Source organism: Prauserella flavalba (assembly GCF_003202235.1).
Lineage (GTDB): Bacteria > Actinomycetota > Actinomycetes > Mycobacteriales > Pseudonocardiaceae > Prauserella_A > Prauserella_A flavalba.
Genome location: NZ_MASU01000012.1, coordinates 56,586 through 168,103, shown reverse-complemented (window position 1 = coordinate 168,103; position 111,518 = coordinate 56,586). Strand labels below are relative to the sequence as shown.

Genomic DNA, 111,518 nt, shown 5'->3' with positions numbered 1-111,518 from the left:
CCCCAGTACCGCGCCGAGTTCGGCCGGCGTGGCGTGGCGGTGGTCAGGAAGCTGTACCCACCATGTGACGGGCCGATTCCCAACAACCGTGGGCTGGTCGATGTCGTCGACGGCACGCACGACGGGGATCCCGGCATCAGCCAGCCAACGCGACGCCTGGATTTGACGGGCGGCCACGAGCTGCGAGCCCGGAGGGCCCACACGAGCGACGACCCTACCGGCCACCTGGTAGATGACGTTCGTACCGTCGCGGATCAACATCGCTTCCGCGGTTGATACGCCGGCCTTCCTGCCCGCTGCCGTTAGCACGTCACGTGGATCTCGCGACAGGACCAAGTTCGTGTCCACATCAGACATTGGTCATGGCCGATGTCGCGAAGTCCGAGAGCTCGGCCACTTCTGGTATTGACAGGTGAGGTTCACACGCTCGTACCAGTTTGGACAGTTCCTCGCTCATCCGCCGCGAGTGCAACATCGGCGCATCGGCGATGGCTTGCCGTCCAATGTCGACGGCCTCCCACGGGTCGCCGATCGTCATGTTCAAAGTCGCCAACCGCGTCCTGGAGAATGCCCGTGAGCGAGGGTAAGCGTCGCTGTGCAAGCGGATCGCCGTTTCGAGGCGTCCGGCGGCGTCACCCGGCCGCTTGTCGGTCATAGCGAGTGGAGTGAGTGCTCGCGCGCTGCTGCCCGCATGTTCAGCCTCGTCGTAGTAGATCAGCCAGGGCGGGTCCGTCTCCGCTTGACGCCCGACGAAATGCTCGTCGGCGCGGTCGACCTCAGCTCGCGCTTCGTCGTGGCGGCCCAGCATCGCCAGCAATCGAGCGCGGACGACGCCGATCATCGCCCTCGCGGTGGCGGTCAGCCGGTCAGCCCGGACTTGGGCGAACTCGATCAACGACAGGGCGTCGTCCAAGTTGCCCAAATAGATGGCTTGGCGCGCCATGTCGGCGAGCGTCGCGGCGCGTAGTTCCCACGACCCGCCCTGTTCTGCGCACCATAGGCCGAAACGGAAGCATCGTGCTGCGGCGTCCTGGTTTCCGACGTCGAACGCTGAGAAGGCCACAACCCCCGCCAGGTTCCCGACGGCCTCGAACATCCCTGCTTCGACGCTGGTGCCGGCCTGAGAGCTCAGCAGGCGGCTGGCCCACCGCAGGTGGGCGAGTCCTGCCTCACCGGCCATGCCGCCGCCGTAGAGGTTCTCGCTGGCGGCCAGCGTGCGCGTCATCAGCCTTACCTGCTCGACCTCGGCCCACCCGACACGCCGAGGAGGCTGCACGTCCAAGGTCAACGGCTTGAGGAACTCGGCTGGGCTGGCTCCCACGTCAACATGTGCAGTCGGGTCGTATCCGGCCACGCCAGTGGAAGCGGAGCCTGGCAGCGCCAGGGAGGTTCCGTGGGATTGCCCTGGGACTTCTTGTCCGGTGCTCAACTGTGACGGACTTGTCGGGGCGTCAGCCGAGACCGGTCCGAGCAGGGCGTCCAATTCATCGAGGGAAACATCAAGCGCTGTCGCGATGCGGGGCCTGCGCCATGGCTGAGGAGTCAGGGCACCGCGCTCCCACCGGCCAACGGTCGAGAACTCCACACCGACGGCAGCAGCGAGGCTCTCCTGGGTGAAGCCCATCGCCTCGCGTCGAGCTGCGAACGCTTCACGCCTGTTTCCCACGCGTTTACCTCACTCCACCCGCTCACACGTCCGCTACGCCTGGGCTTAAAGACGATGCTTGCCTTGCCCCGGCATAGGGGTTACACGTCCTGTTCGATGCGCTCGAAGATGTCGATGTCCGTCGCCCTCTGCCAGTCCGGCAAGTCGTCCCAGTCCGCGACGTAGGACGCCTTCGGCTCGGGGAAGTGCTTGAAGATCTGGCCAATCCAGCACAGCGCGACGAAACGGCCTTTCTGGTCTCGGGTGAGCTTGGCGGTGGCGCCATCGGTAGCCTTGATGAAGGCGAAGACCTGGTCGTATACAGCGGTCGCGGCGTCGCGCTCCCAGTCCGGGGTCTGGTCCCACGGCGTGATGTATCCGGGCTTGGGCTCGCCGGGGTAGTGCTTGGTGACTCCAGCGATCCACGCCTCGCGGAACACGCGGCCTCGGTCATCCTGCATCCTGTTGTCCTCCATCAAGCGGCATGGCTGCCGATAAGGCTGTTGATCTCAGCATCGAGTTGTTGGATCTGCTGGTTGGTGAGCAAGGGTGCCAAGTGCGGCTGTAGGCCACGCAGCTTGCGCACGACGACTCCAGAGCCCGTCTGGCGAGCGGTGGCCAGGACGGCGGAGGCGTAGTTGACGATCTGGTCGGGATCGCGCCGGTGCACGCCGATCATCGCCAGATCAGTGAGGACGCCTGCTTTTCGCCGAGCGGTCAGGTTGCCGGCCAGTGCGTCGGTCAAAGCGGCCTCGGCGAGATCAGGGCGACCAAGGGTGACGTAACAGGTGCCGCGTTCCTCGGCGAGACGGGAGCCGTCGAACCGGAGCCAGCCGCCGTTGTGCACCGGCTCCTGCAGGTGCTGGACCTCGGCGGCGGTGTCGAGTGCACGCTGACAGGCATCGAGGTCTCCGAGTCCGGCAAAAGTCTCGGCCTGTACGACGGCGATCCAATGCCGAGTCGAGAGACCGGGGTTGCCGCGGCGGGCCAGGTCTGCAGCCAGTTCCAGGATCGGGGCGGCTTCGTTGAACCGGCGTTCGTAGACGGCGATGAAGGCGTGTCTGGTCAGCGCGCAGGCCCAGAGGTCAGGGGTATTGGCTTCTTTGCTCGCTGTCGCGGCGAGGGTGTAGCAGTGGGCGGCGTCGGTGTAGCGATCACCGTCGAAGAAGATCTCGCCCGCCAACTGGAAGAGATCGGCGGACAACTCGCAGAGTCGCTGCCGGGTAGCCGGTGACTGTGGTCGACGCAAGCCTTCGGACAGTACGTCGAGCTGGGCGCGGACCAGGGGAAGTACCTGGCTCTTGGTCGATGCGAAGGCATATACACGCCACAGATGGCTGTTGAGCTGCTCAAACTCAGCGACTGCCGTCGAGTCCACGGCACCAGTTCGAGCCGCCGCAGCGAGCCTTTCCGCGTCGCAGACAGCCGACTCGGCCGCTGGCAACGCCAGCAAGGCGCCGGTCATGCTGAACAGGCGTAGCAGGTCGCGACGGTTCATGTCGTCTGTCTCCGCGAGGTCTGGCTGAACAGGGAGGACATCCGCTCCCGCGATCTGGGCTAGGGCGACGGCCGAGGTGCCGTTCGGCCCGGACGGTGTCGGTGCGAGCAACGTGCCCAGCTCTTCGAGGGTGAGACCGAGTGCCTTCGCGATGCGGGGCCGCCGGTACGGCTGCGGCGTCAGATCACCGCGTTCCCACCGGCCGACGGTGGAGAACTCCACACCGACGGCTGCTGCGAGGCTCTCCTGGGTGTAGCCCATCAGCTCACGCCGCGCGGCGAACGCCTCTCGCCGGTCGCCCATGAACATCACCTCGCTCCGTCGGTCCAATGCCACGATAACCAGCTACCGGTCAAGCCTGATCACCCGCTCGGCGAGCAGCACCCGTTCGGACTACTGCCGTAAAAATGGCGTTTGCGCAGGTCAAGTCGGGTGCCGCCTCATTGCCGCCTCATTGGCGCCGCGTCTCCGCTCTGGCCGTCGTTGATCATCCCCACTTGACTGGGGTCGCTGCGGTCTGGGCGAGTTTCCGTCTTCGGCGGCAGCCCGAGTACCTAGAAGCACGTTCACCAGAACGCACCGCTGGGGATGCCGGGCGACGAGACCACCCTCCACGTCTATGGGGAGTTCCCGTTCCCGCGGACGTGCTGGCGGGGACGCTCGACGCACCGCATTGAGGTCTCGGACCAAGTCGTAATTCGAGGGCGTGACCGATGAGGAGATCGTCACCAATGCAGTTGTCGTGTCTGAAATCGAAACCCTTGGCATCGTGGCTCTAGCCCAACTCGGTCTCTACGGTCTGGCGGTACAACAGCTCATACAGGTGTGCGCCCTTGATGAGGACCGAGGCTTCGACGGGGCGCTCGTTGTCGCTGTAGATGACACGCAACTGCCGGATCACCGGCGTCCCATCTGGAAGGTCCAGTGTCTCGGCTTCCTCCACCGTCGGGGATCGTGCCGAAATCCGGTCGACGAAGGTCCGCTGAGGAAACCCGAGGTCGGCGAGGGCTTGGGGCGCGCCGCCGCGGATCTTCGCGGCCTTGGCCAGGCTGCTGTTGTCGGCGATCTCGGAGGGGTAGTAGGACGCGGACAACTCCACGGGCTGGTCGTCGTGGAGGAGGATTCTGGTGCGGAGGATCGCGGTAGCGCCCGGCGTCAGCTGCAATCCGGCGACGATGTCCGCCGGTGGAACGACGTTGTCGACCTTGAGCAACTGGTAGCGGAACCGGCCTGGTTCGGGCGTGATGTAGGCGGAGGCGTCGATGACGAACGGCTGCCGGTCGCGGACGTAGACGCCTTTGCCGACACGGCTGTCGAGGAAGCCTTCGTCCTTCAGGGCCTTCAGCGCGTGCTGGATGGTGGCGTTCGCTGCGCCGTACCGCTCCACGAGTTGCGCGGTGGACGGCAGTTGCGTACCAGGGCTCAGCTCGCCACGCATGATGAGATCGCGCAGTTCCGCTGCGATTTGCTGGTGCCGGGGCCGGCTGTCACGGGCGCGAGGCAAAGTCGGCTCCTGGAGACGTCGTTAGAGCGATCATGGCGTCAGCTCGTATCGCAGCCGTCGTCCGTCGGCCACCATCGTCATCAGGCTGGCTTCGACAGGCCGTTCGTCTCCGGTGAGGAGCACACGGGCGAGCAGCAGCACGCAGGACGGGTCGTTCAGTTCCAGCGTGGTCCGTTCGTGCGGCGTGGCAAGCCGCGCGCTGACGTCTTCACGTACGCGGCGTGGCCGATGTCCGAGGTCAGCCAGGAGAGCGACGGCTCCGCCAGGGATCTTGCGGGGCTCGGCCAGCCGGGTGCCCCGAGCGATGTTCACCGGGTAGTACGAGTCGACGAGCTCGACTGGGTGGTCGTTGAACAGCATGAGGCGGCGCCGCACGACCACCGGCTCGCCTGCAGCCAGGCCGAGCATGTCCGCCACCATCGCGGAGGCGGACACCTCCTCCACACCCAGCAGCTTCTGGGTTCCCGTACCTCCGTGCTCTGCCGCCTCGGCGCTCCAGGCGTCGCCGCGGTGGCCGCTCACGTACGGCATCGACACGCTCGTCCACGGGCCGGCATCGGTCATCGCTCGCCCTCCTTGCGTCTCCTGGTGGGGGGTGCTCCCACCGTTGACCTTAGTCGTAAGGCAGCAAGGCTGCCCTCGACAGCGAGACCTCAACCTTATTACCTTTCTGATATCGCAGTAAGGTTCACCGGTAGCGAAGGTACTACAGATCGTCACGGCTCGGTTCGGCCCCCGGACTTTCCGTCGCTGCGTCGTTCGTGCCGGTACGAGCAGTTCCGCCGCCAGCGCACATCGGTCCGAGTGCTGTTCGGCATGACCGACGAAGGAGGGCTACATGAAGGCCGCTGAGGAGAAGTGTGTGGCGGACGGCCAGATCACCATCTCGCAGTCGTTCGGTTTCAGCGCCAGCCATGAGCTGAGACTGTTGCCGGCCAGTCACAAGTGCAGCCGCAACCACGGCCACAACTACACGGTGACCGCATCGGCGCTCGTGCACAATGACGGCCCCGGTGACCTGACGCCTCTTGGGGACTATCTGGCCGCGACGTTTGACCACCGATTGCTCAACGAGCAGGTCACCTTCCACCCGACGAGCGAGCTTCTCGCTTCTCACCTTGCCGAGTGGTTCCGGGACAACGTTGAGTCCGCGGTGCCGATCACGCTCGTCGCGATGGTTGTTTCGGAGACCGCGACCACGTCGGCACGCTGTGACGGTGTCACCGGCGAGGTCACGATCTCGAAGACCTTCAAGACCGGCCACGGTGACGTCACGCTGGTGCTGGGGGCGGACGGGCTGGACGAGGTTGGGTTCATCACCGATTTCGGCGACCTGAAGCCGTTCGGGGCTTACCTCCAGGCCCCTGCCGCCGACGCGGGGCTACGTGCCGCCGGCCCTGCGCTGGTCGCCCACCTGGCTGGCTGGTTCGTCGACAACGTCGAGCCGGAGATCCGCGGTCGACTCGTATCCGTACGGGTCGACTCGGGGACCACCACTGGCCTGTGGGAACGAGGCGATGCCTCGTGAACACGCTGACCTTGGCTCCCGAACGGGTAGAGGGTTCTGCAATTCTCACGGAGAAGTTCGAGTCGTTCCAGGGCGAAGGCCCCTGGACAGGGCAGCGCTGCGTGTTCGTCAGATTCTCCCGCTGTAACCTCCGGTGCGGCTACTGCGACACCCCGGAGAGCTGGGACTGGAGCAGGTACAACCCGGTCGAGGTCAGCGACCGAGTCCCCGTCGCCGAGCTGGTGTCGTGGGTGCGCGAGCGCGGCGTGGACATGATGGTGATCACCGGCGGGGAGCCGATGTTGCAGCAGCCCGCCATGACCGCCCTCGCCCGCGGCCTGGCCGACATCCGGGTGCAGGTCGAAACCAACGGCACGGTCGCACCCACACCGGAACTCACCTCCTTGGTCGATCTCTGGGTGGTGAGTCCGAAACTCGCGAACTCTGGCATGACCTACTCCACCCGCATCAAGCCCGAAGCCCTCTCGGCGTTGGTCGCGACAGACCGCGCAGTGTTCAAGTTCGTTGTCACCGAGCCCGACCGCGACCTCGACGAGATCGCCCAGCTCGTCGAGGAACACCACCTGGCTCCGGTGTGGGTGATGCCGGAAGGCACCACCCAGGAGAAGGTTCTGGCCGGCATGGACGCGCTCTACGGCCGGGCCACTGAACGCGGATGGAACGTCTCCACCCGCCTGCACATCCTGACCGGAGCGCGGTGACACCGACTCCCAGACCGAGCACTGGATCGCGGTGCTCGCGGTCACTGTCGCTGCGCCCGGCATGTCGTCCCCGCACCTGCGGGCCGTGGCGCTATCAGGAGCCGCCGCCGCTGACGTCCTTGACCCATTCACCACTCCCGGAAGCGAGGCGAAGTCCGTGACCAACACCCTCGACAGGCTTGCTCCCAGCGAAAGCCAGGACCTGGTGTCGCCGGGCCCGGTCGACACTGAGCGCGTTGCCGATCTTGTCGGCCAGCTCCTCGCCGCGATCGGCGAGGACCCTGGACGGGAGGGTCTGTCGGACACGCCGGCCAGGGTCGCCGCGTGGTGGCGCGGGTTCTTCTCCCCGGAGCCGTCGGCCGCCCCGACCTGCTTCCCCGAGCAACATCTGAGCGGCCAGTTGGTGGTGATCGGCGGCATGAGCGTCTGGTCGCTGTGTGAGCACCACCTGCTACCCATGAACCTGGACGTCGCCATCGGTTACGTACCGGACGGCGAAGTAATGGGCCTGTCGAAGTTCGGTCGAATCGCACAGCAATACGCGGGCCGCCTTCAGGTGCAGGAGCGCTTCACCCGGCAGGTAGCCGACGAGATCGCCGTCGTGATCGGCAGTACCGACGTGGCCGTCGCGGTTCGTGGCACGCATCTGTGCATGAGCGCGCGGGGCGTGCGGATGGAGGCAGCTCGTACCACCACACTGCAGGCCCGCGGCCGATTCGAGAGTGATCCTGTGCTCTCCCAACAGTTCCTCGCCCTCGCCACGGACAGGTGGAGGGTCGCCTGATGGCCAAGAGCATCGCCTTCTCCGCGATCGCCCCGCCCGACTACCTGAACGTCTTCGTCGCGCAGGAGCCCGCCAGCGTCCACCACGTGGCGGCCCAGCGTGTTCTGACCGACGCTGCCTACCGCGCGTTCTTCCACCGCGAGGCGCAGCGGGGTGCGGAGATCATTGTCGACAACGGGGTCTTCGATCTCGGCCACGCCCTGCCGGCCGCCGACCTGATCGCGGCGGCCCACATCGTGGACGCCCGCGAGATCATCCTCCCGGACGTCATGCGCGACGGGCTCGCCACCATCAAGGCCAGCGACGAAGCCGCTCGCGAGATCCTCGACCTCAGCGACGAGTTCCGCCTGTGCGTCGTGCTGCACGCGGCAGACGATCAAGAGTGGCTGCGCTGCTACGACTACTTCGCTTCCAACGAATACGTCGGAGCGATCGCGCTGCCCGCATCACGACGTCCCGCGCCCGAAGACCAGCTCTGCCGCACCCGCTGGGCGGCCACCCGGTACCTGGAAGACCACGGCATGGTCGAGGACCGGATCGTCTATCGGCTGCTCGGCCTCGGCCGCACCGGGCACCTGGAACTCGTCGAACAGCGCGAGCACGAATGGATCGCCTCGGTCGACGGCGCCGCCCCGGTCATCCTCGGCGCGATGGGCATCGAGATGCTGCCCGACGGTCCCTACGAGAAACCCCCGACCCCTCGAATCGAGAATCTGGGTCGGATCCCCGAAGAGCGGTTCGACTTGATCCGGCGGAACATCGCCGTCGTCCGCGAAGCGGCGGGTAGTAGCGTGCGGATCCCGGAGGCGGCCTGATGAGCCTCCTCGCCAACACAATCCCGACCGCGGGAGCCAGCTCGGCGTTGCAGACGTCCCCCATCGCGGTGGACGGGCACACGATGGCCCCGGACCGCCTTCTGCGCTACCTACAGATCAAGGTCCACCACCTCATCCAGGACCACGACTGGGACAGCATCCACGTCGTCGGCGGCTACGACCGCGAAGCCGTGATCTCCACGCACGAGAAGACCGGCAAGCTGTTCAACTTCGAGCGCCCCACCGCCGAGGTCCACGGCCGTGACCTCATCGTCAAGGCGTTCCCCGGTGCCGACTACGTCCACCACTACGCCCTGATCATCGCCACGTACCTGTCCATGACAGGAAAACCGGCCGACACGGTCACCTACGAGTTGCCCGACCCGATGTTGTCCCGCGAGGCGGTGGCGAAGCTCGGCCTCGAACTCGATGGCGACCTCGTGATCGTCGGCTGGGGCCTGGCGCACCTCGCTCCTGCCGACGGAGCGTGGACCTACGGGCACGGCTACGCCTGGCAACGCGCTCAGATCCACGGCCGACGAGTGGTCTACCTCGGGTTCCTCCACAGCATCTGGGGCGACGTCGCCGGACGCGTGGTCACGCGCCTGGCCGAGCTCGGTGCCCGCGACGTCGTCTACGTCGGCAAAGTCGGTGCGCTGAACCCCGACATCGAGCCCAACACGCGGCTGGCTACCGGAAACACAAGCCTCGTCGGCGGCAGCCTCGTGGCGTGGCCTGACTTCTTCGGCGACTTCGCCACCGCCCAACCAGGCGTGCACACCGGCATCCACGTCACGTCACCCTCGATCCTGCTGGAGAACAGGGACTGGCTGACCGAGCACGCCGAGCACGCATTCGTCGATCCCGAGATCGGCCCTATGGGAGTTGCAGCACGCGACGCCGGGATCGATTTCGGCTACCTGCATGTCATTTCCAACAACCTTGCTCGCCACTACCCCGCGGACTTGTCCAACGAGCGTCACAGCGACGTTGTCCGGCGGCGCACCGTCCTAATTAGACAGATTCAAGACATCGTCGCCAACCGACTGGCCGCCCGGCCGATCTGATCCCTTGGAGCGCACCAACATGACGAACGCAGCACCACTTTTCAACCCTGCGCGCGGGCGCGAGATCACGGTCGTCGGCATCGACGGCGCGGGCAAGTCCACCCTCGCCACCCGCCTGCACCAAGCGCTCAACGAGGCCGGCCACGAAACGATCCTGATCGGCAAGCACAGCACCGAAGTCCCGATGGACGCCGAGTTGTCCGCCTACGTCGACAGGCTCAACGCATTGGTCTATCGCCGCGACGCGCGCGTCGCCCAGGCGTGCGGCGATCACTACTGGCTGCTGGCGCTGGCCGCCTGGTACACCCTCCAGGACAAACTCGTCATCCAGCCCGCCCTCGCCGCCGGAACCCACGTGATCCTCGACAACGCCCACCACAAGATCCTCGCTCGCTACGCGGTGAATCCCGACGTCTCCACCAGCCTGGCCGAGCAGGTCTTCGCCCACCTCACCGAACCCGACCTGGTGTTCTTCCTGCGCATCAGCGCCCGCGACGCGCTCGCCCGCAAGGGCGAATTCAGCTCCCTGGAAACCGGCCACTCCGGCGGCGCGGACGAGGACTTCATCCGCTACCAGGACACCGTTCTCGCGAAGCTGCGCGAGCACGAGCAGCGCGGCGGATGGCTGTCGATGGACGTGACCGACATGGACCGCGACGCGGTCTTCAAGACCGCTGCCGAAGCGCTCGCCGACCGCCTCCAGCTCGCCATCTGACCCCGCCAACAGTCATCACGAGGAACGCACCATGCCAGCGACCCGACCAACCGGCGGCGAGTACGTGTGCCACGGCATCACCTGGGCGACAGGAAATCCCCGGCTGCTGCTGGCCCCGCTGCCCGACGGGCCGCTGGTCTACGCCGAGATCATGAACCAGCGACTCGGTTTTGCGGTCGGTACCGGCCGGTGGTGCACCGGCCGGTACCAGTTCGCCGACACGGTGCGCGTCGAGGCCCTCGCGTGTCCCGACCGCGCGCCGACCGAGCAGGGCGACCAGTGCGCTCGGTGCTTGCGCCAGGACGAGTTCCGCTTCGCCCACCAGTTCCACCAGGACGGCAACGTCCCCGCGGCCCTGCGCCAGTACATGGACCAGCCGCACTGGCTCTACCTCGCCACCTTCGCCGACGGCGCCACCAAGGTCGGCACTGCAGCCGAACCACGCAGGCAATCCCGCCTCGACGAACAAGGCGCCCTGATCGCGACCTATCTGACCAAGAGCGCCGACGGCCGCGCCGTACGCCACCTCGAAGACGCCATCACCCGCGGCCTGCAGGTGCCCCAGACCATCCGGGCCTCGACCAAGCTCAAGGCGCTGGCCAATCTGACCGACCTGTCCACCGCGAGCGCGACCCACGACCGTCACGTCTCCCGCGCCGCGGACGCGCTCGCAGCGATGAACACTCCGGCAATGCTGGAGACGTGGACTCCTCCTGCCGAAGGCGACCGAATGCGCGTCGCCGACGGCGTACGGATGCTGTACCCACACGATCTGCGCGACGGTGAGCACGGCTTCACCGTCGTCTCGTGCGTCGGCACCCAGGTGCTGGCCGCCCTGGACGGTGACGACGAAGTGGACTACGTGCTCGACCTCGGCACCCTCAAGGGTCGCCGCATCACGCTCGGCCCGTTCACCTCGCCCGCCGCCGCCTTCCAGAACTCCCTCTTCTAACCGACCCCGGCTCGTCGCGTCCGTCCGCAACGAGCCTGGCCTGCGCCCTGAAGCGAGGTACCCGCGATGGCACCACTGGACGCCCTTCTCGGCTGGGACGAGGACACCACTGCCGAGGCGTACGCCGCCTTCACCCGTGCCTTCCCCATGTATTCGGCCACCAGCCGGGACCTTGCTCGCCGCGCCGATCTCACCGACAGCCGGCTGGTGGTCGACCTCTGCGGCGGAGCCGGCGCGACCGCGGAGGCAATCCTCGAACTCGTGCCGATCGACGCCCAGGTCGTCTCCCTGGACAACGCCGCTGCCATGCAGCGCGTTGGCCGACGCACCCTGGCCGACCCACGCCTGAGCTGGGTCACCGCACCAGCCGAAGATCTGGTCGGCCACGTTCCCGGCGCGGCAGACGCGGTGGTGTGCAACTCCGCGATCTGGAAGACCGACGTGCCACAGGTGTTCGCCGCCGTCCACCAGGTCCTACGACCCGGCGGCCGGTTCGTGTTCAACGTCGGCGGCGGCTTTGCCGGCGTCCGCCACCCCGACGAGACCAATGTGCGCACCGGCCCCTCGCTGAACACCTTGATCCGTCAGGTCGCGGCCCGTGACCACGGCTACGCCCCGCCTCCAGCCGCCGAGCCAGCTCCGAAGCTGCCACTGGACACGATTGCCGACCACCTGTCGGTCGCCGGACTGACCGTGCTCGACACCGAGGTCGTCGCCCAGCGCAGCACGATGGCCGAGAAGAAGGCGTGGTTGTCGATTCCGGTCTTCGCTCGACCCGACGGGGACTTCACCCACGCTCAGCGGATGGACATCCTCGACAAGGCGTACTCGCTGACCACGCCCGACACGCCTACCGTGACGAGCTGGCTCGTGGTTGTCGCACAGCGACCCAGGGAACTACGTTGACCGCCCCGCCACCGACCAGTAGCCACGGCAGCAGGATCAAGTACTGCGACCACGCGGCCGTCGGCGTGCTCATCTCCTCACCGGACGGGCTGCTGGTCTTCGAACGCGCGAGGCCCCCTGCGGGGATCGCGCCGGTCGCTGGTCATGTCGACCAGCACGGAGGCCCCGAGCAAGCCGCCCGCATTGAGGTCGCCGAGGAAGTCGGCCTGACCGTCACCTCACTTCACCTGCTGCTGACCGCATGGCGGCCCAACCACTGCCGCCGACCGACCAGCGACCGCGTGGGCCATCAGTGGTGGATCTATCGGGCCCAGACCTCTGGCCCGATCCGACCCTCTGCCCAAGAGGTGCGCGCACCCCGATGGCTGCACCAAGACCAGCTCCAGCAGCACGCGCACCGCACCGCGGCCTACGCCGAAGGGCAGCTGAGCGAGGAGCAGTTCACCGCGAAGCCCGGCTTGGAGCCGGTGTGGGTTCGATTCCTGCACGAGCTCCAACTGGTGACGCTGCCCGACGACATCCTGAGTCTGATCGACAAGGTCCTCTGACCGTGCACCGGCGACGGGTCTCAGCGCGCCCCCACCACGTTCCCCGCTGCCAATCGGCGTACGTACGCGCGGATACGTTCGCGGTCCTCGGGGAACACGCTCTCCCACGTCTCGTCCAGGTCAACCCACCTCGATGGCTGCCCAGTCTCCCCGCCGAGCGGCACGTCGCGGTCGACGACGGCGCCGTAGGACAGGCTCAGCGTCGGCGCCCAGTCGGCGCGGAAGGAGCGGACAGCCACCGCGGCCGGCATAGGCAGCAGCTCGCCCGCTACGCCGGCCTCCTCCACGAGTTCACGAGCTGCGGCTGCCCGCGGCGTCTCGCCTGGCTCGACCTTGCCGCCAGGCGGCACCCATCCGCGCACGCGGTGCCGTACCAGCAAGACGTGGCTGTACGTCGGGTCGGTGACCCAGACCTCGGCCGCGAGCGGCTTCAGCAGCGACTGGTGGGCGTGGAGCCACGTCTGGGCGTCATCGAACTCCATCGCGGCAAGGCGAGCGTCCGCGACCGCCGCTTCCACGGTCAACTGGTCAATCACCTGACCCAGCCTAAGCCGACGTCGCAGCCGACCCGGACATTGCAGGGGGACAAGGCCCGCCGTGTCCTGGCCTGTGAAGGAACGACCCGGAGGTTGGATGCCCCGAATGGTGGAATCGTCAGCGACGAGTCGCGATATTCATGCAGGTCAAGCTTGGTGACGCCTCAACCGCGCCTCCACGGCACTGCCCGAACGCGCTTGATGACATGGCCCATTCGCAGTTGACTACCTCGGGCTGCGCCGAGAGGGAGGTGCTGCCTTAGCGGCGCGCTCTGTCGAGAGCATTTCTGCCCGAACAACCCAGGGTGTCCGCCCTGTCTCATATCTGGATGCGTCGTAACCGGGCCATGCTGACCATGGCCGTCCACATAGTTGATCGTTGAACTAGAAGGGAAGCGATGGGCACCGATACCACCACCGTGTCGCCGGGGTCGCTGCGCGCGGAGATGGTCGCCAAGGTCCGCAAGTCGGGATACGCGCAGCTCAGTGAGGTCGCGCGGGTCCTGCTGGACACACCACGTCATGAGTTCGTGCCCGACGCCCCACTGGCCACTGCCTACGACCCGTGGCAGGCGGTGATCACCCACCGGTTCCAGGATGGCCGGTCGTTGTCCTGCGCGTCGGCGCCGTGGCTGGTCGCGGCGATGCTCGACCAGCTTCACGTCCAACCCGGCAACCGCATCCTGGAAATCGGCGCGGGAACTGGCTACAACGCCTGCCTGGTGCGCCACGAGGCGCCACCAATTCCGTGTGGGGATGGGAGATCCCCGCCGTTGTCCTGTCGCAGCAGGGTAACGAAGCCGAGGGCAGTCTGACCGCGGAGACGCGCGGGAGGATGGCAAGCGGCCCTGACAAAGTCGGGACGTGCTGGTACTGCCAGACAGCGCGGGTCCGGTGAGCGAGACGAGAAGCCGTACGAGAGAAACCAGCGCTTGAAGCTCCGTAATCGTTGTGCCGGCTCAAATCTGGTGGATACGGGCCGGTGTGCAGTGCACGCCTTCAGGATGTCTCTGGATGCGACTCCGTAACCGGTTAAGGCTGCCGGGGCGGAGGCCACGCCGAAGGTCTGCGGCGTAGGTGTGGCGAGTCTGCCGGGGTAGAGCTGGGCGGCTCACTTGTCGAACGGATGGTGGTGAACGTGGGAAGCGTCCGGATGCTGCCCGACCCTTCCGATATCCGATCGGAAGCGGGGCAGGCTCGTCGTCGGCTGATGGCGTCCGGACGTGGCGGAGTCCTCGTAGTAGTCCGAGCGCGCGAAAGGCGCGTACATGGCGAAGGAGGACAGCAAGTCAGCAGCGGAAGGACTGGAATGCCAGGAGGACGTCGCCGGTGAATACCGACGAGCTGGAGTACGCCTTGGTCAAGGCGGAACGCCGGGTACTGGAGATCCAGACGAAGCTGCACCGCTGGGCCTGTGATGACCCTCGTCGCAGGTTCAACGACCTGTTCAATCTCGTGGCCGATCCCGCGTTCCTGTTGGTGGCGTGGGCTCGGGTGCGGGGTAACAAGGGAGCCCGGACGGCCGGGGTGGACGGCGAGACCGCCCACTACGTGGAGGCTGTGCGGGGTGTCGAGGTCTTCCTCGACGGGCTGCGGTCCGCACTGCGCGACCGCGGTTTCTGCCCGCTCCCGGTTCGTGAGCGGCTGATCCCGAAGGCGAACGGCAAAGTCCGTCGCCTGGGGATCGCCACGGTGACCGACCGGGTGGTGCAGGCGTCCCTGAAACTGGTGCTGGAGCCGATCTTCGAGGCGGATTTCCTCCCGTGCTCCTACGGGTTCCGCCCGAACCGCCGGGCACATGACGCGGTAGCCGAGGTACGCCACTATGCCGCCAACTCCTATGAGTGGGTGGTGGAGGGTGACATCAAGGCATGCTTCGACGAGATCTCGCATCCTGCGCTCATGGCGCGGGTGCGAGTTCGGATCGGGGATAAGCGCGTCCTGGCGCTGGTGAAGGCGTTCTTGAAGTCGGGAATCCTCGGTGAGGATCGCCTGCTGAGGGAGACCAGCACCGGAACCCCGCAAGGGTCGATCTTGTCGCCGTTGCTGAGCAACGTCGCGCTCTCGGTTCTGGATGAGCACATCACCCAGGCACCGGGAGGGCATGACACCGCTCGGTGGGGTGCTAGCGGACGGATGTGGCGCCGTCGCCGAGGACTGCCGAACTTCCGGCTGGTCCGCTATGCCGACGACTGGTGCCTGATGGTGTGTGGCTCTCGGGCCGACGCCGAAACGCTCCGGGACGAGATCGCCGACGTGCTCTCCACGATGGGTCTGCGCCTGTCGGAGGAGAAGACGTTGACCACCCATATCGAGGATGGCCTTGATTTCTTGGGGTGGCGCATCCAGCGTCATCGCAAACGAGGCACGAACCAGCACTACGTCTATACCTACCCGGCGCGGAAGTCCGTTAGCGCGATCACGGGGAAGGTCAAGGAGCAGTGCCGGAAGACGGGCGTTGGGCTGACGCTGGATGACCTGCTCGTCCATCTCAACCGGATGATGCGGGGCTGGTGCGTCTACTTCCGTCCGGGGGTGTCGAGCAAAGCCTTCAACTACGTGTCCCACTATGCGTGGGAACGCGTGATCTGGTGGCTGCGCAAGAAACATCCCCGGATGAACTGGAAGGAACTGCGACGCCGCTACTGCGGCGGCCGATGGTGGCCAACAGGCGAGACCACGGACCTGTTCAACGCGGCCACGGTGCGCACCACGCGCTACCGCTACCGAGGAACAGCTATCCCCTCGCCCTGGCCACGAACGGCATGAGGATCACCCAGCACAGCGGGACCTGTGGAGCGCCCGTTGCGGTGAGAGCCGCACGGCGGGTGCGGGAAGCGGTCCGGAGAAACGGGCTGGCGGAAAGGCCAGCACCGCGCTCCGGGCCGACTTCACCTTGCCCAGTTGACCGGCCGCGCGGACCTGGTGACCACGATCGACATCGACCCGGACGTCACCGCGAAAGCCAAGCGGGCCCTGACCGCCACCGGCTACGGCGACGTGCATGTGATCACCGGCGATGGTGGGCTCGGCTATCCCGACCACGCCCCGTACGACCGCATGATCGCCACCGTCTCGCCGTGGGACATTCCCGCGCAGTGGTGGCAACAGCTCGCGCCCGGAGGACGGCTGGTCGCCCCGCTGCGCTTCCCTGTCAAGTCAGCGTGTTGAACCGTTTCGTCGGGCGGTGGTGGCGTTCCCAGCCGCCGCTCGGACCGATTAACGTGGGTGCTGAGGGTGCTCAGCCGGTGCGCGAGCCGATGGTCAGGGTGACGGATTGGGATGTGTCTGCGCGGATGAGGGTGGCCGGCACCTTCTGTCCTGGCTGGGTGTGTCGGAGGGCAGCCAGGAGGTCCTCGACGCTGCGGATTGGTGTGCCGGCGAATTCGGTGATGACGTCGCCGGTGCGGATGCCGCTGGCGGCGGCGGGACCGCTTTGGTCGATGCCGAGGACGAGTGCGCCGTGGTCGGTGTGTACGCCGAGTTTTTGTTGGATGTCGGGGGTGAGCCGGCCGAGTGAGATCCCGAGGTAGGGGTGGGTCGCGGTGCCCTTGGTGAGCAGCTGGTCGGCGATGTCGGTGACGGTGGCTGAGGGGATGGCGAACCCGAGAGACACCGCCCCTGCGGCGGGTGGGATGTATGCCTCGTTGATGCCCACGACCCGGCCTTGCGTGTCGAGCAGTGCACCGCCGGAGTTGCCGGGGGAGATCGAGGCGTCGGTTTGAATGAGGTCCACAAGGGACTGGGTTTGGCCGGCGGATCCGGGGATCTCGCGGTGCAGCCCGGAGATGATGCCGGCGGTGACCGAGTTCTCGAAGCCCAGGGGGCTGCCGATGGCCAGGGCTCGTTCACCGGGCCGGGGCAGGTCGTTGCGGTACTGCGGCACGGGCAGGTTCTTGCGGTCGGTGCGCACGACGGCGAGGTCGGTGATGGTGTCGGTGGCCAGGACGGTGCCGGGTGAGCGGGCGCCGTCGGCGTAGGCGATGGTGACCTCTCGCTGGGTTCCCACGACGTGCTGGTTGGTGACCACGACGTCCGGGCGCAGGACGACCCCGCTGCCCAGGTCCTGGCCTGCCTGGACGGTGACCACGCTGGGGCTGACCCGGTCGACCACGTCGGCGTACCCGGCCCCTGGCCCCGCGGGGGCCGGGGTGGTGGTGGTGGCGTTCGGCTGGGCGGGATTGCTCGATCCGGTCGTGCAGGCTGACAGCGCAATGGCCGCCGCCGCGACTGCACCGCAGATCCGCGCCGTTCGAGGGCTAACTGTGCTGTTCATCGCGCGAGGCTCCTCATCGTGGGGGCCAGTGCACCCGCCCAACTCGACCGGGGCGCGGGGCGCGCTGGACCCGACGGGCCGGCCGCTACCTGGCTGGCTAGCTGCCGCAGGCGGCGGATGCGCTCGGCGGTCGGCGGGTGGGTGCTGAACAGCGCCGCCACCCCGTCGTCGCTGAGCGGGTGAGCGATCATGAGGTGGGCGTAGGCGGCGTGTGGAGCGTCGGCGGGCAGCGGCAGCCGCCGTGTCCACTGGTCGATCTTCTGCAGGGCGCTTGCTAGAGCGAGCGGGTCGCCGGAGAGATCCGCGCCGTCGACATCGGCTTGGTATTCGCGGCTGCGGCTGATGGCGAGCTGGATCAGCCCGGCCGCGACGGGGGCGAGGATCAGCATCAGCAGCGCGGCCACCGGGTGGGGTCCGTCGTCGTCCTCGGTGGACGAGCCGATGGGCAGGAACAGGGCGAGGTTGGCCAGGCTGGTGAGGATCCCGGCCAGGGCGGCGGCGACGCTGGAGGTGAGGATGTCCCGGTTGTACACGTGGGACAGTTCGTGGCCCAGGACCGCGCGCAGCTCGCGTGGGGTGAGCAGACGCAGGATGCCGTCGGTAACGCAGACCGCGGCGTGGCGGGGACTGCGGCCGGTGGCGAACGCGTTGGGCTGGGCGATGGGGCTGACATACAGCCGCGGCATCGGCTGGCCGGCACTGGTGGCCAGCTCGCGCACCATCGCATGCAGCTCGGGTGCCTGCGCTTCGTTGACCGGGCGGGCGGCCATGGCGTGCAACGCGATCGTGTCGGAGTAGAAGTAGGCGGCCCCGTTCATCACCAGCGACAGCACGGTGGCCACGATGAGTCCGGTGCTGCCGCCGAGCGCGTAGCCGATGGTGAGGATGAGCGCGGTGAGCACACCGAGCAGCAGCGCGGTCTTGAGCGCGTTGGTGTAGCGCCGCACCATGAGGATTCACCTCCCGTTGTCGTCTGGTGTTGTGGGTTATGACCCGGTGCCGGCGGCTACTCGGTCGGCCGGGTCCTGGCTCGGGCCGGTGTTGGGGTTGTCGAAGCTGACCGTCAGCCCACCGTCGGATAGTCCGATGTGGATGGTGGCGCCGTCGTGCACGTCGCCGCCGAGCAGGGCGCGGCCGATGCGGGTTTCGACCTCGCGGGCGATGAACCGGCGCAGCGGTCGGGCGCCGTAGACCGGATCGAACCCTTGCTGGGCGATGAAATGCCGCGCCGGGTCGGACAGATGGAGGGTCATCCGGCGTTCGGCGAGCCGGCCGCGCAGCTCGTCGGTCATCAGCTCGACGATGCGCTCGATCTCGGCCTCGGTCAGCGGTTTGAACAGCACGATGTCGTCGATCCGGTTGAGGAACTCGGGCCGGAAGTGCCCGCGCAACGCCGCCATCACCCGCTCCCGCGCCTCCGGTTTGATCTCCCCGCCCGCCGTCGCGCCCTCCAGCAGATATTCCGAGCCGATGTTGGAGGTCATGATGATGACCGTGTTGCGGAAGTCGACGGTGCGGCCCTGGGCGTCGGTGAGCCGGCCGTCGTCGAGGACCTGCAGCAGCGTGTTGAACACGTCGGTGTGGGCCTTCTCGATCTCGTCGAACAACACGACCGAGTACGGCTTGCGGCGCACCGCTTCGGTGAGCTGGCCGCCCTCCTCGTAGCCGACGTAGCCGGGTGGGGCGCCGACCAGGCGGGAGACGGTGTGGCGTTCCTGGTACTCGCTCATGTCCAGGCGCACCATGTTGTCGGCGGTGTCGAATAGCGCCGCTGCAAGGGTTTTGGCGAGTTCGGTCTTGCCGACGCCGGTGGGGCCGAGGAAGACGAACGACCCGATCGGGCGGCGCGGGTCCTTGATGCCGGACCGGGCGCGGATGATCGCGTCCGCGACCAGTTGCACGGCCTCGTCCTGGCCGACCACTCGCTGGTGCAGGATTTCGTCCAGCCGCAAGAGTTTGTCGCGTTCGCCTTCTTGCAGGCGGGACACGGGGATGCCTGTCCAGCGCGACACGATCGCCGCGATTTCGTCCGCGGTGACGACTTCACGCAACAACCGCTGCCTGCCCTGCTTGGCCGTCAGCTGCTGTTCCTCGGCGTCCAGGCGGCGTTCCAGCTCGGGCAGCCTGCCGTGACGCAGTTCGGCGGCACGGTTGAGGTCGTAGTCGCGTTCGGCCAGCTCGGCGTCATGGCGCACCTGGTCGATCTCCTGCCGCAGCGACTGCACCTTGCGCAGCGCGGCACGTTCGGCCTCCCACTGCGCCCGCATGGCGTCGGCTTCGGCGCGCAGGTCGGCCAACTCCTTGCGCAACTCCGTGAGCCGGGACTGGCTGGCCGGGTCGGTTTCCTTCGCCAGCGCCGCTTCCTCGATCTCCAGGCGCATCACCCGCCGGGTCAGCTCGTCGAGTTCGGCCGGCATCGAGTCGATTTCGGTGCGCAGCATCGCGCAAGCCTCGTCGACCAGGTCGATGGCCTTGTCCGGCAGGAACCGGTCGGAAATGTAGCGGTGGCTCAAGGTCACGGCGGCGACCAGGGCGCTGTCCTGGATCTTCACGCCGTGGAAGATCTCCAGCCGCTCCCGCAACCCACGCAGGATCGAGATCGCGTCGGCCTCGTCCGGTTCGTCCACGAGCACGGGCTGGAAGCGGCGTTCCAGGGCGGCGTCTTTCTCGATGTGCTTGCGGTACTCGTCGACCGTGGTGGCGCCGATCATGTGCAGCTCGCCGCGGGCCAGCATCGGTTTGAGCATGTTCCCGGCGTCCATCGCCCCTTCCGCGGCGCCGGCACCGACGACGGTGTGCAGTTCGTCGACGAACAGCAGGATCCGGCCCTCGGCGGCTTTCACCTCGTTGAGCACGGCCTTGAGCCGCTCCTCGAACTCGCCGCGGTACTTCGCGCCGGCGACCAGAGAGCCCATGTCGAGGGCGAAGACGGTCTTGTCGCGCAACCCTTCGGGCACGTCGCCGCGGTGGATGCGTTGCGCGAGGCCCTCGACGATGGCGGTCTTGCCGACGCCGGGGTCGCCGATGAGGACCGGGTTGTTCTTGGTCTTGCGGGACAGGATCTGCACCACGCGGCGGATCTCAGCATCACGCCCGATGACCGGGTCGAGCTTGCCTGCGGCGGCGTCGGCGACGAGGTCGCGGCCGTACTTGTCCAGCGCTTCGTAGGCGACCTCGGGCATCGCGGAGGTGACCCGCTGGTTGCCGCGGATCGCGGTCAGCGCCTGCAGGAACCGGTCGCGGGTCAGGCCGTGCTCGTGCAGCAGCCGGCCCGCGGCGGTGGTGGTCCCTTCCTCGATCAGCGCGATCACCAGGTGTTCGACGGAGACGTACTCGTCTTTGAGCCGCTTGGCCTCGCGCTCGGCGGTGTCGAGCAGCCGGACCAGCCGCTGGGTGAGGAAGATCTGCCCCGGTGCGGCGCCGGGCCCGGACACCTTGGGACGGCGTCCCAGTTCGGTCTCCAGCGCGGTGCGCAGCGTGTCCGGGTCCGCCTGGGCCTGGGCCAGCAGCCGCGGCACGAGTCCGTCCGGGTCGTCCAGCAGCGCCAGCAGCAGGTGCTCACCGTCGACCTCGGTGTGGCCGAAGCGCACCGCCTTCGTCTGGGCGTCGTGCAGTGCCTGCCGGGATTTCTGGGTCAAAGGGTCGGTCTTGTCCACGGGTCACCTCCACGGTTGTCGTTGACTACGGCGCAGCGCGCGTTCCAGCTGGTCGACCCGGTCCAGCAGATCCAGCACCAGCCCCAGAGCGGCGTAGTTGACCGAGAACGCGGCGCGCAGTCGCTGCATGCGGGCCAGCCTCGCCAGCTGGTCCGGGGCGAACCACAGCGCCCCGGCCCGGTCTCGCTCTGGGTCGAGCAACCCGAGCGCGACGAACCGGGTCACCAGGTCCGGGTGGGTGCCGGTGGCGCGGGCGAAGGATTCCAGGTCCAGCCACCCACGCCGGTTGTGGTCGGGATCGCGCTGGTAGCGGATCAACGCATAGCTCATCGGGGCACCTGGGATCGAACTGTCGGTCATGACCGCCTCCTCGCCGACGTGCCGCGGGGGTCGAAGGTCGAGGCTGTGGCCAGTTCGGCGAACAGCCGGCGCTCGGCGTCGGTAAGCCGGTCGGGTACCACGATCCGCGCCTCGGCGTAGAGGTCACCGGCCTGGCCGCGCGGGTGGGGCATGCCCTGTCCGCGCAGCCGCAACCGCCGGCCGCTGGAGGTACCCGCCGGGACCTTCACCTTGGTCTGCCCGCCGGGGGTGTCCACCGCGACCGTCGCGCCCAATGCGGCTTCCCATGGCGCCAACGGCAGATCGACGGTCAGGTCTCGTCCGTCGACGCGGTAGCGCGGGTGCGGTGTCAGCCGCACCACCAGATACAGGTCGCCCGCTGCCGCGGCGTTGCCGATGCCCTGGCCGCCTTGCCCGGCCAGCCGGATCCGCTGCCCGTCGGTCACCCCGGCGGGAATGGTCACCCGCAGCGTGCGCGGCCCGTCGGGGCCGGGCAGGGTCAGCGAACGCTGCCCGCCCCGGTATGCCTCCTCGACAGTCAATTCGAGTTCGGCCTCCTGGTCCGCGCCCCGCACGGACTGCCCGCGGGCGCGGGCGGTGCGCTGGCCGAAGATGCTGCCGAACAGGTCCTCGACATCGAACTCGCCGCCGAACCCGGCACTGAACGGCGACCCGCCGAACCCTCCGCCGGGCCCGGTGTTCACCCAGACCCGCTCACCACCGGAACCGGACCGCGCGCCGGTGCCGGCGCGGGCGCGCTGCCAGGTCTCGGGGTCGACGCCCTCGGGCACCTGCCGGAAGTCCGGCCCGAACGCGTCGTAGCGGCGCCGCGTCTCCGGATCGGAGAGCACCTGGTACGCCTCGGAGACCTCCTTGAACCGATCCTCGGCCCCCGGTTGCTTGTTCACGTCCGGGTGGTACTTGCGCGCCAGCGTGCGGTAGGCGCGCTGGATCTCCTCCTGACTGGCGGTGCGCGACACCCCCAGCGCCTCGTAGAAGTCACGAGCCACCGAGCGTCACCCCCTGTCCCGCTCGTCTCGGGATCCGTCATCGGCGGCGCGGGCGGCGACCACGACCGTCGCCGGACGTAGTTGCCGGTCGGCGTCACCGTAGCCGGGGCGCAGTACCTCGACCACGGTGCCGGGCTTGGCCTCGGTGTCCGCGCGGGTGGACACGGCCTCGTGCCGGGTCGGGTCGAACGCCACGCCGTGGTCGTCGCGGCGTGGGTAGCCCAGTCCGGCCAGCACCGTCAGGGCCTGGTCGCGGACCGCGCGGATGCCCTGCACGATCGAGCCGGGGTCGGCGTCGGCGTGGGTCAGGGCGAGGTCGAGGTTGTCCACGACCGGCAGCCAGGCCGCGGCCACCCGGCCGCGCTCGTCAAGGCGTTGCCGTTCGCTGTCTCGGGCTACCCGCTTGCGCAGGTTGTCCAGCTCCGCGGCGGTACGCCGCCACCGGTCTTCCAGCTCGGCCACTTGTGCCCGCAGCCGAGCCACCTCGTCCTCGGGCTCGGCCTGGTCGGCCGGGGCGGCCGGGTCGGTTTCGGGAGCGGGCGGCTCGGCCCGCTCCCGCACGAACCGCTCCTCCCGCGGCTGCTGCTCGCCGACCGTCGCTCGGCCGCCGGGGTCGAGGTGCTCGCCGGGGCCGGAGCGGATGCGGTCCTCGGCCATGGCGTGCCCTCCTCTCACTCGCTGGTGAACTCGGCGTCGATCACGTCATCACCGCCGCCGTCCCGCCGGGCGCCGCCACCGGCCTGATTGCCGGCGGTGCCTCCGGCCGCGGTATCCAGGCCGTAGAACAGCTGCTGCAGCTCCGAAGTCAGCTCCCGCAGCCGCTCGATACCGACGGTGTCGTCCTTGACGGCCTGGTGAGCGTCGCCGATGAGTAGCTCCGCGCGGGCCTTCTCGTGCGCGGGCGCGGCGTCACCCAACTCACCGAGGCGCTTCTCGACCTGGTAGGCGATGGTGTCCAGGGTGTTGCGGGCGTCGACGCGCTCGCGGATCTTGGCGTCCTCGCCGCGGTGCCGTTCGGCGTCGGCGACCATCCGCTCGACCTCACTCTGGTCGAGGTTGGAGCTTTCGCTGATGGTGATGGTCTGTTCGGCGCCGGTGTCCTTGTCCTTGGCGGAGACGTTGAGGATGCCGTTGGCGTCGAGGTCGAAGGTGACCTCGACCTGCGGCACCCCACGCGGGGCGGGCCGGATGTTCTCCAACCGGAACCGGCCCAGCACCCGGTTGTCCGCCGCGCGTTCCCGCTCACCCTGCAGCACCACCACATCCACGGCGTTCTGGTTGTCCTCCGCGGTGGAGAACACCTCGCTACGCCGCGCCGGAATGGTGGTGTTGCGCTCGATCACCTTGGTCATCACCCCGCCCAGGGTCTCCACACCGAGCGACAGCGGAGTGACGTCGAGCAGCAGGACGTCGGACATCTCGCCCTTGATCACCGCGGACTGCAGCGCCGCGCCAAGCGCGACGACCTCGTCCGGGTTGACCGTCATGTTCGGGTCCTTGCCGCCGGTCAACCGGCGCACCAGCTGCTGCACCGCCGGGATCCGGGTCGAACCGCCGACCAGGATCACCTCGTCGATGTCGTTCGCGGTCACCTTCGCATCCGCCATCGCCTGCTGCACCGGGCCCATGCAGCGCTCCACCAAGTCCGCGGTGAGCTGGTCGAACTTCGACCGCATCAGCGTGGTGTTCAGGTGCTTCGGCCCGCCGGCGTCGGCGGTGATGAACGGCAGGTTGATCGTGGTCTGGGACACCGAGGACAGCTCGACCTTCGCCTTCTCCGCCGCCTCGTACAGCCGCTGCAGCGCCTGCGGATCCTTGCGCAGGTCGATGCCGTAGTCCTTGCGGAACTCCTCGGCCAGCCAGTCCACGATCCGCCGGTCGAAATCGTCACCGCCCAGGTGCGTGTCGCCGGCGGTGGCGCGGACCTCCACGACCCCGTCGCCGACGTCGAGCAGGCTGACATCGAAGGTGCCGCCGCCCAGGTCGAACACCAGCACGGTCTCGTTCTTCTTCTTGTCCAGCCCGTAGGCCAGCGCCGCCGCGGTCGGCTCGTTGATGATCCGCAGCACGTTCAGCCCGGCGATCTTGCCGGCGTCCTTGGTCGCCTGCCGCTGGGCGTCGTTGAAGTACGCCGGCACCGTGATCACCGCTTCGGTGACCTTCTCGCCCAGGTACTTCGACGCGTCGTCGACCAGCTTGCGCAGCACCGCCGCAGAGATCTCCTCCGGCGCGACCTGCTTGCTACGCACATCGAACCGTGCCGCGCCGTTCGGGCCGGACACCACCTCATAGGACACCGTGTCCCGTTCGGTGGCCACCTCCTCGAACCGACGGCCGATGAACCGCTTCGCCGACGCGATGGTGCCTTTCGGGTTCAGGATCGCCTGGCGGCGCGCGAGCTGCCCGACCAGCCGCTCGCCCTGGTCGGTGTACGCCACGACCGACGGGGTGGTGCGGCTGCCCTCGCTGTTCGGGATCACGGTCGGCTGGCCGCCCTCCACGGTGGCGATCACCGAGTTGGTGGTTCCCAGGTCGATACCGACTGCCTTAGCCATGAGAAGCGCCTCCCCTCACGTGATCAGGACTGGCTGGTCTGCAGCAGTTCGCGGGCGCGTTCGGCGTGCGCGGGGTCGACCAGCACCTCGTAGCGGTCGGCGATCAGCTGGCTGGCCGAGAGGAAGTCCCGGCGGCCACCGGAGAGCGCGTGCCAGATCAGGGCCGCCACGGCGCCGACCACCGCGCCCCACAGCAGCGCCCACAAGATCACCGCGAACCACGCGACCGCGTTGGTGGTGAACAGCGCCAGGAACACGCCGAACAGCAGCCCGATCCACAGCCCGTTGAGGGCGCCCAGCCCGGCTGCCTTCGGATATGTCAGCCGGCCCAGCACGTCTTCCACCAGGCGCAGGCCCACGCCGCTGATGGTGGTGTGCTCGACCGGGAAACCCTTGTCGGACAACGAGTCCACCGCGCGTTCCGCGTCGGCGTAGTTGTCGAACCCCGCCACGACCTCCCGGTTACGGGAGCTGGTCACCTGAGCCAATCGAGCCATTGCTTCCGCCTCCCTGCTGTTGTGAACTCGCCTTCGATGGGTCTCTCCGCCCCACGAGCGCTACTACACGCATGCCGCGCGTAGCGGGAGAGAAATCACCGGCCAACCACCCGCATACCCGCCGCGGCTCGCACCAACCGGGCTTGCGGTCACCGCCGCGGACAGGTCGACGGGGTCGCCCTGTCGGCTGGTGCGGATGCTGCACCTAGCGGGATGCCACGGGACTGCGGTGCCGGTGTCGGTCGCCGTGCCTGCTGCGCGCCGTGCGGCTGGGGTTGCTGCCGTGCGCCGCACCGCCGGGATGGAGCACCCGCTCACCAGGCAGTCGGCGTGGCGCGCGGTGCGCACCGTCCGGTGTGGGCCAGGGCGCGGTGGGAGCGCTGGTCCGGGGCGGTCGATGCGGGGCCGGCACCAGCTGGGCGTCGGCGAGCAGGTCGAGCTGGTTCAACGTCGCCGCGACGTGCCCGGCTGCCTCGGTGATCACCACCGGAACCCTGAGCACGTCACGGAGCAGGCGCAGCAGCAGCCCGAAGCCGGTGAAGTCCAGGCGTCGGACCCGGTGCAGGTCGATCACGACCTGCCGGGCGCCGCCGGTGCGCAGCCGGGCCAGCCACCGCGGCAGGTGCCGGGCCAGGCGCTCGGCCTGCTCCGCGCTCGGACGCAGAATCCATACGCCGTCGCCGGAGTCGGCCAGCACGCGCCCGGCGGGCACCCCGCTGGCACTGGTCCCACGGTCACGCGTGCACGCCTGCGGCATGAGCCGGTTCGTGCCGGTGCGCGCTGGCCGGGCGCCGTGCCCGGTGCTCGGCGCGGGCGTCGATACGAACGTCGGTGCACTCGCCATCCCGAACACCACCTCCCATCCTGGCGTCCGCGAGCAGAGCGGGATGAGTTGGCCGTCGTTCACCCAACAAGACGTGCACGACTCCATCCCGTGTTCCCGACACCACCCGTGTTTGTGACTCAGATCACATAAATCTTGAGTCGGATAGGCTCAACTTCGGGAACAAGAGGTGGCTCATGTTCGTCGTGGTGGATGTCCGGCCGCCGGGGCGACAGGTTCTGGCGGACGCGGTAACGACACGTGATCGAGTTGTGGAGGTGAGAGCCATGACGCTGCCTGCTGTGCGATCGTCGAGCTCGCTGCGGCACTGGGACCCGTTCCGGGAGTTCGAGGACCTCTACAGTCAGATGGGCCGCTGGATGGACTCGGTGGCCGGTCGCCTCGACGAGGGCGTGCGGGCCTGGTCGCCGCTGGCCGACGTGACTGAGACCGAGGACGCCTACCTGGTCGAGGTCGAGCTGCCCGGGATCAAGCGCGACGACATCACCATCGACGTGGTCGGCACCGAGCTGGCCATCAACGGTGAGGTCAAGGAGAAGGAGCGGCAGGGCTGGTTTAGGCACCGCACCCGCCGCACCGGCCAGTTCGCCTACCGGGTGACCCTGCCGCAGGACGTGAACGCCGACAAGATCGAGGCCACCCTCGACGAGGGCGTGCTGACCGTCCGTGTGCCCAAGACCGAGGCGGCCAAGCCGCGCCGCATCGCGATCAGCGGCAAGTGACCATCCCCAGGCAGTCCACCGGCAATGCCCGCGCCACCTGCCCCGCCTAGCACAGCCGCGGGTCGGTGGCGCGGGCGTTGCTGTGGCTGTGAGAAACCGGGCTGCTAGCTCGTCGCGGCTCCCGCGGTGGTGGCGTCAAGCCGGAACTTGGTCAGGGCGCTGTCGAAGGTGTCCTGTTCGTGGGCGGAGACCAGCATCTCGGCGACGTCCCGGAGTTTGGTGTTGGTGTTCTGCGAGGCTCCCTTGAGCAAGTGGAACCCGCCTTGGGCGTCGCAGCCGAAGTGGCGCATCAGCAGGCCCTGGGCCTGTCCGATCGTCTGCCGGGTCTCCAGCGCCACCTTGAGGTGGTCCACCAGGCGGCGGCTGTCGTGGAACAGTTGCGCGTTGTCGAACACCACGCCGGCGTGCACCGTCAGCAGCAGCGCGACGTCGTGGACGGTCTCGTCGAATCGGTGCGGCTCGTCGGAGAACACCGTCAGCACCGCCGACCCGCCCGATCCGCCGCAGCGGCGGGTCGGCACCGGCAACACCAGGACACTGCGATAGCCGTGCTCGGCCAGACGCGCGCTGAACCGCGGCCACCGCTGATCGGTGTGCGTGTCGTCCACCCGGCGAGGTTCGCGATACCGCAACGCTTCCACGAGCGGGCCGTCACCGGTCAGCATGTCCTGCGTGGGCGCCGCTGCACCCGGCGTCGCGCAGGCCGCCACCACGTCCGCTTGCTCGGCCCGCGCGCCGGTCATGGTGACGGTGACCGCCGCGCAGCCCGGCACGGTGCGCAGCACCCGCTCGGCAAAGCGTCCCAGCGCGCCCGTCACGTCGTCGTCCTCGACCAGCCGCGACACCTCGGCCAGCTCCTGGGAGATGGTCAGCAGCTCGGTTTCGCCGGTCATGCGCACAAACCCCTTTGTCGCGGCAACGGCCACGGTCGCGCGGACTCAACCCCGGCCTGCCGCGGGAGCGCCGGAGGCGACCTTCATCGCATCCGATGCTGCGCTGCTGAACACCGACCGTCGATGACCGTACCGAAGTATCGAGGTCGCCCCCGACGACCCCAAGTCTTGGCACCGCCCGCGCCGACCGCAACCCTGTCCAGCGCGCCGCCTCCCCGACAGTGCTTCGCCCTCTGGAAACCGGGCAGCGCCGTCACTAGCATGTCGGTCAGCTCGCGGTTGTGCAGTCAGCCGGGACGTGCTGCAAACCCACTCAGGTGGAGCAGGACAACCAGGCCCATCCGCACCTGCGACGGCTCGCGCACCGCACGACTTCGGCGCGGGCCACGGCCGGCGTCCCCTCCGCCGCATCGCGAGACGGAGGTCTGGCCGTGTTCCCTGCCCACCCGCTGCCGCCGCGACGTTCCAGTCGACCTCCCTGGGGCGTGTCATGACCGACCGCCTCATTCGGCCGCCCGGCGCCGGTGAGCCCGACCACCCGGACCACGCGCACGCCAGCCACGGCACGTGTCCCGCGTTCCGGGTCGCGCTGAGCAGCCCCACACCCAGCGCGCTGCTCGCCGAGGTTCACGGCGAGCTGGATCTCCTCACCGCGCCCCAACTGCGGAGCCGACTCACCCACGCCCTAACCGGCTCCCGGCACACCGTGCTCGTCACGGACCTCACCGACGTGCGGTTCCTGGGCGCCGCTGGCATCACCGCGCTCCTGCAGGCCCGCGAGCACGCCCACCAGCGCCGGATCGCGTTCCGGGTCGTCGCCACCCACCGGCCGGTGCTCCTGCCGCTGACCCTGCTCGACCTGACCACCACGTTCGACGTCCACCCCAGCCGTGCCCAGGCCCTGGCCGCACCGTCATACCTCGCAGGCAACGGCCGCGTCCGGCGCGAACAACCACCGACCCGGACGGCGGCGAGCCAGGTTCAGAAGGCCACGGCCCCTGACACGACCAGGCGGCACGCGCAACCCGAACTCCACCAGGCGCGCGACGACACAACATCCATAGACCGTGGTGAGGGGATGCAACCTCATCGCCATCAGGCTGTCCGGCGAGTGCGAGCCCACTCCAGCGCGCAACCGACTCGCGGATCGCCTCGTCACCTGGCAGCGTTGCCGGGCACGCCGCTGGGTTGCGATGGAAACACCGCCCACGCCGTGCCTGGGCGCCGCTGGGTCAGTGAGCTGGTCGAGTGGAAGTCGGCCCAGGGAACGACACGGCACCTAGCGTGGACACCGCTCAGGTTTGCTGTGGTGAACCGTCGGGTATCTCCGGGGATGACTCTTCGCCGTGGAGAGTGTTCTCGGACGAAGGTGGTGTGGTGCCATGTCCACCCAGGCGTGGGAGACGGCAGGCAGCACCTCGACAGCGCCCGGCGTGAGCTGCGACCTCGATACGACACCGACCAAGCACGTGCGTCGGCTGGTCCGCGGCTTGGTGGCCGACCACGGCGGCGTGGTCGTCGAGGACGCCGTTCTGGTGGCCGATGAGCTGGTCAGCAACGCGCACCGACATGGTGCGCCCCGGCGCACCTGCCGCGCCACGCTGATCCATCATGGTCGGCGGCTGCGGATCGAGGTCGACGACACCGCGAGCGGGCTGCCCCGGATCCGTCCGCCGGATCACTCGGGGGGACGCGGCCTGCTGCTGGTCGACCGGCTGGCGTCGGCCTGGGGCGTGCAGCACCGCGCCGGTGGCAAGACGGTGTGGGCCGAGCTGGCCCTGGACGGCGCAGGACATAACGGTGCGTCCCGGCATCTGGCGGTGGCACGCGCGCGAGGCACCGAACCCCGTAGTGGCGGCTCGCTCACCTCGGCATCCTGGCCCGCCCTCACCGACACCTCCCACGTGCCGACGTGACCCCTCCCAGCGAGCAACCGCCGCCGGTGGAGTTGAGCATCCGCTCGCACCGAGAGGCCGACGACGGCACCCTGGTGATCGAGGTGACCGGCGAGGTCGACCTGGACACCGCGCCGCACCTGGCCGCGGCGATCATCGAGTGCCTCGATCGGGAGGCCAGCCGCGGCCCCTGCATCCTGGATCTGACCGCGGTCACGTTCCTGGACTCCGCCGGACTGACCGTGCTGCTGCAGGCCACCCGGCACGCGGGACGGCGGCACGCATCGCTGCCGGTCGTGGTCGACGCGAACCGTCCCGTCATCAGGCCCATCGAGGTCACCGGCCTCGACGACGTCCTGGCGCTCTACCACACGGTCGACGAGGCGCTGCAGGCTCCCAGACCCTAAGCCGCCCCCTGGGTTGCTGAGAGAGCGTCGGCGGCCACCGACCTCCGGCTGATGCATCCGAGCGATGCGCGGCGACCGGTGGTGCACGATCGCGCCGACCCTGGGGTGGAGCGGTCACGGTTCACTCGTTCGGGTTGAGTCCGCCGTCGGGCCGCGGCCATTGTGGTCCGCCGACCGTAGGGTGGCCGCGTGCGCGCCATCACCCGCAGCAACCAGGTCGCTGGCGGTGCGCACGGCACACCCCCACCACGGGATCACCTCATCATCGGGTGCGCGGGCGCCGAGCAGGTGCCAGGCCCGACCGTGCGCTACGCCGTGATCACACCCGAGGGCCTGTTGATGGTGCGCGAGGCGGTCGGCGACACGGGGCCAGACGAGTGGGGTGAGCCCTACCAGCACGAACTGTGGACCGCGGTACGCGACCAGGTCGATCCCGACGGCGGCGCCGTCAACGGCGTGCCGCTGGCCGGCGGGATGCGCGCCAAAGTGGCCGACGCGGCCGATCACCTGCCGCGAGTCCACCCGCCCAATCCGGTCGGCTCGGCCGTGCTGATCTCGCTGAGCTGCGCGCCGCGGGTCTGGCGCGGCAGCATCGCGATCATGGGCGAGGAGACCGACGAGGGCATCACGACCTCGCTCACCGCCGACCAGCTCGACACGCTGGCCGGGGCACACCGGCGGGCCCTCTCCTTCTACGCGCGCTGCCGTTGATCCCCGCACCGGCGCGGACTGAGCCGATGCGGAGCCGTGACTGAACGTGCCGGGCGATCAGGGTTGCGTCGCGGTGTCCAGCCGGCTGCGCAACTCGGCGATCTGGGCGTGTGCGGCGGCGAGTTCGTCTTCCAGCGCGATAATCCGGGCGCTCGCGACGATCCCGTGGCCGTCGTCGAGCAGACCCCGGATGCGCGCGGCGAGGTGCAGCTGGCGGCGGCTGTAGCGGCGGTGCCCACCACCGGAACGCTGCGGACGCACCAGCCCAGCGGTGTCCAGGCTGCGCAGGAACGCCTGCTGCACACCGAGCATCATCGCGGCCTGCCCGGTGGTGTACGCCGGATAGTCGACATCATCGAGATCGCGCAGATCAGTACTGGTCACGAGCGGGCCTCCCACGGACACCACGGGTCGACCTGACCCTCACCCGACACTCTCCGAACCACGGTACCTCCAGTGGCGCCTTGACATAATCTACAGTACTCACTATAAGAAAAGTATCGGTCAGAACCTGGTGGACACACAGCTGGGGAGTGATCGAGATGGATGGCACGAGCATCGCCCGCACGGCGGGAAGCGACCTCGCGTGGCCCCTGGAGGTCGGGCCGGCTCGCTTCGCCGACCTGATCTGCGCGGAGCCCGCGTGGGTGCGCGCGGAGTTCGACGCGATCGTCGCCGCCAACTTCGGCTCCTCCGCGACGCGGCCTCTCCCGCCGCACGACCGGCCACCAGGACCAGCGCCCACCCGTCGCCACCGCGGCGACGAGGCGTCGTCGCGCCGCGACCCGCTGTCCCACGCTGTCAGCGGTGATCTCGCGCGGACCGCGCGGCGAGTCGGAGCTCGCGAACGGTCTCCTCCGCCGCCGCTGTGCGACGCCGCGCCGACCGCGCGGACCCTCTTCCCGGATCGCAGCACCAGCGAACACGTAAGGAGGTGATAACGGCACGACCGTACCGGGGCACCATCACGTGAACCTGCCCGTGGCAGCCGGCTCTCGTCGTTGGCTGGCACACCGGTGAGCAATGCCAGCACCGCGTCTCGTGACGCACCTACCGACCCGCCACGGCCAGCACCGGTCACGGTCGTCGCTGGGGACAGCGTCCAGCCTTCCTCGATCATGTGAATCCGCGAGGCCCGCCACTGCATCGCCAGGGCGGGCTTCGGCGCGTCCGGGCACCCCCAGGTTCCCTCGCCGTCGTCGCCGAAGTTGTGGTCACGGGAACAGAAAAGCTGAGCGGACCGTTAGCAAGAATGAGCGGCGGGGATGCAGCCCCGTCCGATCGGAACTGACCTGATCGACAACCTGATGGTGTGGAAGGAGACTGTGACATGTTGATGCGTACCGACCCGTTCCGCGAGCTCGACCGGCTGACCCAGCAGTTCTTCGGCGCCAACGGAACCGCGGCCCGTCCCGCGGCGATGCCGATGGACGCCTACCGCACCGGGGACGAGTACGTGGTCGCATTCGACCTGCCCGGCGTCAGCCCGGACTCGATCGAGGTGAACGTCGAGCAGAACGTGCTGACCGTCAAGGCCGAACGCCCCGGCCAGACCAAGGAGCACGTGGAGTACCAGGTCGCCGAGCGGCCCCGCGGCGTGTTCAGCCGGCAGCTGTTCCTGGGCGAGGCTCTGGACGCCGAGCACATCCAGGCCGGCTATGAGGCCGGTGTGCTGACGCTGCGAATCCCGGTGGCTGAGAAGGCCAAGCCCCGCAAGATCGCCATCAGCGCCGGCAGCGACCGCAAGCAGGTCAACGCCTGACCCGCACGCCCTCGCCGGCCCCGCCGACGCGCCCCGTCGGCGGGGTGTTTCCGGGGCCGTGCCGGGGGAAGCCGACGAGGTGCGGGAAAGGAGGGAACCGATGACCGACACCAGGCATGACGGCGCGGCGCCGATCGACGCAGCGCGGACCGAGGTCGCGCGCGTCGGCGGGACGCGGATCGACGGGGCGCTGGCCGATGCCCGGCGGCGGCTCGCCGACACCGCCACCGCCCTGCGCACCGGTTTCCCTGGCGCGGCCGAGGTGTCCGCGGTCATCACCGGCACGCACGAGGTCACCACCACCCTGGCCGACCTGGTGCAGACCCTGATGGACCGCACCCCGGCCCTCGCCGAGCGGCACGGCCCGCAGGTCAGCAACGAGATCCACGCCGATCTGCGGGCACTGCACGGCTGCCTGACCACCGGCGCACTGCTGCTCGCCCCCGCCCTGGACGACCTGGCCGGTACCAACCGCGACGGGAAGACGCCGCAAGGGGAGGAATGACGATGAGCCTGGACAAGCCCTGGAACGACGTGGCCGACCAGCTGCGCCCCGCCCGACCCGACCTGGAGGACGAGTCCGGCGCGGACCCGCTCACCGAGCCGATCGACGTGGTCGAGGCCGACCCGGCCGACGTGGCCGATCAGCGGCGCGTCGTGCCGCTGCCCGACGAGCCCGCCGACGACCAGTCCTGGCCGTGATCGACGGGAGCAACGTGCGATGCCCCGTTCCCGCACTCTTTCAGGATCACCGCCCGGCGCGTCGCTGGCCGTCGCGCTGACGAGGGTGACCGAGGCCGTGCAGCACGCGGTAGGCCGCGTGACAGCCGGCCACGGGCCCGGCCCTGCCGGCCTGCGCGAGGAGACCTGGCAGCTGATCTATCTGCTCGGCGCGTTGGGTGACCTGGCCGCAGCGCTGGCACCGCAGGTCGGCGGCTATCCCGAGCGGTATCGGCTGCGTGCCGACGACGACGTCGACCCCGCCGAGCACGTCGCCCGCACCTGCCGGGAACTGGCCGCGCTGCGCCACGCGCTGGACGAGGCGGAAGGTGCCGCCCGCGAGGTCTACACCGCCGTCAGCCACCTGCACACCGTGCCCGAGAACACCGTGCCCGAGGACACCACGGGAACGGCGAGCAGGACCGACCATCCCTGACGGAGCGGATGACCATGTCACCGTCACCGGTACCCGACCCGTACGAAGTACTCGGCGTCTCGCGGGAGGCGACGCCGAGCGAGATCGCCGCGGCCTACCGGGCACTGGTGCGCCACCTGCACCCCGACGCCGCGCACGCACCCACCGATCCGGCCCGCCTGACCGAGGTGCTCGCCGCCTACGCCGAGTTGCGCGATCCACGCCGACGCGCGACCGACGACCGCGACCATCCCGCCCCGTCACCATGTCGAGAGCCCATCTCCATTCCCGTGCGGATCCACCGCCCCGGTGCGCGCAGCCAACCCGACCTGCGAGTCGGCCCCGTCCGCCGCCACCTCCACTGACCGCGCGACTGACCGCCTCCGCACCGACTTTCACCGGGTCCGCGACTTGATGCCCGGCAGGCGTGTCACCACCGGTTCCCGCAGGTCATGTGGCATCGACTGCGCTGGCGCACCGGATGCACCCCCAGGGTTCATGGGTAACGGGCGGCCTGACGGGATACCCGAGGTAGTCAGGCGTTGCGGCGCCCGGCAGCCGACGAGAGGCAATCATGGACCGCGCACGGGACGAGATGTGGCCACAGGTGCTGGACGAGGTCACCGGCGCGCTGGAAAGCCTGACTGCGGCGTTGGGCAGCGTGGACGACTTCACCGTCTTGCTGCAGCAGGTGTGCGCCCAGGTCACCAAGGCCATACCGGGCGTGGACGAAGCGACCGTGACCCTGCTCGACGATGGCAACGCCCGGACCGCGGCCACGACCAGCGACGTCGTCGCCGGCCTCGACGGTGACCAGTACGCCCTCGGACACGGACCCTGCCTCGACGCCGCGCGATCAGGCGCGCTGGTGCGCGTGTCGATCGCCCAGGCCCGTGACCGCTGGCCGGACTTCGCCCGCGACGCCACCGAGGCAGGATTCGCAAGCTTCCTGTCCGCGCCGATCGTCATCGACGACGGGCACGCCGGCGCGGTGAACTGCTACAGCACCCACGCTCACGGCTTCGCCGAACTGGACGAGAAACTGCTCGACCTCTACACCAGCGCCGTGACGGCGGCCCTGCGCGTCTACCACCGCTACCAACACGCCCGCCGCACCGCCGCGCACTTGCGGACCGCGCTGGAGAGCCGGGCGGTGATCGACCAGGCCAAAGGCATCCTCATGGCGGTCAGGCGGATCGACGCCGACCAGGCATTCACCCTGCTGGTCGAGCAATCCCAGCGCGACAACATCAAGCTGCGTGACCTCGCCACCCGGTTCGTCGCGCACGTCACCAGCGCGTGATCCCCGACGAGGCGGTGATCGTCGTCAGCCAGCACTCCGGTTGTCCACCGACCGCTTCGGCGAGCAGCTGCTGGGTGGTGCGCAGCGCGGCAGCCAGTCGCGTGCGCCGGTCCCTCCAAGTCGTCGACGCGACGCTGGGTAGATCTCCACCCCACCTATGCTCTCGCACTCACCGCACAACCCACCCCGCATGTCTGACCACCGCCTGGCCACCTGTCCACGCAGGCGCACACCGTCACACCTGCCCAGGCTCGGCAGGACAGCAAGTGCGCGCCGCCGGTCAACCGTGCGGCCCTGCCAAATCAGGACGGTCCGCGGTGCTGATGTGCTCTTGCGTCTGATTCCCGAGTCGACAGGCCGTTCCAGCACTGCCGTCACACCATCCTTGAACTGCACCTTCATACTTCAATCCATTTAGCAATAGATCGACGCGTGAACTACATCACATAGGGAACATAGGTCAGGAGTAGTGCGTTGCTAGGGATGTCAGCGACGTGATGGTGCTGACGCGACGCGGTTGTCCGCGACGCGAGCACACGGACACGACGAAGGGAAGGAGGAGAACGCCATGCTGATGCGTACTGATCCGTTCCAGGCGCTGGACCGGTTGAGCCAGCAGTGGTTCGGCAGTGGTTTCGGCGGCGGCCTGTCGCGGTCGGCGGTCATGCCGATGGATGCCTACCGCTCCGGCGATGAGTTCGTGGTGCACTTCGACCTGCCCGGCGTGAGCCCAGAGTCCATCGATGTCGATGTGCAGAACAATGTGCTGACGGTCAAGGCGCAGCGCACCACGGTCATCGACGAGAACGGCGAGAAGGTCGAGACGATCATCAGTGAGCGGCCGACCGGCACGTTCAGCCGGCAGCTGTTCCTGGGTGACACCCTCGACACCGGCAACATCCAGGCCAGCTACGACGCCGGGGTCCTGACCCTGCGCATCCCGGTCGCCGAGGAGGCCAAGCCGCGCAAGATCGCCATCACCAGCGGCACCGGGGAACGCCAGGCGATCAACGCCTGACCCCTGGTCGCCGCTCCGCGGTGATAATTCGGCGCTCACCTCAGTGCACGTGGTGACGCGGTCATCGACGCCTGGGCGCCCCTGACCCTTTCCGGCGGCCTGGGCGCGAGCCGCCCGGCGTCCTGTCGACGCGGCAGCACGGGTGAAGTGCCGACCGTCCCGTCTCTTACGAGCCGGTCGTCGTGCGCGGTATTTGGCCGCGCACGACGACTGGCTCTGTTCTGTTGGTGGGGAACATCGGGAAGCGGTGGGAGGAGAGATCCACGATGGGCACGAATATCGGGCCGTACGTGGTGGCGGCGGGACTGGTGCTCGCCGTTGTCGGCGTGCTCGCGTGGACCGGTGGGCTGTCGTGGTTCGATCGTCTCCCGGGCGACATCCGCCTCATCGGCGAGAACGTCCGCGTCTACATGCCACTCACGTCCATGCTGTTGGTGTCCGTCGTGCTGTCTCTGGCCATGACGCTGCTTCGCCGATGAGGCTCGCGCCGACCGGCGCCGCGCCACCCGAATCTTTGTCAGGGAGGTGAGGATCATGATTCCCGCTCGTGGCTGGGATCGGCTGCACGAACTGGAGCAGCGGTTCGCCGACCTCGGTGACCGTCTGGACGCGGACTCCCCGGTGACCGAGGCACTGTCGGTGCTGCACGCGATCACCCAGGAAATCGTGCAGCACGTCCCCGTGACGGGGGAGACACAGGCCGTGGGGCACCAGGCGCCCGACGGCATCACCACGCAGGGCGTGACGCTGGAAGACGTCGCGAACTTGCACCGCAGCGCGCCCCCGATGCAGGGCGCCCGCGAGTCCACTGGCCTGGCGGTAGGCACCCGAGCACCCGATTTCACGTTGCCAGACGCGAAGAACCGGCCGGTGAGCCTCGCCGATTTCCGCGGGCACCCGGTCCTGCTCGTGTTCTACCCGCTGGACTGGAGCCATGGGTGCAGTCGACAGTTGGAGCTCTACCAGCAGGAGCTGCCGGAGTTCGCCAGCCGGGGTGTGACCGTGCTTGGCATCTCCGCGGACTCCCTCTACAGCCACGGCGCCTGGGCGGCCGTGCGCGGCATCACCTTCCCGCTGCTCGCGGACTTCCACCCCAAGGGTGAGGTCGCCCGCCGCTACCAGGTCTGGCGCGAGTCCGACGGGTTCAGCGAACGCGCGCTCTACCTCGTCGACGCCGACGGGGTCATCCGCTACGCGCACGTCTCGCCACAGGTGGACCACATCCCGGACATCTACGAACTGTTCGACGCGCTCGACCAGGTCGCCCAGCAACCCGCGTCGCGCGAACCCCACGACCTGACGAACCTGTGACCTGTCGAGGAGGTGACGACAATGACGATCCCGATGGTCGCCCCGATCAACCGCGCCGCCCGCACCGTCGGCACGGTCGCGCCCGCCGCGGTCGTCGTGTACGGAAACCGCTGGTGTGGCATCACCCAGATGGTGCGCCGCCTGCTGGACCGCGCCGGCGTGCCCTACCAGTACGTCGACCTGGACCTCAACCCCCAAGCCAGGCAACGACTGCGCTGGCTGGCCGGCGGAGACATCCGCAACCCCGTCGTCTACATCGGCGGCCAGTGGCTGGAACAACCCACCATCCAGGAGCTGCAATGGGCACTGACACGACACGGACTGCTGTAACCGGGGCGATCACACCGTGCCCTCGGTGCGGGCGCCGCAACCGGACTCCGGTTGCGGCAGCCGGCCATCCCCGCTGCGGGGCGTGCAAGACCGACCTGCCCTGGCTGGTCGACGCCGACGACACCAACTTCGAACCCGCCGTCCAGCACGGCACACTGCCCGTCCTCGTGGACATCTGGGCGCCCTGGTGCGGCCCCTGCCGCACGATGGCCCCGGTCATCGATCAACTCGCCCGCGACCAGGCCGGACGGCTCAAAGTCGTCAAGGTCAACGCCGACCACGCGCCCCGCACCGCCCAGCGACTCCAGGTCCGCGGTATCCCCACCCTCATCCTGATGAGCAACGGCACCGAACGCGGCCGGATGGTCGGCGCTCAACCCGCGCACGCCCTCCAGAACTGGCTCACTCAACAGGGGGCCATCGCCGGGACAGGAGGACCAAAATGATCTCGACCACCGGCGACGAGGTGATCGACCTCGAAGAACAGGGCTGGCAGGCCCTGTCGTCCACCCCAGAGACGGCGCGACGGTTCTACGAGCACATCCTCGACCACACCGCGGTCATGCTCCTACCCGGTGGCCTCGTGCTAGACAACCGGACGGCGATCCTGGACTCGCTGTCCGGCCCACCCTGGTCCGCCTACCAGCTGCGCGACCCACAAGTGCTCCACCCCACCAACGACACCGCGATCGTGACCTACGAAGCGACCGCCCACCGAGACGACGCACCCACCTACACCGCCCTGACGAGCAGCGTCTACGTGCGCCGCACCGACGGCTGGAAGCTGACCTTCCACCAGCAGACACCCCGATAGCACCCGCAGGAGGCAGCGCGTGCCGACAGCGTTCCCAGGCAACAGCGGGCACACCGGCCGCTGAGCTGGGTCCTCCGGCTCAGTTCAGCGGCCCGATGCTGCCCGCATCGACCAACTCCCGCACATCGGCCGGCAATGCCTCGCACACCTTGTCGACCACGCCGCCGGTCGTGGCTTCGCGGAACACCTCGAACACCACCCGTGCCCGGTACACCGCCGCCGGCTCGTCGGCGCGGTCCCGCTGGACGACTCGCATGACGAACTCGCCACGGTCGAACCGCACGCCGCTGCCCGCGCCGCCCATCGTGACCGTGCGCCGCAGGTGCTCGCTAATCTCCTGTGGCAGCTGCACCGCATCCCGCGACACCCAGAACACGCCAACCCGCCACGCCACCATCCCTCCCGAAGTGGATCAACACCCACCTTCAATAGGGAACTGCGGTGGCGCGGCCAGGGACGCAGCGTCGCCTTCACCTACACCGATGGCCGTCTGGTGTCCGATTCGCTCCACCTGTGCGGCTTCGTGTACCTGGTCGGCGACGACGAGGGCGAACTCAGCGGCGCGATCACCACCGACGAACTGGTCACGCTCCACTGGGACCGCGATCAGGCCGTGGACCTCGATGCGCTGCGTGGGGTGCTCGACCAGCCGCGTGTCACCGCCTGGTCCGGAACGACGCTCGGCAGGAACGAGTCGCATGACGGGCTCTGGCTCCGCCTGACCGTGACCGACCCTCGCGTGTGCCGGATCAAGGTTCACGCCGACGTCCCACCCGAGGTGTGCGACCCCGTAAGGGGATGGTGGCGCATGGCGCTGGTCGACGGCGACACGCTGGTCTACCTCACTGCCCGGCGACTGGAATCCGGCGACGAGGTGTGCTGGGAACTGGGCGCGATCGGTCATGGCCCGGCCGCCGCCGAGGTAACCGAGTACCTCTGCGAGGAGATCCGATCCTGGGCGCCCGAACGGAACCGGCACACGCCATCGCTCATCGTCTATCCGGCTGGTACTCCGGACAGCGAACTGGCCGGCTCCGCCATCGACAAGACCCACAGCAGGTTCGTCCTCACCTACGGCGACCTGACCAGGGTGACCTAACGCTGGCCTCAGCTGTGACCGGCGCTTCAGTTGGCCCAATTGAGCGCGGCTGTTGGCCAGTCGGAGCTCAAGCCGGGCTGGGTGCTCCGGGCTGCAACGTCCGCGCGGGAGCCAAACACGTGAACTCCCAGCTGACAGCACCAGCGCGTACCCTGCATCCGTGGATCAGATCACCGTTGACACGGCCGCCGTCGTTGTTCTCGCGGAGGGCTCATCGACGAGCGAGATATCTAACAGGCGCGGTCACCTCTTCGAGATGTTTATCGCAAAGCTTCTTGCGACGCAGGGATACGGCGATCCCCACCCTGAAAATCTAAACTTCACCAGCGAAGGTATCGAGCTGGACGTCCAGGCCCGTCACACCGTTACCAACGAGCAGCTGATTTGTGAGTGCAAAGCCTACAGCTCCAATGTGCGGGTCCCCTTGTTGACATCCTTTCTAGGGAAGTTCGCTCTAGCCCGAGCCGATGATGACCGGATTCACGGACTCTTCATTGCGCTCCCTCGTTTGACTCCCGAAGCGAAGGAGAAAGCCGACGCAGCTCAAGCAAAGTTGCCCGGCTTTCGATACCTCGGCTCTTATGAGATTTGCCAACTACTGCAGGCGGCAAATGTTCTGCCAAGTTGGGACGAAGGGCCAGAGATTCGATCAGACCCGACCGTCATCGTTACCGAGCATGGCGTCGTCCTGGCCGCCTGTGAACTTGACTCTCAAACTCGCCGAGCGTCCAGGTGGGTGACATGGACGCGGACGCAAGATGTTCCGGCTCCTGTTGTTCGCCTAATCGAGCGACATCTATCAAAGGGCCTTCCGGTTGTTCGCGCAGGCCATGAAGCGGGAGCGGTGCCGATTCGCGTCCCATCCTTGCCCAAAATTGTCGAGGTCCAGGGCAGCACGTCTGATTTCGAGTACCAACTTCCAGCGGCACCCGAATTCTTCATCGGCCGGAAAATCCTCGCGCAGTCGCTACTTGAAAAGCTCAGGGATCGCGACACGGCTGGTTCAATAGTAATTAATGCCAAATCCGGCTGGGGTAAGAGTTCGCTAGTTCTGCATCTGCAGAAGGGGATCGAGAAGGCAGGCGGCGTCGGCATCGTTATCGACTCAAGAACGGCGGAGCGATCCGAATTCGTTCCCGCCGCAATGGAACGCATTATTCGGAAGGCGGTCGAGAGAAAGGTTCTTGAGTTGCCGCCCCAGGCTGCGTTCAGCAGTCTGCAGAGCATCGTGGAGACTCTCAAGCGTGCCACCTGGACATCTCCCGCCCGGCCAATCTTTCTCGCTTTTGATCAATTTGAGAATGTTTTTCGAGACTCGGATCTTACCCGAGAGTTCCGCGATCTCGCATTTCTGATCCGCGAAATAAATGCGCCGTTGACGATCAGCTTTTCCTGGAAGACTGACGTGGTTGCATGGACCGAGGGGTACCCATTTGGGCTGCGAAATGATATACGTGACGCATCCCTAGTTTCCATCCTTGAACCGTTCGGGCCACGCGAGGTCGAGGCCCTTCTGCGACGACTTGAGAAGTCGCTCGGCAGTAAGCTCAATCGCGATCTGCGACAAAGGCTTCGCGAGTACAATTCACAGGGCCTCCCGTGGCTCTTCAAGAAGTTCGGCGCCCATATACTCGCCGAGGTTGATCGCGGCGTCACGCAAGACGATCTCGCTAAGCAGGCACTGAACGCCCGCGGCCTGTTCGAAAGTGACCTTGCCCGGTTGAGCCCAAGTGAGCAAGCCGTTCTCCGAACCGTTGCTCAGGCGGCACCAGTCGCGATATCCGATCTTGACTACGATGTGGCCACTGGCGCCGTTCTGGATAGCCTGCTTCATCAACGTTTGGTAGTGCAGGTCGGTCATACTATCGACGTCTACTGGGATACCTTCCGTGACTATCTTAATAACGGCAGCGTGGCGATCGAGGACTCATACGTCGTCCGCTACGCCCCTCTCGGGGCCGGCCGCCTGTTGCGCGTGGTTGTTGCCGAAGGTGGTAGCGTTTCAGTCCCAGATGCAGCTGCGAGGTTGGATACGACAGCAACAGTTGTCTTTAACTACTCTCGTGAGCTTCGGCAATTCGGCGTGCTGAGTGCAGAGTCGAACCGCGTCACGCTTGAGCCGGACCTGCTCGATTCCCCCGATAGGGAAGAAGCTATTAGGGCGCGCGTTTCTCAGGCACTGCGTAGACATAAGATGTACAAGCTTGCTGCCGATATGCTCACCCGCGAGGACATCGTCTCAATTCCACAGTTTGCAGCTGTTCTTGCTGCCGAATTCAGGGCCGTGGCGGCGAAAAGTGATAGTTGGGTTACATATGCTCGCTCTTTCTGTCAATGGATGGAATATGCCGGTCTAGTGCGGCTTCTAGCAAACGGCATGACAAGGATGACGGAAAGCGATAGCGAACCCCTTGGTCGACTCTTGAGCGGAGCAGTACCTGTCCGGGTGCGGAGCCCTTTCCCTGGCGCAAACCCTGGGCCCGCCCTGCAGCTCCTGCTGCATCTCTCTGATCCAGCCGGGCACACCCGCCCTTCCAAGAACGGATTTGCGACCGCAGTCCGCGACCTAACCGCACTCGGCTTGGTGGATACCGATGAGGGCGAGCGTATCGTTCTGTCGGGCAACAGCGTGTTTTCGCACGGCGCGGTGGAGCCGGGACGACTCCGCGAGATCGTAGAACGGCAGCGGGGCATGCGCGAGGCGTTTGCTGCGCTGGAGTCAAATCCCGGCCTTTCTCCACTATCGCTTGGCATTGCACACAGGGACGCACTCGGCGCCGAATGGGCAGAATCGACGATGCTTTCGGCTGGAAAGTTTATTCGTGCATGGGCCAGAGCGTGCGGAATCTCTACACAGCTACGCACGACTGACCGACAAGACTGATCGCTTCTTGGCCGAACCCGACCATGAGCATCACGTTAAGTAGCCGCGAAGCGCGCTCACGGCTACGGTCGCCACAAGTGATCGAGTCCTGGCCGACAGCTGAGCACCGGACTGGCCAACTGACGCGCTCTCTCACACCAATCGCCGTTAGGTCGAGGCTCGGCCTGCTCGCTGTTCGGGCTGCGTCGACGTGGTCAACCGGGAAGCGGACAAACCGGCGGTCGCCGCGGACACGGATGTCAGTGAGTTGGGCGGCCGAAGGGCCCTCGCTGTCGCGCGGTGTCTGCACGTGACGTAGGAGTAGGAGCATGGTGACCGCGGTTGTGTTCGACGTGGGCGAGACGTTGCTGGACGACTCGCGGGAGTGGGGTGCGTGGGCCGACTGGATCGGCGTCTCGCGCCATACCTTCTCGACAGTGCTGGGCGCGGTCACCGCCGCTGGCCGGGACAATGCCGAGACGTTCCAGTACTTCAAGCCGGGCTTCGACCTTGCACGGGAACGACGGCTGCGCGAGGAGGCCGGCCAGGGTGAGCACATCGAGGACAGCGACCTTTACAGCGATGTGCGGCCCGGCCTGGTCGCGCTGCGAGAACGCGGCTTGTGGGTCGGGGTGGCCGGGAACCAGACCGCTCGCGCAGCCGAGCTGTTGCGTGCACTGGAGCTGCCGGTGGACCGGATCGCGACCTCGGGCGAATGGGGTGTCGCCAAGCCGTCGCCCGAGTTCTTCGCCCGCGTGGCGGAGATGGTGCCCGACGAACCGGGCGAGACGGTATACGTGGGTGACCACCGGGACAACGACGTAGTTGCCGCGAAGGCAGCTGGGTTCCGCACGGCACTGATCCGGCGGGGCCCGTGGGGCTATCTGTGGGCTGACGACCCGTTGGTCCGTCGCGACGCGGATTGGGTGATCGACTCCCTTCACGACCTGCCGGATCTGCTATCCCCGCGCTGAGCGGCTGTGGCAGGCGGATCAGCGAGCACGGGCCCAAGCGGCGAGGTCGAGCAAGCCGGCGCTGGGCGCGCTGTGGGTGCGCAGGAGGGACGAGAGGGACTGGCGGACCTGCGGGTGGGTGCGGGTGTGCTCGGGCGCGGCCTGGCGGGCCGCCTGAAGGCACAGGTGAGCGTCTTCGTGGCGACCGAGGGTGAGCTGGGCGCGGGCCAGATCGATGAAGTAGTGGGAACGACGCTCGGCGGGAAGTTCGTCGGGCGGGCGCCAGGACGCCGCGCGTTCGATACCCAATGGATCTCGAAGTTCGACCGCGACCGCGAGTTCGTGGATGCGCAGCGAGGCCGGGCCGAACGCGGTGCCCACGTAGATGCCCTCGGGCACACTGCCCGCGGCGCGGCGAGCCTCACGCAGGTGGTCGGCGGCGAGGTCGGCCTTGCCCGCCCGACCAGCCACGACTGCCGCGCGCATGTGCAGGGCACCGAACGCGGCCAAGGAGGAGGTCGTGCCGAGATCGGGCACGTGGTCAGCGGCGAGTTCGAGAGCGCGGGCGGCGGTATCCAGGTCGCCGGTGGCGAAGAAGGTTTCGGTTCGCACGTATGCAACGGCGGCCAGCAGCAGCGGGTCCTCGGCGATCTGGGCGGCCGAGCGCATCAGGTCGATCAGCCGGGCTGACAGATCCAGGTAGCCGAACTTGAACGCCACGCCGTCAGCAGCCCGCAACGCCAAGGTCAGCAGGGCGGCGGCGTGGCGCTGGCCTGCAGCGTCGCCCAGTTGACCGGCACGGGCGAGTTCGGCGATGAGGTCGGGCAGGCGGCGGGCGAGGTTGCCGTAGCGGGACTGCAGCCGGTCGTCGCTGGCGCGGATGATCTCGCCGTGCAGGTCGTCCGGAGACCTGGTTGGTCCGTCGTCGGGCAGGTCCAGTCGGTCAAGCGCGCGGCGCAGGCGCGGGATGGCGGCGTGGATGACGTCGGCATCGGGTGCCGGTGCGTCCTCGTGAACGGTCCGCTCGGCAGGGAGCGTCACCAGGCTCGACGAAGGTGAGATCAGGACCGTGGTGATGTCGGCAGCAGGTTGCCGAAGGCTACGTCGTAGCAGGTCGTCGAGTACGTCGAGCGAGATCTGCAGGGCGGTGGCGAGGCCGCGCCGCTGCCAAGGCTGAGGTGACTGGACCCCACGTTCCCAACGTCCGATGGTGGTCCGTTCGACCTTCAGGGTGACGGCGAGGGACTCCTGGGTATAACCAGCGGCCTCGCGGGCAGCTGCGAGCGGGGTGAGAGGCCGTGCTGCCATCGCGTCGTCCCTCCTGCCAGACCCTCCATAGCGCACAGTACTCGCCGGTTTTCGCAGCGTAGGGAGGGTGTCGCCTCATCGCTGCCTCATGGCCGCTCCGTTCTCGACCACGGCTGACGACCCGACTGATCGCCAATCGCAGTTGCATGCCCATCTGGGTGAAGCCCCTCGCTCCAGCAGACCAACAGCGCGCTGGTCAGCGCCTGGGTCGCCCCGTTGACGCCTCGTTCTCGCCGCACGGCCGCTCTGGTGATCGGCAAGGGCGGCGTCGTTGACTGGGATTCGGCCTGCGGTGGGCGACCCCCGACCGCCCACCGCAGGCCATACCGGTCTCAGCCACCCTCTCGCTACGGAAAGTGAGCTTGCTTCAGTGGATATGCGCGAGGTGCAACCAGCACGCTCACCCGCGCCGGTTGACCAGTCGAACCTGGTGCCCCGCTGATGTCGCACAAGATCACCATCGAGCACTCCTTCGAGTCCGGGCATCGCTTGCCGCACCTGGGCGGCAAATGCGTAAACCTGCACGGCCACTCCTGGTCGGTTGCCGTGACAGTGAGCGCAGCAGAGCTGAGCCCCGAGGTGACCGTCGTGGAGTTCGGCGCATTGAAGGTCGGGGTGCGGCGCTGGATCGACGAGCACCTCGACCACGCCACGATGCTCGGTGTCCGTGATCGGCTGATCGCCCCGCTGGTCGCCGATGGCAACCGAGTGTTCCGTTTTGGAGCCGAGCGCCCGGCCGACGGCGCCGAAAAATTCGGGTACGGGCTGCCGTGGCCCACGGTAGAAGCCGTGGCGGTACTGCTAGGCCGAGTCGCGGAGAGCGCGCTGGCCGAGCTTGCCCGCGCCGACGGTGCGCGGATCGAGCGGGTCCTGGTCCGCGAGACCCGGCTGAACACCGCCGTCTACGAACCCCCGGTGACGCGATGAGCACCAAGAACTGCACGCGGCCTTCAAGTCCTTGCTCACTTCGAGGCGTTACCTCGATATCGTCCTGTCCGTCGATCGTGAGAGCACCATGATGACCTCCTCCACCGCTCCCGCTCTCGGTCCGCTTGTCGCGGTATACGGCCTCGTCGGGCACGACGAGCGCCTTCTACTCGTACGAGACCGGGACGCCAGCGCCTTCCGGCTACCCGGCGGTCGAGTACGGCCCGGTGAATCCGTTGAGGACGCCCTGCGGCGCTCCCTGCGGGAACAGACCAACGTCGACGTCGCTTACCTCGACTTCTGCGCGACGGTGGAACTGCGCGACCACGACTCACCAGACGAGCCTGTGCTCTATGAGCTCGCGCTGCTGTTCGACGTGACTCTCGCCGGCCCCGAAGGCGCCTGGGCCAGCGAACACGAACTGCGGTGGCTCGCCGAGGCGGACCTCCACCAAATCGAGCTGCGCCCCGCGGTCATTGCGAAACGACTGCGAAGCGACGCGCTGACCGTCGAACGCCCGTGGTGGCCGCACCACTCCTGACCCTCACAGTCCACGGCCCGGTCCATTCGACGCTGCTGCGCGAGCCGGGTGTGTCCGAAGAACCGAAGGAACCATGCTGTCGGCACCCGACTTCACTACTGCCCTGACCGCGGCACAGGCCGCGATCGATCTTGCGGTCGAGCATGTCCTCAGCCACCGTCCTCGCTCGATCCGGTACAAGGGCGACCGCGACCCTGTATCCGAAGTGGACGAGGACGTCGAACACGTTGTCCGCCAACGGTTGATTGCCGACGGGCACACCGAGATCGGGTTCCTCGGAGAGGAAACCGGCGCGGTTGGTAGCCAGGAGACCTACTGGGTTCTCGATCCCATCGACGGCACGATCAACCACCACCACGGCAGTCCCTTGTGTGCGATCGCCCTCGGGCTCGTGCACAACTACCGGCCCATCCTCGGCGTCACCGCGCTTCCCTTTCTCGGACACCGCTACTGGGCGACCGACGGGCAAGGCGCCTACCGCGACGGAGAACTCATCGCCGTCTCGGCCACCGAGTCGCTCGATCGAGCCCTGATCGGGTTCAGCGACTATGGCAGCGGCCAGGACACTGCCCTACGAGACGTGCTCTGCTCCACTGTGGACCGGGAACTCACCGGACGGGCACAAGGGCTTCGCCGCTACGGCTCTTCCGCACTTGACCTCGTCTGGGTCGCCGACGGCACCCTTGACGCCTGCGTCCTGCTCGGCAACCGGACCTGGGATACCGCGGCCGGGGCTGCCATCGCCCGCGAGGCCGGGGCCCTCGTCTTGGATGCCGACGCCAGCCCTCACACCACCCGTTCCCGGTGCGCGATCGCCACCACGCCGGGACTTCGCGACGAGTTGCTGCCCTTCCTGCACGTCTTGCGTGGCACCCGTTTCTGGCCCGATGACGACCGACCCGAACCCGTCATGAGTCCGACCGGCTTGCCGCAGAGCGGTGAACCGTAGTGAGGAGCCGGACACGAAGCCGGACGCCATGGTGATCCTGCCGAGTCCTCGCTGCTCGCCGGAAACCCCCGGACTGCCGTTCGATGCTGTCCACGGTAAAGCCGCGCGCCGCCGTGCCGACAACGGACCACTCACCGAGTACCTCCCCAGCCTTGGACAACTGCCCGCCACGGGACCGTCCGCGCTTCCGCTGGACCTCGACGAGGAACGAGCCGCCGCGCGGCGGGCCGCGCTGGAGGGACCGCGGCCCGACGACGAGCACCTGGCGCTTCTCGACCGCGTGCTGCACGCACTGCGCCGCCTGTGACCAGCGCCGCCGCGACCTTGGCTGGAGTCCGTTTCATGCACCCGGCAACCGATGGCCTCACGATTCCCGACCCGATCCCGGACGCTTCGATCTTCCAACCCGCGCCGTGGGTCGCGCCGTCTTCCGAGCAGCTTCCCTTCCTCCGCCGGCGGCTTCACGACCACTACACCACTATCGCGGCCGAGGGCGCCCAGCAAGGACGAACAGGCCAGGTCGCGAGAGCCGCCCCGGCGGAGAGCGAGGACCGGGAAGTACGCCGATACGCCCGCGATGAAGCTGGCCGCCTCAAGAACGCGAGCCTGACGTGGGTCGACCACGAGGCGATCGAGATGGCCGTGACCTACTCGTCCACCCCGTCCACCGAACCCGCCCGCCCGGATCGAATGCCCAGCATGACCGGCTTCATGCTGTTCGAGAGCTGCATCGGCGGCGCCCTCTACGACGCCGCGCGTGCGCAAGACCTGCCAGGCTCAGGATGGACACCAGCCCCCTGGCTCCACGACGTCTCCGGTTACGTCGAGGCCCCAATCGTCGCCATCAGCTGGTCACGCCTGCCACCGCCGCACGAGGACCGGGTCCAACTGTCGTTCTACACCCCAAATCGGCCGCCCCAATGGGACGGCCTGCCCCCGGACACGTTCGTCGCCCAGTGGGCAGCGACAAAGACCTGCTACAGCGCGGGCTACTTCGCCGACCATGTCCGCACTGTCTCGGCCCGGATGAGCCCGATGCCGGTACTCGCTACCTTCACCGCGACCCTCCAGTTCGGTGAACTGCTCCCCGAACCCGACGCGAACCACTGCGCCGGATGGGTCCAGACCGTCTACGGCCTATGGCAATTGCTCGACCACAAAGTCAAGAAACCGCTGACCCACACCGATGTGATCGCAGCTCCGCGATCAGTGACCCGAGGCGACGTCCGAGCCGGCATCACCGCGACGAGCGCCGTGAACATCGTCCGGGTACACCCGCGGTTCAGGACCGAAGACCTGCCTCCCGACGACGGAGAGGACAACGCCGACCACGACACGTCGGACAACAGCCGTCGCTCGCCTCACTATCGCCACCGGTACTGGCGCGGCCCGTATCGAGCAAACATGTGTATGAACACCTGGGGGCATAGCGAAGGAAACTGTGAACACAAAGAGGTGCCCGTGGGTCGGCATTTGCGCGGGCCGGTCGGCGCGCCATTCCGCGAGCGCGTCACGGAACTGCGCGGCTCACCGGCTCGTAACTCCGGCACCGGCCAGCCCAGGCCGTAGACCGCGACCTGCACGTCGATGATGAGGCGAGGCGCCCTCGGGCTCGATACCTCGCATGCTCCGAGGTAGTCGGCTCGAAACATCAGAGCCAGCCTGTTACGCCTTCTCGGGCTGGCGGTCATGGCTCGAACCGGAAACCGTAGGTTCGGTCGCCGATGGGCACGCGACCGTAAGGTGATCGGCGCTGCAGGCGGATGCCCGCCAGCGCCTGGTCGACGAGGACTTCAAGATCGGCGATGCTCCGTCGTTCCAAAAGCATGACGTAGTGCGTGCGTGGGGGCTTTCCCTTGGGCGGTTGCCAGTCGGAGTCTTCATTGATTCGGAGGCAATGTTCGACGCCGTGTCGTGGGCATCTCCAGACGGCGGGTATCTCGGCGTCTGTCGAGAATGGCACGGTGAACTCGTGTCCTCTTCGGCACGCGAAGCGGACTTGAATCCGCGGCGCCGGCCGCGCATCGCGATCCGGTTCGCCAGTGGGCGTTCCCAGGCGGTAGCCCCGCAAGACCCGTCTGGGCATCATGATCTCCGCTCGCGTATCGGATGGGCTGGTGTCGCGAGCCGTTCTCGTGCCCGCTGTCGCTGGGCTATGAGGCTTTGGGCTTGGTCCGGGTAGCGCCGCCGCGTCCACGCAGCACCACACCGGACTCCGACAGGATTCGGTGCACGAAGCCGTACGAGCGGTCGGTGGCCTCGGCCAGCGCACGGATGCTGGCGCCCTTTTCGTACTTCTTCTTCAGGTCAGCGGCCATCTTGGTGCGGGCCTCGCCGGTGATCCGGCGTCCCTTGGCCGTGGTGTGTGCTGCCATGCCGTTCGCTCCTCTTCGCGTTCAGGCGGTCGGTTGGTCGGAGTCGAGGGCGTCGCGCCGGGCGATGACGGTGGCCTTGCTCTTGTCGGCGCCGGGGCCGGCGGCGGTGTAGTAGTCGATGGCCTGGCCGTAGCGGCGGTGGGCTTCGGCGGTGTCGCCGAGCGCGGCGTGGACCTCGCCGAGCACGGTGCATAGGTCGGCCAAGTAGCCGACCGAGCCGTAGTCGCGCACGGCCTGCTCGATCGCGGCGAGCTCCGACACTGCCTCGGCGGCTTGCCCGTTCAGGGTCAGGGCCCGTGCCAGGTGCAGGACGGTGCGGGCGTGGCCGATGTCATCGCCGATGCCGGTGAACATGCTCGCCGCCAGCCGCAGGTGGTGGAGTGCGAGCGGGGCGTCGGCGACCTTGGGGTGCAGGGCAGTTTCGCCGAGGCGGCGGTGCCGCAGCGCGATGCTGCGGGCGTCGCTCATCCCCTCGGCGATTTCCAGGGCATGTTCGAGGTCAGGGAGGGCGGCGTGCGGGTCGTCGGCCTTGAGGTGGGCGCGGGCGCGGGTGGACAGCGCGCCGGAGTGCAGCCACGGGTCGCCGACTTCGGCGGCGCGCTCTACGGCAATCGTGCAGATGGCGACGGCGGCCTCGTGGTGGCCGAGGTTGGTCTCGCCGAAGCCCTGGCGGGTGCGGCAGACGACCTCCAGGATGTGCCCGGCGTCGGCCGCGGCATTGGCCCCGAGGAACTGCGAGCTCACCAACTCACCGGCGGTGTAGTTGGGGCGCAGCGGGTTCCACAGGACCTCGCCGAACTGGTACACCAGCTCCGTCCAGCCCTGGTCGGCGGCGACCTGTTGAGCGGCGAGAAGGTTGGCGCGTTCGGTCTCGGCCCATTCCAGGGCGGCCTTCGGGTCGGCGAACACGCCGGTGTCCAGACCGGTGTAGACGGGGCTGAACCGGCGAGGGAAAGGATTGATGATCTTGTCGGCCGCCGCCGCGCGCCGCAGGTACCACTCGATCATCCGGCGGCGCACCGCAAGCCGCTTGGCCTGGTCATCCTGGCCTGCCAGGGTTTGCACGTGCTCTCGCAGGACGTCGTGCAGCCGGTAGCGCTCGTCTCCAGTCTCGGTGACGAGGTTCGCCTCCACCAGCCTCCCGAGCCCGCGGCCGACCTCGGCGACCGGCACGTCGAGCCCGGCCGCGAGCGGTTCGGCGGTGAACTCGACGCCGGGATGCTCGGCCAGGCCGCGGTAGAGCCGGGCGGTGGTGGCGTCGAGGTCCTCGTAGCTCATCTGCAGCACTCCTTCAACGGACAGCTCGTGCGGGTCCAAAGCGCCAGTGGACGCCTCGGCGAGGTGGGTCAGGCGGGTGATCAGGCGCGCCGGGTCGCGCCGGGGGTAGGCGGCGAGATGGGCCCCGGCGATGGTTAGGGCCAGCGGATGCCCGTGGCAGCGGGTGGCCAGCGCGTGCAGCAGCTCCTCGCCGATGGGCTGTCGTTCCTCGTCGAGGAGGCCGGTCAGGAGCGCGGCGCCGGTGGCGGCGGGGAAGCAGTCGAGGTCGAGGTGGCGGAAGCCCACGATGGCCAGCTCGGCGAGCCGATTGCGGCTGGTGACCAGGATCGTGCCGCGCGCCGTGGCAGGTACCAGGGGCTGCACCTGCTCGGCGGAGCGGGCGTTGTCGACCAGCACGGCCACCGCCTTGTCCGAGGTGACCGTCCGGTACAGCGCGACCAGCTCGGCCACCTCGCCCGGCAGGTCGTCGGCGGCGACGCCGAGCGCGCGGAGCCATCCGGCGAGGACCTGCGCGGTGGCCGGTGGCGGGTGGCCGCTCCAGCCGTTGAGGTCGACGTGCAGCACGCCGTCGGGGTGGCGCCCGTGGTGTCCGTCGAGCCAGCGCACCGCCAAGCCGGTCTTGCCGACTCCACCCAGTCCGGTCACAACCACACGGGTCGGTCCTGATGTGACGAGCAGTCGGTCCAGTCGGTCGAATTCGTCGGCTCGGTCGACCCACGTGCGCGCGGGTGGCGGAAGCTGTCGAGGCACCGACACCCGTCGTTCGGGGGCGTGCAGGTTGATCGTGTCGGCGGTGATCGTGCGAGCCTGGAGGATCGGGCCGCGGACCGTTCCGGACACGTTGTTGACGTGCTCGGGCCGGCTCATGCCTGCTCCGCGAGCTCGTGACGACGGCTGGCCAGGACGGCATTGCCCAACACGTGCTCGGGTCTGAGCAGGGTCAAGCTGTCCGGTCGCCACCAGCCGACGGGCACGACGCCGTCCGGGTGCGGGTGCCACAGCCCGAGCAGCTTGGCGAACTGCCGCTGGCTGCGGTGCACGACGGTGATCCCGGCCTCGGCGAAGCAGCCCTCGACTGCGGCGGCCAACTCCGGCCCCAGTGTCTTGCCATCGGCGTGCGAGACGGCCAACAACGAACCGGGCGCCAACCGCTCGTAGTAGCTGGTCAATGCCGCAGCGGCTTCCTCCGCGTCGGGCAGGCAATGGAGTACTGCCCCGGCCACCACGGCGACCGGCCGACTGAGGTCGAGCCGGCGGGTGGTGACGGCGTTGTCAAGAACCTCATCGACGTTTCGGAGGTCGGCCTCGACCACCCCGACTCTCGGGTCGTTCTGCTCGACAAGGAGGCCAATGCTGGCGATCACCACGGGGTCGCGATCGACGTAGACGACGCGGGCGTCGGGACGTTCAGCCTGGGCGAGATGGTGCACGGGGTGGGTGCTGAACATGCCCGCCCCCAGGTCGAGGAACTGCTCGATTCCAGCCGTGAGCATGTGAAGCACTGCGCGGCGGACGAAGGTGCGGCTCTCGCGGACGAATACGTCATACCCAGGCACCAGCGTGGTGATCTTGTTGGCCACGGCGCGGTCGGCCGCGAAGTTGTGTCCACCGCCGAGCAGGTAGTCGTAGATCCGGGACAGCGACGGCGCGTCGGGGTCTACCTGTTCCACAAGACCTGGCGAGTCCTCTTGCGTCGCCATCACCGTGCAGTTCTCCCCACCCCGCCTCGTCACCACGAGCCGACTCGCGCCATGCGCTTGGTCGACCCGGTAGCCGTGACCTGCGGTTCATCCGCACCACCCGCACCGGCCGGGTCGATTCGTGTGGGCGATTAGACCGGCGATATCAAGATCTGAACCAGAGCGGCAAGGAGGCGCTGGTGAGGCGTCCGTGAGGCGGCACCACGCGTGAGCACGACATCAGCGGCGGCACGGTTCACCCGGCCGAGTGGCCGCCTACCGCGACTGCCCCCCGCGTCAGCCCCGGTTCCTCCTCCGCATCGGCCAACCCCGGCTCATGGCGCGTGATTTGCGGCGGGTCTCGATCCGGTGCGGCTGCGACTGATCACCTGTGGTCACCTGGTCGGCGTCCGCCCGTAGAGGCGCCGACAGCGGGCGAGGGAAGAGGGACTGGGGTGGATCTGGGGCTCATCGCCCTGGCCGTGGGGATGTTTGCGGCCACCAACGTCGACGACATCGTCATCCTGGCGATGTTCTTCGGCCAGACTGCAGGGCACCGGGGCGGCGCCGTGCGGGTCGTCGGGCAGTATCTCGGGTTCGCCGCGATCCTGGTCATCTCGATCCTCGGCGCGCTCGGCGCCGGGCTGCTGCCCGCCACGGTGATCCCCTACCTCGGGTTGCTGCCGTTGGCGCTCGGAATCCGCTCGGCCTGGCACGCCTGGCGCGAGCGCCGCGACACCGCCGACGACGAGTCCGTCGCCCCCGGCAATGGTCCTGCCGTGCTCGCGGTCGCCGCCGTGACCTTCGCCAACGGCGGCGACAACATCGGTGTCTACGTACCGGTCTTCACCACCGCCGGAACGAGCGGACTGCTCGTGTTCGCCGTGGTGTTCCTCGCGCTTGTCGCCGTGTGGTGCGCAGCCGGCCGGTTCTTCGCCACCCGGCCGATCATCGCCCGCGCCCTGTCGCGCTGGGGCCACATCCTGCTCCCGATCGTGTTGATCGGCCTCGGCCTGCTGATCCTCATCGAAGGCAACGCCTTCGGGGTATGACCACTGGCGACAGTCAGCGTGGTCGGGCGACAGAAGGTTTTGGTTAGTCGCACCATGCCGCACGCCGTCTTCCGCACCCAAGGCGACCCGTACTCGAACATGTTCGATTCGTAGTGCTGCAGGTCATGGCAGCAGGTTTGACCAGCGGCGACAGTTTCCAACTCAGCAACCGCGCGGGGCGCGCTACATAGCGACTGGCCACGGCGGGCAGATGGTGGTTGTCCCACCCACTGCGTGAGTGGGCTCCACGGTCTGGCCAACGCCGGCTATCGCACCTGCGAATCCGACCAAACGCTGCAGGTGACCTGCCAGACGTGCCTCGAAAGCGACGAACTGCACGGGAAAGACCCCTGGCTCACCGATGTCAGCCCAGCCAACTCAAGGGCGGTTGGTGGGGTGGATCAACGGTCGGAGAGTGTTGCGGTAATGGCTGAACCAGGGTCGTTCGAGCATTTCCTGGACGGTGAAGGCGCGGCTTCCGGGGCGGGCGGCGAGCGCTGGTTCGGCCGCTTCGGTGGAGGCGAAGAACGGCTGGTAGGTGCACACGGTGGCGTTGATCTCGTCGAAGTGTCCGCCGACGGAGTCGCTGAAGTCCTGGGGGTGCAGCAGCACCGTGACCGCCTCCGGTGGGTCCATCCGCTCGACGCCGCCGGGGATGAAGTCGATGCGGATCGGTGTCCCGGTGGTCGGGCAGGTTTCCTCGACGCGGAAGGGCACGTCGAGGACGGCGGCGAAGGTGAACACGTCGGGTCCGCACCCGCTGCCCATCGGGACCTGGCGATCGCCGAGATGCACCACTCGGCGAATCCGATTGCCTGGGTAGGGGTCGTCCCAGTGGATCAGCCCGTTCTCGATGCGGGCCGTGAACTCCTGTCGGACCAGCGCCGCGGTTTCGCTGTCGGACCGGTTGAGGATGGTGGCCAGGCGGTGCACTGGCGCGGGGCGTTCGCCGAGCCTGGTCAGCCCGGACAGCGCGATGATGGCCTTCACGAACGGCGTCTGCTCCATGGCCGCCAGCCAGCCCTGGTCGAACTGCGCCAGGTCGGTGGTCCGGTCGTTCACCGGCTGGCCTCCTGGTCGATGGGCTGCAGGAGGGCGCCGAACTCGGCGATACCGCTGGCGAGTGCCTGGTGGTGGTCCAGCACCACCCCGGTGACCTCGGGATGGCGGGTGGACCAGGCGTGGGCGGCGTCGGGGGTGGTGAAGAAGTTGATGTGGCCGCAGGTGCGGTCCACCGAGGGGCAGCAAGCAGCCTCGCTGCTGTCAATGGTGCCGGCAAAGACGACCGCGGTGCCGGGCTGCCAGCGCGCGGTGTCGTGGTCGACCTGGACGGTCACGATGTGGCCGGTGTCGGGTTCGGTGCTGGTGATGGTGACCGGGTGTCCGAGCATGGCGGACATGCCGAGGGCGTCGACGGCGCACATCGCGTACACGGTGGGGCCGCGGTCCCAGGTGACCTGGTGGCGGGTCGGGACGGGTGAGAACGGGTAGGCGGCGCGGATCTCGCCCTGCTCGTCGAGGGCGACGAGGTCCCGTTCGGTGAGTTCGGTCAGCGCGCGACCGGGGTCGATGCCGTGGCCGCGAGTGATCCGTTCCAGGTCTGCCCGCAGCGGTGCTTGGCCGGTCTCGGCGAACGCCGTCAACACCACGCGGTGCAGGCGCTGTGCTGGTGGGGTGAGCGCGGCGGCGGCCCGGCACTTGTTCAGCTCCAGGTTGGGCGGCTCGGTCATCGCGTTCCCTCCGGTTCGTAGCGCAGCAGCGCTGCGGCCATGTCCCGCGCCGCCGTGAAGGCGTCCGGCATGGACAGGATGGCGATGTCGTCGCGGTCGGCGGCCCATTGCTCAGCCTGGGCTTGGTTGGGGAAGAAGAGGTTGTGGTGGCAGAAGGTGCCCCAGATCGCGGTCGTGCTGCTGAGGTCGACCTGGTCGGAGCCGGGCACCCGCTGGGTGGCCACCGCGCCGACCGGCTGGAGGTGGGTGATTCCGGTGGGGCTGGCGTGCAGCGTCACGACGTCGCCGGAGCCAGGCGTGGTGGAGGCGATGGCGATCGGTTTGTCGAGGATGTGAGTGAAGATCAGGGTGTCCATTGCGTACCACGCCCACATCCGCACGCCGTCGATGGTCATCTCGTGCGGCGTGGGGTTGTAGGTCACGCCGAGCCCGACGATCAGGCCGTCGTCGTCGCGTTCGGTCCACGTGTCGAGCAGCGCGTCGGCTCGCGCTCGGTCGATGCCCAGTTCGGTGATCGTGTCCAGGGCGTGGTCGTGGGTGACTGGCTGGCCTTCGCCGGCGAGCAGGCGGAGCATCCGGGTCACCAGGCGGGCCTGGTCGTGGCCGAGGTCGAGGGGGCCTCCCGGTCGGGTCAGTTCGGTTACCGCGTGGTTGGCATGTGTGCTGGTCACGGTCGTCCCTCCGGCGATTTCTGGTGTGCTGGTCAGGTCGATCGCGACCGTATGGTCTGCCCCTGGGGTGAGGGTCAAGCGCTCGCGGCGCATCGAGGATCGCCCAGCCAGCACTGGCCGCCCTGACCGGCCAGAGCCGCCTGGTGGGTGGCTTCGAAGTCGTCGATGCGGCGCAGGGTCTGCTGCAGCTCGGCGATCCGTGCGGTCAGCCGTGCTCGTGACCGGTGCAGCAGCTCCGCGAGCTGGGGACCGATCGGCGAATCGGTGCGGGTCAGCTCGCGGATCTCGGCGACGGTCAGGCCGAACCCGCGCAACTGGCCGATCAGCTGGACACACCACAGGGCATCGGTGTTGAACAGCCGATAGTTGGTGGGGCTGCGGCCGATGGTGTAAATCAGGCCCGAGTCGGTGTACTGGCGCAGCGTCTTGATCGGCACCCCGGTGCGCCGGGACAGTTCCCCGACCGTCATCAGCCCGTTGCTCGTCATGAGGTCGCTTTCCCCAGGCTTAGGAGGCGCAGCAGGACAGTTTGGCCACGTCACGGGTGAACGTTTGGGCAGCGAGCTTGAGGCCCTGGGCCATGGTCAGATACGGGCACCACAGGTCGGCCATCTGCTGCACGGTCATCCGGTTGGCCAGGGCGTACACGGCAGTCGCGATCACGTCGCCGGCACCGTCTGCGAGCACGTGCGCGCCCAGCAGCCGCCCAGTGCCGTGTTCGGCGACGAGCTTGATCAGGCCACGGGTGTCCCGGTTGACCAGCGCCCGCGGCACGTACTCCAGTGGCAACACCCTGCTGTCCGTCACGTAGCCCTGCTCGGCGGCCTGAGCGTCGGTGAGGCCGGCTGCCGCGATCTGCGGGCTCGTGAAGATCACCCGCGGTAGGTGGCGGTAGTCCAGCGTGCGTCCCGCGTCCGCGAAGGCGTTGTCGGCGACCAGCGTGCCGTGGGCGGCGGCGACGTAGACGAACTGCGGGTGCCCGGTGACATCCCCGGCGGCCCAGATGCGGGGATTGTCGGTGCGCAGGTACTCGTCGACGACGACCGCGCCGCGCGGGCCGGTCTTTACCCCGACCGCGTCGAGGTTCAGGCCGTCTGCGGCCGGGCGGCGGCCGGTGGCCACCAGCAGCTGCTCCGCGGTCAGCTCGCTCAGGTTTCCGTGCGCGTCGGTGAGCCGGACGCGGTAGCCGTCCGGTCCGGACTCGACGCGGCTGACTGTGGCACCGGGCATCGCCCGGATGCCCTCGTCGGCGAACACCTGCTCGATGCCCGCGCTGACCTCGGGTTCCTCGAACGGCGCCAGCCGCGGCAACGTCTCGACCACGGTCACCTCGACCCCGAGCCGGTGCCACAGCTGGGCTTGTTCCAGGCCGATGGCGTTGCCGCCGAGCACGATCATCGACCGGGGCAGCGCGTCGAGTTCCATCGCCGTGGTCGAGGTCAGGTAGTTCGTCTCGGCGAGTCCGTCGATGGGCGGAGCTCCTGGGATGGATCCGGTGGCGATCAGGTAGTGCTCGGCCTCAACCGTCACGGTCTCCCCAGAGGCCAGGTCAACCTCCAGTACGGGCCCGGACCGGATGGCGGTGAACCGGGCGGCGCCGGTCAGGATGTCCCAGCCGTACTCGGCGGCCAGGTCGGTGTACTTCTCCGCCCGCAGGGACTCGACCAGCTCTCGCTTGCCGTCGATCAGGTTTGGTAGCTCCACCTCGAACGGGGAGGTGGTGATGCCGGGAAACCGGCCGTCCAGGCTCACGTGGCGTGCCTCGGCCGCGGCCAACAGCGCCTTGGAGGGCACGCACCCGGTGTTCACGCAGGTACCGCCCACCGTGTCGCGTTCGATCATCACCACCGACCGGCCCCTGCCGCGAGCCGCGATCGCCGCCGCGAAGCCCGCGCCACCGGAACCGATCACGGCCAGGTCGTACCGCATCCGGCTGCCTCCTAGCGTCGCCTCACCCACGTATTCGCCTACGCGGATATATCTGATGCTAATCTCATATCTGTTCATCCGCATACATGGGTGCTTGATCTGAGGATGGCGAAGACATGACCGCAGGTCCCCAGCCGGCTGCCACGCTGCTGCCCACCGAGCCGAACGGGGTCGAGATGGTGGCCAAGTTCTTCCGCGCGTTGGGCGACCCCGCGCGGCTGCGGCTGCTGGAGTTCCTGCTGCACGACGAGCACACCGTCACCGAGTGCGTCGCGCACGTCGGCCTGTCCCAGGGACGGGTGTCCACCCATCTCGGCTGCCTGTCGGACTGCGGCTACGTGCAGGTGCGCCGTGAGGGCCGCTTCGCCTACTACACGGTGACCGACGCACGCGTCGCCGAACTGGTGCTGCTGGCCCGGTCGCTGGCCGCGGACAACGCCGCCGCCCTGGCCGCCTGCATGCGCATCACGCCCACCACGTGAGCCATCGTCAGCTGCTACGGCAGGCGGCGGTCGATCCAGCGCAGCACGGCGCCGATCACGCCGCGCTCATGCCAGCCCTTCCTGATCACTGCGGCGCGCACGGCATTGATCCCCGAACGCAACCGGCCCATCGGTGAGGGATGCTGCTCGTCGTAACGCTGGACCGCTCGTCGTTGCAGCCATCGCGCGCACCCGAGGCACACACCAACCTCGGGGTGCTGGCCCAAGCGAACCAGTTCCGTCTCCGGATAGTCGGTACCGCAGCACCAGCACGATGTTTCCGTTGCCCTGTCCTGCTCCGGTTGGACGGTCACCTGGCCACCTCCAGGTCTGTGAGCGTACGCCGAGACATCTGCCCCCGACCGGGCATCACTCTCGCGTGGATAACGAAACCGGCATGCAGGCAGTTTGACCTTTGGCTGTCACTCAGTGTCGCCTAGGCTGACTGATCGTGGACGGCGGCGATGACGACGTAAACGACCAGGTCAGTGCGCCTGTGACCAGTCGCGAGCAGGATGCGGTGCGGATCTTGTTGTTGATCGACGGCGCCGCCGAACCACTACCCCCACCGATCACTGACGACGCCGCCTTGGTGGACGCTGTCGGAGTGGTGGAGGGGCAGCTTCGGCTGCAGAAGCTGGACTTCTGGCTACGGAGTCCCGATTTCCTCGCCGACGAGTTGCTCAACGACTACGAGCGCAGCGGCGAGCCCAGGCTGCTGGACTTGGCGGCGCAGATCCTGGACTCCGAGGAACCGGAGGTACGCCGATACCCGATGCTGCGTCATCACTTCGGCGCCTACGAGCCGCTCGATGACGCGCTGGCGGTTCTGCGCAGCGCGGGGCTGGTCGTGCGGCGCCGCCACGGGCGGGTCGGCCGTACTTCGCGACACGACTACTACCTGCTGGCTCGGGGCCGCGAGGTCGCCCGAACGGTCGTTGCCCAGGCGCCGGCCTTTCGCTATTACGTCGATCGTGTGCAGCTGGTGCTCGATCTGGCCGACGGACGAGGGGGGAACCAGTTGAAGGAGCGTCAGTACCTGCAGGACGAGTACGCGACGGCAGCCCGTGGGACACGGATTGGCAGCATCAGCGCTCGGGCACGGAGCCGTCTCGCCCAACTGCGGACGGAGGCCACGGTGACGGACGGGGTAGACGCATGACCGTGGAGGCATCCCGCGCCGAACACTCTGGCTCGCTCGTCGCGCGGATCGCTGCCGCGGCAAAAACCACCGAGGATGCTGTTGTTGAGGTCTTCACGACCCACGGCATCCCGCTGGCCTACCCGCCGGCACGCCCTCGGTCGGTCCGAGTCCACCGCCTGCGCGTGCACGGTGTGCGTGCCGGAACGAAGCATGACGGTCCGTTTGACCGCACGTTCACCTTCGACACCGACTTCACCGCGTTGGTCGCATCCAACTTCCGGGGCAAGACCAGCGTCTTGGAGGTCATCACGTGGTGCTTGCGGGGGTCACCTCGCGACCGCTTGCAGGCTGATGTCCGCCGCTGGCTCTCCGGAGTTGAGCTCGACGCCACCATCGCGGGGCAGGCGATTGGGTTTCGCCTCTCACTCGACAAGGGTGTTCTGACCAGAGGCGTGGTGCTCGCTGCCGCACGCTGGGAGAGCCTCACGGCGGAGGATGGTGCCGAGGACCGCCAGGGTGTCTCGATCCTGGTTGATGCCGCAGACGAGGACGACCATGCCGCGCAGGTGGCCACGTTGATGCTCGATCGGCTCGACTTGCAGCCGTTGGTGAATTCGGTGAGCAAGGACAAGCAGGTCGGCACCCAGACTCATGGCTGGCCTGCCTACTACTCCGCGATTAATCTTCCGGCTGGGCCCGACAAGCCCCTGCTCGGGGATCAGCCGATGGCCGGTCTGCCCGGACGGCTGTTGCAGGTGTTCCTCGACCTGCCTGCTGCCGCGGTGCTCACACGGGTGAAGGCGACGCGCGAGGTGTTGCAGTCCGAGGTCACCCAGGAACGTGAGCGCGCACGGGGAGCGGCCGAGCAGCGGGCGGCTGAACGTGCCCGAGCCCAGGAGGCGCTCACGGCTGCACAGACCGAACTCGACCGACTCGTCCAGCAAGCGCCCGGACCGTCGCTGACCGACCTGGCAGACACAGCCGGTCGGCTCGCCCGCCAAGTTGCCGATGCCGACGAGGAGTGGGACGAGCTCAACCGGGCCTACCGGGCCGCGCGGCGACAACGGCAGGCGGACGAGAAGGCGCTGAACGACGTCAAGGAAAGCCAGATCGCTCGGCTGCTGTTCCACGGTCTGGACCCCAGCGCGTGCCCGCGCTGCGAAACGCCGATCACCACGCAACGCCGCCAGGAAGAGCGCGATGTGCACCGTTGCGCGGTCTGCACCGCCGAGGTCGTCGGCGAGACCGCCAGCGACGAGGAGGTCGAGGCCGAGGCACAGGCGCGTGTCGATGCCAGCAGGGCTGCCGAAGATGCGGCACGGCAGGCGCTGGAATCCGCTGAATCAACCCTCTCCCAACTCACCGCACAGTTGGATGAGGCACAACAGCGATTGCGGGCCGCTGGCTCCACGGACACAGTGCGCCAGCGCATGACTGCAGAGCTTGAGGTGGCGCGGTGGAAGGGCGCGTTGGAGATGGTGCCCGAACTGGCCGAGCACGAGGAAGACCAGGAGTCCACTGTCCTCAAGGTGTTGGCCGCCGCGGACAAGGTGCTCGATCAGGACAGCAAGGCCGCTGCCGCCGCCCTGTTCACCGAACTGAACGCCGAGATCGCTGATCTTGCACGTCGATTCGGGATGAGCGCACTGGAAAGGGTGGAGGTCAACCGGGCCGCGCAGCTGAAGGTGATCAAAGGCGGGGGCGCGCAGTCGTTCTTCGGCAAGCAGAGTCCCGGTGAACAGGTCCGGCTGCGCATCGCCGTTGTGATCGCCTTGCTGCGGGTTGGTGCCAAGCTCGGGATCTCGACCCACCCCGGTCTCGTCCTGATCGACAGCCCCAAGGCCGAGGAGGTACAGGACTTCGACGCGGCCGTCGTCTTCAAGGAGCTCGCGGAGTTGGCCGCGAGCAACCACATCCAGGTGCTGATCACAACCGCCGACCGCGAGCTGAGCAAGGCAGTTCTGCCCGCCGACTGCCTTGTCACCGCCGAGGAAGGTGCGCCGCTGTGGTGATCTCGGTATCTCCGCTGCAGCGTCCTGTAGGCGCATGCTCTGCGGCGTTCGACGTGACCGGTCGGAAAAATCGCTCACCATGGCGGTTGTGGACATGACCCGGCTCGCCGAACACCTTGCCGACACGGCGACCGCACGGACTACTGCCACGCTCGCCCAACTCGGAGTGGAGGCGGTAGCCGAGGAGGCAGCCGACATCGCCGCCGGCCCACTGGCTCCGGTGCTGGCGCACGCGCTAGCCCAAGTTGTCGGCGCCGAGACAGCTGGCTGGGAGACCGCCACTGCTAGCTTCATCGATGGCCTGACCGGCCAGCAGAGCCTGCTGGCGCTGGCGGGCAGCCTGGACGAGCTTCTTGCTAGTCCGTCCACAGTGGACGCTCAAGGAGTGCAGCTGCACAACGTGTTGCTGCGCGACCTCGCGCCGCTGATCCACTCCAATCCGTTGCTGGCAGCTGGACGTCTCGAAGGCGCCGTGCGTCTGGCGGTGGCCGGTGCCGTCACGCCGTTCGGCATTCTCGGCCACCTCACCGCACCGCCGTCCGACGCTCCCGAGGAGTTCACCGAACGCCTTCCCCGCCTGCTGGGCGCGGCTATGGATCGCTGGGCGAACGAGGCCACCATCGCCACTTCACTGCACAGCGCGCTGGATCAACTGCGCCACGACGAAGCGGCAGCGGTGGACGCGGCTTTTGAGCTGGCCTGTTACGAGTTGAGATCCGCCCTTGCCGCCGAGACTCTCCCGGCGGCAATGGAGGCCCTCACCACCGCCCGGTCAGGTTTCGCCACCGTCGACGCCGCCGAGGAGGCGCGTCACGATGCCAGGGCATACGCGGCTGCCTGTGATGCGATCCTCGCGTTCGCCGCCCACGACCAGAACCGGTTGACCGACGCCGTCGATCGGCTCACCGCGGCGCTGGACCAGCGCGAGGCATGGTTGAGTGGGATGCACGCGCCGTCGTGGCTTCGGCCTCGGCGTGCCGCAGAACTCGCGTGGCAGCGACTCGTGCTCCTGCTCAATGCAGCAGCAGAGCGGTTGTCCGAAACGGTCTGGATGGACGTGTGGGAGGCGCTCGCAACGGTCCTCGACGCGTACGCCCAGGCCCGCACTGTGCGACCGCTGCCCGGCGTGGAAGCGACGCCAGGACTGGCTGCTGTTGTCGAGCCTGCTATCGAGAACGCGATCATGCGTCAGCAGAGTCTGCTTGCGGCGCTTCGCCGCTCGGTCACCGAAGTGTCCAAGTTGGATGCTCCTCCGCTCGACGTCTACACAGGAGAGCTGCTCCTTGCCCGTATTGAGGCAGTCGCTGCACGACAACGTGAGGACCACAGTCATTCGTCGCGCTCCGCAACCGATGGGGACGACGATGAGGAGCCTCACGCGGCCGATACCGCTCGGTTGCACCGTCTGGCACCCGCACTAGTCCATGCTCTTGGCGAGCAGCAGGCCGCTGATCTCGCTGCCGACATCAGCGACGACAATCTCCAGGTTCTCGAAGGGGTCGTGCACAGCAGCGAGCTTGCACGGTCGCGGACTGCGCACCCGGTACTCGATCGCCTCCTTGAGGATCTCCTCCGACAACTCGCCGAGTCACCGCACTTTGTCGGCGAAGTGCGAGACACCTTCGGGCTGCTGCTCGAACAGACCTTGCGGTTCCTGCACAGCCGCGCCGACCTCACGACCAAGACGTGGGGGCTGCACAAGGAGAAGGACAAGGACTACCGCCGCCAGCTCAAGAAGGGCGAACGTCGGCCTGTCGAGGCGGACCTGCAACAGGACTACCATCAGTGGCTCGCAACCGGACAGCTCGGCGGTTTGGTCTCGGTCGAAGCTTCCGACATCGCGACGGGGCGTGCCGACGTCATCGTGACGTTCGGAACCCTTCGGTACCTCACTGAGATCAAGCGCGAACTCGCCAACTCCGCTCCCACCAATCTTGAGGGCAAGTACGTTCGTCAGGCTGCGGAATACGGCAACACCAACGTGCCGTTCGGCCAACTTCTTGTACTCGACCTCACACCACATCCCGACGGCGCGCCACGAGTCGACGAATCGGTCTGGGCCGCCCGCCATCGTCCACCCGGTGCTACAACGGACCGCACTGTGATCGTTGGGGTCGTGGCTGGAAACCGCCCGACACCTCACGATCTGTCTACGTAGCCCGCCAAAGCGGCGCGCCGTCCTTGCCGCAGCAGCCGCCTTTCGACCGAAAGCGGGTCAGCGCGACGCCGGATGAGCCTGTTCGCTCATTGTTTCCGGTTGCGGTTCGTCGGCTGCGCACGCACCGCTGGGACGGAAAGGTTCGGCGAGCTGGGCGAGATAGCCGTTGGGGTAGTGCGGTTTCGCCGCCATGCCAAGGTCGTCGCTGCTGAACCGGCGCTCGGGGTCGTAGGAGTAGGTGCGGAGCAGGTGGTCCCAGATCAGGGTGAACAGTCCGAAGTTGACGTCGCCGATGCCGGCCCATTTCAGGTGGTGGAACCGGTGCGCCTGGTTGAGCGCGAGCACGACGCGCAGACGACCGACACGGTAGTCCACATTGGAGTGCTGGAGGAGGAGTTGGACGGCGACGCACAGCGCGAGCGCGTAGGCGACACTGGTCGGTAGGCCAAGTAGGACCAGGGGCGCTACTCCAGCGGCGGTTTCCAGGGTCTGATGCAGCGGGTGTTTCATTAGACCGTTGAAACCGTAAGCGCGTTTGACGCTGTGGTGCACCGCGTGCAGCCGCCACAGCGCCGGGACTTTGTGGCTGGCCAGGTGGACCAGCGTGATGCCGAGATCAGCCACGAGAACGGCGACGAGCACCTGCAGGATGAACGGCCAGTCGTGGGGCCAGACGCCGTCGATCGAGGCCACTGCAGTGAGCACAGGCAGGGCGGCGACGCTGCCGAGGGTGAGGGTTTCGTTCACCGCGGCGTGGACGGCGTCGCGCCGGTCGTCGTCGTGCGGAGTGTTCCAGTCCTCGCGGTAGGGCAGGACGCGTTCGGCGGTGAACGATGCGGCGATGGCGAGCAGCAGCAGGGCGAGCAGCCAGAGTTTAGAGCCGCCGGAGGCGGCGATGGCAATGCCGGCGCCATTGATGGCCAGGAGCATGAACGGCACGTAGCCGTACCGGACGAGCGTTTTCATGCTGTTGAGCCTGCGGGCAGATCACCCGTTCCACCTTGAACAGACTCGCTAACCCATCTCCGGCACTGGTTCGTGCCAGTGCACGGCGCGAGCCAGGAGTGAGGGGGCGAGGCCGAACATCTCGTGGCAGACGCGGGTGAGGTGGGCGCTGTCGGCGAATCCGGCGGCGTGCGCGGCGTCGGTGAGTGTTGAACCCTGCCGAGCGTGGTCGATCGCCCGCTGCAGGCGTGCCCAGCGGACGTAGGCCCGGAACGGGAGGCCGAGTTCGTCGCTGAACAGGTGACCGAGCCGGCTGGCCGAGATACCGACCGCCGCGGCGAGCTGTCCCAGGTGGACAGTGTGGTCAAGCATGGTCGGCAGCGCAGCTACCGCGTGCCGTAGCGCTGGGTGCAACGGCACCTGGTCAGGTGTGTCCGCATCGGCGAGCTCGGACAGGATCTGGTCAAGCAGCCCGATCGGGGTGCCGTCGACTGGGAGGCCGTTGTCGAGCAGTGGCTGCGCCGCCGCAGCCCACGCGGCGACGGAGTCGACGGGCAGCCCGGTGCGCCGCACCCGTGCGGTCAGTGTCTGGCCGAGCAGCCCGTCGGCGTCGATCCATGCCAGCAGTCCCGACGAGCCGCCGACCATCTCGTGTTCCGCGCCGGACGGAATCACCGCCGCGCGGGCCTGCCGGCCGGTGCCGGCCTCGTCGCGCAGCCGCACCGGCTCGTCGGTGGCGAGCACGAGTTGCACCGCGGCGTGTCGGTGCCGATGGGCGACGCCGACCTGGCCGGTGTAGATCAACCGGCCGGGCCGGAGAGCCACCGTTCCCTGCCACATCGTCAACTCCCGTGAGGGCGGCTGGCCCGCAGGCGACCGATACTGGGCAGGAAGCGGCCGACACGAGAGGCATAGTCGGTGTATGGCGCGCCGTGGACACCGCGTAGGTAGGGCTCTTCGACCAGGCGCACCTGGATCTCGATTCCGATGAGTGTGACCGCCAGGCCGGCGATCGCCACGAGGTTGGGCACCATCAACGCCAAGCCTAGGAACACACTGGCTGCGGCGGTGAAGACAGGGTTGCGCACCAGCCGGAACGGACCGGTGGTCACCAGCGTGGTGTGTTCGATCTGGTCGACCCCGATCCGCCAGGAGGCGCCCAGCGCCAGCTGGGAACCGAAGGTCGCGAGGATGCCGAATATCACGAGCACGACGCCCAGACCGCGCACAACCGGGTAGTCGACGACGGCCAGCGGCGGCACGCCGGCCAGCGCGGCGACCGGCGCGCCGAGCCCCACCAGCAGGTAGCCGAGGTCAGCTACGGCGAGCCCCCACCATTCCAGCGAGCCGCGTGCCGCCCAGGTGCGCCGGTTGCCGGTGTCGCCGGTGCGGCGGCGCTGGATCAGCGTGCGCACTCCGCCAGCGAGGGCCATGAATACGACGAACAGGGCCAGGGCTGCGACGGCCATCACCCGTCACTCCCTGTAGGCACCGGCTTCGCGGCCACGCCGAGCAGGTAGTCACCGCTGATCCGGGTGACCGAGCCGAGCACCGCGAGGCCGTGGTGGGCCAGTTGGTCGAGGAACTGGTCGGCGGTGAACCGGTCCTCGGTGGGGTGGTCGAACAGCCGCTGGTAGATGGGGCGGGCCAGGGCGTGGGCGGTGACCTCCTCGAAGTAGAACCGCCCGCCCGGCGTGAGCACCCTGGCGACCTCCGCGATGGCCGCGCGCCAGTCCGGGATGTGGTGGACGATCCCGAAGTCGAACACCGCGTCATAGCCGCCGTCCTCGGCATCCAGCGCGGCGCGCAGGTCGGTCGCGCTGCCCTGCACGAGCCGAACCCGGTCTCCGTAGCGAGCGAGGCGCCGGCCAGCGTGCTCGATCATCGCCGGGTCCAGGTCCACGGCGTCCACGCTGCCGGCGCCGAACCGCTCCAGCACCAGCTGCGTCCCGTACCCGGACCCACAACCGATCTCCAGCACCCGCGCCCCAGGGATCAGCCGCCCGCCGAACCGCATCAGCACCTGGGCCTCGTAGAAGCGCTGCAGCCAGCGCCGGGGCGGGGAATTCACCAGCGCTGTCTCGGCCTTGTTCATCAACATCGTCCAACCTCGATTCCATCACGTGTCACTGCTATCATCGCCTCGTGACGATGAATAGCACGGATGGATGTCTCGCGTCGAGCGTGGGCGCGGGCTTGGACCCGGCGGTGGCGTTGTTCCACAGCCTTTCGGACGCCACGCGGCTGGCGATCGTGCAACGCCTGGCCTGCGGTGAGGCGCGAGTGGTGGACCTGGTGGCCGCGTTGGGAATGGCGCAGTCCACGGTCTCGGCGCACGTTGCCTGCCTGCGTGACTGCGCGCTGGTGGTGGGCCGCCCGCAGGGCCGGCAGGTGTTCTACAGCCTCGCCCGCCCGGAGCTGATGGACCTGTTGGCATCGGCGGAAACACTGCTGGCCGCGACCGGCAACGCGGTGGCGCTGTGCCCGAACTACGGCACCGACACCCCAGCCGACGCGGATCAGGACAGCGCGATTGAGGACAGCAAGGAGAGTGCTCGATGAGCGACGCGTGCGGCTGCGGCCACGACGAACCCGTGGGCGAGGAGGCCGAGGAGCACGAGCCGGAACGGCTCTGGCAAGTCAAGGAACTCCAGTTCGCGGCGATCTCCGGGGTGTTCCTGCTCGCCGCGCTGATCGCGGGCTGGGCCGGCGCTTCGCGGCCGGTCGAGCTGGTGCTGGAGGTGGCGGCGTTGCTGGCCGGTGCCTACACCTTCGTCCCCTCCACGCTCAAGCGGCTGGTCAAGGGCAAGATCGGCGTCGGCACGCTGATGACCATCGCCGCGGTCGGCGCGGTCATCCTCGGCGAGGTCGGCGAGGCCGCGATGCTGGCCTTCCTGTTCTCCATCAGCGAGGGCCTGGAGGAATACTCCCTCGCGCGCACCCGCCGCGGCCTGCGCGCCCTGCTGTCCCTCGTCCCGGAAGAGGCCACCGTCCTGCGCGACGGCACCGAGACCGTGGTGTCCCCGGCCGAGCTGAGGGTCGGCGACCGGATGCTGGTCAAACCTGGCGAGCGGGTCGCCACCGACGGGATCATCCGCGAGGGCCGCACCGCGCTGGATGTCTCGGCGATCACCGGCGAGTCCGTCCCGGTCGAGGCCGGCCCCGGTAGCGAGGTGTTCGCCGGGTCGATCAACGGCACCGGCGTGCTCGAAGTCGAGGTCACCACCACCGCCGAGGACAACTCGCTCGCCCGGATCGTGCGGATCGTCGAGGCCGAGCAGGCCCGCAAGGGCGCCTCCCAGCGTCTCGCGGACCGGATCGCCAAACCGCTGGTGCCCGGCATCATGATCGCCGCCGCGCTGATCGCGGTGATCGGCAGCCTGCTCGGCGACCCGGTCACCTGGATCGAACGTGCCCTGGTCGTGCTCGTCGCCGCCTCCCCCTGTGCGCTGGCGATCTCCGTCCCGGTCGCCGTGGTGGCCGCGGTGGGTGCGGCCAGCAAGCTCGGTGTGCTGGTCAAGGGCGGCGCCGCGCTGGAAGCCCTCGGCGCGGTCCGCGGGGTGGCGTTGGACAAGACCGGCACCCTCACCGCGAACCGGCCCGCCGTCATCGACGTCGCCACCACCAACGGCGCCACCCGCGACCAGGTCCTGCACCTGGCCGCGGCCTTGGAGGCCCGCAGCGAACACCCGCTCGCCAAGGCGATCCTCGCCGCCGTCGACGACGTCACCCCCGCCAGCGACGTGGAGGCCGTCACCGGCGCCGGGCTCACCGGCCGCCTGGACGGACACACCCTCCGGCTGGGTCGCCCCGGCTGGCTCGACCCCGGCGCACTCGCCGCGGACGTGGAGCGGATGCAGCAGGCCGGCGCGACCGCTGTGCTGGTCGAGCAGGACGGCCAGGTCGTCGGCGCGATCGCGGTCCGCGACGAACTGCGGCCGGAAGCCGCCGAGGTCGTGGCCCAGCTGCGCCGGGACGGCTACCACGTCGCGATGCTCACCGGCGACAACCACGCCACCGCTACCGCGCTCGCCAAGGACGTCGGCATCGACGACGTGCACGCCGAACTCCGCCCGGAGGACAAGGCCCGCCTGATCGACAAGCTGCGCGGCCAGCGCTCGACCGCGATGGTCGGCGACGGCGTCAACGACGCACCCGCCCTGGCCACCGCCGACCTGGGCATCGCGATGGGCGCGATGGGCACCGACGTGGCGATCGAGACCGCCGACGTCGCGCTCATGGGCGAGGACCTGCGGCACCTGCCCCAGGCGTTCACCCACGCCCGCCGCGCCCGCCGCATCATGCTGCAGAACGTCGGCCTGTCCCTCGGGTTGATCATCGCGTTGATGCCGCTGGCACTGTTCGGCGTGCTGGGGCTGGCCGCGGTGGTGCTGGTGCACGAGCTGGCCGAGGTCGTCGTGATCGCCAACGGCGTCCGCGCCGGCCGCACCAAGCCCCTGCAGGACACGGCCGACCATCAGCCAGCGTTGACGCCGACCGCGGTGGGGGCTTCCTCGTGAGCGTCAGCGGACCCATCCGGACGGCCAGGGTGACCCGAGCCCGTGTCGCCCTGGTCGCCACCGCCGCGCTGCTGGCCGCGCTCGACCTCGGTCTGAAGACCTGGGCCAGTCGAGCGTTGGCCGACGGCGCCTCGGTGGACCTGCAGGTGATCCAGCTGCGGCTGGCGTTCAACTCCGGGGTGGCCTTCAGCCTCGGCGACACCCTGCCCAGCGGGGTCGTGCTCGGCGTCACCGGGCTGATCATCGCCGGGTTGGCGGTGTTCGCCTGGCGCGCCACCCGCACCGCGACCCTGCCCATGCGGCTCGGGCTGGCCGCGGTGCTGGCCGGGGCAATCGCCAACCTCGTCGACCGCGCCGCCGATGGGATGGTGACCGACTACCTGCACACCGGCTGGTTCCCCACCTTCAACCTCGCCGACGTCTTCATCACCGTCGGCGGCGCCGCGCTGGTCCTGGCCAGCCTCCGCGCCACCGACAGCACCAGTAAGGACTCCACGCCATGACCGCGCAGGACCAGGCAACTCTCGTGCGCCGCGGGCTGGCACTCGCGTGGTTCATCGTGGTCTGGGACGTCATCGAAGGCGTCGTCGCCGTCACCGCCGGACTCGCGGCCGACTCCATCGCCCTGGTCGGGTTCGGCATCGACTCGGCCATCGAGGTCTTCGCCGCCAGCGTGGTGATCTGGCAACTACGCGCCGGTGCCCACGCCCGGCAGCAACCCGCGCTACGCGCCATCGCGGTCACCTTCTACGCCCTGGCCGCCTACGTCGCGTTCGAGTCAATCCGAGACCTCATTACGCAGGACAAGGCCGGCGAATCGTTGATCGGGATCGTGCTCAACGTGGTCGCCCTGATCGTGATGACCCCGATCGCGCTGGCCCAACGGCGTACCGGGCGAGCGCTGAACAACCCGGTGCTGGTCGCACAGTCCACCGAAACGTGGATGTCCAACGCCCTGTCCATCACCGTCCTGGTCGGGCTGGGGCTCAACGCCACGCTCGGCTGGTGGTGGGCCGACCCCGTCGTCGCCCTGGTGGTCGCCGCGCTGGCGGTGCAATCCGGCCGCGAAGCCTGGCACGAGGCCAGCGAAAGCTCGACTCCCGAGAAGCACCCCGGCACCTCCGAGGAACGGCCATGACGACCGAAAGCCGCTTCTGGCTTCTGCGCGACTCCCGCGCCGCCCACAAACAGGGCACGGAGGCGATCGCGCAGCGGCAGCGTGACCGACTCGCCGACATGGTCGCCTTCGCCCGCGCCCACTCGCCGTACTACCGCGAGCACTACCGCACCCTGCCCGACCGCGTCACCGACCCGACACAGTTGCCGGTCACCAGCAAGGCCGAGCTCATGCCGTGGTTCGACGACTGGGTCACCGACCCTGCCGTCACACTCGCCGCCGTGCGGGCGTTCGTCGAAGACCCCGCGCTGATCGGGGAGAAGTTCCTGGGCCGCTACACCGTCTCCACCACCTCGGGCACCACCGGCACGCCCGGAATCTTCCTGACCGACCAGCGTGTTCTCGCCGTCACCGCCGCGGTGGGCGCACGCACGCTCAGTTCCTTGCTCAACCTCAAGGACGGCGCGCGCATCGTGGCTCGCGGCGGGCGCATCGCCATGGTGATCGCCACCGGCGGCCACTTCGCGTCCGCCACCGCCGCCGCCGCGCTGCGTAAGAACCGGTTGCGCCGCAACAGGATCGGGGTCTTCGGCGTGCACACCCCGATGCCCGAACTGGTCGAGGCGCTCAACGCCTTCCGCCCGGCCATCCTCGCCCCCTACGCCAGCATGGGCGCCCTGTTGGCCACCGAACAGCAAGCCGGCCGCCTGCACATCGACCCTGCCCTGGTGATCCTTTCCGCCGAGGGCCTCCCGCCGGGCGAGTACAGCCGAATCGCCACAGCGTTCGGCGCCAAGGTCCGCCACAGCTACGCGGCGAACGAATGCCCCTTCCTCAGCCAGAGTTGCCAGCACGGTTGGCTGCACGTCAACAGCGACTGGGCCATCCTCGAACCGGTCGACACCGACCACCAACCGGTCCCGCCCGGCCAACGCTCGCACACCGTGCTTCTGACCAACCTCGCCAACCGCACCCAACCCATCCTGCGCTACGACCTCGGCGACTCCGTCCTGCTCCGGCCCGACCCCTGCCCATGCGGCGATCCGCTCCCCGCGATCCAGGTCGAAGGCCGCACCGCCGACCTGCTCACCTTCCCCACCAGCCGCGGCGAACCAGTCACGATCGCACCCCTGACTATCAGCCTGACCCTCGAACGCCTCCCCGGAGTCGAGCTCTTCCAGATCGTGCACACCGCACCCACCAACCTCAGCATCCGCCTCCAACCGACACCCGGCGCCGACCCGGAACAGATCTGGCAGTCGGTGCACACCGAGGTTTGACGCACGCGGTGGAGCGGCATGACCGTCACGCCGATGAGGCTGCGCTCGGCCATCGCCGAAACGCTCTGGGAGTGCGTCAAGGCCCACCACCTGGAAGCGGCCTGTGACGCGCTCGGCATGAAACCCGCCCGCGAGGGCAGCCCTGAGCCGTTCAACAGCAAGCGCAGCTACGTCGAGGGCCGGCTACAGGGCATGTCACTGACGGACTTGACCGACCTCGCCCACCGCGTCGCGGCCGAGTACGACGCCGAGCACCTACAGCCGTTGCTCGATGCATCCGGTACGCACGGCGTAGCCGGCGAACTGAAGAACCTGATCTTCGCGGCCGACGGACCCAAGCCGGAGATCGTGTTCAGCGACGCCCTGAACAACGACGTCCTCGTCGTCAGGAACGAGCAGTTCTGTCTCGTTTACGACCGGCCGCTGGGCGCCCATGGCCTCACTTGGGCCGAACTGACCAGCTGGTGGGCTGACCGCGAGGGACTGACCGACGCACCGGCCCGTGAGGTCTCGCTCAGCCTGTACCGGCGGCTGGACCGCTCTCTTGGTGACAACCACGCGGAGCGACGAATACTGCGCACGTACGCCGACCGGTACGTCCGGCTCGGCGACGGCATCCCGGCGCTGATCCCGCAGGTGTACCTGCATTACGACCCGTACACCCGAGCGCACCACGCCCCTGGCACACCACCTCTGGCCCGCCAGCGCATGGACTTCCTCCTGCTGCTGCCACAGCGGATCCGCATTGTCATCGAGTGCGACGGTAAGCAGCACTACGCCGACGAGAACGGGCACGCGGATCCCCGTCGGTACGCCGAGATGGTGGCCGAGGACCGTGAACTGCGACTGCACGGCTATGAGGTCTACCGCTTCGGCGGCGCCGAGCTCACCGACACTCCAGCCACTGGGCAACGGCTTGCAGCGTTCTTCGACCGGCTCGCCGAGCGTTACTCCACCTGACTCCCCGTTGCCCAAACCAGTGAAAGCCGGTGGCCCGAGCAGGGTTGGGAGTCAGCGTCGTCGTGGAGGACGAGAAGGCCAAGGGCAGCGGCGGCCATCAGAGCACAGGCGACGCGAGCGCTTCGCCCGGAACCGGTAGGAGCGCCTCAAAGGAGAAACCTCGGACAGAACCAGCGAGTTGACGTGGAGCGTGAGCGCGGCTTCCAACACAAGCATGGCCGACGCCGGAACACTGTCGATGTCTTCACGCCACGCTGCCAACAGAACCGCGAGCTCGTCGTCCTCGCCACCCACGCCATCACCTCCGCTACCAACAGGCGTCGTACCTGCTCGACCTGCCGTTACGCGCGACACCGCTAGGCCACCAGCATCGCCGCGGCATGCATCTCATCCGCCGCATCAACTTCGGCTCGCTGTGCACCGACCTGCTCATCGAACTCGGACCGGACGATCTTGACGAGTTGGCGGGCCCGAGCCGCCCCTATCCCGAGCCGGACTCGCAAGGTGTCAGCGGATATCGGCTTCTGGTGTGCCGCACGATGAGCGGCGTCCTCTCGCCGCGCCTGAGCCAAGAGTGCCTCCGGCGTGCGCCTAACGACTGCTTGCTCACGACCTTGCTGCGGGACGTCCTCGCCAGGGTGGACCTGGGTCTCCGGCGCACCGGCATCCGAGTCCGCATCGACAGCTGGCTCCGGCCGCTCGACATCGCGTGCGACCGGCGTACGACTCGTGGCGCCGATCGCTTGCAATAGGCCAGGACCGACCTCCGACCAGCCGATCAGGAGGAGTGGCCCTACCGCGTCGAACGCCGCCTTACCGAACTCGCCCGCCACGAGAGGCTCCGCCACGTTCAGCGCGAGGGTGACCACGCTCGCGAAGATCAGCAGCCGGCGAGCGGGCCGCAGCACCTCCGGGGACGCTCCGACAAGGGCCAGGTGCCGCGTGCCGAGCAGAAGCCCGAGGATCGAAAGGTCGACCGCTGGAGCGACCAGCGGCGCGACCCAGGCGGGCACGCCGAGTCGAAGCGCGAGATTGAGGACGTTGCCGAAGCCGAACAGGAAAGTGAGGCCGACGACGACGCCCATGATCACGGTGACAGCCTGAACCACAGCAGCCCCGTCCGAACCTGATCGAGTCGACACAGCTGCGCGCCTGGTCATCGTGTACCACCTGCTTCGACGCGCGGGCGTCCGTGGCTATCTCGCGTGGGGACGCCGCGTTCACGCAGCTTGTTCAGCACGGTGGTGTGGTTGACCCCCAGGTGGTCGCCGACTCGCGCCAGCGACCAACCGAGCTTGTAGAGGTGGATGGCGTCGTCGACCTGGTCGGGGGAGAGGCCACGGCGGCGCATTGGCACGCCGTGTCGATGGAGGATGTTGCTGACCGTTCGCCGTTCGATGCCGAACCGATCACCGAGTTCGTACACAGTCGCGCCGGACTGATAACCCGCGATCAACTCGTCGACTTGCTCGGCACGGAGTTGCCGGGCCCGCCGGGGCCGATCGCGCTTGATCGACGGCGGCTCGGGCGTATCGAGCCTGGGAAGCTTCTCGCAGAGCCCTTCCAAGGCCCTGACCTGGTCTTTTATGTTCGAGTAAGCTCCCCTAACCTCCACAGCGGGTTTTTGGACAGGCAGCTGCGATTTGTGTCTGTTTCGTTATGTACGGTCAGTCATCGCAGCTCACCGCTCACCGTGCTCCGGCTGGGCGTCATCAGGTGCCGGCTCGTCGGGGTGTTCGAGGGTAGCGGTGGTCCGGGAGGGGATTGCCGGGTCGCAGGCCGAGCGTGTCATGGCCGGGCAGCGGCGGTAGGTGGCGTCCGGGTCGGTGAAGGCGACCAGGAAGGACAGCCGAGCTTCGTCGCTGGTGTTGGCGCCGACATAGTGCGCCGTGCGGCCCTGGTGGAGCGTGGCGTCGCCAGCCCGCAGCGGGACGGTGACGCGCGGGCTCCAGCGCAGCTCGGGCCAGCGGTGAACAGGTAGTTGTCCGGGTCGGCGGTGTGCTCGGACAACTCCACCCGGTCCGGGCCGCCGCAGCGGTGCGAGCCGGGCAGGAAGGTCAGGCAGCCGCGTGCGGCGGGCACGTCGACCAGCGCGATCCAGGCGTTGAAGATCAGGCGCGAGTCCAAAAGGGCGAAGGTCAGGTCGTCGTGCCAGCCGGTGGGCGCGCTGTGTCCGGGCTCCTTGCGCAGCACGTCGCCACCGCACACGCGCAAGGGGATGCCGGCCAGGTGTTCGGCGAGCGTGCCGATGCGGGGGTGCAGCGCGAGTTCGCGCAGGGTGGGGTGGTGTTCCCAGGCGTCGGTGGTGGCCGTGATTCGGGTGCCGAACTCCTCGTCGGTGTGGCTCTGCGCGGCGAGGGCCTCCTCGGCCGCGGTCCGGAAGCGGGCTACCTCGGCGGCGGTGAGCAGGTTCGGCAGGTGGGTGAACCCGCGCTCGCGGAAGTAGTTAGCGCGTCACCGTGTTGTGCTGGGCGGGTGCGCTGATGGGTGCCCCGGTTGCGGTCGCCTGGTCGATGTCGTCGTCGATCACTACGACATGGCGGCCGGCGGCGGCCAGGATCGACGCGGCGATGGAGGCGCGGTAGCCGGAGCGGCAGTGCACCCACACCTCGCCACGGGGCACGTCGTTGAGCCGGTCCAGCAGGTCGTGCAGCGGGATGTGCACGGCGCCGTCCAGGTGACCGGAGGCCCATTCCTGGTTGCGGCGCACATCGAGGACCACGACCGGGCGGTGGTGGAGCACTGTGGCCAGGTCGGCGAAATCCGCGACCGCCAACGACTCCAGGGGCGTGTCGCCGGACCACTCGTGCGGGTCTCCGGTGGCCGCGGCTTCGATGCGGTCGAGGCCGATACGCACCAGTTCGCGCTGCGCCTCGGCGACCTGCTCGGCGGTGTCTCCCAAGAGTGTCAACGGGGTTCCCCAGGGGATCAGCCAGCCGAGGTAGGTGACGAAGTTGCCGTCGGCTCCGAAGTTGAGCGTGCCGGGGACGTGCCCGGCCGCGAACGCGGTCCGGGTGCGCAGGTCCACCACCCATTCGCCGGACTCGATGCGCCGGCGCAGCTCGGGAGCTTCGGCCTGCTCCGGCGGGGACAGGTCTGGCGCCTGCGGTCCGGCGGTGTTGAGCGGCATCATGTGCGCGTAGTAGGCGGGATAGTCGTCCAGGCCCTGCAGCAGGGCGTGGACATAGTCCTGCTCATCCTGGGTCAGGACGGGGTTGGCCTGCTTCTCCTGGCCGATCGTGGATCGCTCGCCCTGTGCCTGTGTGGCGGAGCAGAAGCTGCCGAACCCGTGCGTGGGGTAAATTTCCGCGTCGTCGGGCAGTTCGGCGGCCAGCCTGCGTGCCGAGGCGTACTGGGCGTGCGCCAGTTCTTCGGTGTGCACGGCTCCCAGCAGATCCGGTCGACCGGTCGAGCCGTAGAGCAGCGAACCACCGGTGAACACCGCCGGCGGTCGGCCGGGGGTTTCCAGCACGTAGGACAGGTGTGTGAAGGTATGGCCCGGGGTGGCCAGGGCCCGCACCCGCATCACCGGGCCGATCTGTACCTCGTCCCCGTCGGTGATGGGCTGGCGATCGAAGGACACGGTGTCGGCCGCGTTCACGTGGTAGGCGGCCCCGGTGGCCTGCGCCAGCGCCAGTCCTCCGGTCACGTAGTCATTGTGGATGTGCGTTTCGAAGACGTCGGTGACCCGCACGCCTCGTTGCCGGACGATCGTGAGGAATCGGTCGATGTCGCGCTGCGGGTCGACCACGAACGCCACCTCACCATCGGTGACCAGATAGCTCCGGTCGCCCAGCGTCGGCGTGTCGAGTGCGATGATCTCTACCATCCTGCTACTCCCTTCTCGCAGGTTTCAGCTCAGGCGGTGTCTTCTCGTGGGCCCCGCACGACGGGATGTCCCGCTTGGATCCACGCGCCGGTACCGCCGGCCACGGAGTACGCGTCCACCCCGGCACGGGTCAGCCAGGAGGTGGCGGTATCGCTGCGATTGCCCGAGGCGCAGACCACGTAGATCGGTCGGTCCTTCGGGATTTCGACGACCCGCTCCTGCAGCCTGTGCAGCGGTATCAGTCGCGCTCCCGGAACGTGCCCGGCCTCGTATTCACCGGGCTCTCGGACATCTACGACGACCGCGCCGGCAGCACGCGCCCGAGCCAACTCTTGAATATCAACTTCTCGCATCATCGATCTCCAAAATACCCAGCGGGGTATATTTTCGCTGCATCTGTTATCCACGACCTCGCCGACTGGTCGTGCTGTGGTTGCGGGCGAACGCGTGTCAGGTGCGCGTTGCGCGGACCAGGGTGTCGATGGCCTCACCCTGCTGTAGTGGTCGGCGAAGCCGCTCAGCCCGCTCGATGCGCAAGGCGGGCAGTGCTGCGACGATCCCCTCGGGTGTGTAGAGCACGTCGGGGTCGGGCGGCCCGCCCACGCCCGCGGTGAGGTTGGTCAAGTCGTGGCCGATCACCAGCAGGGTGCCCTTGGTGGCCACGGCCGAGGCGGCCCGGTCGAGCACGCGGGGGAGCTCGGCCGAGGGCAGGTGCAGGTAGGCCACGAGCACCAGAGCGAACGCCGACGGTTCGGGCTGGTAGTCGCGCACGTCGGCCAGCGTCCAGTCGACCCGGACGTCCCGCGCGTGCGCGAGCCGGCGCGCCTTGTCCAGCCCGACGGTCGAGAAGTCGACCCCGCTGACCGTCCAGCCTTGTTCGGCCAGCCAGACGGCGTTGCGGCCCTCTCCTGTTCCCAGGTCCAGCGCCCGCCCGGGTGTCAACCCGGTGGTCTGCTCGACGACGAACCGGTTCGGCTCGGTGGTCCATTCGAACTCGGCCCCGGTGTAGCGCCGGTCCCATGCTGTGCTGTCCAACGAAGACTCCCCTCCGGGTGTCGGTGCCCGCACTGAAGATCGGGATCAGATCCTCATTGCCGCTGTTCGGCGAGCTCTTGCCGAACCTGGTCCATGTCGACCTCGCGGGCCTTGGCGATCAGCTCCTCGAGCGCACTCTCCGGGAGCGCACCGGGCTGCGCGTACAGCACCACGCCATCACGAGCGATCATCAACGTCGGGATCGACGAGATGCCGAACCTCGCCGCCAGTTCCGGTTGCGCCTCGGTATCCACCTTGCCGAACCTGACATCCTCGTGACGCTCGGACGCACGCTCGAACACCGGCGCGAACATGCGGCAGGGTCCGCACCACGCCGCCCAGAAGTCGACCAGCACAATACCGTCCCCGCCTATCCTGTCGTTGAAGTTGTCGGTCGTCAGCTCGATGGTCGCCATCATGCACCTCCTAGTCTTTGATACCCCCTCGGGTATCGTAACGGGCTTGTGGCGGTTGGCATTCCCGGCTCATCGCACGCGCCGCTCCGCTGGCGGCCATATACCCCTCGGGGTACAAAGGTGGTATGGGAGAGGATACGCAGGCGACAACCAGGGCGGGGCAGGTCCGTGCCCTGCTGGACGAGCCGGGCGCCGTGCTGGCGGTGGTGGCGCACCCGGATGACGAGTCGTTCGGACTTGGGGCGGTGCTCGACCGCCTGGCCGCTGCGGGCACACCGGTGACGGTGCTGTGTTTCACGCGCGGTGAGGCCTCCACCCTGGGCGGAGAGCAGGCCGATCTGGGCGCGGTGCGGGCCAAGGAGTTGGACACGGCAGCCACCGTGCTGGGTGTCACGCGCACCGTCCTGCTCGACTACCCCGACGGAGACCTGGCCCACGTCTCCTTGGACGAGCTCGCCGGTCATGTCGAGTCGCTGGCCGCCGAGGTGAGACCGACCTACCTGCTGGCGTTCGACCCCGACGGCGTGACATCCCATCCCGACCACATGCGGGCCACCGAGGCTGCCCTGGCCGTCGCCGATCGTTCGGTTCTGCCCGTCGTCGGCTGGACCTTACCGGCCCAGGTCGCCGACCAGCTCAACGCAGAGTTCGGCACCGCTCTGGTCGGCTCGCGGCCCGACGTGGTGGATCTGACCCTGCCCGTCTCCCGCAAACGCCAGCGGGAGGCCATCGCCTGCCACCGCAGCCAATCCACCGACAACCCGCTGCTGCACCGGCGCCTGGACCTGCTCGGTGACACCGAACACCTCCGCCTGCTCCGCCCACAGCTCCTGCCCCCGCCTGCCCACGAACGATCCTGACCAGGGTCTCCGAGCCGCGTGTGGAAGGCACGCTGTACGCCGAAGATGCCTCCCTATCCGTCCCGATTCGCTGTGGCGCTCCGCTGCCGAGAAGCTGGTCGAGCTCGGGCACGGTGACCATGGCCTGGGGGCGAGACCTCCTGACCAGGTTTCTGGTTGTCGCCGGCGGCAGGGACGACGACGTTGGGCGGCAGCGGCATTCGCCCGCGCCGACGCGCAGCTGTTCGGGACCGGGGTCAACCGTCGCACAGCGCGGCAACGCTACCGCCTGGATGCGTGAGGCACAGCGAACGCGGGTAGGCAGTACCCCACGGGAAATGACAGTGGCGGGATGCTTGGTCACCTACCACACATCTGGAGGAGGAGCGACAGACATCGTGTCCGACTGGGTGAACAATGGGCCGCCCGGGATGGGCTGGGGTTGGCTCGGCATGCTGATCGGCTTCGTGGTTTTCCTGCTCGTGCTCGGCGGTCTCGTTGTCGGCATCGTCTACCTCGTCCGCGCGCTGTGGAAACCGAACGGTGGCACGCGCAGCGGACCCGGTGAGCGGGACCGTGCCGTGGGAATCCTCGACGAGCGCTATGCCCGCGGTGAGATCGGCCGTGACGAGTACGAGGAACGGCGACGAACGCTGCGTGGCCAAGGCCCACCGTAAGTTGCCCGACGAGGAGGAGGCTTGACGATGGCAAGTACATTGATCCTGGGAGGGGATTCGGCGGCCCCGCCGCCGCCCACGAGCTGCGGGCGCGGCTGCCCGAACACCAGGTGACCGTGGTCGCCGCCGACGACCATCTCTACAACGGGTTCGCCAAGACGTGGGACCTTGTGGGCACCCGGCCACTCCACCAGGGCACCGTCGGCCGGTCGGCCCTGCAACGGCACGGGATCCGCTTCGTTCATACACGCATCACCTCGATCGACCCTGCCCAACGTCGGGTCGAGACCGAGGCGGGTCGGTTGAGCGCCGATTCCCTTGTGGTCGCGCTGGGCGCGAAAACACCGCCCGATCAAGCCGCGCAACTGCGCGGATCGGCTGCACGACCTCTACAGCGCCGAGGGGTTGCCGGCGAAGCGGAGCGTGTGCGGTCGCCAGGTGTGCGGGAGCAGCCGCGGCACCGTGCGGATTGCGGCGCGCCGGGGTGCGAGCCCGAGCGTCTCGATGGCCTCGTCGGGGTGGGTGAGCACACAGGCGCCATGCGCCTGCAGGTGGGCGGCACCCCCGACGTGATCGGCGTGCGTGGGTGAGTAGCACGGCGACCACGTCCTGCGGTCGCCTGCCGAGGTCGTGAAACGCGGCAACGAGGAGCGGCACGTGGGCCGGCAGGCCGGTGTCGATGACGACGAGGGCCTCACCGTCGTCAACGATCCAGGCGTTAACGTATCCATCGGTCACCCGGTGCACACATCGGTCTTTCAGCGCGGCGGTCGTCGGGAGACCGACCGGGCCCGCCCCGCCAGCGCCACGGGCTCCTCTTCCGAAGCCGGTGGGTCGCCGAAGTCTCCGCGCAACAGCTTCAGCGCGTAGCGCTCGGCGTCGATCTCTGCCCGAGTCCGAGCGCCCAGTCGGCGAAAGACCGCGATCGGCGGGCACCAGCCCTGTAGCCTGTGCTGCAGGAGGAACGCCGTGACGATGCCCGCCAGCCAGAGCCAGCGCCGGTGGTGTGCCGCGGCGAGGAGAGTGCCAGCCAGGCCGAGGGTTGCGGCGCTGACCTCGAGGGCCCGCTCGACATCGGTCTCCTGCTCGAGCTTGCCGATGCGAGCTGTGATCGCCTCCTGGCCGTCGGCTGAGGTGAGGCGCTCGGCGTAGTGCCGGATGCGGGCGCTCAATTCCTGGTCGAGCTCGACCTGGACGGCCGTCGCCGTGTGCTCGCGCACCCGGTCCGTCCGCGTGCGGCGTGCAGGTCGATCAGCCCGGTCGCGTTCATCGGTGCTCCGTTCGTCGGCTGGCGGTTACCCCGGTACCTGGCCCGGCATGCGGAGGTCGCCGAGTCGATTCCTCGGCTTCAGCGCGCCGCGGGCGGCGGTGCCCACCGTCAATCAACCGCCTACGACGTGGCGGCCATCGTGCTGACAGCCGCCGCCACGCTGCTCGACTGGGAGCTCATCGCGCCCATCGAGCACTATGTACCGAGCTGCCGCGCCGAACGGCGCCGACTGACAGCTGACACGGCACTCGCGAAGCAAGCCCGATCACAGCAGAAGTACTGGCCAGAGCCAGAACCAGCTCCAGATTGAAGCGGCTTTCATGATTATTTCTCCGGTTGCCCAATCGAGCCGCTTCGCCGTCCTGTGCGGAGGGTCCATGTTCCGACGCACCGTCAGCGGTTGGGCGGGGTCAACGCCTGGAGTGCGGCCTGGATGCGTTGCCCGGCTTCGTCGGTGATGGGTTGGAGCTGGTCGAGCTCGGGGACGGTGACCATGACCTGGGGATCGAGGGCCTGGACCAGTGTCTGGTTGTCCCCAGTGGCGCGGACCACGACGTTGCACGGCAGGAGCAGCCCGATCTGGCGGTCGATGTCGAGGGCGCGGTGCGCGAGTTGGGGGTTGCAGGCGCCGAGGATGATGTAGGGCTCCATGTCGGCGTCGAGTTTGTTGTGCAGGGTGGCCTGGACGTCGATTTCGGTCAGCGTGCCGAAGCCCTGTGCTTGGAACGCGTCCTTGACCCGGGACACGGCCTGCTCGTAAGGCAGATCCAGGGTGATCGTACGGGCGTACTCCATTGCGATTCCTCCAACAGTGGGTGTGGTGTCAGGTGGTGGGGTAGCCGGCGCGGTGCCAGGCGGTCATCCCGCCGGCGACGTTGATGACGGGAAGGCCGCGTTCGCGGGCGAGCAGGCTGGTGGCCACGGAGGAGCGGTAGCCGCTGCCGCAGGTGACGGCGATCGGTTTGTCCGCGGGTACCTCGTCGAGCCGGTCGGGTAGTTCGGCGCCGGTGATGAACGTGGCGCCTTCGGTGTGGCCGGCGGCCCACTCGGCGGGCTGGCGCACGTCGAGCAGGGTGACCTCGCCCTGGTCGAGTCTGCGTTTCAGCTCGTGGACGGTGATCTGTGGGGTGAGTTCGACCGGTCGTGCGGAGGTGCGCCAGGCGCTCATGCCGCCGGCCAGCCAGCCCGTCGGCATCGGGTAGCCGATGCGCAGCAGCTGCCAGATCGCCTCCCACAGGTCGCTGGACCGGTCGAGCACGAGCAGTATCTCGGCCTCGGCGGGGAGTACGGTGCCAGCCCAGGTGGCGAAGGCCGAGCCGAGGCCGACGTTGAGTGCGCCGGGGATGTGGCCGCCGCCGAAGGCTTCCGCGGACCGGGTGTCCAGCACGATGGCGCCGCGGTTGATGGCGGCGGCGACGTCGTCGGCTGGCAGCGCGGGGGGCTCGGTGAGTACGCCGAGGGGGTCGACGCCGGCCATGTTCTGGGTGCGCATGCGCCGCCAGTACGGGGGCACCGCGGGCAGGTTGTCCAGCCGCAGGCACTGCCGCACGAACTCGTCCTTCTCGGAGACCTCGGCCAGGATGGCGTTTGCGCGCTTCTCGTAGCCCACTGTGGTGGACAGCCGGGACCCGATGTTGCCGCCGCACAGTGACCCGGCCACGTGGGTGGGGAACACCTCGACGTGGTCGGGCAGCGTGAGCAGCTTGGTCTGGATCGTGTCGCAGAAGACCTCGGCGTGGCGGCGGGCCTGCTCCTCGCCGCCGAGCAGATCGGGGCGGGCCAGGTCACCAACCAGGAGCGCCCCGCCGGAGAGCAGCAACGCCGGGCTGTCGGCGCTGGCGGAGCGGTCATAGACCAGCAGGCTGATGTGCTCGGGGGTGTGCCCGGGGGTGTGCATCACCTCGATGCCGACATCGCCGAACTCGATCTGCTCGCCGTCGGCGAGCGGCCGGTGCGGATAGCTCAGCTCGCCCGCGGCCGAGCCCCACACCTGCGGCGAATGCGGCGAGTCTGCCAGCTCGCCCAACCCGGACAGGTAGTCGTTGTGCCCGTGCGAGTCACAGGCGTAGGTGATCCGGAAGCCCTGGTCGCGGGCCGCCTGCCGGTAGATGTCGACATCGCGGCGGGGGTCGAACACCAGCGCCTGACCAGTCTTCTCGTCCCCGACGAGGTAGGAGGCGTGTCCGAGACTGTTGAGGTAGAACTGCTGGAACCACATGGTCACGCCACCTTTCCCGGCTTGCCTTCGGGCGTGGTGAAGGGCAGGCCGGCCTGCTGCCACGCCTGCATCCCGCCCTCGGCGTTCTCCGCCGCGTAGCCCTGTTGCCGCAGGAACTCGGCCGCCTGCCCGCTGCGATGACCGCTCCGGCAGACAGTCACCACCGGCTGTGTGCGGTCGAGCTCGGCGAGCCGGCTGGGCACCTCGGCCATCGGGATGTGCCGGGCGCCCTCGATGCGGCCGGCATGCCACTCCTCGGGCTCGCGCACATCCACCAGCTGTATGTCGTTTCGTCGCCGGTAGAGCTCGTCGACCTGCATCCTGTACTCCTTTCTTCCCGTGTTTTCTCATCCCAGGGCGGACGGGTTGATCAGGGCCTGAACCGCGACGAACACCGCGACCGCGATCACCACGTAGGCGAACCAGCGGCGCAACCGGTCGGCATTCAGGCGACCGGCGAGCCTGCCCGCGGCCATGGAGGTCACGAGAGCGGCGATCGTGAACGACCCGACCACGCGATAGTCGAGTTCGGCCACGGCGTCCAGGTGCGCCGCCAGCCCGGCGATCGAGTTGATCGTCACGACGACCAGGGAGGTGCCCACTGCGACCGGCATGTCCAGCCCGAGCATCAGCACCAAGGCCGGCACCACCAGGAACCCGCCCCCGACCCCGAACAGGCCGGTCAGAAACCCGACGACCGCACCCACGCCCAACGCACGAGGCAGACACGCCCGCCAGTTCACCCGTCCACCGGCCACCGTGCACGCCCCCCGCTGCTCGGCCTGGCCGACCAGCATCCGCGCCGCTGCGGCCACCATCACCACCGCAAACGCCAGCAGCAACACCTGTTCCGTCACCAACTGCCCCACGGCCGCCCCACCGAAGGCCGCCCCCGCACCCGCCGCGCCGAACACTGCGGCGATCGGCCACCGCACCACGCCCTGGCGCAGCCGCGGGATGACCCCGCCCAGCGCCGACAGCCCCACCACCACCAACGACGCCGGGATCGCCTGGCGCACCGGCTCACCCACGCCGTAGACGAGGGCGGGCACCGCCAGAATCGACCCCCCGGCGCCGAGCAATCCCAGGGCCACGCCGATCAGGAGCCCGAAACCCGCCGCGAGGATCATTCAGGTTTCCCGGCGAGGGGAGCACCGGCTCCATCGGTTCCGGTGGCCGACTGCATCCAGACCCTCCCTTCGTTGGGCGACTACCCGGCAGGGTATCCCGCCAAACCCAGTTCGCCCGCTGCCGCGACCCGCACTCCCGCCATCGCCGCCTTGCAGCGTGGGCAGGTGTGTGGACAGCAGCGGCAGACGTTCCCGGCCGTCGTCAGGACTACCCTACCCCGTAGGGTATAGTGGCCGCGATGATCGTCCGAGGGGATGTCCACGTGCAGCAGAACCGGCAGGTTCCTCGCCTGCGTTGCGGCCAGGCAGGGTGGACTCGCGCCGGGCTTCCCGTCGTGAGCGGGCAGGTGTGGAGCGAGCGAGCGGCGCAGCGACCACGCGCCACAAGCCCGTCACATCGGACTCGGTCAACTCGCCACGGACCCGAGCCGGCCTGCCCGGCCGGTCGGTCACCTTCTGCGCTGAGGTGCGCGCTCCGTCACCGTGGCCAGAGCTCTCAGCACAGCAGACGGTTTTCAGGCGCCCGCGGTGGCACCTCAGGCCGCCTCGCCTGATCCAGCGAGTCCGTCGCCCCGACCCGGAGCGGCGGTCGTCGCACGCCCGAGCAAACAGCCCTACCAAAATGTGGAGGAAACCGGATGACCGGCGTAACCCGTACCGACAGCCACCCGCCCGATACCGCGACACGCTCTGTCCAACGAAGCGGCCCGCTGGGCAGGCTGGGGACGCGCATGGCCGCCCGCGCGTGGTGGGTGGTCGCGGCCTGGGTGCTGGTCGTCGGCGCGCTGGGTTCGTTCGCTCCGACGGTGTTCACGTCGCTGGCCGGCGCCGGGTGGCAGGCCAACGGATCCGAGTCCGTGCAGGTCCGCGAACTCGCCCAGCAGCACTTCGGCGGCAACGCGTCCTCGGCCATCCAGGTCGTCGTGCAGTCCGACAACACTGCGATCAGCGACCCGGCCGTGCAACGAGTCCTCGACCAGGCCACCGACGTGCTCACCCAGGACAGTCGGATCGGGCAGGTCGTGCCGCCACAACCGGGGATGACGATCAGCCCGGACGGTCGCACCGGCATCCTGCTCGCCGGGGCCAACGCCGACACCAACGATATGGTCCGCGCGGTCGACGACCTCAAGGCCGACCTGACCGGGCTGTCCACCTCTACGGTGCACGTGTATCCCACCGGGGCATCCGCGTTGTGGAGCGACTTCAACAAGGCCAACCACGACGCCATGATCCAGGCCGAAATGGTGTCGTGGCCGGTCACCCTGGCGATCATGGTGCTCGCCTTCGGCTCGCTCGTGGCCGCGGGGCTCCCGTTGCTGCTGACCCTGGCCGGGCTCGGTGCCTCCGCCGGTGCGCTGGTGCTGCTCAACGAGGTCACCCCGATCTCGGTGTGGGCGATGAACTTCGCGATGATGTTCGCCCTCGCCCTGGGCATTGACTACGCGCTCTTCCTCGTCGTCCGTTTCCGCGACGCGCTGCGCAAGCTGGGCGATCCGCGCGCCGCGGTGGCCGAAACGATGGACACCGCCGGTAAGGCGGTCCTGTTGTCCGGCATCACCGTGCTGGTCAGCCTCTCCGCCGTGCTGCTCGTGCCCGCGCCGGCGGTGCGGACCATGGCGGTGGGCATCATGCTCGCCGTCGTCTTCGTGCTCGCCGCCACCCTCACCCTGCTCCCGGCCGTGCTGGGCAAGCTCGGCGCTCGGGTCAACGCGCTCGCCCTGCCCTGGGCCAAGCGCGCCGAGGCCTGCTCGCCACGGTTCACACGATGGGGCGAGTTGCTGAGCCGCAAGCCATGGCCGTTCGCCATCGGCGCGGTGCTGGTGCTGGTGGCCCTGTCCCTGCCGGTGTTCGGGCTCAAGGTCGCGATGCCCTCCATCCAGGTTGTTCCGGAGGATGCCCCGGTCCGGCAAGGCTATGAGGCCGTTCAGGACGGTTTCGGCGAGGGCGCTCCCGGCATGCTGCAGATCGTCACCCCCGCCGCTGACGCTCAGGCCACCGCCGCCCAGGCCAAGGGCACCGACGGGATCGCGATGGTCACCCCACCGCAGCCCACTTCCGACGGCTCCGACTACGCCCTGCTGCAGGCCATGCCCACCGTCGACCCGTCCTCGCCGCAGCTGGCCGATACCCTCGACCGGCTGCGCGACACCCTGCCCAGCGGTGCGCTCGTCGGCGGCGCGCCGGCGGAGAACCTGGACCTGCAAGACGCCCTGAACGACTATCTGCCGCTGGTCGTCGGTGTGATCCTGGCGCTCGGGTTCGTCCTGCTCCTGGTCGCTCTGCAAGCCCCCGTCATCGCGCTGCTGGGCACCATCGTCAGCCTGCTCTCAACCGGAGCCGCGTTCGGCGTGGCGAAACTGATCTTCCAGGACGGCCACCTCTCCGGGCTGCTCGGCTTCACCCCCCAAGGGTTCCTCGACGGCTGGGGGCCGGTGTTCTTCTTCGCGATGATCTTCGCTATCGCCATGGACTACACCGTGTTCCTCCTCGCCACTGCCAAGGAACACTACGAGCTCACCGGCGAACCCCGGCGAGCCAAGGTCGACGGCCTGGCCCACTGCGGACGCGTCATCTTTGCGGCCGCAGCCGTCATGGTCGCCGTGTTCTTCACCTTCGCCCTCGCCAACCCGCTGCCCCCCAAGGAGATGGGCATCATCCTCGGCATCGCGGTCCTGCTCGACGCCGCACTCATCCGGCTCGTGCTGCTGCCCGTACTGCTCCGGCTCACTGGGCACGGAGCCTGGTGGTCACCCCGCTGGCTGCGCAAGATGCTGCCCACCATCCGCTTCTCCCACTGACCCGCCCGAGGGGTGGCCGCGGGGCACCGGCGTCTCGACCACCCCTCGGCCCCGGACCGCACAGGCGGGTGATCAGGGCGACGAGATGAACCGAACCACTCCCGGCGCCAGCGTTGTTCCTGCCGACCCTGTCGTGGACCATGCAATGGAGGCGACCAAGCCATGACCAAGCCCACAGTAGCCCGGGCGGGACCGGCCCCGGTGCCGCGGGCGTGGCGCTCGATCGGTGGCGTGGCCGGCTTCATCGTGGCTCTCAACGCACTCGGCTGGGGGATGCTGACTTTCGTTGTCGTACCGCAGCACCATGCCCTGAACGGCTCAACCGTGTTCGGTTTCGGGCTCGGTGTCACCGCGTTTGCACTCGGCGCCCGCCACGCCTTCGACGCGGACCACATCGCCGCCATCGACAACACCACCCGCGCCCTCCTGTCCCAGGGACAACGTCCGCTGTCAGTGGGTTTCTGGTTCTCCCTCGGCCACTCCACCATCGTGTTCGCGCTTTCGACAGCGCTGGCTATAGGGGTGCGAGGGCTGAGCGGCGCAGTCGGCGACCAGACATCCACCCTGCGTCACACGACCAGCGTCCTCGGCTCGGCGGTGTCCGGTGTCTTCCTCTACGCCATCGCCATCACGAACCTTGTCACGCTGGTCGGGATTCTCAGGGTGTACCGACGGATGCGCCGCCAGGCGGCCGGCGCAGCGGATCTTGATCAACAACTCGACAACCGCGGGTTCCTCAATCGCCTCATCAAAGGCATCATCAAGACAGTTCGCAAACCGTGGCACATCTATCCAGTAGGCCTGCTCTTCGGCCTCGGGTTCGACACCGCCACCGAGATCGGTCTGCTCGTGCTCGCCGGCGGGGCCGCCGTATCCCTACCGTGGTACGCCATCCTGGTACTACCGGCGCTCTTCACGGCAGGTATGACCATGTTCGACACAGCCGAGGGTGTTCTCATGAACGTCGCCTACGAGTGGGCGCTCATCAAGCCATTTCGCCGGGTGTTCTACAACATCATGGTCACGGCGCTGTCCGTCGGCGGCGCGTTTCTCATTGGCACGGTGCAACTGGCGTCACTGCTCGCCCAAACCTTGCACTTTGGCTCTGGGCCAGTCGCCGCACTGGCAGCGTTCGACCTCGACTATGTCGGATTCGGCATCGTTGGACTGTTCGTCCTTGTCTTCGTCCTCGCACTGCTGCTCTGGCGCCTCTACGACTCCGACTAGGAACCGGCAATGCGCGACCTACACAGACATTCTCCGCAACTGCGTCGGCAGCCGCCGCCCGCGATACTCCCGTACTCCCGTACTCCCGTACTCCCGTGCGCGAGTCTCGGGCAGCCGTCCTCACTGGCCATGCCCGACGCCAAAAACCGCTGAAGGCGGAGATCGCACACGACGTGCGATCTCCATGCGACGAAGGAGACTAGATTGTCCGACTCCTCCCACGAGGTTCACGGGGCAACTTCCCCGGATGCCCGGGCGACGTCGTCAAAGTGGCAGCTCGAACGGGTTCTCTTCGCACTGGCGGGAACCTTGAACCTGACCGGCCTGCTTCTTGCCGTCATCGTCAGTGAATGGTTTCTGGTCATTATCGCAATGGTTGGGGTCAACCAATTGTTGTTTTCCTCAACCGGGTTTTGCCCAGCCTCGTTGATCCTCCGCTGTCTCGGCGTAAAAGGGTCATGTAAGTGGTGAGCCCCCCTCGAGAATGTTGTGATAGTGCCGTGATCGGAGTCGATCTTTAAAAATGAGAGCCGACGATGGATTTCGGTAATCTCCGACGGTTCGGCAGCACTTGGCGGACGAAACGCGGTAGGACGCGTGTTTGGAGGGCTTTTCGACTGCGGAGAATTGAATGGATCGCTGTTGGCCTGACAAGTGTCGTCCCTGTGAGCCGGTCGGCCGGTTGTGGAAGCTGGGGCTTTGGGCCTCCAGCGCAGCCGAAATTAGTTCCAATGGCAGGTAGCGGATGGCACGTGTAGACTTTCTCCGGCAGGCTGGCTGGTACCTCTCCGCCGGTGCGGCAGCCACTCTTGTGCAGGGATTACTATTCATCGTTCTTCGCACGCCGTGCGATGCGTCGTGCAGCAATGTGCTCGCAACTGGATTGAGCACCGTAGCCAACACCGAGTTTCACCGCCGGGTCACCTTCGCTGGAGCGCCCGACAGAAAACTGCGTCGACACGTGCAAACGCTGGTTTCCGCAGTGTTCTACATACTGCATGGCTCCGCGGCACTCGCCATACTGGACGCCGTCACAGGTACCTACAGTCTGCTTACCGAAGCACTGGTGGTCGTCGCGGCCAGTGCATTTGCCGGAGCCGCACGCTTCATCGTGTTGCGGCAATGGGTGTTCCCATCCCAGAACTAGGCTGAATCTCCGGTCCGAGCGGTACGGAGGCCGTATTGACAGCCGGATCGTGTGCTCGGCCGGTCTGGGAAAAGCAGCAACCGACTGTTCGGCAAGCAATGACGTGCTAAGAGTGAAATGTAACGCCTGCCACATTGATTGTGATGGCATATGCGTCTTTTCGACTGAGGTGGATCGTTCTGGTGGCTCGGGTGCCAGCGGAAGCCTCCAGTCACCGTGTGGCAATCTAGCGAGATCTGCGCCCGATCGGAGCGCTTGAGCTGTGGCCACGGGGCTGGACGACGCCGCCAAGAGGAATGGACCGAGTTTCTCGCCGACTGGGGCAAGTTCGATACCGAGATCGGCAAGACAGGTTTTCCGTTGCCAAACTGGAAAAAGAGGAGCAGAGTCTGGAGCGGCTGTGCCGCTGGCACCGCGGCCTGGAGATCCGCGACCTGTTCGGCGCACCTGCGGTGGCAGAGGCCGAACAGCGCTTGACAGCCTGCGACCTGCAGTTGCAGGACGACACGGAGCGGGCATTTCGCGCCGCGCACGGACTGGACGGCGAGGCGGGCGCTTGAGACCCGGCTGGCTACAGACGCTGCATCGCTGTCGGCGCGCTTGTCGCTTCCTGACAGGTGCTCGGCCTGGACGCAGGGAATGTGGCCTTCTCTCCGGACGGGTAAGACTGGCTGGTGTCCCGGCTCCCGGGCCGAAAGTGCGCCTGAAGTTGATCAGAAAGCTGATCCAGCAAGAGCTGCGCGGTTCCCTCCATTCATGCGAGAAGGCGGTTGGCAGGCCAACCCGAGAGCGTCTCACTGGACGCCGCTGTCGTCGGGATGCCTGGGCTGCTTGTGGCGCTGGTGCCGGGCGCGGGCGAGGCGCACGACGAGCACCGCCAGGGCCCCGGCGACGAGCGCCAGGAGTAGGGCTGCGTTGGAGACGTTCGAGGTGAGGTCCTGCAGCCAGGCCTGCAGCGTGAACTGGGTATCGACGCTAGTAAATCCGCCGAGATTTGCTGTGCCTTCGGTGAACAGGAAGAGCGCACCAATGGCGATGAACAACAGTCCGGAGATCAGGCTGGTGGTGTGGGTGCGCAGCGGCCCCATGGTGATTTTGCGACCTCGCAACCAGGTTTTGCGCCCCAGGTTGAGGCGATCCCAGAACAGTGCCAGCACGAACAGCGGAGCGGCCATGCCCAGCGCGTAGAGGGCCATCAGCACGCCGCCGTAGGCTGGGTCGCCGCCTGCTGCCGATACGGTCAGAACGCTGCCCAGGAGTGGCCCCGAGCAGAACCCAGCGAGAGCGTAGACGGTGCCCAGCGCGAAGACCGACGCCCCCGAAGCGATCTTGATTCTCGCGGCGGCACGTTGGGCTGTGCTGATGCCGAAGCCCCTGCCCACGATCATAGCGATGCCGAACAGGATCAATACGACACCGCCAACCGTGGTGGTGACACCGCGGTACTGCGTCAGCACGGCTCCGACCACGGCTACTCCCGCACCCAGCGGCACGAGCACGATCAGCAGCCCCGCGTAGAAGGCTGCGGTGCGGCGCGCGAGCGCACCGACGCGGTCGAAAGCGTAGGCGAAGAACGACGGCAGCAACAGCGCCGAGCACGGGCTGACCAGCGTCAACAGCCCGCCAAGGAAGGCGCCCAGTAATCCGATCTCGATCATGACTGCGCCGCCGCGCGGTCGATCGCGCTGACAAAGGTCTCCAGTGGTTGAGCACCCAGGATGGGCTCTCCGTTGATCACAAACGTCGGGGTGCTGGACACGCCAATCGAGGCGCCTTCGGTAAGATCGTTCCGGATCGCCTCGTCGAAGCGCTGGTCGTCCATCGCGGCGGTGAACTTCTCCATATCCGGCATCCCCACCTCGCGGGCATAGCCACGCAGCTTCTCCTGCGTGAGGTCGGGGTGGCCGGTCGGTGGCGAGTCCCCGAAAACGGCGCGGTTGAACTCCCAGAACCTGCCCTGCTCGGCCGCTGCGCGGCCGGCCCTGGCTGCCTCCATCGACTGCGTGCCGAAGATCGGCAGATCCCGCCACTCGATGCGCAGGACACCTTCCCGGACATAACGTTCCACCAGGATCGGCTCAGTGTCGCGGCTGAACTTGGCGCAGAACGGGCAGCGGTAGTCGGAGTACATGACCATGGTCACCGGAGCGTCGACGTCGCCGATTGCTAGCGGGTCACCCTGCTCCCGGCGGGCGAGGTTTGCCAATGGGTTCTCGCCCTGGGCAGCGGCTTGTTCTTGCGACGGGGGCTGCCCGGGTGGGGCCGCGGCGTCCTGCCCGGGGGGCTTGGCGAGCAGGTACGTGATCAGGCCTGCGGCGACGAGGACCAGCACGACGACCAGCACGGCATCGCGCTTCCACGTGTCCCGCCCCGAGGTTTTCGACATCGACACTCCAATCCATCCCGGACTCCAGCTACTATGACTCATAGTAGCGATGGCTTCGAATGGAACTGGAAGTGCCTCGTGGCGTTCACGACGAGTTCGACAGACCGGTCCACCCCACGAACCCGCGGTAGGCTGCTGCGCGCCACTGTCATGAGCGGTCTCGCCCTGCTGGTAGTCGGGGTGCCCACCGACATCATCGACACGCCGCTGTTCTCCCGGGAAATCCCGGTCCGCTGGTGGGAGTACCCGGTGCTGGTGGCCACCGTCGCGCTCACCGGGGCGTGGTTCGCCATCCAGGGGCCGACATCCTCCGACCGCGCCCGCCGCACCCCGCTCGGCGGAGTGTTGCTGTCGGTGTTCGCGGTGGGGTGCCCGGTGTGCAACAAGCTGGTGCTCATCGCGCTCGGTACATCCGGCGCGTTGAGTATCTGGCAGCCGGTCCAACCGTTCCTGGCGCTGATCTCGCTGGGCCTGCTCGGTTTCGCCGTTACCCAACGCTGGCGGCGTCGCCACTGCGCGGATAACACGTGTCCCGCGCCAGGATCCAAGACATCAGCCTGACGAAGACAGGCTGTGTTCCGCGGTACCACCGGGGTGTCACTCTCTGCGTCGGCAGGTGGCTGCTCTTATCCCGTGACGCCGAGGCAGTAGAGCGCCACCAGTGTGGCGACCACGGCGAGGGAGGCCACTGTCGGTATGGCGGTCAGCGCGGCTCCCGCGACGTAGTCAAGCTGTACGGGAAGCCTCCGCAGCCCTGCCCGCTCCGTGGACAGCCACAGCAGTCGCGCCTCGACGGACTCGCGGGACATCTCCAGTGCGCCGCTGTGGGGACCGAGCGGCGTCGGCGCTGGGGTGCCACCCTGGCTCATGGCCAGTAGCGCCGAACGTAGCGGGCCGGGCCCGTGGCTTCGTGCGGCCGAGGCGTCGGCAGCCAGTTCGGCCAGGATCCGGATGGCTCCTGGCGCCCGCCGAGCGAGCGGAACGAATGGCAAAGCGGCCGAGAGGATGTCGGCGGCCAGTATCAGCAGGTGGTGTCTGCCACGCAGGTGGGCTCGTTCGTGCGCGAGCACCGCCTCGCACCGAAGGGCTCCCAGCCGTCGCACGCCAGTGGTGGCCACGATGGTGCCGTGGCGCCGCCCAGCCACGCTGTAGGCCACCGGTTTCGCCTCCTCAATCCAGAGGACGGACCGCTCGCCCTGGCACACGGACCGCAGCAACGTGAGGTGTGCGCGCCGCCAGCACCGGTGCTGCCGCACCCGGCGGACGGCAATGACGGCCGACCGGGCGGCCAGCCCGATAATGACACCGGCGAGACCGAGCCGCACGATGTGCTCGGCCACGATCTCGCCGCCACGGATGATGTTCACGCAACTGTTGGCCATGCCGATCAGCCCGTCGACGCCCACAGAGCGAGGCAGCACCAGCAACACAGCCGCCCCGAGTGCAGCAACCAGCATCATCGCGGTTGAGCTGACCCAGCCGGCGAGCGCGAGCCCCGGACGTAGGCTCGGCGTCGCGGCGGTACGCAGGTAGCTCGGCGCGGCCACGCCCATCACGACAGCCGCCGCCAGCAGGCCTAGTGCGATCGTCACCGCTGCCCCTTCGATCGCAGTGCGCGCCGCAGAATGTCCGACTCCTCGGGGGTCATCGATCGGGCAAAGTGCAGTAGGATGCGTTCGGAGTCGCCGCTGGTCTGCAGCACTTCCCGCAGCAGCTTCGCGCCGACCTCTTCGCGCGACTCGGCTGCCGTGTACTCGTAGGCGCGTCCTGCCCGATCGCGCCGGGCGTAGCCCTTCCCGTGCAGCTTGTCCAGCACGGTCATGACGGTCGTGTAGGCGAGTGGCCGTGTGGTGTCGAGCCGTTCCAGCACGTCACGCACACGTAACGGGCGTGTCGCGGACCACAGCACGTCCATGACCCTGGCTTCCAGTTCCCCAAGACCTCGCATCCGACCACCCTTTCGCCAACGTCGGCCTGTCGGTTCGATTCACCGTGTCCGGTAGGCGACGAAGCCCGGACCTGCCCCAGCGAGACGGTCGCTCGGTTCCGCAGCCGGATCACGCGGCAGGGCGGTGACGAGGGTGCCCTTGTTGGCTGTGACGGGAACAGGCCAGTCGCCTTGCTCGAGGATCCGGCCGGTGGCCAACTGGACTGCGACCGACTGTCCAGCCCGCGTACCGAAGCCCACTCCGCCGTCCGCGACCGTGATGTCCACCAGCCCAGCCCCGCCACCATTGATGGTCCAGTCCAGCTGTCCGGAGTCAAGGTCGTAGGCGCGTGTCTCGGTAAAGCCGTTGAGGCCAGCCACGATCGCCGCCTTACCCTGGTCGGCCACGACGGTCCGAAAGTCGGTCTCGTTCCCGAGTGCTACCAGCAGGTTGCCGGTGGCAGATCGTGCAGAGCGGTTCGCGGTGCGCTTGCCGCGCCGTCGCCGTCACTCCCGGACCAGCGCAGGGCCACCACCCCCGCCTCGGAGGCCTGCGTGCTGCTCAACAGCTCGACAGAACGAGCCCGGCTCGGCCACTGCGGCGGCAGGTGGAGCTCGGTCGAGGTCCACAGCACCTCTCCCGTGCCGGTGTCGACGGCCGTGAGGGTGCCGTCCTTGCCGAAGAGCCCGACGCCGTCGTGCTCGTAGAGCGGCACCGCATCCCTCGTGGGTGGCTCGACCGGTTCCCCTGTGTCGGTGTTGAGCATGACCCGCGGCCCGGTTTCACCACCCACCACCGAGGCGGTGACCTTCCCAAAAATCAAGCCAGGCCCCTGCAGCGGTCCGGGAACGCGCACCGGGCCCCACACTCGGTGCCCGTCCTCTACGTCATACGCATTCGCGGTGGTCTCGGTGGCGACCTTGTCACCGCGGTTGTCGGCGTTGCTGGCCAGCACGACCGCGGCGGGTCGGTCGTTGACGCGGGTCACGCCATAACCGACGCAGGACGGATTCGTCCGCACCCGCCACCGGGTCGCGCCGGAGAGATCGACGCCGACAATGGACAGATCCGACTGAGTGTCGACGGGAAATACCACGCCAACCAGCGTGTCTCCCGCGGCGAGGGGCACGTCGTCGAACGGCGCCTTCCAGGCCGGCTGGGGACCCGATAGTGCGGGCGCCCGCCACTGCGCGACCTCGGGCGGTGGCACCGGTGGCTTGGTCGCGGTCACCAGTTCCGGCAGGGGCAGTGCGGCGCCAGTCGTTTCAGCGCTGCTGTTGCTGCCGTCGCTACTGCACGCCGACAGGGCAACCGCAGCCGCCACGATGGTCACGGCCAGCCGTCTGGACGCGCGGTGCTGCATCGATCCTCCGATCCCATCACTACTATATGTCATAGTAGTGATGGGGTGCGGTGGGGATGATCCCATGGCCCCATGCGGCGTCGAGTAGTCGATCGCGGTGTCCACGGCGGGCTTGCCAGCGTGGACACCGCGAGCAGATACCTATCACGGTCTAGTGGTCTCCTGTGCCAGCCGGGGCTGGAACGGGGTCAGGACACCGTCGTCTTTGGCATGGCCGGCAGCGTCTGACGGGGCAGCCGGGCTCAGGCGAGGGCGAGGAACAGCTTCTCGAGTTCGGCCTCGGTCATGTGTTCCGGGTCGTCGTTGCCGGTGATGCACTGTCGCATGCCAGTGGCAACAATCTTAAACCCAGCGCGGTCAAGAGCGCGTGAGACGGCGGCAAGCTGGGTGACGACGTCCTTGCAGCCGCGGCCCTCTTCGATCATGGTGATGACCCCCGCGAGCTGCCCTTGCGCGCGGCGGAGCCTGTTGAGTACCTGGCCGATGGTTTCCTCATCCCCGGTCATAAACACACCTCGCTTCGCATCCGCTCCGGACTCAGTGTACCCCACCCCGTATATCGATCGTGCATGCGCATCGGTGCCGCGGCGAGGCGTGCCGCTGGTGCACATCAGCGCGCTCCGCTCACTCCAATGGGCTGGTCGGCGGGCCGAGGATGCATTCGGTCAGTCGCCGTGACTGCGGGGGAAAACCCCGTATCCGGGCCGCCAGGCCGGCGTCCCTGGCCGGGTCGAGCACGGAGCGCAGCACCAGGGCGCCGGTGGTGTCGATCCGGCCGAGCCGGGTGAGGTCGATGACGAGCCGTCGCGCTGCAGCGTGCGCGGCGAACGCGTCGAGCAGCGCGCGTCCAGCCGCTGCGCCCTACCGAACCACAGCACGCCGCGCGGGGTGAACGTCAGCAGGTCGTCCTCGGCGTCCACGTCGATGTCCAGTTGCAGCGATCGCCACAGGAAGACGGCGACCGAGAGTCCGATGCCGGTCAGCACCGCAACGTCGAGCCGGGGGGACGGGGGGCGAGCAGCACCGTCGCGAAGAACGTGCTCCACGCGATCACCGCCTGCGGCAGCGAGAGCCGCCACAGCCGGAACAGGGGGTGAAACCGCAGGAGCCCGACGACGGCGATGATGACGATCGTTCCGAGCACCGCAAGCGGAAGCGGCCGGAGGACCGCGGCGAACGGCAGGAACGCCAGCACGGCCAGCCCGGCGAACGCACCCGACCATCTGGTTCGTGGCCCGGACATCCGGTCCATCGAGCTGCGCGAGAACGATCCGCCGCACGGCATGCCACCGACAGCCGCCGCCGCGCGGTTGGGCACACCCTGGCTGACGAGCTCCGGATCGGCGCTTCAGCGTCGCCGCTCCTCGGAGGCGAAGCGGCGCGCGATGGATGCGGCCTCGGTGAACCCGATGAGCGCGATCACGGCGCCCGGCAGTAGCAGCTCGGGGAGCCGGCCCCACGGTAGTTCGTCGAGCGTGAACGGCAGGAAGCCGCCCGGGATGTCGCCGACCACCGCTGCCGGGTAGAACCCCAGCGCGGAGACCGCGATGCTGAGTATCGCGGCCCGTGGGCACGAAGCCCAGCAGCATCGGCTCGGACATCAGGTAGGCCAGCCATCCTGCCCGCAGCACGCCGAGCAGCAGCCGCACCGCGCCGATCACGAGAGCCAGCGCCAGGCCGAGCCCGACGTAGTCCAGGCTGCCCGGGGTGGCCATGGTGCTGAGCGTCGCGTATGTCAGCAGGGCGGTGATCGCGACCGGCCCGGTCTGCAGGTACGGCGACGAGGCGAAGATGGCCGCCACCATCGGTGGCAGCGCGCCTGCGTACGGTCCGGCGATCGGCGGCATCCCGACGAGCTCGGCGTAGGCGAGCGACTGCGGGACGCCGACCATCGCCACGCTCACCCCCGGCGACCGCGTCGTACAGCATGGTCTTTGCCGGTCGTATCCGCCCGACGCGACCGGTACGCGCCAGGCGCACGACGTCCCCGCTCAGCCCACGACCGTCAGCGGCAGTGGGAGCCCGGCCAGGCTTCGCCGCATCACGGGCAGGCGGTGCGCGACCTCCGTCAGGGCGACGGTGGAGGCGGCGCCGCGATCGCGCACCACCACGGGAACGCCGGCGTCACCCGCCTCGCGCAGCGCGGTGTCGAGCGGGACCGGCCCAGTAGCTCGGTGCCGAGCTCGTCGGCGAGCAGCCGCCCGCCACCCGCCCCGAAGAGCGCGGTCCGCTCGCCGCAGCCCGCGCAGGCCAGCGCGCTCATGTTCTCCACCACCCCGGCGATCGGCATGCGCATGTCCCTGGCCATGCGGCCGGCGCGCGAGGCGACGGTCTGCGCGGAAGGCTGCGGCGTGGTCACGGCAAGCAGGGCGGCCTGCGGCACCAGCTCCAGCAGGGACAGCGTGACGTCCCCGGTGCCGGGCGGGAGGTCCAGCAGCAGCACGTCGAGCTCACCCAGTGGACGTCGGTGAGGAACTGCTCCAGCGCCTTGTGCAGCATGGGCCCGCGCCAGATGACCGGTTCGCCCTCGCTGACGAGGAAGCCGACCGACATCAGCCGCACGCCGTGGGCCTCGACCGGCAGCATCAGCCCCTTGAGTGCGACCGGGTTGCGCCGCACGCCGAACAGCCGCGGCACCGAGTGGCCCCATACGTCCGCGTCCAGCAGCCCGACGCTGCTGCCCGAGCGGGCGAGCGTCACCGCGAGGTTGGCCGCGACGGATGACTTGCCCACGCCCCCTTTGCCGCTGGCGACGGCGTAGACGCGGGTGTCCGCGCCGAGCGACATGCCGCGTGGGCTGCGCAGCTGCTGCGCGAGTGCCAGGCGCTCCCGCTCGGACAGCGTCGTGAAGGTGACCTCGACGCCGCTGACCCCGGGCACCGCGGCGGCGGCTGCCGTGACGTCGGCCCGCATTCGCTCGCGAAGCGGGCAGCCGGAGCACCGCACATGAAATGGTACCCTAGGGGGTATCACAGAAGGTGGGGTAGCAGCGTGGAGATGGACAAGCAAATCCTCGCCGACGTGCTGGTGCGGCTACGGCGCATTCAGGGGCAGGTCGGCGGGGTCATCCAGATGATCGAAGACGGCCGTGAGTGCCAGGAGGTGATCACGCAGCTCGCCGCCGCCTCACGCGCGCTCGATCGAGCCGGATTCAAGATCATCGCGACCGGGATGCGGCAGTGCGTGCTCGCCGGCAACGGCGACGACACGGCGTCCGCCGAGGCACGCGCGGATGTCGCCCAACTGGAGAAACTGTTCCTGCGACTCGCGTGACGCGGGCGCGCGTCAGGAAAGCTCCAGTGCGCATGTGACGGCATCCCGCGGGAGGTGAGGACCGGATGCCCGATTCGACGTCGCCACCGCAGGTGAGCGAGTCACACTGTTTCAAGGCACGCCTGGCGCGGCTGGTGGCCGCGGCGGGCCCGCTGGCCACGGTCGAGGCGGACATGACCGCACGACGCAGGGTACTGCGCTTGCTCGCCGACTTCGCGGTCGACACCGCAGCGCACACAGATATGCCTGCCTTTCTACGCGAGGCGGATCAAGACGGTTCGTACGGGGTGCACTGTGTGCACGACGACCCGGCAGGGTGGTCACTGGCGGCCGTGGTGATGACCCCGGGCCAGCAAACCCCGCCCCATGACCACGACAGCTGGGGCGCGGCGGTGACCGTCATGGGGGTAGAGAGTAACCGCCGCTACCGCGGCACTTGCCCGGATCAGCTGACCCTCTTCGACGAACAACTCGCCCCCGTCGGCGGCGGGTATCTCTTCGCGGCGGGAGACATTCACCAGGCCGCCTGCGCCGCGCCGAGTACCACGGTCTCGCTGCACCTGCTCGTCAAGGGCGGCCCACATGCCCATCAGCGCTGCAAGGAGCCGCCCCGAACGTCCGGCTGAGGATACCCCGGAGCTCGGCCGCAGGTAGGCCGGTGATGTCGTGAGCGGGAAAGCGAGGCCATGTGGCCGTCGCCAGCACCGAGCGTTGCCTGCCCGAGCGGCCCGATGTCAGACACGTCTGGCCGCGCAACCGGTTCGCGCTGGCCCCGTCGCTGTCCCTGCCGTGCACGGGCGATGTCCGGCGACGTGCGGAGGCAGTGCCCCACCAGCACACTCAGATATACCCGCGGGGGTATATGATAGTGCTGTAATAGTCAGAGGAGGTTCACGATGTGTCAGCGTGCTGTGTGTTCGACCTGCGGGAAGGCCACCTATACCGGATGTGGCCGCCACGTCGAGCAGGTGCTGGCCGGCGTGCCCGAGTCCCGACGGTGTCAGTGCCAGCCCGGGCGGCGCGGTTCCGAGCGGAAGTGGTGGAAGCTGTTCGGCCGCTGACCGCTACGGTCGCGGAGAGCCGGGCACTAGCTTGGGGTGCTCGGCTCTCCGCGGACCAGGGGCTGTGAACGGTATCAGTAGACGTCTGCGTCGGGGTCCCGGCGTTCAGTCCACTGCCGCCAGTGCTGCGGGTGATTGGTGCTGGCGGATGTGGCGGGTCAAGGCGCGGGCGCGGCGTGAGCCGATGCCGAGTTGTCGGCGGAGCGTGTCGGCTGAGATCGGACGCTGGTGGAGGTTCCAGTGCTCTGCGTCGAGTTGGTATGCCTGCGCGCGTAGCGGATCACCATCCTGGCTGGACAGCGTCTCCGTAGTTGCGTTGATTCTGTGACCAGGCATGGTTTTCGCAACCGTGCGCAGCGCTGGCGCATTCTCAGCGTCCGGCACCGACTTCGGTAATGGCTTCGGCTCGCCCGAATCCGCGGTGTGTGCAACCGATGTTGCGACGTCCTCGGACTTGTGATCGCCTCCGGTCGTGGCCTCCGCGCGGTGTCGTTTCAGTGCTTGGTTGAGGAGTTCCACCGACAGCAAGAGCGCTAGCGGTGGGCAGGCGGCTACGGCGATGGCGAAGGTGTTCAGTTCGGGTGCGGAGGAGATGTTGGCGCATAGTGATAGTCCGATTCCGAGAGTGAACGATCCCCAGGCTTTCCACTGGCCGCTCGCGCGGTGGCGGTGGCGGTGGCGGTGGCCAGCTTGCCACAGCTCGATGGTGGCCATGGTCAGCAGGCCGTCGACAATCAGCGGCCACAGGGTGGCGGTGGTCTCGTCAGCGCCGAAACGCAGGGCGAACTCGCGGCCGTGTCGGTAAGAGACGTAGGCCGCTCCCACGGCCACCAGCAGCGTGCACCCGCACTGCAGGCGCAGCGATCGGTTCGGGCCGGGACTGGACGTGGCTGGATGGGTGCTCATCGGGCTTCACCTGCCCGAGGCCGGGGCCGTCCTTGGGGGTCGCGTATCTCGACTCCGCGCTCGAATAGGCGTTGACGCACGGTCCACTTGTCGACGTCCATGCGCGCGCTGATGCGGGCCAGCGACCACCCCTGGTTATAGAGCTGGACGGCTTCATCGATCTGGTCCTCGGACAGGCCGCGGCGGCGCATCGGCACGCCGTGTCGGTGGAGGATGTTGCTGACCGTGCGGCGTTCGATGCCGAACCGGTCACCCAACTCGTATACCGTCGCACCGGACTGGTAGTCGGCGATCAGCTGCACCACTTGCTCGGAGCCGAGTTGCCTCGCGCGGCGCGGGCGGTCGCGCTTGATCGTTGGCGGCTCGGGTGTATCGAGGCTGGGAAGCTTCACACTTAGCTCTTCCAGGGCCCTGACCTGGTCTTTTATGTTCGAGTAAGCTCCCCTAACCTCCACCCTAGGGGTCTTACTAGAACAAGTGCCTGAATGAAGGCCACGCAGTAGGACCGCGACGCCCGAAGGCGTGCAAGGACCACCCGCATCGCGGGTGGTCCTTTTGCGTGCACCCTCCGCTCCGGTTGCTCCGGCCCGCTGATCTTGGATGGCGTGGAGCTCGCCGAAGGGCTCACGGAGCTCACCGTCTGTGATCTTGTCGTCCTCGATGTAGAGGACGTGGAAGATCGCCTGGTTGAGGAGGCGCCGCTGTTGGTCGTTGCAGCGTCGGTACAGCTGGTCGGGCTGTTCGAGGAGGGCAAGGCTGGCGTTGACGAGCTGGGCGCTGTCGGTGAGGTCGGCGTTGGCTGTGTCGAGGCGCTCCTCCAGCCGGCGGCGCTCGCGGGCGATGTCGCGCAGCTTCTCCTTGACCTTGGTCCGAGGCAGCGTGCTGTCGGCGGCGAGGTCGATCAAGTTCTCCTCCTTCGTGTCGAGTTCCTTGAGCTGTGTGGTGATTTGCTTGCGCAGCAGGCGTGCGGACTTTTCCTGCTCGCCGAGCACGGCATCGATCTGGTCGCGCATGTCAGCGATGAACGGCTGGCTGAAGCGAATCGCGGAGTAGTGGCGCTCAACCGCATCCTCAACGAGCGTGACGTTGACGTGGGGTGCTTGGCACAGCCCCTTCTGCCGGCCGCGGCAGAAGAAGTACAGGTACTCGGCGCCCTTCGAGTTGATGGTGCGTTGGATGATCATCCGCCGCTTGATGCCGTCGCGTTGGCAGCGTCCACAGAAGAGCGAGCCCTTGAGGTAGTGGTGGTGGACGCGACGGCGTTCTTGTGCCGTCATGCGCGATTCGAGGATCTCCTGGACGGTGTCGAAGAGGTCCTCGTCGATGAGGGGCTCGTGCCGCCCCTGGATTTCTTCGCCGTCGTACTCGACGTATCCGAGGTAGTAGCGATCGCGCAGCATTTGCGAGATCTTGTTCTCGGAGACCTTCTTGGCGGGGTGTCGCCGGGTGGCCCTGGTGCGTAGGCCGCGGTCGTAGAGCTCGTCAGCCAGCTCTTCTTGCGTGTAGTCGCCGGTGGCGAAGAGCTCGAAACCCAGCTGCACGAAGGGCGCCCGTTCGGGGTCGACGATGATCGTGCGGATCACGCGGGGGACTGTCGGATACTTCGTGGGTGGGGCTGGTGATCATGGATGGCTGGGGATTTTCCCTGGCTCGAGAGGATCACGTTGAGTAACGATGTGGCGGCCGCGAAGTCCGATGCTGGCTCGGGTATCGGGGGTGATCTGGATGTCCGTATTGCGCGGGAGTTGTTGGAGACGGCGCGGGGTACGGGTGTGTCTTTGACGGGACCGGGCGGTTTGTTGCGGCAGATCACGAAAACTGTCCTGGAAGCGGCGTTGAACGCCGAACTGGATGAGGATCTGGGCTACGGGAAGGGTGACCGCACGGGTAAAGATACCACGAATGAGCGGAACGGCACGGGCTCAAATACCGTGACGACCGATATCGGTGAGGTTCGTATCAAGGTCCCTCGTGATCGTGACGGCAGCTTTACGCCGCAGATCGTGCCGGAACATGCCCGTCGGATCGAGGGATTCGACGAGGCGATCATCTCCCTGTACGGCAAGGGTCTCACCACCGGCGACATTCAGAAGCACCTGTTCGAGATTTACGACGCCGACGTGTCGCGGGATCTGATTTCCTCGATCACCGACAAAGTGTTGGACGAGATGAAGCTGTGGTCCTCGCGCCCGTTGGCGCGCGTGTACCCGGTCGTGATGATCGACGCGATCATGGTCAAGATCCGGCAGGGCAGCGTCGCCAACCGGCCGGTCTACGTCGCTGTCGGAGTGGATACCGCTGGTGAGCGGGATGTTCTGGGCATGTGGGTCGGCACCGGCGGCGAAGGAGCCAAGGAGTGGGTCACCTACCTGTCAGACTTGCAAAACCGCGGCGTCGAGGACATTTGCCTCATCGCCTGCGACGGACTCAAGGGGCTGCCCGAAGCGTTGAACTCGTTGTGGCCGCGCGCGGATATCCAATTGTGCGTCGTACATTTGGTCCGGGCCTCGCTTCGATACGCGTCGAAGCGCTACTGGGGCCAGATCACGAAATCGCTGAAGTCCATCTACACCGCCCCCAACAGTGAGGCAGACCAAGTCCTATTCGAGGAATTCGCCGACGAATGGGAGGACCGATACCCGGCGATGATCCGAATGTGGCGCACAAGTTGGGAAAACTTCGTTCCCTTCCTCGAGTTCCCACCCGATATCCGCAAACTCGTGTACACCACGAACCAGATTGAGAGCCTCAATGCGAGATTCCGTCAGGCGACCCGTCGGCGCGGCCATTTCCCCACCGACCAAGCCGCACTGAAAGTTCTCTATCTCGTTATCAGAAAACCCCTCAAAAACCGCACCAACATCACCGGAAAAACGGTAAGCTGGAAGCAGGCATTGAACACACTGTCCATCTACTACGGTGACAGGATCAACGCTCAGTAACCGGACAGGCGATCACCAGCCCGCCCACGAAGATCCTTACAGTCCCTCGGCGAATCGTTCCGCGGTATTCGTTCATTACTTTCGTGGCTGACCCATGCCCGCTGGCGGGCGTTTCGCGGTCAGTTCCGTTCTCGTACCCTCTGGAGGGTTTCATGGTTACCGCAGGAAGCGGTGGTCAGCTCGTCGTCGACCAGTTGCTCGCGCACGGTGTCACCACGGTGTTCGGCGTCCCCGGGGGAGAGCTACCTGCCCGTGCTGGATGCCTTGTACGACGCCGCGCCGCAGATCCGGTTCGTCAGTTGCCGGCATGAGGCAGGCGCCGCGACGATGGCCGAGGCGACCGGCAAGCTCACCGGCCGGCCGGGGATCTGCATGGTCACCAGAGCGCCGGGGGTCACCCACGCCAGCGTCGGCGTGCGCAACGCCGCGCAGGACTCGAGCCCGATGATCCTCTTCGTCGGGGAGCCGCCAACCGTGACGCGGCACCGCGACACGTTCCAGGAGGTGAACCTGGAACAGACCTTCGGTGACCTGGCGAAGTGGGCGGTCTCCGTGCGCGACACCACCCGCCTACCGGAACTGATCAGCCGCGCCTTCCGGGTCGCCACCGGCGGGCGCCCCGGCCCGGTCGTCATCGGCCTGCCGGAGGACATGCTGTTCGCGGAGGCCCAGGCCGACCAGGTGGTGGCGGCGCCGGTGGCCCGCCCGCATCCGACCGGCGGGCAGATCGCCGCGATGACGAAGATGCTCGCCGAGGCCGAGCGCCCGATCGCGATCGTCGGCGGCCCCGGCTGGAGCCAGGGTGCCGCGGACGGCCTCAAGAAGTTCGCCGAGGCGTGGCAGTTGCCGGTGGCGAACGCGTTCCGGCGGCAGGACGCCTTCGACAACTCGTCCCACTGCTACGTCGGAGATCTCGGCGTGCAGATGAACCCGGCCCTTGCCGAACGCGTCGCTTCCGCCGACGTCGTGCTCGCGGTCGGTTGCCGGCTGGACGCCATCACCACGGCCGGATACCGCCTGCTGGAGGCTCCCCGGCCCCGGCAGCGACTGGTGCATGTCCATGTCGGGGAGGAGGAGCTCGGCCGGGTCTACCAGCTGGAACTGGCCGTCCACGCCGACATCCAGGCCTTCCTCGGCGAGCTGAGCACCACCGAACCGCCCGCCGCGCCCCGGTGGGCCGAGTGGACCGCCGACGCGCGTGCCGGGTACCGCGAGTGGATCGCGACGGAGAACCAGGGCGAGGCAGCCCGCCTCGCGGAGTTCATTCGGGCCATCCGCGCCAAACTTCCCCAGGACGCGCTGATCGCCAGCGGCGCCGGGAACTACGCGGTCTCCGTGCACCGCAACTCCGAGTTCGGCAGCTACCCGGCGCAGGTCGCGCCGACCAGCGGGTCGATGGGCTACGGGCTGCCGGCGGCCATCGCGGCGAAGCTCGCTTTCCCGGAGCGGGCCGTGGTCGCGTTCGCCGGCGACGGTTGCTTCCTCATGTCCGGCAACGAGTTGGCCACCGTCGTGCAGTACGGGCTCCCGGTGCTCGTGGTCGTCATCAACAACTCGATGTACGGGACGATCCGTGCGCACCAGGAGAAGAAGTACCCCGGCCGCGTGGTGGGCACGTCGCTGGTCAACCCGGATTTCGCGCAGTACGCACGGTCGTTCGGCTGCCTCGGTGAGGTCGTCGACTCGCTCGACGGGCTCGACGAGCCGCTCGACCGGATCCTGGCCGCCGACCGGCCGGCCTTGCTCGAGATCAGGATGTGAGCGCGCCCGGTATGACACACGACATTGTCATCGTCGGCGGCGGGATCGTCGGCCTGACGACCGCGCTGGCCATCACCGACGCAAACCCGGACCGCTCGGTCGCCGTGCTGGAGAAGGAGGACGGCTGGGCCCGGCACCAGACCGGCCACAACAGCGGCGTGATCCACAGCGGGATCTACTACCCGCTAGGCAGTCTCAAGGCCACGATGGCCAGGCAGGGCGGGCAGGAGGTGGCGGAGTTCTGTGACCGGCACGGCTTGCCGGTCACCCGGTCCGGCAAGATCATTGTGGCGACCGAGCCGGAAGAGCTGCCCCGGCTGGAAAAACTGCGCGAACGGGGTGTGGCGAACGGCCTGTCGGTGCACCCGCTGGTGCCGGAGCAGATCCGGGAACACGAGCCCTACGTTCGCGGGCTGGCCGGGCTGCACGTGCCGGCCACCGGAACCTGCGATTTCGGTGCTGTCGCTCGCAAACTGGCGGAGGTCCTGGAAGGACGCGGCGTGCTGATGCTGACGTCGACGCGGGTGACCGGGTTCGCCAGGGGCGCCCGCGAGGTCGTCGTCCAGACCGACCGCGGTGACATCACGGCCAGGCGGGTCGCGAACTGCGCCGGCCTGCACAGCGACCGGCTGGCGCGGCGTGGCGGGCACGACGATTCGGTGCGGATCGTACCGTTCCGGGGCGAGTGCTTCGAACTCGTCGATGATCGGCAGTACCTGGTGAAGAACCTGGTGTACCCGGTTCCGGACCCGGCCTTCCCGTTCCTCGGGGTGCATCTGACGCGCATGACCGCCGGCGGTGTCCATGTTGGACCGAACGCGGTGCTCGCGCTGGCTCGGGAGGGCTACCGCAAGAGCTCCGTGGATTGGGCCGGGGTGCGCGACGTTCTCAGCAACCGGGGCCTGCGGGTGCTCGCCAGGGCGTACTGGCGCCAGGGCGGGGCGGAGATGCTGCGCTCGATGCTCAAGCCGCTGTTCGTGCGCGCGGTGCGCCGACTGGTTCCCGAGGTCCGCTCCGCCGACCTGGTGGCGGCGCCTGCCGGGGTTCGCGCACAGGCGATTCGCCACGACGGCACACTGGTGGACGACTTCGCCTTCGCCGAGGACGACCGGTTCGTCCACCTGCTCAACGCGCCGTCACCGGCCGCCACCGCATCGTTTCCCATCGGTCGCGAAATCGCGCGGCGGTGTCTCGGTAAAACCGACCAATGATCCTTGGGGGCGTTCGGGAGTGGGCAGAGGTTTCTATTACGGCTGGTTGATGGTCGGCGGCCTGAGCGTCTCGGAGCTGGTGTCCTGGGGCGTGCTGATCTACGGGTTCTCGGTGCTCGTCGTGCCGATGAACGTCGAGCTCGGCTGGTCGATGTCGCAGATGCAGTCGGCCTACGTCGGCGGGCTGCTCGTTTCCGCGCTGGTCGCGGTGCCGGTGGGGCGCTGGCTCGACGCGCGCGGTGCGCGCAGCGTGATGACCACCGGGAGCCTGCTCACCATCGGCGTGCTCCTCTGCTGGTCGTATGTCGAGTCGCTGCCGGGGTTCTTCCTGCTGTTCGTCGCCGCGGGCGTGGCGATGGCGATGACGTTGTACGAGCCCGCTTTCGCCGTGACGACCTCCTGGTTCGAAGTCCACCGCGCCCGCGCCGTCTTGATCATCACCGTGGTCGGCGGGTTGTCGAACGCGGTGTTCGTCCCGCTGACCGGCGTGCTGGTGGGGTCCGTCGGCTGGCGCAGGGCGCTGCTGGTGCTGGCGTGCTCGGTGGCCGCGGTCGGCCTGCCCATCCACGCGTTCGTGTTGCGGCGGTGGCCGTCGGATCTGGGGCTGCGCCCGGACGGGGCCGCGCCGGCGCTGGTGGAGAGCGTGGCGGCGCCGGCGCGCGCGCCGTCGACCGAATCCGCGCGGAAGATGCGGTCGGCGGTGTTCCGTACCCCGTCCTTCCACTGGATCGCGACCTCGCTGTTCCTGGTCAACGCCGCCAAGTTCGCCGTCGGCATCAGCCTGGTGGCCTACCTGTACGACCGCGGTTACTCGCTGGCGCTGGCCACCCTGGCAGCGGGGGCGATCGGGGTGCTGCAGGTGTGCGGGCGGCTGGTGATGATGACCGCACGCGGCAGGATGTCGCATGACCGGGCGACCTGCGTGGTCTTCGCCGTGCAGGGGGTTGCCCTGTTCCTGCCGCTGGCCACGACCGGGAGCGGGCCGCTGTCGACGGTTTCGGTCGCCGTGTTCGTGGTGCTGTTCGGGATCGGGTTCGGCCTGTCCGAGTTGCTGCGGGGCACCATGGTCGCCGAGTACTACGGCGTGCTGAACTACGGGAGCATCAACGGGGTGCTGTCGGTTTTCGTGGTGCTCGCCAGGGCGGCGGGTCCGTTCCTGGCCGGTGCCGTGATCACCTCTTTCGGCACCTACAACCCGGTGCTGGCTGGCTCGGCCGTCGCCACCCTCGGCGGTGCCTTCGCATTGTTCATGGCCGGGCGCACCCGCCCTCCCGAACGGTAGGTGCGGTCTGGGCGGGTCCCCAATGCCACATTGGGGCGCCCCACCCCGTTCAGATGTGGCGGCCGCCGGTGACTTCGAGGACGCCGCCGGTCAGGTAGCTGGCCAGGTCGCTGGCGAGGAAGAGCACCACGGTGGCGATCTCGGCCGGTTCGCCGGCCCGCCCCATCGGCACCTCCGCGACCTTCGCCGCCCAGATGTCCTCCCGCATCGCCTCGGTCATCGCGGTGCGGATGAGACCGGGCTGGACGGCGTTGACCCGGACACCGAGGTGCGCGAGTTCCTTCGCCGCGGCCTTGGTCAGGCCAACGATGCCGGCCTTTGCCGCGCTGTAGTTCGTCTGCCCGGCCATGCCGACCTTGCCGGAGATCGAGGAGATGTTGACGATCGACCCGCGCTTGCGCTCGCGCATCACCACCGACGCCGCGCGGGTGCCAAGCCAGCTGCCCTTGAGGTGCACGTCGACGACGGCATCGAAGTCCTCGACGCTCATCTTGCGTAGGGTCGCGTCCCTGGTGATGCCGGCGTTGTTGACCATCACGTCCAGCGTGCCGAACTCCAGGACACAGCGTTCGACCAGCGCGGTGACCTGGTCGGGGACCGTCACGTCGCAGCCGACGCCGAGTGCGCGGGCGCCGCCGGCCGTGAGCCGTTCGGCGGCGCGCTCGGCTGCCTCGGCGTCGCGGTCACCGAGCACCACGCCGGCGCCGTGCTCGGCGAGCACCCGCGCGATCTCCAGGCCGATGCCCTGCGCCGCGCCGGTGACCACCGCCGCGCGTCCGCCAAGCAGCTCCACGTGCAACCTCCCATGATTCGGTGGGGGTCCGTGATCGTCCGGTCAATGGCCGAGGAACCTCGCCGGGCGCTTGTCGAAGAACGCCGGCCTGCCCTCGGCGAAGTCGGCGCTGCCGAACAGGCGGACCTGGGTGTCGGCCTCGTCGGCCAGCACCTCGTCCAGTGTCGCGGGCCACGCCGCAAGCACCCGTTTGGTCTCCGCGATCGGGCCGGGGGCGGCCGCCGCGAGGATCGCCGCCCGGCGATGTGCTTCCGCCAGCGTGTCACCGGGCTCGGTGATCGCGTCGACGAGGCCGTGGCCGTGGGCCTGGTGTGCGTTGAGGACCGAAGCGAAGAACAGCAGCTCCTTCGTCCGGCCGATCCCGACCCGCTGCGGGAGTGTCCACAGCAGACCGGTGTCGGCGATCAGTCCCACCTTCCCGAAGGAACAGCACAGCCGCGCATCACTCGCGGCGACCACGTGGTCGCTGGCCGCGGCGAGCGAGAGACCGGCTCCGTAGGCGAATCCCTCGACCGCCGCCACGACGGGCTTGGCCCCGCACAGCAGCAGCCGGGTGATCTCCGCGATCACCGCGAGCCGGGGCCGGCCGGACTCCGGCCTGTCGGTCGGCATGGTCGCGAGGTCGCCGCCGGCACAGAAGGTTCCGCCGGCGCCGGTGAGCACGATCGACCGGCACCGGTCGTCGGCCATCGCCGTGGCGAGCGCGTCGCGTAGCCGTTCCCGCATGACCAGGTCGAGCGCGTTGCGCCGGCGCTCGTCGTTCAACGTGAGTGTCCACACTGGACCATCGCGTTCCAGGAGTACCTGGTGCACCTCAGAACTCCGCGATGACGTGCGGTGGTTGCTGATCGCCCCGCGCCCAGGAGACGACCTGCTTGACGATGATCTTCCCGAGCGGGTCGTGCGGCAGCTGGGAGACGAACGCGATGCGCCGCGGGTACTTGTACGGCGACACGTGGTCGCGGACATGCTGGCGGATCTCGTCGGCGAGCACGGCCGTCGCGTCCCCCGCGGCCTTGGGCACGATCCAGGCCATCACCACCTCGCTGCGCATCTTGTCCGGCGCGGCGGTCACCACGACCTCACTGACCGCGGGATGGGTGGAGATCACCTTCTCCACTTCCATCGGCGCGACCTTGTAGCCGCTGGTGCTGATCATCATGTCCGAGCGGCCGAGGTACCAGTAGTTGCCGTTCTCGTCCACCCGCGCGAGATCGTCGATCACCGTCCAGCCTTCTCGGCTGTCCCGTTCCTGCAAGTCGGGTCGGTTCCAGTAGGTCAGTCCGGAGGGGCCACGGATCGCGAGCTGGCCGACCTCTCCCGGCTCGACGTCCTCGAGTGGATCGGAATAGGGCACGACGATGCGCGCTTCGAAGCCGTCGACCGGACGTCCGAGCGTCATCGGCGGGTTCTTCTCGTCGTGGCGCGGCACCATGAACCAGTTCCCGAAAGCGGTGCTGCCCATCGGGTTGAGCAGGTCGAGCCCGTGTCGTTGCCACGCTTCGTACAGCCAGCCGCCGCTTCCGGCGATGAACGGTGCGTAAGTGCGTTCCAATGAGGACAGGTCGTAGGCCGACGGGTTGGCTTCGTAGGCGTGCAGCATCCCCGCCCAAGTGACCCCGAGCGCCATGAACCAGGTGACCTTGTGCTCGGTGATGGCCTTGAGCACGTCCTGCCCGGAGGCGAAGTTCTCCAGTTCGACGAGCGTGATCCCGGGCAGAAGGGAGAACGTCGTTCGCGACAGCCAGCCGGCGGCGTGCCCGACCGGAGCGGGGAAGAGATGGACGTCGCCCTCCCGCACGCCGTAGGCCGACACACTCGGCTGTGCGCCGTGCACCAGCCGGTATGCCGTGTGGTAGCAGGCTTTCGGCACGCCGGTGCTGCCGCCGGTGTGCCACACCACGGCGACCTCGTCGGGTTCGGGCTCGCGGTCGGGCACGTCTGGCTCGGCCCGTTCCATCAGCTCGTTCCAGGACAGCAGCGGCTCGCCGGGGCTTTCCGGGAACGCGACCACCGCGTCGAGCGAGTCCAGCTCGGACAGGCAGGCGAGGGTCTCGCCGACGAAGTCGCCCTTGTTCGCGACGAAGAGCACCTTGGCCTTGGTGTCCTTGACGAAGAACGGGATTTCGCCGCGGCGGGCCTGCGGCGGGGTCAGTGCGGCCATGGCGCCCAACCGCCATGCCGCCAGGTACAGCATGACCACCTCGGGGTGGTTGCTCGAACGGATCGCGACCCGGTCTCCGGCGCGCACACCGAGCGCGGCCATCGCGGATGCGGCGCGGCGGGTGCGCTGTTCGACCTCCCGGTAGGTCCAGGTTTCCCCGGTGTCGGCGTGGACGAACGCCAGCACGTCGCCGCGCCCGGCGCGCACGTGCCGATCGACAAGGAGGTCCGGCAGGTTGGCCCGGCGGTCCTCCGGTGCCACCGCGGGGCCACCGGGGTACTGCGGTTGCCGTTCTGGCGGAACAAGCCACTCGGCGGGGATGGAGCCGAAGGTCGGGTACGAATCACTCATCGAAACTCTCCCGGTGCGGCGTGAATACTGAGGGGTTAGGGGACTGCCTGCGGGTCGAGATAGTCGGTTGATTGATTGATAGCATCGTTGACGCCGAAGTGGAACAGCCAGTGGTTCCGGGATTCGGTTTCGCATCGAATCCCGGAACCGCCTGGGTGAGCCCAAGTGGGTGACTTGGGTCAGGTGTTGACGCCGACATGCTCGATCGACCAGTCGATCGCCTTCTGGAACCATTGCCGCGCGGTGTAGTGCAGGTTCTGGTCGTGTGCGCTGCGTGGCTGGGTGTAGAGCTCGTAACTGGCCGCGTTCGGGTAGAAACTCGCTTCCAGATGGGAATTCAGGTCGGCGTCGCAGGTCAGGACGCACATCATGTGGTCGTTGTTGCCCATCGCCATCAGTACCGGTGCGGTGATCCGGTCGGAGGGTGTCGGTAACGGGTCGTGCGTGACCACCGTGACCCACTCACCGGCCGCGATGGTGTCCTTGTACTTCTCCTCCGCGGCACAGATGTCCGGGTCGTAGGCGCCCTGCTGGTAGAACGCGATCTGGCAGCGGACGCCGGCTCGGGTGGTGGTGTAGGCCGACGCCAGCGGCACGTTCCCGGCGAACTTCTGGTCCAGCTCGGCCGGTACGAGCGCGGCGGCGATCGTGGCGATCACCGGGTAGTTCATCACGTGGGTCATCCCGGAGACGATCACGCCGTCCACGTCGTTGTACGTGCCGGCCTCGATGTTGGTGGTGAGGCCACCCATCGAATGGCCGCCGAGGATGACCTTCTTGGCCGGCTCGCCGAGCGCGCCCCTGCGCAGGTACTGGACGACCTGGTGGGCAACCCAGGCGTTGGACGGGAAGGTGATTC

Annotated in this window: 124 protein-coding genes and 5 pseudogenes (2 of these 129 cut by a window edge); 64 read left to right on the top strand and 65 right to left on the bottom strand. The window is 68.1% G+C overall.

What is annotated here, in order from left to right; translation table 11 throughout:
• The 6 genes from BA062_RS26470 to BA062_RS26445 all read right to left on the bottom strand — a co-directional run.
• Positions 1-348, bottom strand: the 5' portion of a protein-coding gene (locus tag BA062_RS26470; protein WP_237338361.1) for a phosphotransferase enzyme family protein. It extends 552 nt beyond the left edge of the window; only the first 348 of its 900 coding nucleotides appear in the window; the start codon lies at positions 346-348; the stop codon falls past the left edge of the window.
• Between the two features lies 1 nt (position 349).
• Positions 350-1,666, bottom strand: a complete 1,317-nt coding sequence (locus BA062_RS26465) for an NsdA family TPR-like regulatory protein (protein WP_199542613.1) — start codon at positions 1,664-1,666, stop codon at positions 350-352.
• 80 nt (positions 1,667-1,746) lie between these two features.
• The gene (locus BA062_RS26460) at positions 1,747-2,106 is read right to left on the bottom strand and encodes a hypothetical protein (protein WP_110341576.1); all 360 of its coding nucleotides are present in this window, start codon (positions 2,104-2,106) and stop codon (positions 1,747-1,749) included.
• Positions 2,107-2,120: 14 nt separating this feature from the next.
• On the bottom strand, positions 2,121-3,452 hold the full coding sequence (locus BA062_RS26455; RefSeq protein WP_233520027.1) for a helix-turn-helix domain-containing protein: 1,332 nt from the start codon (positions 3,450-3,452) through the stop codon (positions 2,121-2,123).
• Between the two features lie 466 nt (positions 3,453-3,918).
• Entirely contained in the window at positions 3,919-4,647 is a 729-nt protein-coding gene (locus tag BA062_RS26450; RefSeq protein ID WP_110341290.1) for a GntR family transcriptional regulator, read from the bottom strand.
• Positions 4,648-4,677: 30 nt separating this feature from the next.
• Positions 4,678-5,211: a GntR family transcriptional regulator gene (locus tag BA062_RS26445; RefSeq protein WP_110341288.1), complete on the bottom strand. Its 534-nt coding sequence runs from the start codon at positions 5,209-5,211 to the stop codon at positions 4,678-4,680.
• A gap of 274 nt (positions 5,212-5,485) precedes the next feature.
• On the opposite strand from BA062_RS26445, the gene BA062_RS26440 reads away from it, so the two are divergent.
• The 9 genes from BA062_RS26440 (at position 5,486) to BA062_RS26400 (ending at position 12,663) form a co-directional block, all read left to right on the top strand.
• Complete coding sequence (locus tag BA062_RS26440; protein WP_110341286.1) at positions 5,486-6,175, top strand: 6-pyruvoyl trahydropterin synthase family protein; 690 nt, start codon at positions 5,486-5,488, stop codon at positions 6,173-6,175.
• Positions 6,172-6,876 carry a 7-carboxy-7-deazaguanine synthase QueE gene (locus tag BA062_RS26435; RefSeq protein WP_205215108.1) on the top strand — a complete coding sequence of 235 codons (705 nt, stop codon included), beginning with the start codon at positions 6,172-6,174 and terminating at the stop codon, positions 6,874-6,876. The genes BA062_RS26440 and BA062_RS26435 overlap by 4 nt, the downstream gene beginning before the upstream one ends.
• A 157-nt stretch (positions 6,877-7,033) precedes the next feature.
• Positions 7,034-7,660, top strand: coding sequence for a GTP cyclohydrolase I (gene folE, locus BA062_RS26430; RefSeq protein WP_199542610.1), 627 nt, complete (start codon positions 7,034-7,036; stop codon positions 7,658-7,660).
• A complete protein-coding gene (locus BA062_RS26425; RefSeq protein WP_110341284.1) occupies positions 7,660-8,475 on the top strand; it encodes a hypothetical protein in 816 nt (271 codons plus the stop codon). Before folE ends, BA062_RS26425 begins: the two co-directional genes overlap by 1 nt.
• The gene (locus BA062_RS26420; RefSeq protein ID WP_199542608.1) at positions 8,475-9,542 is read left to right on the top strand and encodes a hypothetical protein; all 1,068 of its coding nucleotides are present in this window, start codon (positions 8,475-8,477) and stop codon (positions 9,540-9,542) included. Before BA062_RS26425 ends, BA062_RS26420 begins: the two co-directional genes overlap by 1 nt.
• A gap of 4 nt (positions 9,543-9,546) precedes the next feature.
• On the top strand, positions 9,547-10,257 hold the full coding sequence (locus tag BA062_RS26415) for a dTMP kinase (RefSeq protein ID WP_199542606.1): 711 nt from the start codon (positions 9,547-9,549) through the stop codon (positions 10,255-10,257).
• Between the two features lie 31 nt (positions 10,258-10,288).
• Positions 10,289-11,209 (top strand): DUF2797 domain-containing protein, encoded by a 921-nt coding sequence (locus BA062_RS26410; RefSeq protein WP_098085328.1) that lies wholly within the window; start codon positions 10,289-10,291, stop codon positions 11,207-11,209.
• Between the two features lie 66 nt (positions 11,210-11,275).
• A complete protein-coding gene (locus BA062_RS26405; protein ID WP_098085325.1) occupies positions 11,276-12,115 on the top strand; it encodes a class I SAM-dependent methyltransferase in 840 nt (279 codons plus the stop codon).
• The gene (locus BA062_RS26400; RefSeq protein WP_098085322.1) at positions 12,112-12,663 is read left to right on the top strand and encodes an NUDIX hydrolase; all 552 of its coding nucleotides are present in this window, start codon (positions 12,112-12,114) and stop codon (positions 12,661-12,663) included. The genes BA062_RS26405 and BA062_RS26400 overlap by 4 nt, the downstream gene beginning before the upstream one ends.
• Positions 12,664-12,683: 20 nt before the next feature.
• On the opposite strand, the gene BA062_RS26395 is transcribed toward BA062_RS26400, so the two are convergent.
• Positions 12,684-13,199: an NUDIX domain-containing protein gene (locus tag BA062_RS26395; RefSeq protein WP_269467510.1), complete on the bottom strand. Its 516-nt coding sequence runs from the start codon at positions 13,197-13,199 to the stop codon at positions 12,684-12,686.
• Positions 13,200-13,597: 398 nt separating this feature from the next.
• Between BA062_RS26395 and BA062_RS26390 the strand changes: the two genes are divergently transcribed.
• The 3 genes from BA062_RS26390 to BA062_RS26380 all read left to right on the top strand — a co-directional run bounded on the left by BA062_RS26390 (position 13,598) and on the right by BA062_RS26380 (position 16,370).
• Positions 13,598-14,014: a class I SAM-dependent methyltransferase gene (locus BA062_RS26390; protein ID WP_110341282.1), complete on the top strand. Its 417-nt coding sequence runs from the start codon at positions 13,598-13,600 to the stop codon at positions 14,012-14,014.
• 514 nt (positions 14,015-14,528) lie between these two features.
• Positions 14,529-15,968, top strand: a complete 1,440-nt coding sequence (gene ltrA / locus BA062_RS26385; RefSeq protein WP_110341280.1) for a group II intron reverse transcriptase/maturase — start codon at positions 14,529-14,531, stop codon at positions 15,966-15,968.
• 135 nt (positions 15,969-16,103) lie between these two features.
• Positions 16,104-16,370: a class I SAM-dependent methyltransferase gene (locus BA062_RS26380; protein WP_110341278.1), complete on the top strand. Its 267-nt coding sequence runs from the start codon at positions 16,104-16,106 to the stop codon at positions 16,368-16,370.
• A gap of 70 nt (positions 16,371-16,440) precedes the next feature.
• On the opposite strand, the gene BA062_RS26375 is transcribed toward BA062_RS26380, so the two are convergent.
• The 9 genes from BA062_RS26375 to BA062_RS26335 form a co-directional block, all read right to left on the bottom strand.
• Positions 16,441-17,475: a S1C family serine protease gene (locus tag BA062_RS26375; protein ID WP_205215107.1), complete on the bottom strand. Its 1,035-nt coding sequence runs from the start codon at positions 17,473-17,475 to the stop codon at positions 16,441-16,443.
• The gene (locus BA062_RS26370; RefSeq protein WP_098085316.1) at positions 17,472-18,425 is read right to left on the bottom strand and encodes a M48 family metalloprotease; all 954 of its coding nucleotides are present in this window, start codon (positions 18,423-18,425) and stop codon (positions 17,472-17,474) included. Before BA062_RS26370 ends, BA062_RS26375 begins: the two co-directional genes overlap by 4 nt.
• 36 nt (positions 18,426-18,461) lie before the next feature.
• Positions 18,462-21,131 (bottom strand): ATP-dependent chaperone ClpB, encoded by a 2,670-nt coding sequence (gene clpB / locus BA062_RS26365; protein ID WP_098085313.1) that lies wholly within the window; start codon positions 21,129-21,131, stop codon positions 18,462-18,464.
• Between the two features lie 3 nt (positions 21,132-21,134).
• Positions 21,135-21,491 (bottom strand): chaperone modulator CbpM, encoded by a 357-nt coding sequence (locus BA062_RS26360; RefSeq protein ID WP_098085310.1) that lies wholly within the window; start codon positions 21,489-21,491, stop codon positions 21,135-21,137.
• On the bottom strand, positions 21,488-22,480 hold the full coding sequence (locus BA062_RS26355) for a DnaJ C-terminal domain-containing protein (RefSeq protein WP_098085307.1): 993 nt from the start codon (positions 22,478-22,480) through the stop codon (positions 21,488-21,490). Before BA062_RS26355 ends, BA062_RS26360 begins: the two co-directional genes overlap by 4 nt.
• Positions 22,481-22,486: 6 nt before the next feature.
• Positions 22,487-23,137, bottom strand: a complete 651-nt coding sequence (locus BA062_RS26350) for a nucleotide exchange factor GrpE (protein WP_098085305.1) — start codon at positions 23,135-23,137, stop codon at positions 22,487-22,489.
• A gap of 14 nt (positions 23,138-23,151) precedes the next feature.
• Positions 23,152-25,035, bottom strand: a complete 1,884-nt coding sequence (gene dnaK / locus BA062_RS26345; protein WP_098085302.1) for a molecular chaperone DnaK — start codon at positions 25,033-25,035, stop codon at positions 23,152-23,154.
• 23 nt (positions 25,036-25,058) lie between these two features.
• A complete protein-coding gene (locus tag BA062_RS26340) occupies positions 25,059-25,514 on the bottom strand; it encodes a YflT domain-containing protein (RefSeq protein ID WP_236808363.1) in 456 nt (151 codons plus the stop codon).
• Positions 25,515-25,737: 223 nt separating this feature from the next.
• Entirely contained in the window at positions 25,738-26,376 is a 639-nt protein-coding gene (locus tag BA062_RS26335; RefSeq protein ID WP_158559783.1) for an STAS domain-containing protein, read from the bottom strand.
• Positions 26,377-26,642: 266 nt separating this feature from the next.
• Between BA062_RS26335 and BA062_RS26330 the strand changes: the two genes are divergently transcribed.
• Complete coding sequence (locus BA062_RS26330) at positions 26,643-27,098, top strand: Hsp20/alpha crystallin family protein (protein ID WP_110341272.1); 456 nt, start codon at positions 26,643-26,645, stop codon at positions 27,096-27,098.
• Positions 27,099-27,202: 104 nt separating this feature from the next.
• Here BA062_RS26330 and BA062_RS26325 read toward each other — a convergent pair whose 3' ends face one another.
• Entirely contained in the window at positions 27,203-27,991 is a 789-nt protein-coding gene (locus BA062_RS26325; RefSeq protein WP_220818364.1) for a GAF and ANTAR domain-containing protein, read from the bottom strand.
• A gap of 490 nt (positions 27,992-28,481) precedes the next feature.
• Between BA062_RS26325 and BA062_RS41420 the strand changes: the two genes are divergently transcribed.
• The 4 genes from BA062_RS41420 to BA062_RS26305 all read left to right on the top strand — a co-directional run bounded on the left by BA062_RS41420 (position 28,482) and on the right by BA062_RS26305 (position 31,004).
• Entirely contained in the window at positions 28,482-29,537 is a 1,056-nt protein-coding gene (locus tag BA062_RS41420) for an STAS domain-containing protein (RefSeq protein ID WP_110341268.1), read from the top strand.
• Positions 29,425-29,907, top strand: coding sequence for an ATP-binding protein (locus BA062_RS40295; protein ID WP_369973562.1), 483 nt, complete (start codon positions 29,425-29,427; stop codon positions 29,905-29,907). The genes BA062_RS41420 and BA062_RS40295 overlap by 113 nt, the downstream gene beginning before the upstream one ends.
• Complete coding sequence (locus tag BA062_RS26310) at positions 29,904-30,293, top strand: STAS domain-containing protein (RefSeq protein WP_158559782.1); 390 nt, start codon at positions 29,904-29,906, stop codon at positions 30,291-30,293. The genes BA062_RS40295 and BA062_RS26310 overlap by 4 nt, the downstream gene beginning before the upstream one ends.
• 189 nt (positions 30,294-30,482) lie before the next feature.
• The gene (locus tag BA062_RS26305) at positions 30,483-31,004 is read left to right on the top strand and encodes a hypothetical protein (protein ID WP_098085288.1); all 522 of its coding nucleotides are present in this window, start codon (positions 30,483-30,485) and stop codon (positions 31,002-31,004) included.
• A 57-nt stretch (positions 31,005-31,061) separates the two neighbouring features.
• Here the strand turns inward: BA062_RS26305 and BA062_RS26300 are convergent, their stop codons facing one another.
• A complete protein-coding gene (locus BA062_RS26300) occupies positions 31,062-31,388 on the bottom strand; it encodes a MerR family transcriptional regulator (RefSeq protein ID WP_098087040.1) in 327 nt (108 codons plus the stop codon).
• Positions 31,389-31,546: 158 nt separating this feature from the next.
• Between BA062_RS26300 and BA062_RS26295 the strand changes: the two genes are divergently transcribed.
• The 13 genes from BA062_RS26295 (at position 31,547) to BA062_RS26235 (ending at position 38,677) form a co-directional block, all read left to right on the top strand.
• Entirely contained in the window at positions 31,547-31,942 is a 396-nt protein-coding gene (locus BA062_RS26295; RefSeq protein ID WP_143271349.1) for a hypothetical protein, read from the top strand.
• Between the two features lie 392 nt (positions 31,943-32,334).
• Positions 32,335-32,766 carry an Hsp20/alpha crystallin family protein gene (locus BA062_RS26290; RefSeq protein WP_098085284.1) on the top strand — a complete coding sequence of 144 codons (432 nt, stop codon included), beginning with the start codon at positions 32,335-32,337 and terminating at the stop codon, positions 32,764-32,766.
• Between the two features lie 100 nt (positions 32,767-32,866).
• The gene (locus BA062_RS26285) at positions 32,867-33,271 is read left to right on the top strand and encodes a hypothetical protein (protein ID WP_098085281.1); all 405 of its coding nucleotides are present in this window, start codon (positions 32,867-32,869) and stop codon (positions 33,269-33,271) included.
• A 2-nt stretch (positions 33,272-33,273) separates the two neighbouring features.
• The gene (locus BA062_RS26280) at positions 33,274-33,468 is read left to right on the top strand and encodes a hypothetical protein (RefSeq protein ID WP_098085278.1); all 195 of its coding nucleotides are present in this window, start codon (positions 33,274-33,276) and stop codon (positions 33,466-33,468) included.
• Positions 33,469-33,586: 118 nt separating this feature from the next.
• On the top strand, positions 33,587-33,922 hold the full coding sequence (locus BA062_RS26275) for a hypothetical protein (RefSeq protein WP_127516257.1): 336 nt from the start codon (positions 33,587-33,589) through the stop codon (positions 33,920-33,922).
• Between the two features lie 8 nt (positions 33,923-33,930).
• Positions 33,931-34,266, top strand: a complete 336-nt coding sequence (locus BA062_RS26270) for a J domain-containing protein (protein ID WP_228809437.1) — start codon at positions 33,931-33,933, stop codon at positions 34,264-34,266.
• A gap of 209 nt (positions 34,267-34,475) precedes the next feature.
• Positions 34,476-35,204, top strand: coding sequence for a GAF and ANTAR domain-containing protein (locus BA062_RS26265; RefSeq protein WP_098085274.1), 729 nt, complete (start codon positions 34,476-34,478; stop codon positions 35,202-35,204).
• Between the two features lie 568 nt (positions 35,205-35,772).
• The gene (locus BA062_RS26260; protein ID WP_098085272.1) at positions 35,773-36,222 is read left to right on the top strand and encodes an Hsp20/alpha crystallin family protein; all 450 of its coding nucleotides are present in this window, start codon (positions 35,773-35,775) and stop codon (positions 36,220-36,222) included.
• 266 nt (positions 36,223-36,488) lie between these two features.
• Positions 36,489-36,701: a DUF2905 domain-containing protein gene (locus BA062_RS26255; protein ID WP_098087038.1), complete on the top strand. Its 213-nt coding sequence runs from the start codon at positions 36,489-36,491 to the stop codon at positions 36,699-36,701.
• 55 nt (positions 36,702-36,756) lie between these two features.
• Positions 36,757-37,533: a redoxin domain-containing protein gene (locus BA062_RS26250; RefSeq protein ID WP_098085268.1), complete on the top strand. Its 777-nt coding sequence runs from the start codon at positions 36,757-36,759 to the stop codon at positions 37,531-37,533.
• Between the two features lie 21 nt (positions 37,534-37,554).
• Positions 37,555-37,863: a glutaredoxin family protein gene (locus BA062_RS26245; protein WP_098085266.1), complete on the top strand. Its 309-nt coding sequence runs from the start codon at positions 37,555-37,557 to the stop codon at positions 37,861-37,863.
• Positions 37,833-38,309, top strand: coding sequence for a thioredoxin (trxA, locus tag BA062_RS41050; RefSeq protein WP_098085263.1), 477 nt, complete (start codon positions 37,833-37,835; stop codon positions 38,307-38,309). Before BA062_RS26245 ends, trxA (BA062_RS41050) begins: the two co-directional genes overlap by 31 nt.
• Positions 38,306-38,677 carry a nuclear transport factor 2 family protein gene (locus BA062_RS26235; RefSeq protein ID WP_098085261.1) on the top strand — a complete coding sequence of 124 codons (372 nt, stop codon included), beginning with the start codon at positions 38,306-38,308 and terminating at the stop codon, positions 38,675-38,677. Before trxA (BA062_RS41050) ends, BA062_RS26235 begins: the two co-directional genes overlap by 4 nt.
• A 79-nt stretch (positions 38,678-38,756) precedes the next feature.
• On the opposite strand, the gene BA062_RS26230 is transcribed toward BA062_RS26235, so the two are convergent.
• The gene (locus BA062_RS26230; RefSeq protein WP_009151846.1) at positions 38,757-39,071 is read right to left on the bottom strand and encodes a DUF2267 domain-containing protein; all 315 of its coding nucleotides are present in this window, start codon (positions 39,069-39,071) and stop codon (positions 38,757-38,759) included.
• A 99-nt stretch (positions 39,072-39,170) separates the two neighbouring features.
• Here BA062_RS26230 and BA062_RS26225 point away from each other — a divergent pair, with 99 nt between their 5' ends.
• From BA062_RS26225 to BA062_RS26215, 3 genes are all read left to right on the top strand, one after another.
• Positions 39,171-39,776, top strand: coding sequence for a hypothetical protein (locus BA062_RS26225; protein ID WP_098085258.1), 606 nt, complete (start codon positions 39,171-39,173; stop codon positions 39,774-39,776).
• A 160-nt stretch (positions 39,777-39,936) separates the two neighbouring features.
• On the top strand, positions 39,937-42,660 hold the full coding sequence (locus tag BA062_RS26220) for an nSTAND1 domain-containing NTPase (protein ID WP_098085255.1): 2,724 nt from the start codon (positions 39,937-39,939) through the stop codon (positions 42,658-42,660).
• Between the two features lie 308 nt (positions 42,661-42,968).
• A complete protein-coding gene (locus tag BA062_RS26215) occupies positions 42,969-43,613 on the top strand; it encodes an HAD family hydrolase (protein WP_110341264.1) in 645 nt (214 codons plus the stop codon).
• A gap of 18 nt (positions 43,614-43,631) precedes the next feature.
• Here the strand turns inward: BA062_RS26215 and BA062_RS26210 are convergent, their stop codons facing one another.
• Complete coding sequence (locus BA062_RS26210; protein WP_110341262.1) at positions 43,632-44,900, bottom strand: helix-turn-helix domain-containing protein; 1,269 nt, start codon at positions 44,898-44,900, stop codon at positions 43,632-43,634.
• Between the two features lie 441 nt (positions 44,901-45,341).
• On the opposite strand from BA062_RS26210, the gene BA062_RS26205 reads away from it, so the two are divergent.
• The 5 genes from BA062_RS26205 (at position 45,342) to BA062_RS26185 (ending at position 48,886) form a co-directional block, all read left to right on the top strand.
• Positions 45,342-45,827, top strand: a complete 486-nt coding sequence (locus BA062_RS26205; protein ID WP_110341260.1) for a 6-pyruvoyl trahydropterin synthase family protein — start codon at positions 45,342-45,344, stop codon at positions 45,825-45,827.
• A gap of 88 nt (positions 45,828-45,915) precedes the next feature.
• The gene (locus BA062_RS26200) at positions 45,916-46,368 is read left to right on the top strand and encodes an NUDIX hydrolase (RefSeq protein WP_146240079.1); all 453 of its coding nucleotides are present in this window, start codon (positions 45,916-45,918) and stop codon (positions 46,366-46,368) included.
• Between the two features lie 73 nt (positions 46,369-46,441).
• Positions 46,442-47,317, top strand: a complete 876-nt coding sequence (locus BA062_RS26195; RefSeq protein ID WP_110341258.1) for an inositol monophosphatase family protein — start codon at positions 46,442-46,444, stop codon at positions 47,315-47,317.
• Positions 47,307-47,624 carry a hypothetical protein gene (locus BA062_RS26190; protein ID WP_146240078.1) on the top strand — a complete coding sequence of 106 codons (318 nt, stop codon included), beginning with the start codon at positions 47,307-47,309 and terminating at the stop codon, positions 47,622-47,624. Before BA062_RS26195 ends, BA062_RS26190 begins: the two co-directional genes overlap by 11 nt.
• On the top strand, positions 47,621-48,886 hold the full coding sequence (locus BA062_RS26185; protein ID WP_146240077.1) for a hypothetical protein: 1,266 nt from the start codon (positions 47,621-47,623) through the stop codon (positions 48,884-48,886). Before BA062_RS26190 ends, BA062_RS26185 begins: the two co-directional genes overlap by 4 nt.
• A gap of 118 nt (positions 48,887-49,004) precedes the next feature.
• Here BA062_RS26185 and BA062_RS26180 read toward each other — a convergent pair whose 3' ends face one another.
• The 4 genes from BA062_RS26180 to BA062_RS26165 all read right to left on the bottom strand — a co-directional run bounded on the left by BA062_RS26180 (position 49,005) and on the right by BA062_RS26165 (position 52,670).
• On the bottom strand, positions 49,005-49,403 hold the full coding sequence (locus BA062_RS26180) for an RNA polymerase-binding protein RbpA (RefSeq protein ID WP_110341564.1): 399 nt from the start codon (positions 49,401-49,403) through the stop codon (positions 49,005-49,007).
• A gap of 67 nt (positions 49,404-49,470) precedes the next feature.
• Entirely contained in the window at positions 49,471-49,692 is a 222-nt protein-coding gene (locus BA062_RS26175; protein ID WP_110341252.1) for a helix-turn-helix domain-containing protein, read from the bottom strand.
• 21 nt (positions 49,693-49,713) lie between these two features.
• Entirely contained in the window at positions 49,714-51,837 is a 2,124-nt protein-coding gene (locus BA062_RS26170; protein WP_110341250.1) for a hypothetical protein, read from the bottom strand.
• Positions 51,834-52,670 carry an SAM-dependent methyltransferase gene (locus BA062_RS26165; protein ID WP_110341248.1) on the bottom strand — a complete coding sequence of 279 codons (837 nt, stop codon included), beginning with the start codon at positions 52,668-52,670 and terminating at the stop codon, positions 51,834-51,836. The genes BA062_RS26170 and BA062_RS26165 overlap by 4 nt, the downstream gene beginning before the upstream one ends.
• 434 nt (positions 52,671-53,104) lie before the next feature.
• On the opposite strand from BA062_RS26165, the gene BA062_RS26160 reads away from it, so the two are divergent.
• Complete coding sequence (locus BA062_RS26160) at positions 53,105-53,701, top strand: cadmium resistance transporter (RefSeq protein WP_110341246.1); 597 nt, start codon at positions 53,105-53,107, stop codon at positions 53,699-53,701.
• A 378-nt stretch (positions 53,702-54,079) separates the two neighbouring features.
• On the opposite strand, the gene merB (BA062_RS26155) is transcribed toward BA062_RS26160, so the two are convergent.
• The 5 genes from merB (BA062_RS26155) to merA form a co-directional block, all read right to left on the bottom strand.
• Positions 54,080-54,763, bottom strand: a complete 684-nt coding sequence (gene merB / locus BA062_RS26155) for an organomercurial lyase (protein ID WP_110341244.1) — start codon at positions 54,761-54,763, stop codon at positions 54,080-54,082.
• Positions 54,760-55,431 (bottom strand): alkylmercury lyase family protein, encoded by a 672-nt coding sequence (locus BA062_RS26150; protein ID WP_168214104.1) that lies wholly within the window; start codon positions 55,429-55,431, stop codon positions 54,760-54,762. Before BA062_RS26150 ends, merB (BA062_RS26155) begins: the two co-directional genes overlap by 4 nt.
• Positions 55,428-56,102, bottom strand: a complete 675-nt coding sequence (merB, locus tag BA062_RS26145; protein WP_110341240.1) for an organomercurial lyase — start codon at positions 56,100-56,102, stop codon at positions 55,428-55,430. Before merB (BA062_RS26145) ends, BA062_RS26150 begins: the two co-directional genes overlap by 4 nt.
• A gap of 74 nt (positions 56,103-56,176) precedes the next feature.
• Entirely contained in the window at positions 56,177-56,590 is a 414-nt protein-coding gene (locus BA062_RS26140; protein ID WP_245960021.1) for a MerR family transcriptional regulator, read from the bottom strand.
• A 19-nt stretch (positions 56,591-56,609) separates the two neighbouring features.
• Positions 56,610-58,031 (bottom strand): mercury(II) reductase, encoded by a 1,422-nt coding sequence (merA, locus tag BA062_RS26135; RefSeq protein WP_110341238.1) that lies wholly within the window; start codon positions 58,029-58,031, stop codon positions 56,610-56,612.
• Between the two features lie 116 nt (positions 58,032-58,147).
• On the opposite strand from merA, the gene BA062_RS26130 reads away from it, so the two are divergent.
• Positions 58,148-58,513, top strand: a complete 366-nt coding sequence (locus BA062_RS26130) for an ArsR/SmtB family transcription factor (protein WP_110341236.1) — start codon at positions 58,148-58,150, stop codon at positions 58,511-58,513.
• A 14-nt stretch (positions 58,514-58,527) separates the two neighbouring features.
• On the opposite strand, the gene BA062_RS26125 is transcribed toward BA062_RS26130, so the two are convergent.
• Positions 58,528-58,827 (bottom strand): hypothetical protein, encoded by a 300-nt coding sequence (locus tag BA062_RS26125; protein WP_110341234.1) that lies wholly within the window; start codon positions 58,825-58,827, stop codon positions 58,528-58,530.
• 137 nt (positions 58,828-58,964) lie between these two features.
• Here BA062_RS26125 and BA062_RS26120 point away from each other — a divergent pair, with 137 nt between their 5' ends.
• From BA062_RS26120 to BA062_RS26110, 3 genes are all read left to right on the top strand, one after another.
• Positions 58,965-59,675: a hypothetical protein gene (locus BA062_RS26120; protein ID WP_245960020.1), complete on the top strand. Its 711-nt coding sequence runs from the start codon at positions 58,965-58,967 to the stop codon at positions 59,673-59,675.
• Positions 59,672-61,669 carry a hypothetical protein gene (locus tag BA062_RS26115; protein ID WP_110341232.1) on the top strand — a complete coding sequence of 666 codons (1,998 nt, stop codon included), beginning with the start codon at positions 59,672-59,674 and terminating at the stop codon, positions 61,667-61,669. Before BA062_RS26120 ends, BA062_RS26115 begins: the two co-directional genes overlap by 4 nt.
• A 79-nt stretch (positions 61,670-61,748) precedes the next feature.
• Positions 61,749-63,827 carry a hypothetical protein gene (locus BA062_RS26110; protein ID WP_110341230.1) on the top strand — a complete coding sequence of 693 codons (2,079 nt, stop codon included), beginning with the start codon at positions 61,749-61,751 and terminating at the stop codon, positions 63,825-63,827.
• Between the two features lie 57 nt (positions 63,828-63,884).
• Here BA062_RS26110 and BA062_RS26105 read toward each other — a convergent pair whose 3' ends face one another.
• Genes BA062_RS26105 through BA062_RS26090 form a run of 4 tightly spaced genes read right to left on the bottom strand, consistent with a single transcriptional unit; the run spans position 63,885 to position 66,873 of the window.
• The gene (locus BA062_RS26105) at positions 63,885-64,793 is read right to left on the bottom strand and encodes a sterol desaturase family protein (RefSeq protein WP_110341228.1); all 909 of its coding nucleotides are present in this window, start codon (positions 64,791-64,793) and stop codon (positions 63,885-63,887) included.
• 48 nt (positions 64,794-64,841) lie between these two features.
• Positions 64,842-65,612, bottom strand: a complete 771-nt coding sequence (locus tag BA062_RS26100) for an AraC family transcriptional regulator (RefSeq protein ID WP_110341226.1) — start codon at positions 65,610-65,612, stop codon at positions 64,842-64,844.
• 2 nt (positions 65,613-65,614) lie between these two features.
• Entirely contained in the window at positions 65,615-66,241 is a 627-nt protein-coding gene (locus BA062_RS26095) for a methyltransferase family protein (protein WP_110341224.1), read from the bottom strand.
• The gene (locus BA062_RS26090) at positions 66,241-66,873 is read right to left on the bottom strand and encodes a class I SAM-dependent methyltransferase (protein WP_245960019.1); all 633 of its coding nucleotides are present in this window, start codon (positions 66,871-66,873) and stop codon (positions 66,241-66,243) included. The genes BA062_RS26095 and BA062_RS26090 overlap by 1 nt, the downstream gene beginning before the upstream one ends.
• A 50-nt stretch (positions 66,874-66,923) precedes the next feature.
• Between BA062_RS26090 and BA062_RS26085 the strand changes: the two genes are divergently transcribed.
• Genes BA062_RS26085 through BA062_RS26060 form a run of 6 tightly spaced genes read left to right on the top strand, consistent with a single transcriptional unit; the run spans position 66,924 to position 72,649 of the window.
• Positions 66,924-67,334: an ArsR/SmtB family transcription factor gene (locus BA062_RS26085; protein ID WP_377392689.1), complete on the top strand. Its 411-nt coding sequence runs from the start codon at positions 66,924-66,926 to the stop codon at positions 67,332-67,334.
• On the top strand, positions 67,331-69,292 hold the full coding sequence (locus tag BA062_RS26080) for a heavy metal translocating P-type ATPase (RefSeq protein WP_110341218.1): 1,962 nt from the start codon (positions 67,331-67,333) through the stop codon (positions 69,290-69,292). Before BA062_RS26085 ends, BA062_RS26080 begins: the two co-directional genes overlap by 4 nt.
• A 29-nt stretch (positions 69,293-69,321) precedes the next feature.
• Positions 69,322-69,795 (top strand): signal peptidase II, encoded by a 474-nt coding sequence (gene lspA / locus BA062_RS26075; protein WP_110341558.1) that lies wholly within the window; start codon positions 69,322-69,324, stop codon positions 69,793-69,795.
• Entirely contained in the window at positions 69,792-70,430 is a 639-nt protein-coding gene (locus tag BA062_RS26070) for a cation efflux transmembrane domain-containing protein (RefSeq protein WP_110341216.1), read from the top strand. The genes lspA and BA062_RS26070 overlap by 4 nt, the downstream gene beginning before the upstream one ends.
• A complete protein-coding gene (locus BA062_RS26065; protein WP_210407002.1) occupies positions 70,427-71,689 on the top strand; it encodes a phenylacetate--CoA ligase family protein in 1,263 nt (420 codons plus the stop codon). The genes BA062_RS26070 and BA062_RS26065 overlap by 4 nt, the downstream gene beginning before the upstream one ends.
• A gap of 18 nt (positions 71,690-71,707) precedes the next feature.
• The gene (locus BA062_RS26060) at positions 71,708-72,649 is read left to right on the top strand and encodes a hypothetical protein (RefSeq protein WP_110341214.1); all 942 of its coding nucleotides are present in this window, start codon (positions 71,708-71,710) and stop codon (positions 72,647-72,649) included.
• Between the two features lie 356 nt (positions 72,650-73,005).
• Here the strand turns inward: BA062_RS26060 and BA062_RS26055 are convergent, their stop codons facing one another.
• From BA062_RS26055 to trxA (BA062_RS26020), 8 genes and pseudogenes are all read right to left on the bottom strand, one after another.
• Positions 73,006-73,809, bottom strand: coding sequence for an MATE family efflux transporter (locus BA062_RS26055; protein WP_110341212.1), 804 nt, complete (start codon positions 73,807-73,809; stop codon positions 73,006-73,008).
• Positions 73,806-74,216, bottom strand: a complete 411-nt coding sequence (locus tag BA062_RS26050) for a helix-turn-helix domain containing protein (RefSeq protein WP_245960018.1) — start codon at positions 74,214-74,216, stop codon at positions 73,806-73,808. Before BA062_RS26050 ends, BA062_RS26055 begins: the two co-directional genes overlap by 4 nt.
• Positions 74,217-74,330: 114 nt before the next feature.
• The gene (locus BA062_RS41415; RefSeq protein WP_377392759.1) at positions 74,331-74,576 is read right to left on the bottom strand and encodes a hypothetical protein; all 246 of its coding nucleotides are present in this window, start codon (positions 74,574-74,576) and stop codon (positions 74,331-74,333) included.
• Positions 74,577-74,689: 113 nt separating this feature from the next.
• Positions 74,690-75,079, bottom strand: a pseudogene (locus tag BA062_RS41410) (phytanoyl-CoA dioxygenase family protein); the annotation flags it as partial.
• A gap of 16 nt (positions 75,080-75,095) precedes the next feature.
• Positions 75,096-76,478 (bottom strand): MBL fold metallo-hydrolase, encoded by a 1,383-nt coding sequence (locus tag BA062_RS26035; RefSeq protein WP_110341206.1) that lies wholly within the window; start codon positions 76,476-76,478, stop codon positions 75,096-75,098.
• Positions 76,479-76,507: 29 nt separating this feature from the next.
• Positions 76,508-76,831, bottom strand: coding sequence for a rhodanese-like domain-containing protein (locus BA062_RS26030; RefSeq protein ID WP_342768961.1), 324 nt, complete (start codon positions 76,829-76,831; stop codon positions 76,508-76,510).
• Positions 76,832-76,928: 97 nt separating this feature from the next.
• Positions 76,929-77,513, bottom strand: a complete 585-nt coding sequence (locus tag BA062_RS26025; protein WP_110341202.1) for a class I SAM-dependent methyltransferase — start codon at positions 77,511-77,513, stop codon at positions 76,929-76,931.
• 53 nt (positions 77,514-77,566) lie between these two features.
• Complete coding sequence (trxA, locus tag BA062_RS26020; RefSeq protein ID WP_110341200.1) at positions 77,567-77,929, bottom strand: thioredoxin; 363 nt, start codon at positions 77,927-77,929, stop codon at positions 77,567-77,569.
• A gap of 125 nt (positions 77,930-78,054) precedes the next feature.
• Between trxA (BA062_RS26020) and BA062_RS26015 the strand changes: the two genes are divergently transcribed.
• From BA062_RS26015 to BA062_RS41405, 3 genes and pseudogenes are all read left to right on the top strand, one after another.
• Positions 78,055-78,789, top strand: a complete 735-nt coding sequence (locus tag BA062_RS26015) for a PIG-L deacetylase family protein (protein ID WP_110341198.1) — start codon at positions 78,055-78,057, stop codon at positions 78,787-78,789.
• Positions 78,790-79,166: 377 nt separating this feature from the next.
• On the top strand, positions 79,167-79,445 hold the full coding sequence (locus BA062_RS26010) for an SHOCT domain-containing protein (RefSeq protein WP_245960016.1): 279 nt from the start codon (positions 79,167-79,169) through the stop codon (positions 79,443-79,445).
• 38 nt (positions 79,446-79,483) lie between these two features.
• A pseudogene (locus BA062_RS41405) lies at positions 79,484-79,777 on the top strand (hypothetical protein); the annotation flags it as partial.
• On the opposite strand, the gene BA062_RS41400 reads toward BA062_RS41405, so the two are convergent.
• From BA062_RS41400 to BA062_RS25975, 6 genes are all read right to left on the bottom strand, one after another.
• Positions 79,698-80,183 carry an MBL fold metallo-hydrolase gene (locus BA062_RS41400; protein WP_377392679.1) on the bottom strand — a complete coding sequence of 162 codons (486 nt, stop codon included), beginning with the start codon at positions 80,181-80,183 and terminating at the stop codon, positions 79,698-79,700. The pseudogene BA062_RS41405 and the gene BA062_RS41400 sit on opposite strands and share 80 nt — an antisense overlap.
• A gap of 20 nt (positions 80,184-80,203) precedes the next feature.
• Positions 80,204-80,665 carry a YgaP family membrane protein gene (locus tag BA062_RS25995; RefSeq protein WP_110341192.1) on the bottom strand — a complete coding sequence of 154 codons (462 nt, stop codon included), beginning with the start codon at positions 80,663-80,665 and terminating at the stop codon, positions 80,204-80,206.
• A gap of 443 nt (positions 80,666-81,108) precedes the next feature.
• A complete protein-coding gene (locus tag BA062_RS25990; protein WP_110341190.1) occupies positions 81,109-81,510 on the bottom strand; it encodes a DUF302 domain-containing protein in 402 nt (133 codons plus the stop codon).
• A gap of 28 nt (positions 81,511-81,538) precedes the next feature.
• The gene (locus BA062_RS25985; RefSeq protein ID WP_110341188.1) at positions 81,539-82,933 is read right to left on the bottom strand and encodes an MBL fold metallo-hydrolase; all 1,395 of its coding nucleotides are present in this window, start codon (positions 82,931-82,933) and stop codon (positions 81,539-81,541) included.
• A 2-nt stretch (positions 82,934-82,935) separates the two neighbouring features.
• On the bottom strand, positions 82,936-83,253 hold the full coding sequence (locus tag BA062_RS25980) for a rhodanese-like domain-containing protein (RefSeq protein WP_110341186.1): 318 nt from the start codon (positions 83,251-83,253) through the stop codon (positions 82,936-82,938).
• 27 nt (positions 83,254-83,280) lie between these two features.
• On the bottom strand, positions 83,281-84,063 hold the full coding sequence (locus tag BA062_RS25975) for a sulfite exporter TauE/SafE family protein (RefSeq protein ID WP_110341184.1): 783 nt from the start codon (positions 84,061-84,063) through the stop codon (positions 83,281-83,283).
• Positions 84,064-84,701: 638 nt separating this feature from the next.
• Here BA062_RS25975 and BA062_RS25970 point away from each other — a divergent pair.
• The 5 genes from BA062_RS25970 to BA062_RS40645 all read left to right on the top strand — a co-directional run bounded on the left by BA062_RS25970 (position 84,702) and on the right by BA062_RS40645 (position 89,798).
• Positions 84,702-86,864, top strand: a complete 2,163-nt coding sequence (locus tag BA062_RS25970; RefSeq protein ID WP_110341182.1) for an MMPL family transporter — start codon at positions 84,702-84,704, stop codon at positions 86,862-86,864.
• A 162-nt stretch (positions 86,865-87,026) separates the two neighbouring features.
• On the top strand, positions 87,027-88,091 hold the full coding sequence (gene nicT, locus BA062_RS25965; RefSeq protein ID WP_110341180.1) for a Nickel transporter NicT: 1,065 nt from the start codon (positions 87,027-87,029) through the stop codon (positions 88,089-88,091).
• 204 nt (positions 88,092-88,295) lie between these two features.
• The gene (locus tag BA062_RS25960; protein ID WP_110341178.1) at positions 88,296-88,562 is read left to right on the top strand and encodes a DUF2892 domain-containing protein; all 267 of its coding nucleotides are present in this window, start codon (positions 88,296-88,298) and stop codon (positions 88,560-88,562) included.
• 274 nt (positions 88,563-88,836) lie between these two features.
• Positions 88,837-89,238, top strand: a complete 402-nt coding sequence (locus tag BA062_RS25955) for a GtrA family protein (RefSeq protein WP_110341176.1) — start codon at positions 88,837-88,839, stop codon at positions 89,236-89,238.
• Between the two features lie 296 nt (positions 89,239-89,534).
• Positions 89,535-89,798 (top strand): Chromate resistance protein ChrB, encoded by a 264-nt coding sequence (locus BA062_RS40645; protein WP_245960015.1) that lies wholly within the window; start codon positions 89,535-89,537, stop codon positions 89,796-89,798.
• 234 nt (positions 89,799-90,032) lie between these two features.
• On the opposite strand, the gene BA062_RS25945 is transcribed toward BA062_RS40645, so the two are convergent.
• Positions 90,033-90,896 (bottom strand): cytochrome c biogenesis CcdA family protein, encoded by an 864-nt coding sequence (locus BA062_RS25945; RefSeq protein ID WP_110341174.1) that lies wholly within the window; start codon positions 90,894-90,896, stop codon positions 90,033-90,035.
• Positions 90,893-91,624, bottom strand: a complete 732-nt coding sequence (locus BA062_RS25940) for a DsbA family protein (protein WP_110341552.1) — start codon at positions 91,622-91,624, stop codon at positions 90,893-90,895. Before BA062_RS25940 ends, BA062_RS25945 begins: the two co-directional genes overlap by 4 nt.
• 150 nt (positions 91,625-91,774) lie before the next feature.
• Here BA062_RS25940 and BA062_RS25935 point away from each other — a divergent pair, with 150 nt between their 5' ends.
• A complete protein-coding gene (locus tag BA062_RS25935; protein ID WP_110341172.1) occupies positions 91,775-92,185 on the top strand; it encodes a hypothetical protein in 411 nt (136 codons plus the stop codon).
• 65 nt (positions 92,186-92,250) lie between these two features.
• Here the strand turns inward: BA062_RS25935 and BA062_RS25930 are convergent, their stop codons facing one another.
• The 9 genes and pseudogenes from BA062_RS25930 to BA062_RS41385 form a co-directional block, all read right to left on the bottom strand.
• On the bottom strand, positions 92,251-93,216 hold the full coding sequence (locus tag BA062_RS25930; protein ID WP_110341170.1) for a M56 family metallopeptidase: 966 nt from the start codon (positions 93,214-93,216) through the stop codon (positions 92,251-92,253).
• The gene (locus BA062_RS25925) at positions 93,213-93,572 is read right to left on the bottom strand and encodes a BlaI/MecI/CopY family transcriptional regulator (protein ID WP_110341168.1); all 360 of its coding nucleotides are present in this window, start codon (positions 93,570-93,572) and stop codon (positions 93,213-93,215) included. The genes BA062_RS25930 and BA062_RS25925 overlap by 4 nt, the downstream gene beginning before the upstream one ends.
• Positions 93,573-93,611: 39 nt before the next feature.
• The gene (locus tag BA062_RS40640; RefSeq protein ID WP_245960014.1) at positions 93,612-93,959 is read right to left on the bottom strand and encodes a hypothetical protein; all 348 of its coding nucleotides are present in this window, start codon (positions 93,957-93,959) and stop codon (positions 93,612-93,614) included.
• A gap of 32 nt (positions 93,960-93,991) precedes the next feature.
• Entirely contained in the window at positions 93,992-94,885 is an 894-nt protein-coding gene (locus BA062_RS25920; protein ID WP_245960013.1) for a PQQ-binding-like beta-propeller repeat protein, read from the bottom strand.
• A gap of 272 nt (positions 94,886-95,157) precedes the next feature.
• Positions 95,158-95,421: a metal-sensitive transcriptional regulator gene (locus BA062_RS25915; protein ID WP_110341166.1), complete on the bottom strand. Its 264-nt coding sequence runs from the start codon at positions 95,419-95,421 to the stop codon at positions 95,158-95,160.
• Positions 95,422-95,539: 118 nt separating this feature from the next.
• Complete coding sequence (locus BA062_RS41395; protein WP_377392753.1) at positions 95,540-95,710, bottom strand: hypothetical protein; 171 nt, start codon at positions 95,708-95,710, stop codon at positions 95,540-95,542.
• 184 nt (positions 95,711-95,894) lie between these two features.
• Positions 95,895-96,464: pseudogene (locus tag BA062_RS40630) on the bottom strand (SulP family inorganic anion transporter).
• Between the two features lie 82 nt (positions 96,465-96,546).
• Positions 96,547-96,762, bottom strand: a pseudogene (locus BA062_RS41390) (SulP family inorganic anion transporter); the annotation flags it as partial.
• A gap of 221 nt (positions 96,763-96,983) precedes the next feature.
• Positions 96,984-97,702 (bottom strand): annotated as a pseudogene (locus BA062_RS41385) (P-loop NTPase).
• 204 nt (positions 97,703-97,906) lie between these two features.
• Here BA062_RS41385 and BA062_RS25885 point away from each other — a divergent pair.
• Together BA062_RS25885 and BA062_RS25880 are read left to right on the top strand one after the other, a co-directional pair.
• On the top strand, positions 97,907-98,188 hold the full coding sequence (locus BA062_RS25885) for a metal-sensitive transcriptional regulator (RefSeq protein WP_110341158.1): 282 nt from the start codon (positions 97,907-97,909) through the stop codon (positions 98,186-98,188).
• Positions 98,189-98,253: 65 nt separating this feature from the next.
• A complete protein-coding gene (locus BA062_RS25880; protein WP_110341156.1) occupies positions 98,254-98,814 on the top strand; it encodes a cysteine dioxygenase in 561 nt (186 codons plus the stop codon).
• Positions 98,815-99,354: 540 nt separating this feature from the next.
• On the opposite strand, the gene BA062_RS25875 is transcribed toward BA062_RS25880, so the two are convergent.
• On the bottom strand, positions 99,355-100,155 hold the full coding sequence (locus tag BA062_RS25875; RefSeq protein WP_110341154.1) for a DUF2637 domain-containing protein: 801 nt from the start codon (positions 100,153-100,155) through the stop codon (positions 99,355-99,357).
• Positions 100,152-101,738: a recombinase family protein gene (locus tag BA062_RS25870; protein WP_245960010.1), complete on the bottom strand. Its 1,587-nt coding sequence runs from the start codon at positions 101,736-101,738 to the stop codon at positions 100,152-100,154. The genes BA062_RS25875 and BA062_RS25870 overlap by 4 nt, the downstream gene beginning before the upstream one ends.
• A gap of 126 nt (positions 101,739-101,864) precedes the next feature.
• On the opposite strand from BA062_RS25870, the gene BA062_RS25865 reads away from it, so the two are divergent.
• The 4 genes from BA062_RS25865 (at position 101,865) to BA062_RS25850 (ending at position 107,351) form a co-directional block, all read left to right on the top strand.
• Positions 101,865-103,097: an IS256 family transposase gene (locus BA062_RS25865; protein WP_425452952.1), complete on the top strand. Its 1,233-nt coding sequence runs from the start codon at positions 101,865-101,867 to the stop codon at positions 103,095-103,097.
• Positions 103,098-103,268: 171 nt separating this feature from the next.
• Positions 103,269-104,858, top strand: a complete 1,590-nt coding sequence (locus BA062_RS25860) for a thiamine pyrophosphate-dependent enzyme (protein ID WP_342768958.1) — start codon at positions 103,269-103,271, stop codon at positions 104,856-104,858.
• 11 nt (positions 104,859-104,869) lie between these two features.
• Complete coding sequence (gene lhgO, locus BA062_RS25855) at positions 104,870-106,069, top strand: L-2-hydroxyglutarate oxidase (RefSeq protein ID WP_110341150.1); 1,200 nt, start codon at positions 104,870-104,872, stop codon at positions 106,067-106,069.
• Positions 106,070-106,118: 49 nt separating this feature from the next.
• The gene (locus BA062_RS25850; protein WP_110341148.1) at positions 106,119-107,351 is read left to right on the top strand and encodes an MFS transporter; all 1,233 of its coding nucleotides are present in this window, start codon (positions 106,119-106,121) and stop codon (positions 107,349-107,351) included.
• Between the two features lie 49 nt (positions 107,352-107,400).
• Here BA062_RS25850 and fabG read toward each other — a convergent pair whose 3' ends face one another.
• The 4 genes from fabG to BA062_RS25830 form a co-directional block, all read right to left on the bottom strand.
• Positions 107,401-108,144: a 3-oxoacyl-ACP reductase FabG gene (gene fabG / locus BA062_RS25845; RefSeq protein WP_110341146.1), complete on the bottom strand. Its 744-nt coding sequence runs from the start codon at positions 108,142-108,144 to the stop codon at positions 107,401-107,403.
• Between the two features lie 42 nt (positions 108,145-108,186).
• Positions 108,187-108,924: an enoyl-CoA hydratase/isomerase family protein gene (locus BA062_RS25840; RefSeq protein ID WP_281271661.1), complete on the bottom strand. Its 738-nt coding sequence runs from the start codon at positions 108,922-108,924 to the stop codon at positions 108,187-108,189.
• A 34-nt stretch (positions 108,925-108,958) separates the two neighbouring features.
• The gene (locus BA062_RS25835) at positions 108,959-110,659 is read right to left on the bottom strand and encodes an acetate--CoA ligase (protein ID WP_168214102.1); all 1,701 of its coding nucleotides are present in this window, start codon (positions 110,657-110,659) and stop codon (positions 108,959-108,961) included.
• A 179-nt stretch (positions 110,660-110,838) separates the two neighbouring features.
• Positions 110,839-111,518, bottom strand: the 3' portion of a protein-coding gene (locus tag BA062_RS25830; protein WP_146240072.1) for an alpha/beta hydrolase. The gene runs 481 nt beyond the window's last position; 680 of the gene's 1,161 nt are visible here — the last part of the coding sequence; its start codon lies off the right edge, out of view; its stop codon occupies positions 110,839-110,841.

Coding starts and splice junctions, on each gene's coding strand:
- BA062_RS26460 (WP_110341576.1), bottom strand. CDS start 2,106: ATGCAGGATGACCGAGGCCGCGTGTTCCGCGAGGCGTGGATCGCTGGA.
- BA062_RS26455 (WP_233520027.1), bottom strand. CDS start 3,452: ATGTTCATGGGCGACCGGCGAGAGGCGTTCGCCGCGCGGCGTGAGCTG.
- BA062_RS26445 (WP_110341288.1), bottom strand. CDS start 5,211: ATGACCGATGCCGGCCCGTGGACGAGCGTGTCGATGCCGTACGTGAGC.
- BA062_RS26440 (WP_110341286.1), top strand. CDS start 5,486: ATGAAGGCCGCTGAGGAGAAGTGTGTGGCGGACGGCCAGATCACCATC.
- BA062_RS26425 (WP_110341284.1), top strand. CDS start 7,660: ATGGCCAAGAGCATCGCCTTCTCCGCGATCGCCCCGCCCGACTACCTG.
- BA062_RS26420 (WP_199542608.1), top strand. CDS start 8,475: ATGAGCCTCCTCGCCAACACAATCCCGACCGCGGGAGCCAGCTCGGCG.
- BA062_RS26410 (WP_098085328.1), top strand. CDS start 10,289: ATGCCAGCGACCCGACCAACCGGCGGCGAGTACGTGTGCCACGGCATC.
- BA062_RS26405 (WP_098085325.1), top strand. CDS start 11,276: ATGGCACCACTGGACGCCCTTCTCGGCTGGGACGAGGACACCACTGCC.
- BA062_RS26390 (WP_110341282.1), top strand. CDS start 13,598: ATGGGCACCGATACCACCACCGTGTCGCCGGGGTCGCTGCGCGCGGAG.
- BA062_RS26375 (WP_205215107.1), bottom strand. CDS start 17,475: ATGAACAGCACAGTTAGCCCTCGAACGGCGCGGATCTGCGGTGCAGTC.
- BA062_RS26370 (WP_098085316.1), bottom strand. CDS start 18,425: ATGGTGCGGCGCTACACCAACGCGCTCAAGACCGCGCTGCTGCTCGGT.
- BA062_RS26360 (WP_098085310.1), bottom strand. CDS start 21,491: ATGACCGACAGTTCGATCCCAGGTGCCCCGATGAGCTATGCGTTGATC.
- BA062_RS26350 (WP_098085305.1), bottom strand. CDS start 23,137: ATGGCCGAGGACCGCATCCGCTCCGGCCCCGGCGAGCACCTCGACCCC.
- dnaK (WP_098085302.1), bottom strand. CDS start 25,035: ATGGCTAAGGCAGTCGGTATCGACCTGGGAACCACCAACTCGGTGATC.
- BA062_RS26335 (WP_158559783.1), bottom strand. CDS start 26,376: ATGGCGAGTGCACCGACGTTCGTATCGACGCCCGCGCCGAGCACCGGG.
- BA062_RS26330 (WP_110341272.1), top strand. CDS start 26,643: ATGACGCTGCCTGCTGTGCGATCGTCGAGCTCGCTGCGGCACTGGGAC.
- BA062_RS26325 (WP_220818364.1), bottom strand. CDS start 27,991: ATGACCGGCGAAACCGAGCTGCTGACCATCTCCCAGGAGCTGGCCGAG.
- BA062_RS41420 (WP_110341268.1), top strand. CDS start 28,482: ATGACCGACCGCCTCATTCGGCCGCCCGGCGCCGGTGAGCCCGACCAC.
- BA062_RS26295 (WP_143271349.1), top strand. CDS start 31,547: ATGGATGGCACGAGCATCGCCCGCACGGCGGGAAGCGACCTCGCGTGG.
- BA062_RS26290 (WP_098085284.1), top strand. CDS start 32,335: ATGTTGATGCGTACCGACCCGTTCCGCGAGCTCGACCGGCTGACCCAG.
- BA062_RS26285 (WP_098085281.1), top strand. CDS start 32,867: ATGACCGACACCAGGCATGACGGCGCGGCGCCGATCGACGCAGCGCGG.
- BA062_RS26280 (WP_098085278.1), top strand. CDS start 33,274: ATGAGCCTGGACAAGCCCTGGAACGACGTGGCCGACCAGCTGCGCCCC.
- BA062_RS26270 (WP_228809437.1), top strand. CDS start 33,931: ATGACCATGTCACCGTCACCGGTACCCGACCCGTACGAAGTACTCGGC.
- BA062_RS26265 (WP_098085274.1), top strand. CDS start 34,476: ATGGACCGCGCACGGGACGAGATGTGGCCACAGGTGCTGGACGAGGTC.
- BA062_RS26260 (WP_098085272.1), top strand. CDS start 35,773: ATGCTGATGCGTACTGATCCGTTCCAGGCGCTGGACCGGTTGAGCCAG.
- BA062_RS26255 (WP_098087038.1), top strand. CDS start 36,489: ATGGGCACGAATATCGGGCCGTACGTGGTGGCGGCGGGACTGGTGCTC.
- BA062_RS26250 (WP_098085268.1), top strand. CDS start 36,757: ATGATTCCCGCTCGTGGCTGGGATCGGCTGCACGAACTGGAGCAGCGG.
- BA062_RS26245 (WP_098085266.1), top strand. CDS start 37,555: ATGACGATCCCGATGGTCGCCCCGATCAACCGCGCCGCCCGCACCGTC.
- trxA (WP_098085263.1), top strand. CDS start 37,833: ATGGGCACTGACACGACACGGACTGCTGTAACCGGGGCGATCACACCG.
- BA062_RS26235 (WP_098085261.1), top strand. CDS start 38,306: ATGATCTCGACCACCGGCGACGAGGTGATCGACCTCGAAGAACAGGGC.
- BA062_RS26215 (WP_110341264.1), top strand. CDS start 42,969: ATGGTGACCGCGGTTGTGTTCGACGTGGGCGAGACGTTGCTGGACGAC.
- BA062_RS26210 (WP_110341262.1), bottom strand. CDS start 44,900: ATGGCAGCACGGCCTCTCACCCCGCTCGCAGCTGCCCGCGAGGCCGCT.
- BA062_RS26205 (WP_110341260.1), top strand. CDS start 45,342: ATGTCGCACAAGATCACCATCGAGCACTCCTTCGAGTCCGGGCATCGC.
- BA062_RS26200 (WP_146240079.1), top strand. CDS start 45,916: ATGATGACCTCCTCCACCGCTCCCGCTCTCGGTCCGCTTGTCGCGGTA.
- BA062_RS26195 (WP_110341258.1), top strand. CDS start 46,442: ATGCTGTCGGCACCCGACTTCACTACTGCCCTGACCGCGGCACAGGCC.
- BA062_RS26180 (WP_110341564.1), bottom strand. CDS start 49,403: ATGCCCAGACGGGTCTTGCGGGGCTACCGCCTGGGAACGCCCACTGGC.
- BA062_RS26175 (WP_110341252.1), bottom strand. CDS start 49,692: ATGGCAGCACACACCACGGCCAAGGGACGCCGGATCACCGGCGAGGCC.
- BA062_RS26170 (WP_110341250.1), bottom strand. CDS start 51,837: ATGAGCCGGCCCGAGCACGTCAACAACGTGTCCGGAACGGTCCGCGGC.
- BA062_RS26165 (WP_110341248.1), bottom strand. CDS start 52,670: ATGGCGACGCAAGAGGACTCGCCAGGTCTTGTGGAACAGGTAGACCCC.
- BA062_RS26150 (WP_168214104.1), bottom strand. CDS start 55,431: ATGACCGAGCCGCCCAACCTGGAGCTGAACAAGTGCCGGGCCGCCGCC.
- BA062_RS26140 (WP_245960021.1), bottom strand. CDS start 56,590: ATGACGAGCAACGGGCTGATGACGGTCGGGGAACTGTCCCGGCGCACC.
- merA (WP_110341238.1), bottom strand. CDS start 58,031: ATGCGGTACGACCTGGCCGTGATCGGTTCCGGTGGCGCGGGCTTCGCG.
- BA062_RS26130 (WP_110341236.1), top strand. CDS start 58,148: ATGACCGCAGGTCCCCAGCCGGCTGCCACGCTGCTGCCCACCGAGCCG.
- BA062_RS26115 (WP_110341232.1), top strand. CDS start 59,672: ATGACCGTGGAGGCATCCCGCGCCGAACACTCTGGCTCGCTCGTCGCG.
- BA062_RS26110 (WP_110341230.1), top strand. CDS start 61,749: ATGGCGGTTGTGGACATGACCCGGCTCGCCGAACACCTTGCCGACACG.
- BA062_RS26105 (WP_110341228.1), bottom strand. CDS start 64,793: ATGAAAACGCTCGTCCGGTACGGCTACGTGCCGTTCATGCTCCTGGCC.
- BA062_RS26100 (WP_110341226.1), bottom strand. CDS start 65,612: ATGTGGCAGGGAACGGTGGCTCTCCGGCCCGGCCGGTTGATCTACACC.
- BA062_RS26095 (WP_110341224.1), bottom strand. CDS start 66,241: ATGGCCGTCGCAGCCCTGGCCCTGTTCGTCGTATTCATGGCCCTCGCT.
- BA062_RS26090 (WP_245960019.1), bottom strand. CDS start 66,873: ATGTTGATGAACAAGGCCGAGACAGCGCTGGTGAATTCCCCGCCCCGG.
- BA062_RS26085 (WP_377392689.1), top strand. CDS start 66,924: ATGAATAGCACGGATGGATGTCTCGCGTCGAGCGTGGGCGCGGGCTTG.
- BA062_RS26080 (WP_110341218.1), top strand. CDS start 67,331: ATGAGCGACGCGTGCGGCTGCGGCCACGACGAACCCGTGGGCGAGGAG.
- BA062_RS26070 (WP_110341216.1), top strand. CDS start 69,792: ATGACCGCGCAGGACCAGGCAACTCTCGTGCGCCGCGGGCTGGCACTC.
- BA062_RS26065 (WP_210407002.1), top strand. CDS start 70,427: ATGACGACCGAAAGCCGCTTCTGGCTTCTGCGCGACTCCCGCGCCGCC.
- BA062_RS26060 (WP_110341214.1), top strand. CDS start 71,708: ATGACCGTCACGCCGATGAGGCTGCGCTCGGCCATCGCCGAAACGCTC.
- BA062_RS26055 (WP_110341212.1), bottom strand. CDS start 73,809: ATGACCAGGCGCGCAGCTGTGTCGACTCGATCAGGTTCGGACGGGGCT.
- BA062_RS26035 (WP_110341206.1), bottom strand. CDS start 76,478: ATGGTAGAGATCATCGCACTCGACACGCCGACGCTGGGCGACCGGAGC.
- BA062_RS26030 (WP_342768961.1), bottom strand. CDS start 76,831: ATGCGAGAAGTTGATATTCAAGAGTTGGCTCGGGCGCGTGCTGCCGGC.
- trxA (WP_110341200.1), bottom strand. CDS start 77,929: ATGGCGACCATCGAGCTGACGACCGACAACTTCAACGACAGGATAGGC.
- BA062_RS26015 (WP_110341198.1), top strand. CDS start 78,055: ATGGGAGAGGATACGCAGGCGACAACCAGGGCGGGGCAGGTCCGTGCC.
- BA062_RS25990 (WP_110341190.1), bottom strand. CDS start 81,510: ATGGAGTACGCCCGTACGATCACCCTGGATCTGCCTTACGAGCAGGCC.
- BA062_RS25985 (WP_110341188.1), bottom strand. CDS start 82,933: ATGTGGTTCCAGCAGTTCTACCTCAACAGTCTCGGACACGCCTCCTAC.
- BA062_RS25980 (WP_110341186.1), bottom strand. CDS start 83,253: ATGCAGGTCGACGAGCTCTACCGGCGACGAAACGACATACAGCTGGTG.
- BA062_RS25975 (WP_110341184.1), bottom strand. CDS start 84,063: ATGATCCTCGCGGCGGGTTTCGGGCTCCTGATCGGCGTGGCCCTGGGA.
- BA062_RS25970 (WP_110341182.1), top strand. CDS start 84,702: ATGACCGGCGTAACCCGTACCGACAGCCACCCGCCCGATACCGCGACA.
- nicT (WP_110341180.1), top strand. CDS start 87,027: ATGACCAAGCCCACAGTAGCCCGGGCGGGACCGGCCCCGGTGCCGCGG.
- BA062_RS25955 (WP_110341176.1), top strand. CDS start 88,837: ATGGCACGTGTAGACTTTCTCCGGCAGGCTGGCTGGTACCTCTCCGCC.
- BA062_RS40645 (WP_245960015.1), top strand. CDS start 89,535: ATGGACCGAGTTTCTCGCCGACTGGGGCAAGTTCGATACCGAGATCGG.
- BA062_RS25945 (WP_110341174.1), bottom strand. CDS start 90,896: ATGATCGAGATCGGATTACTGGGCGCCTTCCTTGGCGGGCTGTTGACG.
- BA062_RS25940 (WP_110341552.1), bottom strand. CDS start 91,624: ATGTCGAAAACCTCGGGGCGGGACACGTGGAAGCGCGATGCCGTGCTG.
- BA062_RS25935 (WP_110341172.1), top strand. CDS start 91,775: ATGAGCGGTCTCGCCCTGCTGGTAGTCGGGGTGCCCACCGACATCATC.
- BA062_RS25925 (WP_110341168.1), bottom strand. CDS start 93,572: ATGCGAGGTCTTGGGGAACTGGAAGCCAGGGTCATGGACGTGCTGTGG.
- BA062_RS25915 (WP_110341166.1), bottom strand. CDS start 95,421: ATGACCGGGGATGAGGAAACCATCGGCCAGGTACTCAACAGGCTCCGC.
- BA062_RS25880 (WP_110341156.1), top strand. CDS start 98,254: ATGCCCGATTCGACGTCGCCACCGCAGGTGAGCGAGTCACACTGTTTC.
- BA062_RS25875 (WP_110341154.1), bottom strand. CDS start 100,155: ATGAGCACCCATCCAGCCACGTCCAGTCCCGGCCCGAACCGATCGCTG.
- lhgO (WP_110341150.1), top strand. CDS start 104,870: ATGACACACGACATTGTCATCGTCGGCGGCGGGATCGTCGGCCTGACG.
- BA062_RS25850 (WP_110341148.1), top strand. CDS start 106,119: ATGGTCGGCGGCCTGAGCGTCTCGGAGCTGGTGTCCTGGGGCGTGCTG.
- BA062_RS25835 (WP_168214102.1), bottom strand. CDS start 110,659: ATGAGTGATTCGTACCCGACCTTCGGCTCCATCCCCGCCGAGTGGCTT.